Source organism: Pedobacter sp. PACM 27299, from assembly GCF_001412655.1.
In the GTDB taxonomy this organism is placed as follows: Bacteria; Bacteroidota; Bacteroidia; order Sphingobacteriales; family Sphingobacteriaceae; genus Pedobacter.
In genome coordinates, this window is the sequence record NZ_CP012996.1 from 2,422,204 (window position 1) to 2,537,546 (window position 115,343).

The window sequence follows — 115,343 nt, forward strand, 5'->3', positions numbered from 1 at the left end:
GCTAATGCCATTCGAAATTTTTCTAATTCCTGGTCTCCTCTGCTTTGCAATTGCCTTTTTTCTTGAAATTAGAAAGAAGAAGTAGATCTGGACAATACCATACCTAGCACCTATTCATTTATATGTCTCTAATCAATAAAATCAAAGAAAACCCGAAGCTGAAGAAGATTGCGCATCGGTTATTGATCCCTGCAAATGACCACAGGCCTAGATTATGGGTGAGGTTATTTCTTAACCCTTTTAAACATAAAAGGGGGAAAGGTAGTATTGTACGCTATAACAGTAGGATGGATGTTTTTCCTTTCAATAATTTTGAATTGGGGACAAGATCGGTAATTGAAGATTTCGTAACCATCAACAATGGGGTTGGAGATGTGATTATTGGAGCGCATACGATGATTGGAATTGGAAGTGTCATCATTGGTCCAGTGAATATAGGTCATCATGTGATGCTGGCTCAGAATATTGTAGTTTCCGGCCTGAATCATGGCTATGAGGATGTGAATATTCCTCCAAGTCTGCAAAAAGAGATACGTAAACAAATTACAATTGGTGATGAGGTCTGGATTGGTGCGAATAGTGTGATCACAGCCGGTGTAACTATTGGTAAACATTCCGTTATTGGAGCAGGTAGTGTCGTTACCAAAGATATACCTGAGTTTTGTGTAGCTGTTGGAAATCCTGCAAAAGTGGTCAAAAAATATAGTGCCGCTGATAAAGCCTGGAATAAATTATAACTTTAATTATCAAATGATCAGTAGAGATATCATCATTATAGGCCAACAGGCATGGGATACCGATATAGGTAGTAATTGTAAGAATATTGCACTTGAGCTTTCCAAAAGTAACAGGGTTCTTTATGTGAATTCTCCTCTGGATAGAATTACACTTTTTAAGAATCGTGCAGATCCAAAAGTTCAGCAGCGTATTGCTGTGATTAAAGGTAAGCAGTCTGGCTTGGTAAAGATTCAGGAAAATTTATGGAACCTCTACCCGGATTGTCTGGTAGAGTCTATCAATTGGATTAAAAATGAAAAAGTTTTTAATTTTCTGAATAAACGGAACAATGTCAAATTTGCCGATGCGATTGTTAAAGGCATTAAAGGACTCGATTTTAAGGATTATCTATTGTTTAATGACAATGAGATCTTTAAAGGATTTTATTTGAATACACTGCTGAATCCCTATTTGAGTATTTATTACTCCAGAGATTATATGCTGGCAGTTGATTATTGGAAAAGACACGGGGAGCGTTTAGAGCCTCTGCTAATTGCCAGTAATGATATTTGCATGGCAAATTCTGTTTATCTTGCAGACTATTGCAAACAGTATAATGAGAATTCTTATGACATTGGTCAGGGATGTGATCTGGAGATTTTCAAAGATGATGTGAATGCGGAGAAACCAATGGAATTGAGAGACATCCATACCCCAATTATTGGTTATGTAGGTGCCTTGCAGAGTATCAGGCTAGACATCGAGTTGATTACACACCTTGCCAATCAGCGAAAAGACTGGACGATTGTATTGGTTGGCCCAGAAGATGATGAATTTAAAAACAGTGGGCTGCATCAGCTGTCCAATGTGGTATTTACAGGGATCAAACCAATGGAATCTTTACCTTTATATATGCAGTATTTTGATGTATGCATCAATCCGCAATTGGTAAACCAGGTAACTATTGGAAATTATCCTCGTAAGGTAGATGAATACCTGGCGATGGGTAAACCAACGGTAGCCACGGAAACGCGTGCGATGGAGATCTTTAAAGAACATGTTTATCTTGCACAATCTAAAGAAGATTATGTGAGCTGTATAGAAAAAGCATTGACTGAGGATTCTTTAACACTACAGGAAAATCGGAAGTCTTTTGCCGCCAGCCATAGTTGGGAAAATTGCATTCTTAAAATGTATGCGGCAATTGAAATGACTATTAATAAAAAATAAAACCTGCATACATGAACCTATTGTATTTTCTTCTCGTATTGTTACAGGTCTTATTTGGACTGCACTTTTTTATGCCTTTGATTTTGTCCATAGCAGGCAAATTCAGAAAGCATGCCCAGCCTTCAGCTCAGCCTGTGCCTGCTGATTATGCGGTAATTGTGACTGCGTATCAGCAAGTCAATTTAATTCCTCTTGTGGTCGATTCTATCCTTAAATCTGATTATTCGAACTATATCATTTATATAGTGGCCGATAATTGTGACGTCAGTGAATTGCGCTTTGAAGATCCAAGAGTAGTGGTGTTAAGGCCGGCAGAGGTATTGGCCTCCAATACGAAATCACATTTTTATGCCATTCATAATTTTAGGCGTGATCACGAACGGCTAACGATTATAGATAGTGATAACCTGGTTCATCCAAATTATTTCAACGCCTTAAATGCAGTTTTTGATCAGGGATATCAAGCGGTCCAAGGTGTGCGTGCAGCTAAAAACTTAGATTCAACCTATGCTTGCTTAGATGAAGCCGGTGATATTTATTACCGTTTGGTAGATCGCAAGTTAATGTTTGAAGCTGGATCTTCCGCTGCATTGTCAGGATCTGGAATGGCATTTACCTTGTCACTTTATCGTTCCTGTCTCGAGCACCTTGAAATTTCAGGTGCTGGTTTTGATAAAATCCTGCAGTATGAGATTTTAAATAGGGGAGATAAAATCGCCTTTGCAGAACAGGCAATTGTATACGATGAGAAAACGGCAAAAACAGATCAGCTGGTGAACCAGCGCTCCAGGTGGATAAATACTTGGTTTAAATACCTTTATCTGGGAGCTAAACTGCTATTGAAATCAATTTCCAGCTTAAATTGGAATCAATTTCTATTTAGTGTGCTGTTGTTGAGACCCCCGCTATTTATGCTGCTGATGGTTTCCTTCATTTTCTTCTTAACGGATTTGTTTGTGATGCCTTTATTTGCAATTTATTGGGTCCTTGCTGCGCTCACCTTTTTTACCTTTGTATTTAAGGCACTGCGGCACTTCAAAGCCGATGATAAGATTTATCATTCGCTAAAGAATGCTCCAAAATTTATTTACTTTCAGATACTTGCCTTGTTGAAAGTGCGAAAAGCAAATGAAATATCTGTAGCCACAGAACATTATTACGAAGAAAAAATAAATAAGTAAACTGCTGCTATTAATTGAACACTAATGAAAGATAAACTCCGAATAGGTATAGAAGTACAGCGTATTTTCAGAGAAAAGAAGCATGGAATGGAAGTGGTTGCACTGGAACTCATTCGCGAAATTCAGAAAATTGATCAGCATAACGAGTATATTCTTTATGCAAGGAAGGATGTGGACGAGAAATGTTTATCAGAAACCGCTAATTTTAAGATAAAATCACTTCCAGCGAGTTCTTATTTCACCTGGGAACAGTTTACGCTTCCTGCGGAGGTGAAAAAAGATAATTTGGATTTTCTACATTCTACCTGCAATACTTCCGCATTGCGCCTGCCTGTTCCAATGATGCTCACTTTACATGATATCATCTACCTGGAAAAAACTGATTTTAAGGGTACTGCTTATCAGAATTTCGGTAATCTATATCGAAGGTTTGTGGTTCCAAAGATAGTAGACAAGAGTAAGTTGATCATTACGGTTTCAAACTTTGAAAGAAATGTGATTTTAAATAAACTCAATTTGCCTGAGCAAAAGGTGAAGGTCATTTATAATGCGGTGAGTCCGAAGTTCAATACCAATTATACACCTGAACGATTGACAGAATTTAGAGAAGCACATCAACTGCCATTGGATTTTATACTTTTTCTAGGCAATACAGCTCCTAAAAAGAATACGGTTAATGTCATTAAAGCTTATGCAGCATATAAGGCAGAGGTTCCTGATGGCTTACCAATGGTGATTCTTGATTACGATAAAAATCTGGTGTTTGAATTGCTGGCAAAGCTAGGTCAGCAGCATTTGGAAAAAGATTTCTTATTTCCAGGATACATTGCCTCAGAAGAAATGCCTTTATTGTATAATATCAGCAGGCTTTTCCTGTACCCTTCATTGAGGGAGAGCTTTGGTCTTCCACTATTAGAAGCGATGGCTTGTGGCGTCCCTGTAATTACTGCGAATACTTCTTCTATGCCTGAAGTAGCAGCTGATGCAGCCTTATTTGTTGATCCATTGGATTATCATCAGATAAAAGATCAAATGATCAAGATCCTGAATGATTCAGAATTAGCAGTTCAGTTGAAAGAAAAAGGACTGAAAAGAGCGGCAGAGTTTACATGGAAAGCTGCAGCAACACAACTGCTGGCACTTTATAATACATTTAATCAATTACCAAAAGGATAAAAAGTATATGCCAATCAGACCCTTGAAAATTCCGGCATACCTGGAAACACAGCAATACGATGGGCAATGGTTCCTGGATCATATTGATGAAATCCGAGAAGGAATTAAACGTCTTCATTCAGATCAGGCAGATGTAACTGTAAGTATTCCCGCATATAATGAGGAGGCTTCTATTTTAAAAACATTATGGTCGCTGTCCAAAACCGTTACCAGTCAAAAGGTAGAAATACTGGTCGTGAATAATAATTCTACAGACCGTACACAAGAGTTGATTGAGCTTAGTGGTGCCAGCTGGCTAATAGAAAAACAGCAGGGAGTGACTCATGCGAGGAACTCTGGGTTGCAGGCAGCAAAAGGGAAAATCATCCTGAATGCCGATGCAGATTCATTTTATAGTCCATATTGGGTAGATTTACTGTCCTTACCGTTAAAAGATGCGACTGTAGCTTGTACGTATGGACGTTTTGCTTTTGTGTCGGATGGTCCTGCCAATAGATTCCCTTATTTTTTGTACGAGACTGCCGGAGACTTTTTCAAAGCTATAAAACGAAGAAGTAATGACGAAGCGATGTATGTATATGGCTGCAGTTCAGGATATCGAAAAAAGCAAGGGCTGCAGGTAGATGGTTATCATCATCCACCTGATACCAATGAAGATGGTTATCTGGCACTGAAATTAAGAAGTAAGTTTGGAAAACTTCATAAGGTCACCGCCAATCTTGCGCTGGTCTGGACATCAGATCGAAGGTTAATAGAACAGGGCGGATTGTTTAAAGCTTTCTTAGCAAGGACTAAATTTTTATTTGGATGATATTAAATTCATTTTTATATCCCTTTTATTGCGCGAATTTGCTAATTTATTGAGCCATAGATGGAGATGAATTTGCGAAGTAAATGCTTTGGCATTATTTTTTTTCTGCAGTTTGATGTAACTATCAACGATTTTATATAATCATTTAATGTTGTGGAGTATATTCCTCAATATTATCTTTTTGTAAATAATTTAACCTGTGGGTTACTGATTTGTGGAAGATTTCAATATTTTAAAGACTTGTTTGTCATGAAAAAGTCACAAAGGTTTTTATTTTCTTACTCCTAAAATGATGAAAAACGAGGAAAATATTCCCCAATTAGTCGTTTTGGCGGTTTTTTCAAAAAAACCTAATTTGGTAACGGGACAAGCACGTGCTTTTATATGTAGATTATTTGTTACAATTGCTCCCATTAGCAATAGTAAAAGTAATTTTTAATTTATGGTAAACGCCTTAAAAATGAATTTAGCATTATGTGCATTGGTTGTTTTGTGTGCATGTAAAAAGAACCCGGATATAGGCACTGACATTAATAAGCCAGAAACTGAAATTCCAACTATTCCAACGCCTCCAAAAGACTCTGTAGTTATCCCTGGCAATTCAAGGATAATTGAAGTGGGAACTGGTTCTGGAAACCTATCAATCGATGGAAAAACATTGGCCATCACCGGGAACACGGTTATTAAAATTAAAGGAGGTTCTTATAATGATATTCAAATCTCAAATATTAGTGTTCTGAATGCAACGGTGTTTATTTTAAATAGTGGTTTGGTAGAATTAGCAGGGAATAAACAAATGACCTTGTCAAACCTTAAAAACGTAACGATTTCTGGTGATGGGACTCCTGGAATAGATAAAGGCTTTGTTTTTAGAGATAAAACAGATGGCGGCACTTTTATTCAGCTTAAAAATGACATCAACGATTTTACATTAAGATATGCTTCTTTCAAGAATGTCAATACTTATAATGCGATTCAGTACGATTCTCAAAAAAGTTACGATGGCTCAGAAAATTCTTATTCGCAGAATTTGAAATTCCTTTATATTGATGGCGAAAATATGGGAACATTGATTAGATTCAGAGGTGTGGTGGAGAATGGCAGGATCGTCGGATTAATCAAAAATGTAGAGATTGCCTACCTGAATTTTAAGAATTCAAAAGATGTAGGTAGTGTCATATCCCTTGAAAACGCGGAAGACTATGATATTCATCACAACAGTATCCAGGACATCAATCAGAATAACAATAACCACAATGGAATATTCTATGTTCAGGGTAATGGTAAATTCTATAATAATCAAATTAGAAACCACCAGGGAAATGCAATCAGGGCCTGGGCTTACAGCATAGGGACTACGCCTAAGGAGATCTTAATCTTTAATAATATTGTCATTAATTCCAGAATGTACAGCGCTTTCGAATTGCAGGCTTTTCCGTATAACATGTTACCTGGAAAAACTACTTATTCAAATGCTAAAGTATTCAATAACACTTGTGGGAATTTAATACCTAAAGAAGGGTTCCCAGCTGAAATACTGGATCTTTATGGTTTGCAAGGCGGTAAGACCGATATTTTTAATAATTTAGGGTATAAGTTTACTCTAGTGGGGCAAAATAACACCAATTTCATTTTCAATGATATGGGACCTACGCCGCCGAATGCTTTTAATAATAAATATTTTAACAGTTATTCAGAAGCAGGAATCGCAGATGACAGCAAATTAATGCTGAGTGGCAATTCAGCTGCAAAAAATGCAGGAGCACCCTTAACTGGTCAAAATCTGCAAATTTCTTCCACTCCGGCAATTAATTTTGATATTTATAATACTCCAAGGTCTTTATCCAGACCATCAATTGGCGCGGTTGAATAAATAACATCAGCATTTTGCTCCTTCATGGACCAAAAGAAATCTCCTTAATCCTCCTATTGGTTAAGGAGATTTTTTTTTACACATTTGCTGTTCCTGTTTGGTCTGTTTATTGCCAATGGGGGGAGGATGATCTTTTGAAAGAGTATTGTCGTTATATAGGTTTAATATGCATTTAAGTATTTGTTCTCCTTAAGAATGATAATTTTTATATCTTTCGTTATCATTTGCTCATTTCATAGTTGATAACCTGTTGTACATGCTCGGATTCTTAAAAAAACTGCTCTCCATATTCAAAAATATGCATTTTCAATCTTTGCTCGGAAATGCAGTGATGGCGGGTTTTGGGATGATTACCCTGGCAATTCTTTACCGGGGACTTTCAGTGAACGATCTTGGTGTTTATATCTTTTTTCTGGCTGCAATAGGCCTGATTGATACCTTAAGAGCAGGATTCTTAACCATTACTTTTGTCAAGTTTTATAGTGGAACGGAAAAGGAAAGAGCGGAGGTAGTTGCTGGATCCTCATGGGTAATCGGACTCTCAATTACTTTGCTGTTGGTTTTGCTGAACATTCCGGCATTTTTTATTGCGGATCATGTGAGTAATGAGGGTTTAGCGGTGTTTCTCAGGTATTTCTCTCTGATTTCTGTCATTACACTACCTTCATTTATGGCCAATTGTGTGGTCCAGGCAGATAAACGTTTTGATCGTTTACTCTGGCTTAGAATCATGACGCAGGGCAGTTTTACTTTGATCGTCTTCATACTCGCCTTACTTGGAAAATTAAGTCTGAATTCGGTCCTTGCAGGTTACTGCTTTTCCTTCTTGTTTTCTGGTGTCCTTGTACTATTCTTAAAGTGGACAATGATCAGATCGGTAGTCCATGCAGATCGTCCAACTGTTCTTGAATTGTTTCATTTTGGAAAGTATAGTATGGGTACCAATATTGGATCCAATCTTTTTGGTGTAACCAATACTTTTATCATCAATTTTTTCATCGGTCCAGCCGCACTGGCGATGTATAACCTTGGTGGAAAGCTGATTCAGCTTATTGAAATCCCTCTTTCTAGTTTTGCTGCAAGTGGAATGCCGATTCTTTCCCTGCATTACAATAGAAATGAGAAAGAAGAGATGATGTATACCCTTAAAAAATTAATTGGGATGATCACGATCGCTTTAGTTCCGATAGTGGTATTTGCCCTCATTTTTGCAGAACCCATCATTAGCTTAATTGCAGGAAAAGAATACGTCAACAATCAGGCGCCAAACCTCTTCCGGATGTTTATGGTAATTGCATTGCTCTATCCGGCAGATCGTTTCTTTGCATTGGCATTGGACGTGATCCACCAGCCTAAAGTGAACTTTTATAAAATTATCGTTATGCTGATTGTGAATGTAGTCACCGTTTTTATTGGGATGTCGATCTATCATTCCATCTATACTATTGCTATTGCTTCTGTATTTCCAACCTTAATCGCGATCATCATGACCTATTATCCGCTCTATAGATATGCTAAATTTAGTTTTTGGGGTATTTTTGTGATTGGCTATAAAGAAATAGTTGTATTTTTAAAACAAGTTAATCGTACATTTTTAACCCGAGGTTAATGGTATTTTGTTTCAAATATCATAATATATATAAATCATAATAATGAGTAAGAAAATCTCTATAATATTAGCTTGTGATAACCATTATGTGGTGCTATTAGCCGCACTTTTGAAATCCATCGAAATGAACCATCAGACTGAGGAGTTGATTGATGTTTATTTAGTGGATGACCAGATATCCAAGTTGAGTAAGCAAAAGTTAATGGCTTCATTGACCTTGGACAAGATGAATATCATCTGGTTAAAAATGGAGGAAATTATTCCTGAAGATGTGACTTTGCCATTGGTTAATAATACCTACCCATTAAATACCTATATCAGACTACTGATTCCGTATTTTATTCCTAAAGAGGTCAATCGAATTATCTTCCTGGATGTAGATATGATTATGCTGGACGACATCAGCAATTTATGGAAAATCGATATCGGTGACAAAGTTATCGGAGCTGTCAATGATGGTCCGGATGTAAAAACCATTGCTGAAGGGATCGAAAACTATAGTGAATTGGGCTTAGATCCAACTCAGAAATATTTTAATGCGGGCATGCAGCTGATCAATATTGACAAATGGAGAGCGCTTGATATCACACAGAAGACATTTGATGCCATCAATAACAATAAAAAATATGCAGGTTTAGGAGATCAATATGGTTTGAATATTGCACTAATTGGAAACTGGCATGAGATAGATGGAAAATGGAATCGCTTTTCTGTGTGTACGGATCCGAAGCCTAGTTTAATTCATTATTTCCACCGTAAGCCCATTTATAAAACCTATGCTTATAATTATAAAGAGGAGTTTTTCTACTACCTGAATAAAACAAAGTTTAGTGACTTCCAGCCTATCGGAGAAACAACAAGGTATTTGAAGAAAATTAATAATATGTTGGAGAAAATTAAATTGTTTTTTAAATAGTGTTCTTTTCAATACGATCCATTGCCAGTTTTTAAATCTTTAGTGCCGTATGCTGGATATGAATGATTAATTTTAGTTAGAACTTAGTGAACAGAAGGAGTTATTTTAAGCGCATTTTGGTGCTTGGAGCCCTGGGGGGGGCATCGTTTTCTATCTTTAAATGGAAGGAACTGACACGTCAGGTCGATCCGGTTTTATTGTGGAGCAAGAAGGATCTGGTTGCGGAACTGTCTGAGATCATTATTCCTGAAACAGATACCCCAGGAGCAAAGTCGGCGAATGTTGCAGACTATATTATTAAGGTTTTGATAAATTGTATGGACATTAAAAAACAAAATAAGTTTTGTTCAGGTCTGGAGCTTGTGGAGTCGCATTCCATGCGTAATTATGGAAAATCATTTTTGAATTGCTCTGATCAGGAAAAGCAAACTGTCTTTGAATATATTGCCAACCATTCCGGATTTTCCTACCGGATCTTAAATAGGATAAATAAGAAAATTTTTGGAGAATCATTTTTCATCACACTGAAAGATTTAACGATAGAAGGATATTGTATGTCAAAGCCAGGCGCGACGCAGGGCTTAGCGTATGACTATATTCCGGGTAATTTCGAAGCCTGTATTAAACTAAAACCAAATCAAAAATCCTGGGCGACAAAATAGCTATGTATAACAGCAACAAAACAAAGGAATTGAATACTTATGATGCGATCGTCATTGGTTCCGGAATAAGTGGTGGATGGGCAGCAATGGAGCTTTGTAAAAAAGGGTTTAAAACCTTACTGCTGGAAAGAGGAAGGAATGTGGAGCATATCGTAGATTACCCTACGGCAAATCTTAATCCCTGGGATTTTAAATATGGACTTAACAATACTTTGAAGGACAGAGAAGCTGATCCGGTTCAAAGTAATACTTATAACCCTTCGACAAAACATTTTTTTGTGAGTGATGCTGAACATCCTTATATACAGGAACAGCCTTTTGACTGGGTAAGAGGGTACCAGGTAGGAGGTCGGTCATTGGTTTGGGGCAGACAATGTTATCGCATGAGTGACCTTGATTTTGAGGCTAATCTTAAGGATGGCATTGCAGTAGACTGGCCAATCAGATACAAGGATCTGGCACCATGGTATAGTTATGTGGAATCTTTTATTGGCGTAAGCGGACAGAAAGAAAATTTAGCCCATTTGCCGGATGGTGAGTTTTTACCAGCAATGGAATTGAATTATATCGAAAAACACCTTGGAGATTCCATAAAAAAAAATGAACATAATCGTTTATTAACCATCGCAAGAGTTGCTAATTTAACCCGGGGATGGGACCATAGAGGTCCTTGTCAGAATCGGAATTTGTGTGAACGCGGTTGTCCTTTTGGTGGCTATTTTAGCAGCAATAGTTCTACCATTCCCGCGGCGGTGGCTACTGGTAATTTAACATTGAGGCCTTTCTCCATTGTAACGGAAATTCTGTACGATGAACAGCGTCAAATGGCAAAAGGAGTAAGAGTAATTGATACACTCAGTAATGAAGTTTATGAGTTTTATTCTAAAATACTTTTTATCAATGCCTCCACTATCGCTACAGCAAGCCTATTGTTGAACTCGGTATCTTCCCGTTTTCCTAATGGTTTTGGGAACGATAGTGAGCAGGTAGGTCATAATTTAATGGATCACCACTCTTCCGCAGGTGCTTATGGGGTTCATGATCAGTTTAAAGATTATTATTATAAAGGACGAAGACCTTGTGGATTCTTAATTCCACGTTATAGAAACCTTAAAGATGGTGAAAATCTTAACTTTAAGAGGGGGTATAATATTCAGGGTCATGGAGAAAGAATGGAGTGGCAGGATCTTTCCTATAATTTAAATGGATTTGGAAAGGATTTTAAAAAACAACTCACTACACCTGGCGATTGGACAGTCTGGATGGCGGGCTGGGGAGAGTGTTTGCCCTATTTTGAGAATCAAATTACACTAGACAAAATTCAAAAGGATAAATGGGGACTGCCTTTGGTTAAAATCGATTTTTCATTTGCTGAGAATGAAAATAAGATGATGATTGACATACAGCAAACCTCTGCAGAAATGCTGGAGGGTGCAGGATTTAAAGATGTGGAGATGTTCAATTATAAAAAGTCTGGCGGAAGCACTGTCCATGAGATGGGAACTGCACGTATGGGACATGATCCCAGGACTTCAGTGTTGAATAAATTCAATCAGATGCATAATGCAAAAAATGTTTTTATAACGGATGGGAGCGCAATGACTTCCTCAAGCTGTCAAAATCCTTCTTTAACTTATATGGCACTCACTGCAAGGGCCTGTGAATTTGCTTATCAGCAGCTGAAAAATGGTAAATTGTAATTATGGCTTGTAATTTGACTATAAATCAGACGCTTAATGTTAGTTTAATGAACGTAAGTTTGTGATGGCCATAGCACCTAAAATGCTATGTAATGTATGGAGGGCCGGGGAAACTAAAAATTCCCTTCAAATTTTAATTAATGATAAAGTAATGGAGCCTTTATTTAATGGTCATATGTATTTAATTTAATTGGTGATGCGCATAGCTAATATTATAATTGCACATAAAAACCCACTGCAGCTGGAGCGTTTAATTAGGAAAATGCAGCATGAGAATTTCGATTTTTACATCCACATTGATAAAAAATCGACATAGAAAGCTTTTTGTTCTTAAAAGAGATCAAAGGAGTGTACTTTATAAAAAACAGAGTGGTGTGTAATTGGGGAGGTCATAGCACGCTAAAAGCGATGTTAAACTCCTTAAAAGAAACACAGGCGAACGAAATCAGCTATGGTTTCTATAACTTAATGAGTGCTCAGGATTACCCAATAAGGAGAAATCAGGAATTCTATGACTTTCTTTTAGCACATCAGAAAAATTCTTTTATTTTTTATGAATCAGAAGAATCTGGATGGTGGAAAATGGCTATCCAACGATATCAGCACTATCACCTCACCGACTTTAATTTCTTTGGGAGTTATTTTTTGGAGCGAATGATGAATAAAGTGCTGCCGATCAGGAAATTCCCTATGGCGCTGAAACTATATGGAGGTCGGAAGGCTAGTTGGTGGACATTAAATCATGAATCTGCCAATTACTTATCTAATTTTTTCGATCATGAAAGCAAGCTTGATAAGTTCTTGAAATTTTGCTGGGGAACTGATGAATTTGTGATTCCAACCATTTTACTCAATTCTCCATTCAAAGAGCAGATGATCAATGATAATTTGCGTTATATTCATTTTCCGGAGGGAAAAGCAAATCCAAGAATTTTAGAGATGGAAGATTTAACATTGATGAAAGATTCAAATATGTTTTTTGCCAGGAAATTCGATATGCCTATGAGCGAAGAAGTATTGCGCAGAATAGATGAGCAGATGGAATAATTTATGAATGAACTTCGAATAAATAAACACTGACATCTTTCGTTACATATTTCTTTAAGGGTTTACCTAATTTATTAAACATATTCAGCAAATGATCCATGGGCTTGATGGTATCTTTATAGTACCATGAAGGCTCATCAATGCCGTCTCCGATGTCGGTTTGGAATTGAGTATTAAAAATTAACCAAACTCTCTTGCTTCCGCTGAACTGCTTAAAATCAGCACTTAATAGCTGTTCGTAATTGCTGTAGCTATTCGCCTGTTTTCGGTGATCGATTCCTTCAATCGCATTAAATTTAAAGGGATACATTATTTTGTAGACCTTGTAGCCGGGTAAATTGTTCCAATAGATATACACGGCATCACCATCCTGGTACCGATGATTTATGAATTGTAATGCCTCGCGCTGATAGGATTTCTTATGGACATAAAATTGCTCTGGTTGAAAAATAAAGATTGCCGATTGCACTATTGCTGGTAAGATGACCACAAATGATAACATGATCACTGTGTTGTTCGATGGAATCCGAGCAGTCCCGCGTTCAAATCCTTTGGCAATAAACAGTATGAAAATTGGTGAAATAAACACCCAAAACCTTTCGGTGAGTGGGTAGAGCTCCAGTCCAGAGGCGATTAAGGTAAGTAAGCAGGGTGTCAGCAGCGCCCAGGCTAATGTTTTATTTTCTTTTAAAAAGGAGTATATCCCATAAAGCAACAACAGGATGGGTAGGATGAATACCTTTAGCAATGGATTAAAATTCCATATTAAGCCTAATGGGTAGTCCATTAGCCGGTAAAGATTTAGCCAAAACCAATTTAGTTCCGATATAGAAGTAGGAGGAAAGGGCATGAAATTTTCATAAGATCTGAACCAATAAGCGATCCACTCCGATTGTGCATGTTTATAGGTGAAAAGTAGGTAGTTGATTGAAAAACTAACCAACCACAGGCCAAATGGAAGGATGCTGATCGCAAAGAGATTCCATTTTTTACGTAATAGATAGGAGAGACTCATACTGATGGCGATTCCTCCTAGCAGGAAAATGGCAGAATATGAGCACCATAAGATCAGCGCGCCGCTTAGCCCCCAAATGAGTAGATCTTTAAATTTTCTCGCTGCCTGGTACTGAATAAAAAGGTATAGGACTGCAACCGTTGCTAACAGTTCTGTTGCATATTGTTTAATTTCAACGCTATGGTAAACCAAGGCAGGTGAAAAGCAAAGTATGCCGATTGCCATTATTGCTGCGGGTTTTTTCAGAAAATAATTAGCGACCGGAACAAATAAAAATAAAGCTGCGATTCCTGAAATTAATGGAATCAACCTTAGGGCCATCTCGTTGGGTCCAAAGATATTTAGAGTGAATTTTACCAATAAGAGAAAGCCAATCGGCGCTTTCTGCTGATAATAGAGCGGATGAGTCAGCAGCTGCATGGCATCCATCTTTAAAAAACTACTGGATAAATACACTTCATCCATCCATAAAGAACGATTGTAGAAAAAATGAAATAGCCTAATGAGGATTCCAGTGACTAAAAAAATGACCAGGAGTAGGTTTCGTTGTTTCTTTTTATCTAAGAAAGCGCTGTAAGTTATTGTGTTCATTTATAGTAAATAACGTTCGCAATATCGATTTTTTTAATAATTTTACCACTAAATAGAGATAAACAATTGAAAGACATACCATGGGACACGATCGAGCTAGTCATCTTCGACGTGGACGGCACGCTTTATGATCAGTCTAAGTTAAGAAAGAAAATGCTTTTGGCGTTAATTGGGCATTATATCATCAGGCCATGGAAGTATTATGACTTATTAATTTTATATCATTTCAGGAAAGAAAGAGAAAAGCATGCCGGATACAAGTCGGAGAATTTAGATGATGCACAATATGAGTGGTGCTTAAACAAAGTAAATTCATCAGTAGGGGAAGTTAAAAGAGTCATTGCGGATTGGATTTTTACTTTTCCGAATCCATACCTTTCCAGCTGTAAATATCCAGGTGTAGTTGCTTTTTTCGAGGAGCTGGAAAAGAAGAAGATCGCAACCGCAGTTTATTCTGATTATGATGCAGAACAGAAACTGCAGCATTTGAATTTACAGGTAGATTTGGTGGCAAGCTCTACTCATGCAAAAATTAATGCATTGAAACCTCTGCCTGATGGCTTGAACTTTATCTTATCGGAATTGAAAATTCAGGATAAGCAAAAATGTCTTTTTATTGGTGATCGATTGGAACTTGATGGTGCTTGTGCTGATGCTGCAGGAATTCCATTTCTATTGGTCAAGAAACAAAAAGATGGCGCTTCTTTTTATGAAGCATTATCTGCCAGTCTTAAAAAAACAAGGTTATAACTGTTGCGTATATGATAAACGAACAAACGCGGAAAACGGCAACTTTACAGGATTATATCGCGATTGCGAGGCCAGATAATTGGGTGAAGAATTTGTTTATGGTTCCTGGGATGCTTTTTGCATTGTCTATTTTTCATACCCCATTTGATGCAGCATTGCTGTTTAAAATCGTGATTGGAATTATCAGCATCTGCTTAGTGGCCTCTGCTAATTATGTAATTAATGAATACCTGGATGCGGGTTTCGATCAGTTTCATCCTTTAAAGAAGAAAAGGTCCTCTGTAGTCACCACCATCAATCCAATTATTGTGTACCTCGAGTATGGAGTGCTGGCCCTTATCGGATTGATGCTGGCCTATGCGGTCTCCTTAAAATTCTTATCTACAGCAGCGGTATTGTTGTTTATGGGGGTGATTTATAATGTAAAGCCATTTAGAAGCAAAGACCGTGTATTCTTGGATGTATTGAGTGAATCTGTCAATAATCCAATTAGGTTTGCGGCAGGCTGGTTTATTTTTAGTCCGGCTTTAGGGGTCCCCGACAGTAAGTGGGATTTAGATTGGATCAATACCTTTCCACCGATTAGTATTATTATTGCCTACTGGATGGGTGGTGCATTTCTAATGGCCACAAAACGTTTCGCAGAATACAGACTCATTGGCAATGCGGAAATAGCTGGCCAGTATAGAAGGTCGTTTCGCCATTATACGGAGAACAGCCTGTTGGTATCCATGTTTTTTTACGGCATTACCTGTGCGTTTTTTATGGGGATATTCCTGATCAAAGACCGTATTGAACTGCTATTCAGCTTCCCGTTTTTTGCCCTGCTGTTTTCATGGTATCTTAGGATTGGTTTGCTCAATGATTCTCCCGTTCAGGGTTCAGAAAAGTTATATACCAGAAAATGGTTCATGCTGTACCTTGTTTTATTTACTACATTATTATGTATTTTGATGTTTGTTGACATTCCATGGTTACATTGGTTCTTGAAAAATGCTAATAATTACTAATTTGAATCCTCAATTATTTAGCTTTTATTCTAAATGAAAAATAGCCATTATGATTTAATCGTAGTTGGAACTGGTTTTGCCTCTAGTTTCTTCTTAAAGAAATACTTATCTAAGGTTAAATCCGATCAGAAAGTGTTGGTTTTAGAGCGTGGACATTTTTATCCTCATGCAGAACGACTAAAAGTAAAGAAAGGGGAGCATTCAGATTTTCAAAAGTATGAAGAACCTTGGGAAGAAGCAATTGTCAATGTGAATACCAAGAAAAGATGGCCTTTCACAACGGGTTATGGCGGCTGTTCTAACTGCTGGTGGGGCTGTACGCCAAGGTTTATGCCTTCAGATTTCAAGATGAAGAGTCTTTTCGGAATTGGAGAAGACTGGCCGGTTGATTACGATGACCTCGATCCCTATTATTATGAAGCCGAGGAGCTGATGTCTATTTCTGGTCCGGAAGGTACACCTTTCCCCCGAAAAGGTAAATATCCTTTGCCCCCGCATGAGTTTAGTATCGTCGACAAGATTTTACATAAAACCTATGGCAATCAATACATCAGTCAGCCTACAGCAAGGGCGAGCAGGGCTGCAAATGGTAGAAACCGCTGCATGACCTCCAGTACCTGCGACATCTGTCCTGTAAATGCCAAATTTACGGTAGAAAATGCAAATCTAGGTGTTTACGAAGATAAACGGGTAGAGTTGGTCTATGGCGCTCAGGTTTATAGTTTGGAAGTTCAGAATGATGTGGTTAAAAAGGTGCTGTATCAACTTGATGGTAAAGATTATCAGGCTTCCGCGGAGGTGATTGCATTAGGGGCAAATCCTTTTTTTAATACCAATATTCTATTGAATGCAGGAGATAAAAATCCACTGACTGGACGAGGATTTGGTGAGCAGCTTGGTATGCAGGTCTTGATTTACCTGGATGGAATGAAAAATGTTGGGGGAAGTACCTGGGTGAATGCCAATGGGTACATGCTCTATGATGGAGCACATAGGAAAGACTTTGCCGCCTGTTTAATGGAAGTGAACAATGCACCCTATTACATCCGCATGGAGCGTGGGAAGTGGCTGAATATTGCCAGTTTCCGCCTGCTATTTGAAGACCTGCCACTCTATAATAACTACATCAGCACTTCTGCAAACAAACTGATTCCTGAAGTCCATTTTACAGAGCGTTCTTCATATACCATGAAAGCAATTGAGAACATGAAGAAAACCCTTCCTGGAATTTTATCCTGTTTGCCGGTAGAAAAGTTAAAGTACCTGGATCCCTTTCCAAATGAAGGGCATATTATCGGAGGTACAAGAATGAGTAAGGATGCTAGTCTTGGGGTTGTGGATCAGCATTTAATTCATCATCAATATAGAAACTTATTTGTACTCGGCGCAGGGGCCTTTACCACATTTAGTGCCTCAAATCCGACACTAACCTTATCCGCGCTATCCTTGTATGCCGCAGACCAAGCCTTTTAAGTCATGAAGCGCAGGAAATTTTTATTGTTAACAGGCCTGGCCTCAGGAAGTATACTCATTCCTTCTGCTTTGTATTTTGTGTCTCCAGGAGTAAAACAGTTTGCAGCCTTGCTCATCGAACGTGAATTTAAATATCTGAAGCTGGAACCTGGAAGTGTAACCCATTATGTGGATGATTATTTTGCCGCTGGAGGAAATAATATCATGGCCAATTTAAGATGGAAAACAATGTACTACCTCAACATGAATTGGGAACAGTCAAATCTGATTTTTGAATTGATCAGGACATTCTTGCTGTCGAGTGATTTTTTTATCCATAAGACAGATGAAACCAGGGTAGTTCGTTATATAGGGCTCTATAGTCCCTATAAAAGCCCAGTTCCAAATCCGTTTTCTTATTTACTTTATCCACCTGATGAAATCGGAGAACCATGATCTGGAGTTATCTCGAAAATAAAGGCTTAAAATCTTTAATTGCCGTAATGGTTTTTTGAGGGAAAAGTACCAGCTGAGCGAGTAATATAATCCAGGCATAGGGTTGTACAAAAGCTGCAGTAACCAATAGTGCAAGTGGGAAAAATACCTGATAAAAATCGGCCATTAAGATGTGAAAAGGACGGTTTTCCGGAGAAATAATGAGCACAGGGACATAATGCAGGCGTTTAGAACGGATCACTGCCAGCACAGCATAAAGCAGCAAAAATAACACAGGCAGGAGTAGCTGCAGCGAAAATAGCATGGTTGCAATTGCCGCAAGCTCTATACAGAAAATGGTGATTTCTTTATTTCTGAAACGATCAGGTAAGATGTTTACTGCATAAGTATTTAAACCAGCCTGAATGTCATTTTTCCGATCATAGAATTGATGCCAGAGGATTCCCCTGGAGCCATAACATAAAGCCCACACACCGGTACTCCAAAACCAAAGCCAGTCTATAGATTGCCCGGTTACCTCACTAATGCTGCTCACCATTAATAGACTCGTAAAAATATGAGAGCCAGAAGCATCAGCCAGCACACCCCAGATTTTCCTGTTTTTTAACCTTACCGGACGGAATGAATAAAGGCTGAAACTGATCCATGGGATCAGGTATAACAAGATAGATAAGCGATCGGGATACAGAAAATAACCGCATACGAGACCTGCCAATAAGCACATTGCGGGAAAAACCCATCGGATTCCGGGACGTATGCCCACCATTCTATTTGCTTTTCCACTGGCTAGATCGGCTTCAATATCCGTCATATCATTGATGATACTTACATAAACGGCACCAATCACCAGAGCAAATAACAGGAAGAGCAATTGGGGGATAGCCATCATAAAAACACCTTCGGTTTTTAATGCAGTAGCATAACCAATAGCTAGTAATGGCGGTAATTTATATTCCCACCATTCTACAGACCTGATTATTTTAAAAAACCTCAATAGCTGCTCCTTTAGGGGTTAAATTATTTTTTATTAAACTTCTCCGTTAAATTTTTCACTTTACTGCCAAGGCCTTTCATCATCACATTCGGGATGGTTCTCAGGGTAAAAGGAATATCAATTGCAAATGAGCGTTTCAATAAGCGGAAAGAATGTGGGATGTTGAATTCCCGAATTAAGTTATGTTTGGACAGTTCTACCAGACTCGCCATATACCTTCTTTGTAGGATTTTGAGTTCGTCTTTATGAAGGAGGTGCTTAAACTTATCTATTTTAATCTTTAAATCAGCGATATATAGAAACTCCAGAATCTCGCTCCATTTTCTACCATCATAAATGTTGATCTCGTCTACACGTTTTCTCCATAAGCGATCCAGCGTATAAGCGGCTTTAGATTTCTTTGTCAGGATCATTTCCAGGTACATACACCAATCATCTCCAATGTTAATTTGCTCATCCCAGCCTGAAACAATCGAAGACTTACGGATCACCACAGCGGAAGAAGGGGAAGGGCAGGCCTTCAGGAATAGATCTCTTAATTCTTTGTTACCAAGATCTGACCAATTGTTTTTGATGTGCTGATGATACGGCTTTAAAAATGGGTCGCCGGATAAAAAATCCCAGCTGTCTCCAACTTTCACATCCTGATCCCAGTTTGCGAAAACGAAATCAAGATGGTCTGATTCCAGTTTTTCCACACACCTCTCCAGGAAATTTGGATACCAGATGTCATCTGAATCCAGAGAAGCCAGGATTGGACCCTTTGCATTTTTTAAGCCTTTATTTCTTGCTGCGGCCTGTCCGCCGTTTTTCTGCCAATGGTATTCTACTTCGGGGTATTTTTTGACAAGCTCAGCGGTATCATCCGTTGATCCGTCGTCAATAACAATTACCTGAATATTTTTATAAGTTTGATTGAGGGCACTTTCAATAGCATCTGAGAGCTTATCTGCTCTATTAAATGTGGGGATAACAATCGAAACTAATGGGTTATAACTCATCTAGTAAGAAGTTTAGTTGATTCGCGAAATCCGTTTCCGGAGAAATTGGGAGGTGATTTGTTATATGTAATGAAGCTGCTTTTCCTATTTCTGGCCATTGATCGCGCAATTCCCATGCACGTTCCATAGCAGATTCAAAATCTTTTTCTGTGGCTTCGGCGATGAAACCATTTATACCGTCGCTAATGATCTCGGCATTGCCACCGGCATTACTGACAATAACAGTACGTCCAACGGACATGGCCTCAATCATTGACAATGGAAGGCCTTCACTTCTTGATGGCAATAACAGGGCGTGATAATTCTTCCATAAATGATCTATATCCTCTTGAAAGCCATTGAACTCAACATTGTCGAGTGCTAAAAGCTGCGCCATTTCTTTAATGCCCTGTTCATCCAGTCCAGATCCGATAAAAGAAAGCGTAATGGGTCTTTCCCTCCACTTCTTTTTATTCATGATCCTTAATAAAATATCCTGAGCCTTATCAATGATAAATAGACGGGCTACACAAGCTAGCTTATATCCATTAGCGGTATCTGGATGTGGTAAGATATGAACCTTGGTTTTTATGGGATTAAAAACAACAGTGCTGTTGTTTAAGCGTAATCCAAATTGTTCTTCAGTTAAAGTCTTATTATGATTGGAAACAAAAAAGCATTGTTTTGCATGAAGCAGGGTTTGCTTCATATAGTCGCGGTCAGTAGGATAGGGCCAATAAAAATCAACTGCCTTCTGCGCAATAATTATATATGGTATGTTCAGCAGGTGACATTCATAAGCGTAAACCAGGCCATCAAAATTAATTCCCTGCGCAACGATCACCAGGGTTGGCGGCTGTTTCTTCAGTTGATCCCTGAACCGATCTAAGCCTGCATTCTGCCTATAATTTTTGATGGTCGCTCTTTTAATCAGCTGTCCGATTTTTCTGTTGAATTGCTGGGTTAAAGAAAGGTCAGGTTCCAGCTCTATCAAATTGACCTGCTGCTGGATCAGTTTAATAAACTCAGGATGCGATCTGTTGATGCGGTTTTTATATAACCTCAGACGGGTACCTTGTTTTAACATAGGGATACTTTTTGCCCAAAGTTCTTCACTTCCGCCCCAGTCGTCTATACAGCAGGTGATTATAGCTATTTCTTGATGATTTTTATTCTTCAATTTTTTCAAATTGCCTGTGATTTGGGTGTTTCAATATCAAACGAAGATTCCTTTACATTTTCGACATGATACCTGCCCCGTCTTAAGGCTAAAGATAGCGTTCCTTTCTCAATATAACAGGCTATTTTATGTTTTTTAAGCACCGTAGATTTACTGGAAAAGGACTCTGTGTATGAAATTGGGTAGTTCGAGAGATGAGCAAATCTAAAAAAAAGAAGCAGTTATTTAAAGGTTTCGGTATAAATTCTACAACTATATGTTTTCTTGCTGAATACTTTTTGTGCTGTTGTTCCTGCTGTTTTTTAGAATAAATAATTAACCCAGCCCTTAAGGTTTAACTTATTTAACTTTGTAGGCATAATTTTAGCTACTTGTAGTATATTAGAGTAAACAAATTTGTATGAGAAAAACTTACATATTAATTGGTAGCGTATTATTAATCTTCCTGAGCTCCCTGGCAGGTTGTACGCAAGATAAAAAATCACCTGGAGAAATAAAGCCGCTCAGAAATAAGCAGGTAAAGATCAAGGATATGTTTGGCATAAATGGTTTCGAATGGGACTTTTATGAGAATCACAATAATTTTGATTCCGCGAAATATAACCTGATTCGCAACTTCAGTGGTTTTAGGCATTTCCTGGATTGGGAACGTATAGAACCGCAGAAAGGAGTTTACAGATTTAACCATAAACCGGAAGGTGGCTGGAGTTACGATGAAATTTATGAGCACTGTTATCGCGATAGTATAACGGTATTGGTTGATTTACAAGTGACGCCAAGCTGGCTGGTCAGTACTTACCCTGAGAATCAGAGACAAAGAGACCTGAGCCCGGTTCCATACGGTGCAAAAAGAGATTCACCAAAATCTTATATCGACATTGCCAGAGCAGGTTTTCAGCTTGCCGCAAGATATGGACGCAATAAAAACATTGACCACAAACTCATTCTCGTTCCGAAAGAAGGATCGGCACCCGTGGTTGGTCTTGGCTATGTGAAATATCTGGAAAGTAGTAATGAACCTGATAAATGGTGGAGAGGAAAAGATGCACAGCAGAGTCCTGAAGAATTTGCAGCACAATTATCTGCATTTTATGATGGACACAAAGGAACGCTTGGTCCAGGTATTGGGGTAAAAACAGCTGACCCTACGATGATGGTCGTAATGGGAGGCATTGCAAAACCGAATGTGGAATTTGTGAAAGGAATGGTAGAATGGTGCAGGAAACATAGAGGACTTAAAAAAGATGGCCAGGTAGATTTATGTTTTGACGTAGTCAATTACCACATGTACTCTAATGATTATACCGGATGGTTTGCCAAATTCAGAAGCAAAGGAAGAGGTGTTGCACCAGAAACCAACGACATGACAGAGATCGCCAATTCCTTTACCAACTATACAGCTGCAGAGCTTGGTGATATACCGGTATGGTCTACAGAAACCGGTTACGACTTAAGTTCAAGAAGTGCGCAGCGTGCGGTTGCAGTAGGAAGCAAGTCTAAAGAAATTACTCAGGCCGACTGGATTTTGAGACTGGCTCTGTTATATGCAAGAGTTGGACTAGAAAAGGTTTTCTTTTATCAATTATATGATAACAATGAACCTGGACAAGATGATGGTGGTCCTTTTGGTTTTTCCGGCTTAGTGGATAAAAATAAACGCAGACCTGCTGCGGATTACATTCACCAGGTGACCAAACTGATGGGTGATTACTATTACTTGAATACGATCAATAAAGACCCAATAGTGGACGTGTATCAATACGGAAAGAAGAGAATGTATGTTTTGGTTGTTCCAGATGAGTCTGATCGTAAAGAGAAGTATACATTGGATTTGGGTGCTGCTAAAAAAGCACTCATTTATACACTTCAACCTGGAAAGGATGCCATGTCTGTAAAAGAAGTGACCGTTCCTGGCGGTGTTTTAGAGATAGAGGTTACGGAAACCCCAATTTTTGTTGAAGCTAAACCGCAATAGTTCTTTTTTGAACGCATTAAAGCCTAACAATTTAACCAGCTCTGAACAGAGGATTGTTAAATTGTTAGGCTTTTTGCTGTAATTCATATTGGTATGCAGCCAGCGCCTCCAGGCAAAATCCTGTAGTCATCTCTTCGGATCCATAGCACAGTCTTTTTTTAGGACCACCATAATAAACTGCCCATCTTGGCCAGCATCCAGAAGGTTTTTGCTGCTGAATTAAATATTGTACAGCAGCTTCCATCTCGGATGTGTTTATTCCGCATTGAAGTAAGGTGGTAATGCTTAGCGCGGTATCCAATATGCTTTCCCCGAAAGATCCATTCGGTTTTGAGCTTTTTAAGATGCGCTGAACTATTTTATCTACTGCAGGTTTCAGTTGATGTATACCCGCTTTATAGGTTCTGGAGAAAAAGTAATAAATAGTGAAAGGGTTACGGTACCAAAGGTCGCAGTCTGCTTCTTTTTCCTGATCGATGATGTCCAGCATATAATTGATAATGGGGGCGGTTTCAGGTCGGTAACCAAAATAAAATAATGCGTTCGCGTTTACGGCAGCGTCAATATCATATCTTCCAGCCTCTGTGTTTCTCCAGAATAAGAAGGTCGAGACCGGATGTTTAAATGCCCTTAAACTGAGCATCCAGAAGTCTTTAATCGGTACCAGACTCGGGCGAAGGGTGAACCAGGTGTAAAATAGCCCTGAAGAATGCCTATTGGCCAGCACAATTGCTTCATTCTGAAGATCGACTTTCCCTAAAGCTTGCAACACCTTTGAAGCGCATGCCGTGCTGTCTACATCGGGCGGACAAATGGGAAATAGTGGATTTAGGATGGTGAAATTGTTCCATACCCCGCCCCGCATTTTTTGATACTGGAGAAATGCAGCACCCATATCCAGCATCTCTTTCACTTTAGCATCTTGCTTCAACTGGAGGAGTGAATACATAATCAGGGAAGTAGGAAAAACATTGCTGTGAGGAATACAATGCTTCATTTCATCCTCATCAGAGATGTAACAGCAAAATTCTCCGTGAGGATATTGGTGATCATACAGATAGTTGATCCCTTTTAATATAGCTTGCTCCATAGTCACTGCTGAGTTTAATCTTTTGTTACAACTGAGGTTGCGCTGAATTTTTATTAAAAAGTTTAAAATAATGACCTTGTAGTGCCATCAATTCTTCATTTGTACCAGACTCTACTATTTTTCCATTGGAAAGCATGTAGATATAATCTGCATGTTTCACTGCCGACTGTCTATGGCTGATGACAATAGCGGAGCGGTTTCCAATTCTTTCCCGAAAGGAATCAAACAATGTTTTTTCTGCGTTTGCGTCCAATGCACTGGTGGCTTCATCCAAAATGATAAAACGCGATTGACTATAAAATGCTCTTGCAATGGCTAATTTCTGCCACTGACCAATGCTGACCTCATGTCCATCCTCAAAAATCCTACCCATAATGGTTTGATAACGGTCAGGGAAAGTGTCAATAAACAAATCAGCTCCTGAATTTTTTGCAGCCTCTTCGATCTCCTCTTCTCGGCCTTGCCCATCAATATCGCCAAATCGGATATTATCCGCGGCAGAAACATTATATTTTCCAAAGTCTTGAAATACCGCACAAATTTGCTTCCTATATTCCCTGCTTTCAAAATTCCGGATATCGATTCCGTTTAGAGTGAGCTCACCCGAACTCGGATCATACAATCGGCACATCAGCTTAATCAAAGTTGATTTTCCAGCACCGTTCATGCCTACCACAGCTACAATTTTACCTGCGGGCATTTTGATATTGATGTCCGTTAGGGTAGGGCGTTTCGCATGAGGGTAAGTAAAGCTCATGTTCTTGATCTCCAGTTCAATTAGCGGGTCATCAGGGATGGGCAGTGGATTTGGTGTTTCGGGTAAGCTGCTTTTCAGGTCGAAAAGTTCAAAAATACTCTTTACAAAAATGTTATTCTGATAGAGGGTAGATATACTGGTAGAAAGACCTTGCAGGATGTTAAAAGCCTGAGGAAAAGCTACTAGAAATAAGGTGATGTCTCCCACACTAGTGCGGCCATGGATACTGCCTATAGCAATATAGGCGATACAGGCAAAAAAACCAACTGCGGCAATGGTAGAGGTAATTAATTCTTTATAAGTACGCCTTTTACTGATTTTTAGTCTTCCTGATAAGAGGTCTAAGCGAATGCTGGTATGTATTTTTTTCAGGTAATCTCCTAATCCAAAACTTCTGATTTCTTTAGCATGGGTATCTGCAGTTAATAAAGTACTCATATAACCAGACTTTCGCTCCAAAGCAGTCTGTGCAATCCGGAGTGCATTCTGGCTATCTGCAAAATTTATCCTCACCCATAAAGTAGGAATGATAAAAAGGGCTAGAATAGGGAATAGCCTCCAGTCGATGGCTACCAGCATAGAAGCGATAACAACCAGGCTCATGGCATTTTTAGCAATGTCGACGATGCTGAAAACGATCATGTTTGGACGATCGCTGCCCATATCTCTTGCCCGTTTTAAAATGTCAAAATACTCGGGACTCTCATAAAAGGAAAGGTCCAGGCCAATTGCACTTTCATGAATTTTACTATCTATATATTCGGCTACTTCCCCTGATTGCTTTTCAGTAATATAGACTGAAATTGCTTTGATTGCTGCATAGGAAATTGCAGATAAAGCGGCAAACGCCAGGTATTTAATGACTTCCGACTCATTCTGAACATTGCTGATTCCATATTTAGAAACTGTGTCAATTAATTTCTTCAACATATACAAGGAAGAAAAGAACAAGGCACTTTCTATAACAATGAAAGCAATAGAGACCGCTGTCCATGTTTTTGAGGCTGACCAAATCAATTTTAAGATCCTCAAAAGATTCAGGTTCTTACTTAAATTATGGAGTTTAGCTAGGAATGATTTCATCATTGGATGAGGGGACTGGCAAAGTATAATAGTGATAAGCTTCTTTATTTATTTATTTCCCAAAAAGATCCCTCATATCGGAAAGGTTTTAGTTGAAGGTAGTATTTTTCAGGTGCGGAAATGAACTCATATTTCTTTTCATAGCTTTTCCCAAGTAAAGATTGCACGCGATTTCTATCGGGGAAATGGCATGGATAAGAAGCTTCAATTCCATAAAAAACCGGAGGAACATGCTGGATCGTTATTCTATCACCTGGTTTGTCATTATAAGCGATAAAATCAAGCATGACATGCGGAATGCCAGTGCTGTTTATTTCTTCCAGCAATTGATAAGGATCTTCAAGATATTGAAGCACATTGCAAATTAAGAAGAGTTGAACATTGTTTTCTGCTAAACACTCTTTGATGGTGCTGTAAAAGGTGATGTGTTCATTTTCAAATTGTTCCCTGCCAGCTGCTACAAATTTCGGTTGCTCAATGATACACCATTTTAACTTTTTTAAATGCTTTAAAAAAGGATAGTTTTGATAAAAAGTGGTGCCTAAGGAGCCACCAAAGTCAATTAACGTAAGTTCATTGTCGTTCTTAGAAGCGATATATAATAAACTGCTGAGCAATGAGTAGTTCATCTGAACCTTATCATAAGCAATACCATCCCGTTCATAGGGGATTTCATTATTTTTTACCTTTAAAGTACTCTCTTTGATTTTGTTTAGAATGTCTGCCTCATCATAACCCCGGCATTTATGCTTAGCGGCTTCATAATTTTTATAATTACCCTTCCAGCCATGTTTGAAGCTATACCATTTTAGACTATGAGCAATAGGGGGGATTAATTCTTTGATGAGGTAAAACATGGTTAAGAGCCTTAGGAGTTAAACTTATTTATAATCTTTACCACCTGATAAATATCCTCTTTGGTATGCGCAAAGGAACAGGGTAAACTCAGTGTAGTTTGGTGTATGTTACTGGAAATGGGATAATCTAATTTTGTCAGATGACCTTTTAATGCAGCTTGATCTTGTGGAGCTACTGGGTAATGAATCTCTGTCGCAATGCTATGATCTAATAAATACTGTTTTAACCGATCTCTTTCCGGATGTAAAATATTAAAAATATGGTAAACATGATGGAAATCAGGATCAATTCGGGGTGTGATAAAATCAGCTTTTAGCTCCTTTAAATAGATGGCTGCCAAATCACGTTTATGGTTGTTAATCTGGTCAAGAAAAGGGAGCTTAACCCTTAAAAAGGAGGCTTGCAATTCGTCTAATCTGGAATTATAACCAACAACACTATTGTGGTATTTTTTTTCAGAACCGTAGTTACGAAGCTGTTTGATCTGTTGATGATCTGATTCAGATTTGCAAATTACGGCACCAGCATCGCCTAAAGCACCTAAATTCTTGGTGGGATAAAAACTAAATGCCCCAAAATCCCCAAATGTGCCGGCCAGTTTGTTCTTATATTTCGCACCATGGGCCTGAGCACAGTCTTCAATAACTTTCAGCCCATGCTGAGCAGCAATTTCCATAATCGGATCCATCTCACAGCACTGTCCATAAAGATGAACCACCATGATCGCTGCCGTTTTTGAGGTAATTGCGGGACCGATTAAAGCAGGATCAATATTATATGTTCTTGGATCTGGCTCTACCAATATTGGCGTCAATCCGCAATGTAGGATAGATAAAATGGTTGCTATGTAGGTGTTAGAGGGTACAATTACCTCATCTCCAGGATTAAATTTGCAGCATTTTAAGGAGAGGATCAATGCATCCAATCCATTTGCTACCCCAGCAACATATTTTTCCTGGTGGTAACTGGCAAACTCTTCTTCAAACAGGGAAACTTCTTCACCTAATATATACCAGCCTTTATCTAAAAACAGGTCGAATTTCTCGCGTAGTTTTTCTTCAAATGGTTTATTTAAAGTTTTTAGATTCTCATACGGTATCATACGGCTCATAAATATAGTCTTTAGGATCAAATGCTGTGGAAGCCAATACCAATAAAATGGCATCTGAAGAAAAGTCATGCATTACATGCCAATCTTCTGGTAATAAAAATAAGCACTTTTCAGGACTATCAAGATCGAAAATTTCAGTTTTTGTACCGTTGTTATTGGTGATTTTACAGGAACCTTTGATGCAAATAGCTGCTTGGTGCGTCTCGTGATGTCTGTGGCCTCCTCTGTCGGTATTATCGACAGCATAAATGTAAAAAAGCCGTTTAATTTCAAATGGAACTACTTGATCTAAAACCGTAAGTACTCCTCTGGAATCTTTGAATGTTTGGATGTTAACTATGTGCGCCATCTGTTAATAGGTTGTTGTCAATTAAATTTAGAATCTCAGGTTTGTTGATCATATCAAATTTTCTAGCAAAAAGCATTTTTGTGGTTTTTAAATGCTCAAAATCTGTTTCATCCAATATTTTTGGATTAGCTCCTCCGGCAGACCAATCAATGTATCTGTAATTATTATTGACAACTTTATCTTTATGTTTTGAGTTGAGAATCATGGTTTGGAAGACAAATTCATCACTTGCCCAGCAAAATGAAAAGAATTGTCTCAGTTTTTTGTCTTGTTCTACTTTATTTACCACATACATGGCTATTTCTGGACTTAGCATCCAAAACATTGATTTTCCGTAAGGGTGTAATTTATGTGGTAACTTCCTGCGTGGCATTACTTTATTGATCAGCTGCTCTAATCGATGTTTGCCCAGGAAATTATAACTGGATAAAAAGTAATTTTCCATACGAATTAACCCCTCTTTCCAATCATTCTTGATATCCCGGTAGCTTAAAAATTCCTTGCCAATATTCTTCTTAAAAAAAGCATGAATATATGCCGGTGATTTAAGCGGGTAATCCTGACCACTTAAAAAATTAATAAATTCATACCGGATTCCTGTACCTACAATTTCTTTGATACATTCAAAAGTTGCAATAACAGTGCTAAATCCTGCCCATTTTACATCTACGCGGTTATTTATAAAATAAACGTTAGGTAATGACTTTAAAAATAAGTGAGGATTAATGTCGAATTTTTTATCTACATGGATGTAGAAATCAAAATCAGGATGGTACATATTCCTGATCATTCTTTCAGTCTGCTGAGGATTGGTATAGGTGAGGATCAGATGAGCGATACGCATGTTTAAGTAAATAATTTTCAGTGAAAATATGGTGCCAATATTTTAAATTTTATAGAATACTGACTTGTGCTTAAAATATTACAATTCTAAATCTGATAATAAATCAGAAATAACGCATAAACTCAATGATATAGGAGTAAGTATTGCGCTAAGATAGTAATCCTTTAGCTAAAGGGTCATCAGAATGACTAAAATCACCGCGCTGCATCCTGGAAATTAAGAAAGGGGGAATAAGAGCCTCATTTTGTCTGAGTAATTGCCATATCTTTTTTCTAGGAACTAAATCGAATGTTTTATTACCGTAAGGTAAATCAACCTGTTTTCTGGTTAGATTGATGGGTTTATTGTATAAAACGGCAACACGATTTTTTTTATAAAGGACTTTTAAAGTCTGGGTGGGTAGTTTGTATTTAAAAATGCGTTTGGGTACATGTTGATTTAAGCATTCATAAACCGTGGTATGAGGAAGAAGAATATATAATCCCGGAGCTAATTCGTAGTCGGAATTCAATGCCTGGTCGATAGGCTGTGTAATTGGCTTCAAAGATACAGTAGTATGCTGTGTTTCTTTAAATGATGAAGGAACAGCTCTGCAAATGATAAAGGTAAATAATACCATCACCAGGCATTTAATTGCCCTGCTTATAAAACGTATGGTGATCTTATTTTTCATTCCCTGCTTATATCAGCACTGTCTATATAATCTGTAACATTCATTAGCCTGGGAAGATTCATTAAAGCTGGCACATTTATCGCTCTTTTGCAAATTAATTCGTTAAAAAATGACCAATCTAAATCCTACTTTTACAGCAGATGAAACTGACCTCTATAATTTCTGTTAATTTTAATCAACCCGAGGTAACCCTAGCGTTCTTACAATCAGTCAAGAATAATACCAGTGGCCTGCCTATTGAACTTATTTTGGTCGACAATGGGAGTAAAGTAGACCATGGAGCTGAATTTTTGGCCGCTTATCCGGGCCTGAAATACTTGCGTTCTGAACAGAACCTGGGCTTCGCTGGTGGCAATAATATCGGCATTAACATCGCTTCAGGCGAGTTTTTGTTGTTGCTGAACAACGATACGGAGATCAGCAATAACCTCATCCAGGTGTTAACGGAAACAATGGATAAAAATCCTGAAATTGGAATAATTTCTCCACTGATACTTTATTATGATCAACCCGATATGATCCAGTATGCGGGATTTACGGAGATGAATTACCTCACTGCGAGGAATAAAGGGATCGGTAATATGGAAATTAATCAGGGACAATATGAGAAACAGAGCAGGGAGACCGCTTTTTGCCATGGAGCAGCCATGATGTGTAGAAGGGCAGACCTTTCCACAGTAGGGCAAATGGCAGAAAACTATTTCTTATATTATGAAGAATTAGATTGGTGTGAACAGTTTAAGCGCGCAGGAAAAAAAATCTGGTTTACCGGCCAGACGAAAATCTACCATAAAGAATCGATGAGTGTAGGTAAAGAAAGCAGTATTAAAACGTATTTCATGACCAGAAACAGAATGCTTTTCATCCGCCGAAACACCAGTTGGGTGAATACATTTCTTTTCAGTTGTTTCTATATTGGCATTGCCTGCCCAAAACAAATCCTGATCTACCTGAAAAAGGGTAGGAAAGACTTGGTTAAATGGGTGTTTAAAGGCGTATTGTGGAACTTTAGCCATTCCAAAACAAGTAATTACCTGGGTTTTAAAATATAATATTAATGATTATAATCTTCTGGATCAGCATTTTTTTGATCGTATATACATTTGTTGGATATGGCTTTGTGCTCTACTTTCTGCTGAAGTTGAAAAACTTGTTTGTAAAACCCTTTTCTTTTAAAGCTAATGTGGAACTGCCAACAGTCAGCCTGTTGGTTGCTGCTTATAATGAAGAAGAACTGATCGGGGAGAAAATCAAAAATACCCTCGCATTAAACTATCCTAAAGATAAAATACAGTTTATTTTTACGACGGACGGCTCTTCAGACAGTACCCCTGATCAGGTTCGCCAGTATCCGGAAGTTACCTTGCTGCACATTGATGCAAGGGAAGGAAAAATGGCAGCCATCAAAAGAGCAATTCCATTTATCAAAGGAGAAATTGCTGTGTTTACAGATGCCAATACTTTTCTGAACAAGGACGCTATTCTGGAATTGGTAAAACACTACCAGAATCCAAAAGTAGGGGCGGTAGCCGGAGAAAAAAGAATCCTCGTACCGGAAACGGCTGATGCCAGTTCTGCCGGAGAAGGTTTTTACTGGAAGTATGAGTCCTTATTGAAAAAATGGGATTATGCCCTGTATTCTGGAGTAGGTGCGGCAGGAGAGCTGTTTAGCATTCGTACTGCATTGTACCAGCCTGTAGAATCAGATACTATTATCGACGACCACATGATCGCCATGCGCATTGCCGAGAAGGGATACATCATTGCCTATGAACCCAATGCCTACGCCTTGGAAACCGCTTCTGCAGATGTAAAAGAGGAATTAAAACGCAAAATAAGAATTGCTGCGGGTGGCATGCAATCCATCTTAAGACTGAAAAAATCGGCAAACCCTTTTCATAATCCGATCTTTACTTTTCAATATTTGAGCCATAGGGTGTTGAGGTGGACCATCACTCCATTTCTCCTGATCCTGGCTTTTGTCTTAAATGGAATAATTGCAGTACAAACTAATGAGTTATTTTATCAGGTGTTATTTGGCCTCCAGGTACTTTTCTACCTTTTAAGCCTCATCGGACTCTATTTTGAAAATAGAAATATCAGAATCAAAGCCTTATTTATTCCTTATTATTTCTGTGTGATGAATTACGCTGTGATTGCAGGGATCATCAGGTATTTTAAAAAGAACCAAAGTGCAGCCTGGGAAAAGTCAAAACGGAAATAATCATCAAAGAAAGTAGTCGTTAAAGGAAGTAGTTACCAAAGGATTAAGTGTCAAAGGAAAAGGATTGTCTAAAAGAAAAGCTAATCATTAAAAGAAACCAAGCCCATTACTCAAATTCCAGAACTTAACCTGCTGATGATGATCTATCGGAATGGCAGTACTTAGTAAATGGGTTTCTGTGGCAAAAAAGCTGTCTACCTTATAATCAACACCATTTCTTAAAACGGAAGTACTTCGTGTAGGTACTTCCTGAAGCTGTTCTACAATCCCTTCGCCTGTGGCTTTTACGATGGCCTCTTTCCGGGTCCAGAGCAGGTAAAAGGTTAGGATCGGCAATGCCGAGCTGTTTACCATAGCTTGTTCTTCTGTACTAAAACAAAGATCTGTTACTTCTTTATATTGAAAATATGGATCTACATACTCGATGTCAACACCGAGAGCAGTTTCACTGAATGCGATCGTAATTAAATCTTTGGAGTGGCTCACATTAAAAAATAACCCATCAACTCCAGGCTTTTTATGCTCCTTCAAATGAAAAACAATTGCGGTTGCAGGAATACCCATAAAATGGGCCAGCAGCTTCCTTAAAAAGTATTTGCGGACCGTATAATTTTCCCTGCTTTGCTGATGAAGAAATCTGGCTGCTTTAGCCAGTTCCTCTGTAGATAATAACTCCTTTGGGTCAATCTTTTTAAAATATTCACTCGCCTTAATTTTAAAAATATGTACACCATCTTTGATAGACAGCAGTTGTCCATCATAAGGAAGCCATTCAATCGGCCCCTTCAGCAAGTAATCAATGCTTGGTTCCATTATATTTTATTTAATGCATCCTGTAAAATTCTGGCAAACTCTTCATTATTTGGAGGGTATAAAAACGTCTCATGGTCACCAGGAACATCATGACGTTCTATGCCTTTATTGGCATATTTAGCCCAGCCAAGAGAATGATTGTCATCCAGATAATACAACCTTTTCTTTACGGTAAACAGACTGATTTTTACATTTTCGGTGACCATCGTATAATGGTTATGGGCCTGATCATAATTGCTGTAAATCTCCTTTTCATAAGGACTGAAATGCAAGGTATAATCTTCACCTAATGGTACTTTCGTGTCGCTCATCCTGCGCTTGATCATTTGTAACTGATAACGCAGTGTTTCTCCCGGATGACGGAACAAGGAACCGATGATAAACGGAATTTTATAAAATTGTCTCTTAATTTTGTTCCATAATTTAACAGATTTAGGAACCGAACTGCCTACATCTCCAGCATAAGTATCAAGAATCCCTAAGAATTTCACCTCTTTACCCATTTTTGTCAGCTGTTTGGCCATCTCATACACGATAAAACCACCTAAAGAATAACCGGATAAATAGTAAGGCCCTGTTGGGTGTACCTTTATGACTTCCGAAACATACACTGCTGCAATCTCCTCAATACTATTATAAAGTGGGGTTTCCCGATTTAAACCCAAGGCCTGCAAGCCATAAAGCGGCTGGTCTTCATCCAGGTATTTGCTCATCGATTGGAACACCAGTACATTTAATCCACCACCATGAACCATAAACAATGGATTTTTACTTCCTGAAGTTTTAATGGGTACCAGGGCATCCCATTGTGCTTCCTGTTCATCTGAATTCAGTTTTTTGGCCAGCTTTTGAATGTTTGCATTTTCAAAAAGAGTAGCTAATGGCAACCTCTTTCCTGTTTCCTTTTCAATTGCAGCCATTACCTTTACTGCAAGTAAAGAGTGACCGCCAAGCTCAAAGAAGTCAGCAGTAGTATCCATATATTCCAGGCCAAGCACCGCCGACCAGATATCGAAAATCAGCTGCTCATTCTTATTCTGAGGCAGCTCCCTCGTTTGCCATTGGTTTTCTGACTTTGGCTGAGGCTTAGGAAGTGCTTTCTTGTCAATCTTATGATTAGGTGTAAGTGGGAACGATTTCAAAGCAATGAAATCATTCGGAACCATATAATCCGGAAGATCACGCCCCAAAATTTCCTTCCATTCCGCGATCGTTTTTTTAGAAAGGAAAAGCTCATTTGTAGAGATTGGAGTCTTCGCGAAGTCTGAAGGCTGAGCATTCTGGAAATGTCCTGCCATTGGGTTTTCAGGGATCAGTAGAGAATTTTCCTCCTTCATAAACAATACGTCATAACGGCCATCGGTGCCATCGGAACTCCAGCGGATATGGGTATGGTAACCCATCCTGGATCCCAAATCCCAAAATTCATCAGGATAAACACCTTGCTCAACTTCTGCTAACTGCTGCTTTATCTCGCCAACTAAGGCTGTTGCCGGGGCAGATTTCATCCATTCAAATAGGACATAATCCTTCGCTGTCCGTGCATTGAATACTCCGTTTATTGCAATTGAAGCTGCGCTTTCTTTTTCAAGTAAGGCCGTTAGCGCAGTTATGTCTTTCAGCTCTTCCCAAGGCTTTATTAAGGTAGGAGCTAGAGTTTTATGATCAGAATTCACATAAATCCATACATCATAATGGTATTTAGTGGTCTCATTTAAAGATGAGCCCCTTCTTAATTGTACATCTACACCAGAAATCTCTGGCATTATTTTCGGCAATAAATAGAAAAATGCAGGGTCTGCCACAAACTCATCCTCGATTCTTACCCGGTTGCTCACCACTTCCTGAAAATCAGGCATCGAAGTACTGTCTTTTGCATTGGCCAGATAATCCATCGCATGATACATCGTAAGGCTGTTTTTGCCTTGCATATCCCCAATAAATAGACAGCCGCCCTTTTTTAAGCGCTGTACAGCAGAACCGATCACTTTGAGGAAGTAATTCGCATCTGGAAAATATTGAGCCACACTGTGGATCAGAATTAAGTCGAAGGAGGCACCATTCATCCCACTAAAATCATCCGCTGCATGAGCGCTTGTAGTCACATGAGCCCATTTTTCAGGATGTGCATCCAGTTTTTGCTGTAGTTTTCCAATCGCTGTTTCCGCATAATCCGTGGCCAGATACGAAGCTGCAAAAGGTGCGAGTTCAAACATCAGCTGACCACCGCCACTTCCAATCTCTAAAATGTCCTTTGCTTTTAATGCCTTAATTCTTTGCGCTGAAACCTCCAGCCATTCCGCTGCCTGCGCTACCAGGCTATCACTATTCTTCCATTGTTCCAGTAAAATACCATCAATCTTTTGTTCTGATTCCGCTTTTCCTGCTGATGATTGTGCGGCCATATCGTAAATGGTGTCCCATCGGTCTTTCCAGGAAGGCGTGGTATTTTTGGATTCCGAATCTTCCGGAACCACATAAGCAACCAGTCGGGGTTCAGCCAATTGATCCGCTCTGGCCAATACGACAGCTTGTTTAACATCTTTCAGCTCGCTTAAGCAATTTTCAATTTCCCCGAGCTCTATCCGATGACCACGGATTTTTACCTGTTGATCAGACCTGCCCAGGCAGATAATTTCCCCATCCTCAGTAAACTTCCCTAGATCGCCAGTTTTATAAAGTCTGCTGCCAGCCTTTCCACTAAAAGTATCCGTAATAAATTTTTCGGCGGTCAGCTCCGGTTGATTCAAATAGCCAGCGGCCAATCCCGCACCACCAATTAAGATTTCTCCGATATTTCCCGGAGGAACCAATTGTCCGCTTTCATTTACCAGGTAGATACTGGTGTTTTGTATCGGCCTGCCAATAGTGATGAGTTCATCATCATTTTTAATCTCTTTTACAGTCGACCAGATCGTCGTTTCCGTAGGCCCATACATATTCCATAAGGACGAACAGCGCAATAGCAATGCGTTGGCCAGATCCTTAGGCAGCCCTTCTCCACCACACAATACCTTTAAATTAATCGGACTTGTCCAACCTGATTCTATGATCATCCTCCAGGTAGAAGGAGTGGCCTGCATGATCGTAACCTGATGCGCTCGAATCAGGTCTAGCAATAAACGTCCGTCTCTGGCACTTTCTGTATCACATAAAACCAATTCTGCACCCGTAATCAGCGGCAAGTACAATTCCAGGCCTGCAATGTCAAAAGAAATTGTGGTGATGGCCAGTAAACGATCCGAAGGACTAATTCCTGGAAGGGATTGCATGCTGAGCAGGAAATTAACGAGATTAGCATGCATGATTTTTACCCCCTTAGGTTTTCCTGTGGAGCCAGACGTATATAATATATAGGCCAGATCGGTACCGGTAAGCGGAACTGTCCAGCTTTTAGCCGGACAATGCGCTAAGGAAGGCCAAAGATCTTCTATGACTAATTCTTTCGCTTCAGACTTATATTTACCTTGATGCGCCTTGGAAACCAATAGCATTTTTGCCTTGGAGTCCTCCAGCATATACACAATCCGATCATGGGGGAAATCCGGATCCAATGGCAGATATACTCCGCCAACCTTAAGGATCGCCAATAAACCAACCACCATCTCTATAGAACGGTCACTGGCAATCGCAATAATATCGCCGGTTTTGATCCCCTTATCCTGTAAATGGGAAGCAAACTGATGGACCTTCTCTATCAGTTCCAGATAGGTCAATTGCTCCTTTTTAAAAGTAACTGCTTTTTGATCAGGGAATTTTAAAGCGGCCGCTTCCACCAATTCAAGTAAATTCGCATGACTGTCGAAATCAACATCTGTTTGGTTCCATTGCTGCAGTTGAGCTAGCCATTGCTCCGAATTGGCCAGGCTATGTGCCTGTATGGTCTTGGTAGGTTCTTCAACGAAGTCTTTCAGCAGTTTTTCAAAATCCCTGGCCATCTGCTCCATGGTAGCTGCGGTAAAAAGCTGGGTATTATAGGTCCACTCTAAAGTAAGTCCATGTTTAGAGCTGGTCGCATTCAGAAATAGCTCAAATGTCTCATAAGCTCTGGGATTAGAAATCAGCTCATAACTCAATTGATCAAAGGACACCGAATTGTCCATGCCCATGTCAATATTGAAAACTACTGGAACCAGAGGAACCCTTGAAGGATCTCTTTTTATGTTCAGTGCTTTTACCAACTGCCCAAAAGTGAACTTCTGATGGTCATAAGCATCAAAGAAAGCTTTTTTTCTATTCTTTAAATAAGTGCCGAATGATACATCCGGATCGATCTTAGTTTTTAAAGGAAGCAGGTTCACACAATGGCCAACCAATCCGAATTTCTCTGTTGCCGCTTGTCCGGCAGCAGGAAGCCCGACTACCAGTTCCTGTTGATGAGTTTGCAGGTATAAGAATACTTCAAAGGCACTCAGCAGAGTGTTTACCAAACTGGCTCCTGATGATGCACCCATCTTTTTCAACTGTGCCACCATTTCGTTAGCAAGATGCAGGTCAAACCGTGATGCTTTATAGGTTCGGAGTGCCGGCCTTGGGAAATCCGTAGGCAGATCCAATACCGGGACATGGTCACGATACAGATCCAGCCAGTAATTCAAAGTTTCCTGGTATTCCGGACTTTGCTCAAAAGCCATCATTTTAGCTGCATAATCGCTGATTTGGGGGGCAGGATAAAGAGCCAGGGTTTTACCCTGAACTTTAGCATTGTAAATTTTACTCAGGTCTTCCAGAAACACTCCGGTAGACCAGCCATCGCTAATAATATGGTGTTTAACAATCGTAAAAAAATGATGGGTGTCGCTAAGTTTATGTACAAACAATCGCAGCAAAGGGCCTTCCTGTAAGTCGAAAATTCGCTGCATTTCCAATTCCACAAAGACATTCAGTACCGCCTTTTGATCACTTTCTTGAGTAAGGTCAAGGACTGTCAGCGCAATTGGCAATGTTTTATAGATGATCAGCGTTTCTCCATTCGGACTCACAGTAGCACGTAAGGCCTCATGTCTATCGACTACTTCTTGTAATGCAGCAGTAAAATGATCCAGTTGAAACGTACCCTCAAGATTCAAAGAAACAGATTCATTGTAAGCCAGATTGGCTGCTGCTTCCCCAATCATGCAGGAAAGCCAGATTTCTTTCTGTGGCTCATTGGTGAACACAATCTTTTCAATCTCCTTCTTTTCTTCAAAGGGGTCAAAATCAACTGGTATAAAAGTATATAAAGACATTAAATTTTTTGTTTAATTTACCTGAAGATATTTCCCTGGATTCTTTTCATCCTCAACAAACCAGGCTGGGTTACCTTCTTTATCTTTCCCCAATCTGGCATTCGGTACTGGCGGACTATTAAATATATCCATTTTTGCCGGTATTTTTTCTGTTTCTGCAGGATGACTATACACCGGAATAAAACCAGCGTTTTTAAGCTCCATCAGACTTTCCTCGAAATTGTTAATGATCTTGTCAATGTCATCCTGACTATGAGCAGTGGTCAGGAAGCAAGAGAATCCTTCCAATATATGGATGCCTTTTAAACGCATTAGCGTAAAGAACAACTCCGTATAAGCATAGTCTTCTAAAAATTTAACCCGCCATAAAGAACCAAACTGCGCAATAAACATCGGAACATCCAGCTTCTTGATGATGGCGTTTAAAGTATCCGCAATGTATTTTGTTTTATCATTTAAGCCCGACTGTAAGCCCGGACCTTGTTCTTTCATATAGGTTAATGAAGCTTTTGCTGTTGCTAATGCCAGTGGGTGACGTACAAAAGTGCCTGCAAAATAGGTAACGCCAATTTCAGGAACGGAGTCATTACCATATTGCCAGAAACCACCATCCAGTGCATCCATAAACTTCCTTTTTCCGGCAATAATGCCAATTGAAATTCCTGCTCCTGCTACTTTTCCATAAGTCCCCAGATCGGCCTTAATGTCAAATAGTCCTTGTGTACCGCGAGGGTGGAAACGGAAGCCGGAAATCACCTCATCAAAAATTAAGGCGGTCCCAGCTTCTTCAGTGAGGGTTCTCAGCGATTTCAAAAAGGCAATCGGCTGAAACTCCGGTCTGCGGCTCTGCACCGGTTCTACCAACACAGCAGCAAGCTCATGCGCACGCTCCTTGATAATTCTTAAGGATTCGTCCGTTCCATAATCCAGAATCAGCATATTTTGCACAGCTTCCGGCATAATACCCGGTGCCGCAGGAAAAGATTTCAATTTTTTACTGCCTCTCACAATCACTTCATCCACAATTCCATGGTAAGAGCCGGTAAAAGCAACAATTAAGGATCGGCCAGTTACGGTACGTGCAATTCGCATAGCTCCCAAAACTGCTTCCGAACCCGTATTACAAAGTGCAGAACGGTCGAAATCAGTAAATTCACAAATCAATTTACTCACTTCTCCGGCAAGCTCATGCTGAGGACCAATTTCATAACCCTTTTCAATCTGATCCAGTAGTGCATTTTTAATGACATCAGGCTGATAACCCAGCATATTTGAACCGAATCCATTGAGTGCATCGATGTACTCATTTCCATCCAGATCCCAGAATTTACTGCCTTTAGATTTATTAATTACAATAGAATAAACTAGTTCTTTCGTTGCCGGTTTAAACCCGGAAACAACCCTTGGATCGGCCATGTGCGTCCTGTTTTCCTGGGTGTAACGCTTGCTGGATGCTGTTTTTTCTGTATAACGGGCAGTCAGGTCGTTCAGATATGCCTGCTGTGCCTGGTTTAAGGCCGCCGATTGTTTCTCTATTTTCGGACTGGCACCAAAAGGTTTTTTAATTTCTACCAACTCTTCCGGTGTTAAGTCCGGAGTTTTTCCATTTTTCAAGGTAACTGCATCTTGTGGGGGCACAGGAGGGGTCACCATCAGGGATACGCTGTTTTGCGGAATCGGAGTAGGGTTGCCTTGCAATAAAGCGACCTGTCTGGCCAATAACTGGATTTGCTGACTGATCAAATCGATCGCAGCAGCAGAATTTTGTGGGTGATATCCTGCATGGGTTCCATTTGAGGAGCTATCCCATGAATTTGCTGCTGGAGCTGTAGGAGGAGCAAAGCTAGCCAAGGATACAGTCGTAGAAGTTTCAGGAGGCAATTGCTGGTCAAGATAATTTGCCAGTAATTCCAGATTACTAAACTCTTCATTCAACTGACGAAAAGTAACTGGTACTTGGAAACTCTTCTTTAAAGCAATTGCAATCTGAGTTAATAGCAGGGAATCCAATCCCATTTCTATAAAGCTCATCTCCGCAGAAGCGTCCTGCATATCTATTCCTGAAGTGTTTTCCAGAATGTCTTTGATCTGACTAATTAAGGATTGCTTTCTCATTACTGCTGTAGTTTGTTGGTTTGATGAAATTTGGCTTTCTTCTACTGGACTAAAAGTAAAAGGAGCATTAAAATTTGTTGAAAGGGGGGCTTCGACCCAGTATTTTGTTTTATTAAAGGCGTAGGTAGGCAGGTCAACTAGCCTGATGCGTTTTTCTTCTTTATAAAAGGCAGTCCAATCCGCTTGGTATCCATTTAGCCAAAGCTGTCCAAATGCCTTTAACAAGCTATGGTAAGCGGATTCCTGGTCTTTTGGCATTTCCAGTGAACTGATGATCAGGTTATTTTTTCCTTGGGGCTGCTGACGTAAAAATGTGGCGGTGGCGTTGCCTGGTCCCATTTCAATAAATGCTTTTCCAGTGTTTTCTGCCAGCAACTCAGCCGCAGCATCGTCAAATAAGACGGTCGAACGAAGATGGTTAGCCCAATAGGTAGGATCAGTAGCCTCCTGATCTGTCATTTTTCTCCCTTTTACAGTAGAATAAATCGGTATTAGCGGAGCATTGAACTTCAACTGTAGCAGCTCTTTTGTGAAAGGTTCGAGCACAGGATCCATCATATAAGAATGGAAAGCATGACTGGTATGCAATAACCTGTTGGCGATTTCTTTTTCATTTAATAAGGCACTAAATGCGGCAATGGCATCATCCGGCCCTGCCAATACACAAAGGTCTGGGGAATTAATGGCTGCAATAGCAATTTCTGTTGGAAGCAAGGGCCTTAATGTCTCTGCTTTTTCACGTACCGAAAGCATACTTCCACCAGGAAGTTCACTCATGAGCTGTCCACGCGTAGCGATGATATTTAAAGCGTCGGGCAAACTGAGGACACCCGCAAAATGCGCTGCTGCAAATTCCCCAATGCTATGGCCAATGAAAGCGGAAGGGAAAACACCCCAGCTCATCCATAATTTACCCAAAGCATAGCCGATCATAAACAGGGCTGGCTGACTATATTTCGTGTTTTTCAACTGCTCTTCTGCGGCCGGGTTGATTTCCGGAGGATAGATAATGTCTAAAAGGCTTTCCTGTAATTTAGGCATCAAAATCGCATTACATTCCTCCATCGCCATGCGAAACACAGGCTCATGTTCATATAATGCTTTTCCCATGCCTGGGAATTGCGCCCCTTGTCCGGGGAAAGTGAAAACCACTTCTCTGATGATTCCAGGGTTTTTCTTGGTTTGCCCAGGAACTAAGTTATTGCCCAATTCTATTTTAAGGGATTCCAGATCTGCAGCCAGTACAAATCTTCGGAATGGAAATGATTTTCTATGTTGATTTAAGGTATAGGCAATGTCTGGAAGGGCTAAGTCAGCACCATTTGCCAGGTATGCTGCAAGCTTTTCACCATATTGATTTAAACTCTGTTCGTTTTTAGCAGACCAGCTGATCAGCTGCAATGGGCGAGAAGGGCTAGAAGCTGGGCTCGCCGAAAGCTGATTTTCATGTGATTCCAGAATAACGTGTACATTGGTGCCGCCAACGCCAAAAGAGCTGACTCCTGCAAGGCGATGTTTGCCTTCCCAGTCCGTTAACTTTGTATTTACAATAAAAGGGCTGTTCTCAAAGTCTATATTCGGGTTTGCATGTTCATAATTGATACTTGCCGGAATTTGTTGGTGATGAAGGGCCAGACTGGCTTTAATCAAACCGGTAACGCCTGCCGCACAGGTCAGGTGGCCGAAATTGCTTTTTACCGACCCAATCGCACAATATTGTTTGTTTTCCTGCGGACCAAAAGCCAGGTTTAATCCTTCAATTTCTATTGGATCACCCAATGGGGTTGCAGTACCATGAGTTTCTATATAACTGATCATTGCTGGATCAACACCCGCATCATCAATGGCCATTCTAATGGCAGCAGCTTGTCCTTCTGCACTTGGTGCGGTAAAACTGCCTTTGCCACCGCCGTCGTTGCTAATTCCTACCCCTTTAATTAAGGCGTAGATCTGATCTCCATCTCTTAATGCAGCAGCTTTATTTTTCAATAAAACGACCCCAGCACCATCGCTAAAAACAGTACCTTCTGCTGCGGCATCGAATGGCCGGCAATGACCGTCATTGCTCAGCATAGCACCTTCTTCATAAAGATGGCCTACATTGACTGGGGCATTAATGGTGGCACCACCGGCAAGTGCCATTTCGCATTGTCCGCTTCTAATGCTCTGTACGGCTTGTGCAACGGCCAGGAGGGAAGTAGAACAGGCAGATTGAACATTTACCGCCGGTCCTTTTAGATTGAAAGCGTAAGCGGTTCTGGTGGCGACATAATCTTTATCATTGACGGTTACCACCTGGAATCTGCCAACGTTGTCGATCAGATCTGGATTGGGCAAGACATTATTGGCATAATAGGTATTCACACGGACGCCGGCAAAAACACCGGTTGGCCCTTCGTAATTGCCAGCTGCATAGCCTGTTTTTTCCAATACCTGCCAGGCAATTTCTAAAAATATACGCTGCTGTGGGTCCATTAGCTCAGCAAGCTTTGGTGTAATGCCAAAGAATGCAGCATCAAAACCCTGTACTTCTTTTACAATTCCTCGTGCTTTTACATAATCAGGATGATTCCTGAGTCCTGCAGGAACGCTCGGATCAAGTTCTTCCTCTGTAAAAAATGTGGTGCTTTCTTTGCCGGCTTTCAGGAGTTCCCAAAGCTCAGCTACGCCATCTGCACCTGGAAAGCGACCGCTCATGCCAATTACCGCAATGTCGCGGTCCTCATTGGCTAAGATATTGGTTTTCCTAATAGCGGGAAGGCTTTCCTTGCCATCGAGAAAAGCGGCAAGGTCTTTTATAATTGGAAATTGATAAAGTCTGGTGATCGCCAAATGCAAACCATGACGGGTTTTTAATAAGGCAATTGATTTTTGAGCCAGCAGGGAATTTCCTCCAAGCTCAAAAAAGTTGTCTTCAATACCTACTCTGCTCAGGCCAAGAATTTCCTTCCAGATTTCTGAAAGTTGATTTTCTCTCTCATAACTGGGCGCTTGATAGGGATTGCTCAATAGATTGGTCACATCCGGATCTGGTAAAGCAGCTTTATTTACTTTTCCATTCGGACTAAAAGGCAGGGCTTCCAACTGTACAATTAGCTGTGGCACCATATAATTAGGTAATTTGCTTTCTAAATAGCTGATCAGCGTTTTCTTGTCGTAGTTTTCATGAACCACCACATAAGCAATCAGTCTTTTATCGCCAAGCTGATTTTCTCTCGCCAAAATGACACCTTGTTTAATGCCCGGGGCAGTTTGCAGGATGCTTTCAATCTCCCCCAGCTCAATCCTGTAGCCCCTGATTTTCACCTGATCATCAATACGACCGAGGTATTCAATCTCTCCATCTGCACGTTTTTTACCAAGATCGCCGGTCAGATATAAACGTGCTCCGGGTTCATTGGAAATGAAATCTTGAACAAAACGTTCCGCGGTGAGTTCCGGGCGGTTCAAATAGCCACGTGCCAAACCAGACCCGCCTATATAGATTTCTCCGGGTTCATCAGTTCCGGCCTCCTGAAGTTCGGTATTGAGCACATATACTTTGGCATCACTAAAGGCCTTGCCAATAGGAATGGTATGATGGTATTCGGTGTTTTCATTAATCAGGTGCAGCAGTTTTCCAATGGTGGTTTCTGTAGGGCCATAGTGGTTTACCATGCGGCAGATACTGGATAGAGGACTGTTAATTTCATTAACCATGCTGGCACTCAATGCTTCACCGCCAAATATCAGCAGTTGTGCAGGCATTAAATCAATGCCATCCAGCGCTAGTGATTTCCAGTGGGACGGTACAATCTTAAGGCAGTCTATTGCCTGGTCCTTGAAATAAGGATGGATATATTCAGGATTGTTAAAGTTTTCTTTACTGAAAAGGTGTAAGGTACCGCCAAGCGCTAAAGCGCTAAATATTACGGTATTTCCAAGATCGGTAGCCATAGTGGCACCTACGGCGTAGTTCTTACAGTTGGACAGGGGTAAATGAGCAGCTAAGCCTAGTATATAATCTGTTAAAGAATGATGTTCAATTAATACCCCTTTAGGAGCGCCTGTAGAGCCTGAAGTATAGATGACATAAGCAATCTGATCTGGAGAAATAGCAATCCCGCTGGCGTCGTTTGAAAACTCAGCCGTGATGCTCCATTCGTCGTCCGCCAGTACAATCGGTAATCCCGAGGCGGCAGATAGGAATGGTAAAGACCTCAAATCCGTGATTACCATTGCCGCATGACTATCCTGAACCATATATTTCATACGTGCTACCGGAAATTCTGCATCAACGGGTACATAGGCAGCTCCAGCTTTGAAAATACCTAAAATACTGATGAGCATATTTAAAGGGCTATTCAGGCAGATAGGAATGAGGCTTTCTTTGGCTATGCCTTTACTTATCAGATAATGGGCAAGGCGATTTGAAAGCTGATCCAGTTCCTGATAACTTAGGGCATGATCTTCAAATACGACTGCAGTATGATGGGGCGTTTTTTTGACCTGTTCAGAAAATAAGTCTAGAATGGTATTTCTATCCGTAAAATGGGAGAGGCTATTCATAACGATTGACATTTAATCTCTTTTATATTTGATTGTTCAGCAAAAAACAGGCTTATTTTTTTAAAATTAATAAGATCAATGGAAATTATACATTCTGTCATGATCAAAAATACTAAAATAGCCGGTTTATTTTCGGGCAAATAAATGCCTGAGGAGTGGCTAGCGGATTAACTACGTGTATGCTAGTAAATAGCAGGATCTGATCGGCCATCAATATGACCTCCTTTTAAGAAAAGGAATGAAATGCAGGGCGCATTTTTTTTTGTAAAAAAAGAAAAAAAATCCCGCTTATTAAATGGTAAGGCATATTAACGTGGATTAATGCCTGATATTGTGGTATAGTGTACCCAATAGTGTACAAAAAAAGCCGCTAAACAGCAGCTCTCTTATTTTTTATTTCTTTTCTGGTCCTTTTTCTGGTGCCTTTTCCGGTGGAGTAGATACAATCTCTCCGAATTCATTCACATAAGCCATCATGCTTTCTAGATCACCACCAGTAGAATTTTGTTGACGCTCTTGCTTGCGATGTTCTTTATCTTCTTTTTTCTTCTGCCTGTTTTTTTCTAGTTGCTTCTTCATGAAGGTAGCCTGAGATTTAGCCATAAATTCAATGTATTAGTTAAAAAATAACTTTCTCCTCTGGTTTTACCTATTCTTTAATGCCTGATTACCTGAGTCCCCTATGGATCAATAATGGCTAGAATGTAATTTAATTCTCGGGAGGCAACGGATCAGCAACCTGGAGAAATTGAAACCTAATCAATTGAATTGATTAGTGGGTAAGTAGAAAGAGAATAGTTGTAATGATATCCCGTTTCATGCAAATATAAACAATTTTAAGTTCATAATCAATTCTCTGAGTGGTAAAATGATGGTTCTTGAAGAAAGCTGGTGTTTAAACGCCTTTTGATGCTTAATGTGAATGAATCTAAATTGCATTCTCCGGCCTTGTTTGAGCTTTCAATTTCTATTTTTGTCAAAAATTTAAAAAATGTCAAAAACAAAACTAACCATAAATAACAACGGATCTGTAAAGATCGAAGGAGACTTTGAAATTGTAGATATGCAGGGAAATGAATACAATTTGCAAGGTAGAACAGCTTTGTCAATTTGTCGTTGTGGATTATCAGCTAACAAACCTTTCTGTGATGGTGCACACCGTGGTCATTTTGAGCATGAAGCAGTAGCATTCGCACTTCCTCCAAAAAAAGCATAAGTTAAGTAAGGAATCTCAGCATGATAAAATGGGGTGTTCAATTAAGTTTGAGCACCCTTTTTGCATAAGAAGGACTGCTGTTGAATATGGGCTTTAGCGCTGTTCAGGTTTGCTAGGCCTTTAGTAAGGTTTTAAATCGGGGCTAACAGGTCATTTGGCCCTAGCAGAGCCCTGCCAGCCCCCTGTCGGAGCGCTGCTAGAGCCTGATTAAAATTAAACTGTTCTACTGGAATAAACTTACCCTTCTCCTCAATAGTTTCTGTTAAAGGGATGTAGATATAGAACAGCAGAAAAAAGCTTAAATGTCTGTTATTTGCTAAGCGTTAAGGTATAGCTAGCGCTGATTTTAGCTTTGATGGTATCCGTAATTGACTTTCTGGGTTTGATCACCATTGTGTAGGTTAGACCTCCATCATTCAGGTAGCTTTTTAATAGCTCTTTGTCCATGACCTGGCTTAGGCTGAAGTTCGTAGAAATTGCATCAATAGAAGAGGTGTTGATGAATTTGGCCAGACTATCTGTCTTCATGCTACTCACTAAATTTACCCTTACAGATCCGATATTGCTGAAATTATTTCTCACACTTACGCTGTCCTTAACCTTGGGTACGTAGGTAAAGCTGAAGTTCGAAAGTCTGGCAGTTTGAATATTGTTTACGCTGAAGTTTTCTCCTCCCAGGTCGGCAATTGCAGCCCGGATATCTATGGTGGTTGGAAGATTTTTGATGACAGCAGAGTCTCTGTTTACTACCATAGGGGGAATGCTGATGAGTATCGTGTCGGGCTTAATAATGACATCCCGCTGGATGCTTTCCGAAACTTTATTGCAAGCTGAAAATGCCAGTAGAAGAGTAGCTGCTATTAAAACTAAGTTCGTTTTCATAAAGGCAAAAGTACACATTAACCGGCAGATTTGGGAACCCTCTTTTGGAAGATGTGATACTGGGAAAGGTGCTGTAGATCCTGGTGGATTTCGATCAGCATAAGTGTATGAAATGACCTGCTGATTTTTACTGAATTGTTGTTTTGATCTATAAAATAGGAGGGGTATTTCGCTTTTTTTATGCACTAAATTTTGTACCTTGTTGGAACCTTCGATAACCACCTTTTCTCTTAATAAAACTCAAAACCTCCCTGATGTTTGGCTAAAATAAGCACCCATATAATGTTTTGTTGGGTTTTATAAATCCTTGTTTTTCAGTAGTTTTGTTTATTTTGCTTGATCTTTTGCTAAATGTAGGTAGAGCTTCGAGTCTTATTTTTGTTTGATTTTACAGAATTAAATTCTGTGTCACTATTAAATCACCTGTATTACAGGTGATTGGGTGTGTTTGTGTCGATTAATATTGTTGACGTTGGTAGGCTGCTGAAAAATCTGTTCTCATCTCCTTAAACCTGGCGACAACAGTTGCGATAAATGCTTCGTCCAGAATCTGGAAAATCTCATTTGCGCCACCTCCTGTAAGGTCTAATTCGGATAATTTATAGCTCTGCTCCAGTCCGCCCTGCTCGAACTTAATGATGTATTTTTGGTTCATATTGAACAAGGTGATTTTGCATTCCGGGTGCGGTAGTTCTGCGATTACTCTCATGTGATCAGTTGTAAAAATGGCCGTCTTTACGTAGTTGAAAGACGGCCATTTGGTATCATATTTAGATTAAAGTTTAACGCCCATTTCCTTGATCAGGTAATCGGCTTTGTCGATTTTTGAAGCTACCCATAATACGTAGCGAATGTCTACGCCAATAGATCGGCTGTAACTTTCATTCCAGGCGTAATCATTAATGGTAGCGCCATAAGCACGGTCAAAGTTGACGCCAATCAGCTCGCCTTTGGCATTCATAATTGGTGAGCCTGAGTTTCCTCCTGTGGTGTCCATATTGTATAAGAAAGCAACAGGAACATCGTTCAGGTCTTTTTTAGCGTATGGACCGAAGTCTTTAGCATCCCATAACGCTTTGATTTGTGCAGGATAACCAAAATCCGGGTTTCCAGTAGTTCCTTTTTCCAAAATACCTTTAACGGTGGTGTAAGGTCTCATGTAAGAAGCGTCTGCTGCCCAATATCCTCTTACATATCCGTAAGTAAGACGTAAAGTGCTATTGGCATCTGGAATGAAATCTTTCTTCATGAATTTCTCCTTTACATTTACGTAATCACCCATTAGCTTGTTTAAAAGGCCGTCTCTGCGGTCCTTTTCTGGCTTCAGTTCCGTGATTTGCTTAGCAATGTCTTGCTCGAAAAGCAGTAGGCCGTCGTTATAGTCGGCAATTGATTTAGGTGATTTTAACAAGTTGTTCATCACATAAGATTCGTCTTTAAGCTTGCTGAGGCCAATACTGTTTTCTATGAACTGGTCAATAACGGCATTGCTGTTCGTTCCTTTGCTGGTGATTTTATTGACTGCAGTTACTTTTTGGTTTGGATTGAAAGCTGCGGCATCCGTTAGCATTCTCTTAAAGATCTTTTTATCTACGTCAAGATCATACGCTTCATAATTTGCCGCTAAGCTTTGTTTCAGTCTATTGATATTCTGATCAAAGAAAGCTTGCTTTTGTGCTGCCGGCTGCGCATCAAGCGCTGCTTTGAAGGTGTTGATGTTTCTGGAGACACTCAATAAACTAGTCGAATTGTAGATTTGTGAGAACCATAAGTCTCTCTGTGCATCGCCATTGATGATTTTATACAGGTGATCAATATCACTCATTAGACTGCCGTATTTTGCTTTTACATCTACATTGCTGTTGATGAATTGGGCCAATGCAGCATCTTCCTGTTTCTTTTGGCCAATCAGGTCAATGCCTTTTAAGCCTTGAAGTTTGCCTCTGTAGTTTTTCAATACATTGGCATTTCTTTTGATTCTGGTCGCCAGTTTAATCTCTGTAGTTTTGTTCTTCTTGCCTGCATTTTCCATGGTCGCATTCTGAAAATCATACAATTCAGAGGTGTATGGCAATACAAATTGCTGCTGATATTGAATAAATTCAGCCGGGCGATGGCGGAAAGTTCTTCCCGGGTAGCCTAAAATGAATACGAAATCTTCCTCGTTAGTTCCATTTGGGTTTACTTTAAGGAATTTCTTAGGGCTGTAAGGTACGTTGTCTTTCGAGTATTTAGCCGGAGAACCATCCTTAGCTACATACGCGCGCATGAAAGAGAAGTCTCCGGTATGACGAGGCCATACCCAGTTGTCTGTCTCTCCACCGAATTCACCAATCTGACGGTTTGGCACGTATACCAATCTTACATCCTGTATGGTCTTGTAGCGGAAAAGGACATAGGTCTTCCCGATAAACATTTCAGATACTTCTGCTTTGATGCTTGGGTCTTTTTTCTCAGCTTCCAATGCAATGTTTTTCATCGCATTGTTGATGATCTGTAGTCTTGACGCAGGATCTTCTACCTGTGCGGAGGCGCCTAAAACTTTATCTGATACATCTTCATAACTGTCAGTAATACGACATGTTAATCCTTTTGCTTCAATTTCTTCTTCATGTGATTTGGCCACGAATCCGTTCGTCAGGTAGTCGTGTTCCGGTGTGCTGGCCAGCTGTACTGCACTGAAAGCGCAATGGTGATTGGTGATGATCAACCCTTCGCCAGAAACAAAGGATCCGGTGCAGCCGCCTACGTTCACTAAGGCGTCTACAAGGCTGGTGCCATTTGGATTGTAAATTTCATTTTGATCTATCTTTAAGCCTGCTTTCTTTAGGTCAAGTTTATGAATCTCGCTTAAAGGAAACATCCCTTCGTCCCAGGGTTTGTAGCCCGATTGGATCAGGCCAAAGGCGAGCAGGGAAGTGATTAATAAGATTTTCTTATTCATTTCGATGGTGTATGTGATTATAAAACCCCAAACTTAGATAAAATATGGCAAACAAAAGGATTGGGCTTTTGTATCTTTGGACATTCAATAGATCCAGATATGGCAGAAGATTTAAAAATTATAACCGCTACTGATAAAGCGGAGCAATACCGTTCCCTAATCCCTCAGATTGAGGCATTGATTACCGGAGAGACCGATCAGGTTGCAAATTTAGCAAACATTGCTGCGGCACTAAAAGAGCAGTTTAAATGGTTTTGGGTAGGTTTTTATCTGGTTAAAGAAGGTGAGTTGGTATTAGGTCCATTCCAGGGGCCAGTGGCCTGTACCCGCATTCAAAAAGGAAAGGGAGTTTGCGGTGCTTCATGGGCACAGAAACAAACCTTAATTGTACCGGATGTGGATGCTTTTCCAGGACATATTGCCTGTGCAACAGCCTCCAGGTCAGAGATCGTTTTGCCTTTGTTTCAGGGAGATGAAGTGATTGGTGTTTTAGATGTAGATAGTGAACATCTAGCTCATTTTGATGAAGTTGATGCGAAGTACTTAAAGGAAATAATTAACTTACTGCATGGCTAAACTACCTTTCTCTTTTTACCAGCAGGATGACGTGAACGCATTGGCCATCGCACTATTGGGTAAGCGGCTATTTACTTTTGTAGATGGAAAGCTCACTGCTGGAATTATCGTTGAAACTGAAGCTTACAAAGGGATAGAGGATAAGGCTTCTCATGCTTATGGTGGTCGGTTTACAGACCGCACAAAGGTAATGTATGAGCCGGGCGGTTTGTCTTATGTGTACCTGTGTTATGGGATTCACCATTTGTTTAATGTAGTTACGGCTGCTAAAGGCACTCCCCATGCAGTGCTGGTGCGTGGATTGGAGCCAGTGATTGGGATCGATGTAATGTTAGAAAGAAGGGGGATGGAAGTGTTGAAACCAAATCTGACTGCCGGGCCCGGGGCACTGGCTAAAGCCATGGGAATAGACCGCCGATTAAATGGCTTAGAGTTGAACGGCTCGGAAATCTGGATAGAAGATGCGGCAGAAGATTGGCAGCCGGGAACGGTAGTAGCAAGCCACAGAATAGGTGTGGGTTATGCCGATGACCATGCGCTTTTGCCATGGAGATATTACCTGAAAGGGAATAAATATGTAAGTAAACCGCGTACCTGATTAAATTATCTGCCCATTTTTATTGATATTTGAGACAATGAATTTTGACTATACTTTAGCGTTTGCAAAAGCGCAGGATCAAGCCGATCCATTGGCTGATCTTAGAAACGATTTTCTTTTTCCTAAACAGCATGGGAAGCCATTTATATACTTGTGTGGTAATTCTTTAGGCTTGCAGCCTAAAGCTGCCCGTGAAGTGATGGAGCAGCAAATGACCAATTGGGAAAATCTTGCGGTAGAGGGTTGGTTTGATGGGGAAGAACCCTGGATGTTTTACCATAAAAAGCTGAAATCATTGATGGCGCCAATTGTAGGTGCCAGTCCTTTAGAGGTTTGCCCGATGAATACACTGACGGTAAATCTTCACCTGCTGATGGTGAGTTTTTACAAACCTCAGCCAGGAAAATTTAAGATCATTATGGAGGCCGGAGCCTTTCCTTCCGATCAGTATGCAATTGAAAGTCAGGTTCGCTTTCATGGCTTCGACCCTAAAGAAGCGATTGTTGAAATCAGCCCGAGGGAAGGAGAATATACCTTGCGTACAGGAGATATTGTAGCGCAAATTGAAGCCGCTGGTTCAGAAATAGCCTTGGTGCTGTTTGGTGGTGTCAACTACTTTACCGGCCAATGGTTCGATATGGAAGCGATCACTAAAGCAGGTCATGCGGCTGGTGCATTGGTCGGTTTCGACCTGGCCCATGCGGCAGGCAATGTGCCATTAAAATTGCACGAATGGGGTATTGATTTTGCTTGCTGGTGTTCTTATAAATACCAGAACTCTGGTCCAGGTGGCATCAGTGGGATTTTTGTGCATGAGCAGCACTTTGCCAATAAGTCCCTGAATCGCTTTGCAGGATGGTGGGGCTATCAGGAAGCAGAACGATTTAAAATGGAAAAGGGCTTTATACCTGAGGCAGGAGCGGATGGCTGGCAGGTCAGCTGTACCCAGGTGATGCCAATGGCTTTGTATCATGCTTCCCTCAAGATATTTGAGAAAGCAGGTTTTATGGAAGCATTGAGAACTAAAAGTGAAGCTTTAACCGGATATCTGATATTCGTGATCAATGAATTGAATAAGGACTTAGGTGAAGAGCAATTTAAAGTGATTACGCCAGCTGAATCGGCAGATCGGGGTGCACAGGTATCCATCATTGCCAAAAGCAAAGGAAAAGAAATATTCCAGCAATTGGTGGCACATAACGTGCTTGGCGACTGGCGTGAACCGAATGTAATTCGCCTGAGTCCAGTACCATTATACAACTCCTTTGAGGACGTTTTTAAAACAGGAGCTTTGATGCTCAAAATTAGCAAAGAGATATTCGCATGATAAATTATAACCCGAAAGATTGGATCTCCTTTATATTTCACATGGACCAGGCAGATGTGTTCAGAAAGCTATGGGCCTTAATGGTCAGTGTAGCTATCTTTTCTGCTGGTATCGCCTATTTGGAGCTGAACTATCTAAAACTTTCAGAAACTCAATACGTGAAAAACATAGGCATGATGCACAGTTTACTGGGCTTCGTGATTTCCATGTTATTGGTATTTAGAACAAATACTTCCTACGACAGGTGGTGGGAAGGTCGTAGATTGTTAGGTGCATTGACGAATGTGAGCCGCAATTTTGCGATCAAAATCAAGTCTTTGAAATTGAGCAGGGAGGATGAGGAATTCTTTGAATATGGGATTCCTAAATTTGCTTTTGCCCTTAAGGAACACCTACGTGAAAAACAGTATTTTGGCAAGAATAGCCTGCTGATAGAAGTGGATGGTGGGAAGCATATTCCAATACAGATTGTGGCCAGTATTTCTTCCCGTGTGTACGATTTACAGGCGGCTGGAAAGATCAGTCAGGAACAGTTGATTATACTTAATGCAGACCTTGAGAAGTTTATGGATATATGTGGTGGTTGTGAGCGGATTAGAAGGACACCAATCCCATATTCTTACAGTGCTTTTATCAAGAAATTTATCTTCGTTTACGTGATCACTTTACCCATCGGATGGGTATTCAGTTTAGGCTATTATGTGGTGCCAATTGTTCCTTTTATCCTGTATGTTCTGGCTGGTTTAGAACTGATCGCAGAAGAGATTGAAGATCCATTTGGAGAGGATGCAAATGACCTTCCTGTAGATGATATCTGCAACAATATTGAGAAACATGTGGGGGAGATTTTAAGCTAAATGGGGAGGATTGCCTGGCACCCTCTGTATGCCCATCCTTTACCTGAAGGCCATCGCTTTCCCATGTTGAAATATGAGTTGATCCCTGAACAGCTGCTGCATGAAGGAGTCATTACCAGAGCACAGCTATTTGAGCCCTCAGCAGCAAAAGAAGCATCAGTACTGCTGGCACATGATCCTGCTTATTGGGCACAATTGAGGGATTTAAGCCTACCGGCAAAGGAGCAGCGAAGGATCGGTTTTCCTTTAAACGCACAATTGCTGGAAAGAGAGCTCAGGATTGTACAGGGGACCATAGATGGTGCCGTTTTCGCTCAGTCAAATGGGATTGCTTTTAATGTGGCTGGTGGTACTCATCATGCCGGAAGCAATTGGGGAGAAGGATTTTGTTTATTGAATGATCAGGCGATTGCCGCACATTACTTATTAAATAAAGGCTTGTCGAAGCGCATCTTAATCATAGATTTGGATGTACATCAGGGGAATGGTACTGCCGAAATTTTTGAAAAGGAAGATCGGGTATTCACTTTTTCCATGCATGGAGATAAGAATTTTCCGTTTAGAAAGGAGGTTTCTAACCTCGATATCCCATTAGAAGATGGTTTAAAGGATGATCAGTTTCTCGCTAAGTTAGAGGCTGCACTGCCGGAACTGCTGAAACATCAGCCTGATTTCGTATTTTACCTGTCCGGCGTGGACGTATTGGAAACAGATAAGCTGGGTAAGCTGGCTTTATCAAAAGAAGGCTGTAAGATCCGGGATAGAATGGTTTTTGGTTTTTGCAAAGACCACAACCTGCCTGTACAGGTGAGCATGGGCGGAGGATATTCCCCAAACATCAAAGACATTGTGGAAGCACATTGTCATACTTTTAAAATTGGTTTAGATATTTTTGAATAATTATGAAGATTGTAATTGCAGAAAAACCCTCCGTAGGGCGTGAGTTAGCTAAAGTCTTCGGTGCTACGACAAAAAAAGATGGTTACATTGAAGGAAAAGGGTATTCATTTACCTGGGCCTTTGGTCATTTACTTCAATTGGCACCACCGCAGGAATATGGTTTTATTGGCTGGAGAAGACAGCACCTGCCGATGTTACCCAAAAAGTTTAAACTGGCGATCCGTAAAATCAAAACCAAAGATGGTTTGGTAGAGGATCCTGGGGTAAGAAAACAATTGGATACGATCAAGATGCTGTTCGATGAGGCTACAGAGATCATTGTCGCAACGGATGCCGGGCGGGAAGGTGAACTGATTTTCCGCTACATCTACTATTTCCTGAAATGTAAAAAACCATTCAAAAGACTCTGGATCTCTTCGCAAACTGATGAAGCGATCAAAGAAGGATTTAGAAATCTGAAACCAGGAACAGATTACGATACGCTGTTTAATTCTGCACATTGCAGGTCGGAATCAGATTGGCTGGTCGGGATGAACGCGACCCAGGCTTTGAGTATTTCCGCAGGAAACCGCTCTGTATTGTCGCTGGGAAGAGTGCAGACGCCAACTCTGGCCATGATCTGCTCCCGTTATCTGGAGATTAAAAACTTTGTACCCCAAACGTATTACCAGCTGGCCATACAGCTGGATAAAGATGGACAGCTCTTTAGAGCCATGTCTATTGCCAATTTCAGCAAGAAAGAAGAAGCGCAGGAGTTGTTCGATAAAATTGAAGATGTGGCTTCCGGCTTCCCAAATGGAGGTAAGATCCTCAGCGTAGAAGCGAAACCAAGAAAAGAACCACCACCGCTGTTACACGATTTAAGTAGCTTACAGCAAGAAGGAAATAAAAAGAAGGGATTTACTGCTGATCAGACTTTGAGTTTATTACAGGGCTTGTATGAGAGTAAATTGATCACTTATCCCCGTACTGGGAGTAGGTTTATCGGTGATGATGTATTTGCCGGCGTCCCTTCGCTGATTGAAAAACTGAAAGACCATAAAGATTTCGGTAAACAAGCCGAGTTTCTGAGTACTACCAAGCTGAATAAGCGCAGTGTAAATGCGAAGAAAGTAACAGATCACCATGCGATTCTGCCTACAGGGGAATCTCCCTATCAACTGAGTGGTGATAAACAAGCTATTTATGATATGGTAGTTGGCCGTATGCTGGAAGCGTTCCATCAGGAATGTGTAAAGGAAATCACCAAAATAACAGTAGAATCCGGTTCTGTATTTATCGCCAATGGTACCGTGATCCGCTCTGCGGGATGGAGATCAGTATTCAATGAGTCTGATGAAGAGAAAAAAGATGAGGAAAACCCTGCATTGCCTAAGGTAAAAGCAGGAGAACTGCTGCCGGTAGTGAACAAAGCCTTCATGGAGAAACAAACCAAGCCTAAACCGATGTACAATGAAGCTTCTCTTTTGAAAGCTTTAGAAACCTCAGGTAAAGATATTGAAGATGAAGAGCTACGGTATGCGATGAAAGACAGTGGTTTGGGAACTCCAGCTACAAGAGCGGCGATTATCGAGACTCTGATCAACAGAGAATATATCGTCCGTGAAAAGAGAAATTTAGTGCCTACGCCTAAAGGACTTGCCGTGTATGATGTGGTGAAAGACCAGAAAATCGCACAGGCAGAATTGACAGGACAATGGGAAAAACGCCTTGAAGAAATCCGTTCCGGAGCTTCTGTAGCTGACTTTAAAGCGGAAATTACCGAGTATACGAAGGAAATTACCAATGAGATGTTATTGGCAGGAAATGGTTTGGCGGCTAAACTGGCTCCTCCGGCGCCAGCGCCAGCAGCAGTTCCAGAAGCTGGAATTTAAATGAAGAAATTTATGTATATTTTTTTAGTGCTGGTGGTGGTCATCAGCGTTTTTACCTTTTGGGTAATCAGTTTACCCGTATTTGGGAATTTACCGGAAGGAGCAAGGCTGGAGAAGATCAAAGCTCTGCCAAATTATAAAGATGGAGGCCTGGAGAATTTATCGCCTACCTCGATGAAACCAGATGATGTGAGTTATCTGGATATGGTGATCGCCATGATCAAAGGGAATGAGAATTCCAGTCCTAAAAAGGCACTGCCAAATGTAAAACCTGATTTTGCGAAGATGGATGGGGTTAAAGTCATCTGGTTTGGCCATTCTTCTTATCTGCTGCAGGCAGATGGATTGAACATTCTGGTAGATCCTGTGTTTTCTGCACGTACTTCACCATTCTCGTTTTTAGGCAATAAAAACTATGAAGGAACGGATTTTGTAAAAACGGAAGATTTTCCTGATTTAGACGTGGTGCTGATTACTCATGATCATTATGACCACATGGACTATCAAACAATATTGCGCTTAAAAAATAAAACGAAACATTTTGTAACTTCTTTAGGCGTAGGTGCTCATTTGGAGCGCTGGGGAATTCCTGCAGCTAAAATTACAGAATTGGCCTGGGGAGAGGCAAAGGCAGTGAATGGCCTGAAGTTCTTAGCCAGGCCTGCCAGACATTTTACCGGCAGACTTTTCAAAAGAAACCAAACCGCTTGGTCCGCTTTTATCCTGCAAACACCAGGTCATAAGCTTTACTTAGGAGGCGACTCCGGCTATGATACCCATTTTAAACAGGACGGAGAGAAATATGGTCCTTTCGACCTCGCGATTCTGGAATGCGGACAGTATAATGTAAACTGGCCATTGATCCACATGTTTCCTGAGCAGACTGTTCAGGCAGCAATAGATTTAAAGGCTAAAGCATTGCTTCCCGTACATTGGGGCAAGTTTACACTGGCTTTGCACGATTGGAATGAACCGATTATGAGGGCCGTAAAAAAGGCAGACGAACTGAACCTGAAAATTACCACTCCGATGTTAGGGGAAGCCATTGTCCTGGATCAGGAATATCCTGTGAAAAGATGGTACCTTGATTAGGTTATCTTAAACAATATCTTATAAATTCATGTTATGGTGGTAATATTTATAATTTATATTCACCTATAAAACCGATACTCATGAAAACTGATTTTGTAGAAATTTTCCAAACCATAAGAGCAGCGATGCAAGCCTATGAAGCCATGGGATTCAACGATCGTGTGAATAGTGAAACTGCTTATGAATTGTGGAGCGAAAAAGAGGTGGTCATTGATGGTAAGAAGCGGTTGGGTTGGTTTTTTGCCAGTGTAGTCATTATGAAAAATTATGTCGGCTTTTATTTTATGCCAATATATTTGGAGCCGGAAATGAAAACTGCTTTTGATCCTAAGTTATTAAAGCATTTAAAAGGGAAGTCTTGCTTCCACATTAAAAAACTGGATTTTGAACTGCTTTCCATGATAGAAAGTGCCATGGGGGAAGGATTCAAATTATATAAAGAAAAGGGTTGGGTAGATTAAGACCGGTTTGGCAATTAGATTTTATTAAGACATTAACCGATAAAGGCATTGCTTTTACCGAAGAAGAAGACAATGAACTGGTCTTTCTGGACCAGCAGCAAGTAGCTATACATTTAGTTTCTTTGACAGATCCTGGTACTCCTGCTGATTTTATCGCACTGCAGACCCAGCAACAGCAGCAAAACCGCTATGTAGTTCATTTATGGGAAGACATCTGGCAAAGCAGACGGGAACAGGTATTGGCGAGGATAGCCTCCATTCTGGGCCTCAACAAAACACTTCATGGCCGTAAAGGCAAAATTATATCTATTAATCAGGCACAGGCCGATGAGTTTCTCTGGCAGCATCACATACAAGGATCTGCAAAAACGAAATACAAATTTGGATTAATGATCGGGGAGGAACTTGTAGGAGTTGCTTTATTTAGTGCAGCAAGGCCGATGAAAAGTATTGGCCCTGATTACCGTTCTTATGAATTGGTACGTTTCGCAAGTCAGATGGGCTTTACGGTGACCGGTGGTTTCAGTAAATTACTCAAGCATTTCATAAACCTGGTACAGCCAAATGACCTGATGAGTTATGCCGATAGAGATTGGTCATTAGGTCATGCCTATGACGCTTCCGGTTTTAAAATGGTCAATACGACGGAACCTTTAATGATGTGGCTGGATTTAAAGGACTACAGCAGGAAAACCATGCTTCGCCTTCCTGCAGCGCTGCTCGATTCATTAAAGCCGCTGGATAAGACTAAACAGCGTCAATTTTTGATAGAAAATAATTATCTTCCTGTATTCAACACAGGCAATTTAAAATACATATTATACTTGTAAATGGACCATCACCCACTCCTGGTCGTACTCGGACCTACGGCCTCCGGCAAAACAAAACTTGCAGTAAAGCTGGCCTCCGCACTTCGTGGGGAGATCATCAGCGCGGATAGCAGGCAGGTTTTCAAAAATATGGACATCGGCACCGGAAAGGACCTCCAGGAATACCAGCTCGACGGAAAAAATATTCCCTATCACCTGATCAACATTAAAGAAGCCGGAGAGAAATACAATGTAAACGAGTTTAAAGATGATTTTTACCGGACTTTTGAGTCGCTTACTTCCAGGAATGTACTGCCAATTCTATGTGGTGGTACAGGAATGTATATTCATAGTATTTTGCTGGAGCAGGAATATACCGCCATTCCTATCAATGAAGCGCTAAGGGCGCAGCTATTGCCGAAGGCAATTGCTGAACTAAGAGCAATGCTCGCGAATTATCCAAAAGAGCAGGTAGGCCATGCCGATCTTTCTTCCCATAAAAGACTGATTCGGGTGATAGAGATTGCAGAGTATTTAAAGCACCATGAATTTACTCCGGTAAAAAGGCCGTTTATCACGCCTTTTATAGTCGGTCTGCAAACGGATGTTACCTTGCGTAGAGCAAAGATCCTGACCAGAATGGAAGCCAGGTTTAAGGAGGGGATGATTGAAGAAGTAAAAATGTTGCTGGAAATGGGAGTAGCTCGGGAAACTTTAATTTTTTACGGATTGGAGTATAAATTTATCATCGCTTATCTGGATGGGGAATTGGACTATGAAACAATGAAAATCCGCCTGGGGACAGCAATATGCCAGTTTTCAAAGCGTCAGATGACATTTTTCAGGAAAATGGAAAAGGATGGTTTGAAGTTTCACTGGTTTGATGCCGCTCAAAATGAAGCTGATTTATATGGTCAGGTCATGACTGCTTATCAGCAGGATTTATCTTTTTAAAGTGTAAATTATTTCCAATGGCATGCATTTTGTATTTGTCCTGGCATATCAACGAAATTACAAAATGAAAAAATCTACCACCTTTATAGCCTCAGCAGCAGCTGCAGTGGCTTTATTATTTAGTACGAATGTAAATGCGCAGAAACTTGGTGTAGGTGTTAATCTTGGTGTTCCAACCACAGACGGTTATAGCTTTGCTATAGGTGCCGATGCAAGAATGCAATTTGATGTTTCAAAACAGGTTTCGATTCCTGTAACTACGGGTTACACGCATTTTACTGGTAAAACCATCAATGGTTTTGACATTCCTGATTATGGGTTCATCCCGGTTAAAGCAGGTGTCAAAGTGTTTTTTGATGAAAGTGGATCCGGCTTGTATGGATTAGGAGAAGTAGGTGCAGCCTTCGGAGTGACTAAAAATTCTGGCACTTCATTTCTTTATTCTCCTGCAATTGGTTATGCCTGGAGCAGTGGTTTAGATTTAGGTGTGAAATATGAAGGCTTACCAAAGAGCGGTTTGAATACCGGACAGGTAGCTTTACGTATTGCTTATGGCTTTAAATTATAGGTCTGAAAAAGACTTAATTACACTAAGCCCCTGTTTTTTTCAGGGGCTTTTTTATTTATTTAAATATAAAACTGTAATTTAACCAAAAAACAGAATATCATAGCTCTGTTATTCATAAAAACTAAAACAATATATGAAAAGATACTTCGCTGTAGCGGCAATTATGGTGGCTACATCTTGTACCAGCAACACGAACCAGAAAGTCGCATTAAGTGCTACTGATTCTACGTCTGCTCAGGTCGCTGATGCCGCAGTACCGGCAAGCATTAAATTGAAGGATGCCAATGTCCAGTCCATTTATAATGGCTACATCGCTTTAAAAGATGCTTTGGTTGGCGCGAAATTTGAAGAGGCTAAAGCAGCAGCTGCCACCTTAAAAACAAGTTTAGCCAGTCAGAAAGGCTGTGAAAGTACTGCAGTAACCGCAGACAAAATCGCTGCAGCAAAAGATATCGCTGCTCAAAGAAAAGATTTTACTTCCTTAAGTACAGACCTGATTGCCCTGTTCAAACATGCAGATGTGGAATCAGGGACTATTTATGTACAGCACTGCCCAATGGCCAATAAAGGTGATGGCGGCGATTGGTTATCCTCAGAAAAGAAAATTCAGAATCCTTATTACGGAGATGAAATGATGGAGTGTGGCCGTGTAGTCGAAGAAATTAAATCAGCGAAGTAATTTCTCGGATTCTTACTTACCCTTGACTCACATTTAATAATTATTTAACAGTTTTGTTAGCGCTGATCAAATGCTATTCAATATGGAATAGCTAATTTTGTTTATTATAAATTTAAGATATATATATGTCAGATATTGCAGAAATTAAGATTGACGGAAAAGTCTATGAATTTCCCGTTATTACCGGTACCGAAGGGGAGAAGTCTATAGATATTTCTAAACTTAGAGATTTAACCGGTCACATTACCTTAGACTTTGGTTACAAAAACACCGGATCCACTAAAAGTGCAATTACCTTTTTAGACGGAGAAAAAGGGATTTTAAAATACCGCGGTTATTCAATTGAAGAACTTGCGGAAAAATCTACCTTCTTAGAAGTAGCATACCTGCTTATATATGGCGATTTACCTACCACTGAGCAATTAACTGATTTCCAGGTTTCGATCAGCCGTCATACGCTGATTCATGAAGACATGAAGAAGTTTTTAGATGGTTACCCTTCTAAATCTCACCCGATGGCACAACTGGCCTCATTGGTGTGCTCACTGTCTACTTTCTACCCAGAGTCATTGAATGCAAACTCTTCGCCAGAAACCATGGATCTGACCATGATTAAATTACTGGCTAAGTTCCCAACAATTGTATCTTTCATTTATAAAAAATCTTTAGGTCACCCACTGATCTATCCAAAAAATAAATACGACTACGTCAGCAATTTCTTAAACATGATCTTCGGTCAGCGTACAGAAGAAATTGATATTGATCCGGTAGTAGTCAGTGCGATGAATACTTTACTGATCTTACATGCGGATCATGAGCAAAACTGCTCTGCATCGACCGTAAGAATGGTAGGTTCATCAGACTGTAACCTTTACGCTTCTGTTTCTGCGGGAATCGCTGCTTTATGGGGTCCACTTCATGGTGGTGCCAACCAGGCGGTAATTGAAATGCTGGAACGCATTAAAGAAGATGGTGGTGATACCGAAAAATGGATCAACAAAGCAAAAGATAAAAACGATCCTTTCCGTATGATGGGCTTCGGACACAGAGTATATAAAAACTTCGATCCAAGAGCAAAAATCATTAAGAAAGCTTGTGATGATATTTTGGAGAAATTAGGTATCAATGATCCAGTATTGGAGATTGCCAAGAAATTAGAAGAAGCAGCATTGAGCGATCCTTACTTTGTAGAGCGTAAGCTTTATCCTAACGTAGATTTCTATTCTGGAATCATTTACAGAGCGCTGGGCTTCCCTACAGATATGTTCACGGTATTGTTCGCTTTAGGACGTCTGCCAGGATGGATTGCACAATGGAAAGAAATGCATGAGAATAAAGAACCAATCGGTCGCCCACGTCAGGTGTATGTTGGTCATACCAACAGAGAGTTTGTGCCTTTAGACAAGCGCTAATTCTGCTTTTAAAGCTCATAAAAAAACCGCTTCCTTAAAAGAAGCGGTTTTTTTATGAGCTTGTTTTTTATCAGGTCAATTTTTATACCATCGCTGCAGATACGCCAAGTCCTATAAGGATGGTGAGTGTGAGTAGAATGGTATAGCAGATGATCAATAAGAAAAACCTGAATATAGTTGCTCCAACTTTACCTTGATAGAATGTTCTTAAAGACTGGTAGATGTACCAGATGATGTAGAAGAAGCTGAGGGTAAAAGTAATGCTGCTAATGTCATAAATATAGCCAGCAGCCCGAGTAATGAAGTTGCTGATCAATACCACTAAAAATATAGCGGAGTGTATATGAAAAGAGTAGATCAGATGTTCAAAGTAATATTTTTTCTTATCAATATAAACCAGTTTTAACAGCAATGCGAAAAGCGGGAGTAAGATGAACATCAATTTCGGAATGTTGTGTAAAAGATTTTCTTCAACTTTCTTATTGGCATCCTTTGAATGACTGAGTATTATCGCTTTTTTACTGAAGTATTTTTCTATAAATCCATCTCGCTTATTTTTCGGTAAGGACAGCTGTCTTTTTTCGTAGGCTGCTACAGTGCTGTCTTTAACCTCATCCAGCTGTATGATATTTGTCGGACGAGTAGAGTCACTTTTTTGTTTTTCTTCCTCTACCTTTTCGTTAATCTTACCTAAAATATCAAAATTACTAGCCTTAGTTTTTACTTCTGTTTGTTGCGCTTTGTTTATACTGTCTTTGGACAGACCTGTAGTTTGTCTTTTTTGTTCGGGTTTCTTCTTTTCATTGCCAGATAAATTGACCAGAAAGAAAACGATGCTGATGAAGATGTATAGTTTAATAGGGTGTAAATAGGAAGCTCTTTTACCTTCTACATATTTTTGTGTCAACAGGCCCGGCTGCAGTAATAAAGGTTTGATCGTCCCAAAAAACTTGGATTCAAAATGAAAATAATCGGAAACGGCATGCACTACCATGTGTAGTGCATCTTCCTTAACGACGATATTTTCCTGGCCGCAGTAGGAGCAGAAATGAGCTTCTACCTGATGACCACAATTTAGGCAGTTCTTTTCTTTACGGTATTTACCAGACATAGTAGAGAGGTTGTGTTTTTTTAGTGATTCATTGCGTTAATCGCATTCAATTCTGCTTTGTTGTGTTTGTATTTGAAGATGAAAGGGAAGGTGATGGCCAATACCAGGGTGTATGCTGCAAAGGTCAGCCAGATGCCCTGCCAGTCTTTACTTTGATTTGCTCCGGTAAAGAAATGCTCAATGATCATACCGCTGGTAAAACTGCCAAATAAGGCACCAAAACCGTTTACCATCATCATGAACAAGCCTTGCGCACTTCCCCTGATTTTCTCATCAATCTGAGTCTCTACGAATAATGAACCAGAAATGTTGAAGAAATCGAATGCCATACCGTAAACAATACAAGACATGATGATCATCCACAATCCTCCAGCAGGATCGCCAAAGGCGAAAAGACCGAATCTCAATACCCAGGCCAGCATACTGAATAACATCACGTATTTAATACCAAACTTCCTTAAGAAGAAGGGGATGGCTAAAATAAACAAGGTTTCAGAGATCTGTGAAATCGACATGATGATTGCAGGATATTTTACGGCAAGCAGGTTGCTGAATTCAGGAACTTCTTTGAAATCATGTAGATAAGTATCTCCATAGGCATTTGTCAGCTGTAAAGCCGCACCTAAAAACATGGAGAAAAGAAAGAATACTGCAAATTTCTTTTGTTTGAACAAGGTGAAAGCTCTTAGTCCTAAGGCATCTACAAAAGATTTACTTTCTACTTTGTTAGACAGTGGGGGGCATTTTGGTAGGGTGAAGGCATAAATACCTAAAGCCAAAGAAACACCTGATGCGATGTAAAACTGATTAGAAGAGGCTTCATTTCCAGTTAAACTCACTACCCATAAGGCAGCGATAAAACCAATTGTTCCCCAGATTCTAATTGGGGGATAGTCTTTTACGACATCCTGTTTGGCATTCTTTAAAGCTGAATAAGCCACGGTAATCGATAAAGACAGCGTGGGCATATAGAAAATCATGTTGAGCAGGATCACCCAGAAAAATGTGCTGGGATTGGTCACCATTGGGAGGCAAAAAAGCACACATGCCCCAAGAATGTGAAATGTTCCGTATAACTTTTCCGCATTGACAAAACGATCTGAAATAATTCCGGCAAGCGCAGGCATAAAAATAGAAGAAATCCCCATGGTGGAGAAGATGATTCCGAATTCTGCACCTGACCATCCTTTATTCTGGAACCAATACACGCCAATAGTAATAAGCCATGAACCCCAGATAAAGAATTGTAAAAAATTCATCAGAGTTAAGCGTAACTTAACATTCATAATAATAGTTTAGTTGTTTTTTGAATTAATACTTCAAGATAGAACTATTTTGAATAGATCGTCTAAATTGAGATAAGATATTTAAAATAATAAGTAATAGGGGGTTATGCGGAATTTCTTCTGTTTAATTCATCACGTATCCTTGCTGCTTTCTCGTACGCTTCTTCGGCAATGGCCTCCTGAAGTTTCTGATTTAATTCTTCTGTGCTGAGTGATTTATAATTGGAGCCAGGGATGGAAGGGCTCATGTCTTCAGAACTCTGTTCTTTTGAGATGTTATCCATGTTTTCTAAGAACAGGAAGTCATTGCCTTCGATGACAATACCCGCTGAAGAAAGGATAAATTCGTAAGTATAGATGGTGGCATTGAAACGAACTGCTAATGCAATGGCATCAGATGTTCTGGCATCAATTTCCTGGATGGTTTCGCCATCCGTGCAAATCAATTTGGCAAAGAACACACCCTCTACCAGGTTGTAAATCAGTACCTCTGTGATTTGTACATGATAAGTCTGTGCAAAAGTCTTGAACAGGTCGTGAGTAAGCGGTCTGCTTGGGACCATCTTCTCAATTTCTATGGCAATAGCTTGTGCTTCAAACGCACCGATGATGATCGGTAAGCGTCTTCTGCCATTTACTTCACCAAGAACCAGGGCATAAGCACCTGATTGGGTTTGGCTGTAAGACAAACCGATAATTTCGAGTTTTACTTTTTTCATCTTAAGTAATACCCGGCCAAAACAAGGTTTCAGCCGGATATTTATTTAGCCTTTATGTGCTTTTAATGCTTCTATTAATTGAGGAACAACTTCAAAGGCATCGCCAACGATTCCGTAATCCGCAACTTTGAAGAAAGGAGCTTCTGGATCTTTGTTGATCACTACGATTACTTTTGAAGAACTTACGCCTGCTAAATGCTGGATCGCTCCAGAAATACCAATGGCGATATATAGATTCGGACTGATGGCAATACCAGTTTGTCCAACGTGTTCAGAGTGAGGTCTCCAGTCTGCATCTGAGACTGGTTTAGAGCAGGCTGTAGCCGCGCCAAGTAGTCCGGCAAGCTCTTCGATCATTCCCCAGTTTTCAGGACCTTTAAGGCCTCGCCCTGCGGAAACTACCAATTCTGCATCCGGTAAAGATATTTTATCAGTTGCTCTAACGATTTCTTTCACGATGGCAGCTAAATCAGTCGCTTTCAGTTCCGGAGTGAAAGTTTCAATAGCAGCATCAACAGCTGATTCTTTTACACCAAAAGCATTTGGGTTTAAAGCAATCACTTTAATCGCTGAAGTCAGTTCAGTAATGGCAAATGCTTTTCCAGAGAAGGCATTTTTCTTTACTGAAAACGAAGCACCATTAATGTTAGGCAATTCTACCGCACCGTCTACTAATCCTGCTTCCAATTTCACTGCAACGCGTGGTGCTAAACCTTTTCCAGTGAAAGAGTTCGACAAGACCACTACATCTGCACCTTCTTTTTTAGCGGCTTCCGCGATCACCGAAGCATAAGCCTGGTTTACGAAGTTCTTTAATTGGTCGTTGGCTACGTTTAAAACTTTAGAAGCGCCGTATTTACCCAGCTCTTTCAATTCGCTTTCTCCAACATTACCAATAGATATCGCGGTTAAATTACTTCCTTGTATATCTGCAATGGCTTTCGCATAAGCTACTGCTTCAAAAACAGATTTCTTAAACTTACCATCGACTTGTTCTACATATACTAAAACTGACATAAGATCTTTATTAAATAATTTTAAAAATGAGAATAGAACGGATTAGATCACTTTAGCTTCTGTATGTAAAAGCTCGATTAACTGTGCTGCAGACTCTGCAGGAATCAGTTTCACGGCACCGCGTGGGGCAGGAGTCTCAAACTTAGTGACTTTACTGATCTGCGCGATTTCTTTAGCTTCCACAACTTGCAGCGGCTTAGATCTTGCAGACATAATGCCTCTCATGTTTGGAATGGTTGGAACTGCAGTACCTTCTGCACAACTTGCAATAAACTTGCCAGTTACAGATACTACTTCTTTTCCACCTTCAATTTCACGTTCTATAGTGGCAGTCGTTCCATCAAAGTCTAGCTTTTTGATGATGGAGATCGAAGGGATATCTAAAAATTCGCCTACCATTGCAGCTACCTGTGATCCATTGTAGTCAATAGATTCACGTCCGCAAAGGATCATGTCGAAGTCTGTGGTTTTCGCATACTCCGCGATCTGGTACGCTGTGAAGTAAGCATCTCTAGGTTCAGCGTTGATTCTGACAGCATCATCTGCTCCGATGGCAAGTGCTTTTCTTATGGTTGGGTCTGTGGTACTTTCTCCAACATTGATTACGGTAACGGTTCCTTTACCACCCTCACACAACTCAATTGCTTTAGATAAGGCAATTTCATCATACGGATTTACAATAAATTGTACGCCTGATGTATTGAATTGTGTATTATCGTTAGTAAAAGTTATTTTTGTCGTTGTGTCGGGCACATTACTGATACAAACTAATATTTTCATAAAATTGTCTTTTTGCAAATCTAATTAAAAAAGCAGGGATTTAAAATGCAAAGTACCCGATTAGCAAAGTTATTGGAGTTTTTATCCAATGATCCTCATGATCCATTCGTTCTGTACGCTTTAGCTACCGAATACAACAATTCAAATGACGTAGAAAAGGCATTTGAATATTACTTAAAACTGACCAGTGATCACCCGGATTATGTAGGTACTTATTACCATTTAGGAAAACTTTATGAGAAAGAAGGGCAGAAAGATACTGCACTGGAAACTTATCAGAAAGGGATGGCAGCTGCCAGAAATAAACGGGATATGCACGCTTTTTCTGAATTGCAGGGTGCCTATAATTCTGCTGCAGGTCTGGATTACGAAGACGATTAGCCCAGGAAATGATGAACAAAAGACAACTGTTGTTTATCAGAGACGTTTTCCTCTTCACGTTTACTGCTTTTGGAGGCGCCCAGGCACACCTGGCATTATTGCTTAAATATTTTGTAAAAGATGTCAGGTACATTACAGAAGAGGAGTTGCTGGAATTAAATGCGCTATCGCAGGTATTGCCCGGTCCGGCTTCTACTCAAACCCTGGTAGGGATCGGGTATAAAGTAGGGGGGGTAAAGCTGGCCATCCTTACTTTTCTCATCTGGATCATCCCTTCTGCAGCGCTGATGACCTTTGCCGCCATTAGTTTTGGCAAATGGGGACAGCAGCAGAAGTTCAACGAAATATTGGAGTACATCCAGCCCATCGCCCTTGGGATTGTTGCTTTTGGAGCGTATAATCTGGCGAAGAGAGTGTTGGTTTCACAGCTGACTATCTTTCTGGCCGTCGCTGCAGTGGTGGGAACAATGGTGTTGAGAAATGCCTATGTATTTCCAATTGCCATTTTAATCGGTGGGATGATTTCTTCTGCCATTGGTACGCCTAAAGAAGAAAGTGAACTGAGGGTGCGCTTGTTTTCTAACATCAATCCGAAAAAACTGATCTACTTTATTGGGGTGTTGCTGATTTTAGCCTCTTTGGGTGCCATCATCAACCGGACCTCTCTTTTTAGTCTGCCAATCAGGTTATTCGAGAATTTTTACCGGAATGGGATTTTCATTTTCGGCGGCGGACAGGTTTTAGTACCGTTAATGTTTACCGAGTTTGTGGAAATGAAACATTACCTGACGGGAACGGATTTTCTTTCCGGATTTGCCTTACAACAGGCATTACCAGGTCCGACCTTTTCATTTACCAGCTATGTAGGTGCACTGAGTATGAAAACTTTTGGCTTTGGATTAACCGGTCAGATATTGGGCGGTTTTGTAGCCGTGATGGGAATCAACCTGCCAGGTTTGATTTTGGTCCTGTTTATTGTGCCTTTCTGGGAAGATCTGAAAAAGATTTCCCGCATCAAATACTCTATGGTGGGGATCAATGCCGTAAGTGTGGGCTTTATTATTGCCGCTTTTATGCTGCTAGTACAGCCAATGGGCTTAAATCTGATGGCAATAGGAGTAATGGTCTGTACTTTTCTGGTGCTGAACTTCACAAAAATAAGCCCGCCAATTATTGTATTGGCAGGCATATTATTAGGTTATTTCATCTAAATTCTATCGTTTAAAAAGGAGCGTCATCGTCATGCATATCGTCCATTCTGGATGGCTTGATGATGACGTTTCCTGCTGGGCGGTCAAAATCCTGTGATGGAGCCATACCCGCACTGGTGCTATCCATAGAGAAGGAAGTAGGTGCTGCAAAGTTATCCTCCAAATCTGTAAATTTAACGTATTTACCGATGAAGCGTAAGGGAACAATACCGGTTTCACCGTTACGGTGCTTCGCGATAATTACCTCTCCAATACCTGCTTGCGAACGTCCTTGCTCATCTTCTGTGATCCCGTAATATTCCGGTCGGTATAGGAAGAGTACCATATCCGCATCCTGCTCAATGGAACCAGATTCACGTAAATCCGATAGCATCGGGCGCTTGCCGTTCTGACCAGGTCTGCTCTCTACCGCACGACTCAGCTGAGAAAGTGCCAGTACAGGAACGTTTAGTTCTTTAGCTACAGATTTCAGGGCCCTGGAAATACTACCGATCTCCTGCTCCCTGTTTCCACCACCACCTTCACCTTTACCATGCATCAGCTGCAAGTAATCGATGATGATCAGTTGTAAGTCGTATTGTGATTTTAACCTTCTGCATTTCGCTCTGAACTCAAAGATGTTCAGAGCAGGCGTATCGTCAATTAATAAGGGTGCTTCTGTTAAAGTGCCGATTTTACTGTGAAGCTGCTGCCATTCCCATTCTGCCAGGTTTCCTTTTCTGATTTTCTCCTGTTCGATTTCCGTTTCTCCGGAAATCAAACGATTCACCAACTGTACTGAGGACATCTCCAGGGAGAATACCACTACAGGACGTTTGAAATCTACTGCCGCATTTCTAGCGCAGGTCAGTACGAAGGCCGTCTTTCCCATCGCCGGACGTGCCGCGATGATCACTAAATCTGAAGGCTGCCATCCACCGGTAATCCGGTCTAAGTCAGTAAATCCGGAAGGTACACCCGTTAAACCGTCGCTTTTTCCGCGAAGCGCTTCTAAAGTAGCTAAAGATTGTTTTACAATCTCATCCATTTTCTGGGTATCCCTGCGCAGGTTATTCTGTGCTATGTCAAACAGATTTTTCTCTGCATGATCCAGCAGGTCGAAAATATCTGTCGTATCTTCGTAAGCATTTTGGATGATCTCAGAAGAGATCCTGATCAGTTCTCTCTGAATGTATTTTTGAGAAATAATCCTCGAATGGTATTCAATGTTTGCTGCAGAAGCAACCCTGTTGGTTAAATTGGTGATGTAGTAAGCACCGCCTACCATCTCCAGTAAACCCAGATTCCTCAATTCTGCGGTAACGGTTAAAATATCTACAGGTTTTGATTTCTGGAATAATAAGGCAATGGCCTCGAAGATCTTTTTATGCGCTTCCGCATAAAATACTTCTGGTTTTAAGATGTCAATTACAGTAGAAAGGGCGTCCTTTTCTAGCATTAAAGCACCTAAAACAGCTTCTTCAAGGTCTAATGCCTGAGGTGGTATCTTTCCCATGGTATTCATGGAATTGCTGATTCTGGCCTTTCTGGCAGTGAAGGTAGCTTTATCTTGTCCCTGATTTCCGTTGTCGTTACTCATGGGTACAAAAATATGGAAAAATTAGGGCCTTTGCTTAATTCTTTTATGAACATTTAAAAAGAGTAAATACTGGATTTGCAGTTGTAAATTTAAGGAAGGCCGGTTTTTCTCAAGCGAACTGTGTGGAAAACAGTGATTTAGCGCGCTCGCAAAATTGGTTTCCTTTAATCGCATTATTTCAGCTATTTTTGCGCTTCAATTTTAAGAAAGATGGAACATTCGAGGAGACCTGCGAGAGCTAAAGAAAATAATGAATTCGTATTTGGCATACGAGCTGTAATAGAAGCTATTAAAGCTGGTAAAGATATTGAAAGTATTTATATTCAGCGTGGATTAGGCGGCGATCTGATCGTGGAGCTGAAAGGATATTTGAAAGATGTGGATGCACCAGTTCATAATGTTCCGGTAGAAAAGCTGAACAGAATGACCTTAAAGAATCACCAGGGTGTGATTGCGGTGATTTCTGCCATTACTTTCCAGAAAATTGAAGACATTATCCCTGCAGTTTATGAGAAAGGTGAAGTGCCATTGGTATTGATCCTGGATGGCATTACCGATGTGCGTAACATGGGGGCAATTGCCAGAACAGCGGCTTGCGCTGGTGCACATGCCATCATTGTACCTACTAAAAACTCCGCACAGATTAATGCAGATGCGATTAAAACTTCGGCAGGAGCATTATTCAGCATTCCGGTATGCAGACATCCGAACCTTCATAAAGTAGCTTTGTACTTGCAGGATTGTGGTTTGCAGATTGTTGCCTGTACAGAAAAAACCAATGATTTGATTTATGCACCTGATTATACTGCACCTACAGCGATTGTAATGGGAGCAGAAGATGAAGGGATTTCAAATGACATCATGAGAATGGCAAATCACCTGGCTAAAATCCCAATGATTGGAGAGATCAGCTCACTGAATGTATCCGTTTCGGCAGGTGTAATTCTTTACGAAGCGATCAGACAGCGTCAGAGCCTATAATTTTAAGAATTTATATTTTGATATTTTGGGAGCCTGCAAAACAGGCTCCCATTTTTTTTAGGCTTCTTCAAACAAGTATCCACTATAAGCCAGTCCTTTGGCTACACTGATAAAGTTGTCGCCTGAATTGACCGGTACGCCGGGAAACCTGCTGTTGAACAAATCTTTTACTGCCGATACCATGGAAGTTCCACCGGTCAGGAATAAACTGTCAATCTCTGCAGGATTGATCTTGTTTTTCGTTAAAAACTCTTCCAGATATAGACTGATCTTTCTTAAATCCTTCTGAATAATTTTGTTGTATTGCTCCAGTGTCACCTCCTGATTAATATCGATCTCCATATTGTGGTAGACAAATGGGGCAGCTTCCTGTTTCGATAAACTCACCTTTGTTTTCTCAATAGATTGAAATACGGAATAACCCAGGTTGTGGTCCGTTAAGGTAATCAGATTTTTGAATTTCGGATCCTGTTTAGAGTAATGGTAATAGGTTTGAATGTCGTTCCTCACCTTAATGCCGTTAAAGAAGTTCATTTGCTCCCAGGAACAGATATTACTGAAATAGGAGTTAGGGACGGTCAGCATTTTACCTGGTGCAGCTTCGTAAAGGGTGTCTTTGCCAAAATGAGGAGTGCCCTGATCCCACATGAAAGAGGAATCAAAACTATCTCCGCCAATGTAAATACCACCGGTAGCAAGAATGTCATTCTTACGGTCTTTACTGCCTACTTTTTCAGGATCCAGTTCGAGATAGGTGAAATCTGTTGTTCCACCGCCAAGATCGGCAACCAGTACTTTCTCTTTTTTAGTGATCGACTGCTCATAAGCAAAAGCCGCCCCAATAGGCTCAAATTGAAAACGGAAGTCGGTAAAGCCGGCATTCTCGGCCGCTTTGTTTAAGCGTTTTTGAGCCAGTGCATCTTTTGTGGAACTCTCATCGTCAAAGAAAACCGGTCGGCCGATGATGGCTTTCTGGCAATCATAGCCGATGATTTTATCTGCTTTCGCCTTCAGGTCTTTTAAGATCAGCGTCACCAGGTCAGAAGCATTATATTTCTTAGTGAATACGCGGGTTTCAATGAAACTACTTCTCGGCAGTACTCTTTTAACCGACTTCATGAAACGGCCTTTCATGCCATCATTGATATAGGCGTTTATCGCATCTTCTCCCACATAATAAGTGATGGAATCTGTTTCAGTAGCCTCATCCTTGAAGTATAGAATGGAAGGAACAGTAATGGTAGCGATGATTTCTTTTTTTTCATCGTCATAAATGGATAGGGCAGAATTGGTAGTTCCAAAGTCAATTCCGTATAAGTACTTAGTCATTGTAATGAGAAATTTGGGGCAAGAAAAAATGATAAAAACAATACATCCGGATTTCGGCTGAAGCTAGAATCCGGATGTATCATGAAAAAAGGTAAACGCTTGTTTATATATACTTTGTACCGAATTTTGATTTTACATCGGCAACTATCTGTTTAATGTTTTGTTCTTCTGTTCTTGGGCAGATCATCAATGTGTTGTTGGATTCCACTACAATGTAGTCGTGAAGGCCTTGAAGGATCACCAATTTGTCTTTTGGTACATTCACCATGCAGTTTGAGGAATCAAACATCATCACTTTTTCTGCTGGTATAACGGCATTTCCTACGTAATCATGTTCTGCAATTTCATAGATGGACGCCCAGGTACCCAGGTCTGACCAGCCAAAATCTGCAGGAAGGACGTATACATTGTCGGCTTTTTCCATAATCCCAAAATCTATAGAGATATTGGTGCACTGCTGATAAGCGTCGCTAATGAAGTTTGCCTCCCTTTCAGTGTTGTAGATCGGATTCCCCTGAAGGAAGATCTCATGCATGTCCGGAAGGTGCTTAGAGAAGGCCTTAGTGATTGACTTGGCCGACCAGATAAATATTCCGGCATTCCATAGGAAATCACCGCTCTGAATAAATGATTTTGCCAGGTCCAGGTTGGGCTTCTCCGTGAAAATCTTCACCTTGTGAATCTGATCATCCGTAGGAAGGGTGTTTTCTACATATTGAATGTACCCATATCCGGTGTCCGGTCTGCTTGGTTTGATCCCCAGAGTGATCAGACAATCATTTTCTGAAGCTGCTTTTAAAGATTGTTCAATCGCAGCGATAAATGCGTCCTGATTGGTAATGGTATGGTCTGAAGGTGCAACCACAATGGTGGCGTCAGGATTCAGGTTAAGGATTTTCATGGAACCATAAGAAACGCATGGAGCCGTGTTTCTCATGATGGGCTCGGCAAGTATTTGGTTGACTGCCAGATCTGGCAATTGTTCTTTAACGATATCTGTATAGATCTCATTGGTCACTACAAAAATATTCTCTGGTGGACAGACTTTTAAAAAACGCTCATAAGTGCTTTGAATGAGTGTCTTTCCAATTCCGAAAAAGTCGATAAACTGCTTAGGGAATTCTGTTCTGCTTACTGGCCAAAATCTACTGCCAACGCCACCGGCCATTATTAATGCGTAATTATTTTTATTCATGCTAAATCGAAAGTATTTAAATTATGCCTTCCTGTAGAAGGTCATGTAAATGGATCATCCCAAAATACGCTCCGCCATCTGTCACTAATAATTGAGTGATGTTATTCTCCTTAATCATTTCCAGTGCATTGATGGCTAAAAGATCTTTTTCAATAGTTTTAGGATGAGGATTCATGAGATCGCTTGCTTTAATGTCGGCTAAATTAGTATGTTTTTCTAACATTCTCCTGATATCTCCGTCAGTAATGATCCCTAAAATCGCATCCGCCTCAATAACAACCACTGCACCTAAACGGTTTTGACTAATTTCAATAATCACATCTTTTACGGAAGCCGATGCTGGAATGCTGGGTTTCTGGTTTTTAACCGCAATATCACCTGATTTTAAATACAGTCTTTTTCCCAAAGCGCCTCCGGGATGGTACCTCCCAAAATCTTCTTCATTGAAATTTCTTGCATTCAGCAGACAAATCGCCAGGGCATCACCCATTGCCAATTGGGCAGTAGTGCTGGTGGTGGGAGCCAGGTTATGCGGACAAGCTTCTTTGGCCACGGTGGTATTCAGGATCAGGTCTGCCTGCGCGGCAAGATCTGAATTGAGCTGTCCCACCATTCCGATCATCAGGTTGCCGGATTGCTTCAATAAGGGCGCAAGAACTTTGATCTCAGGGGTGTTTCCGCTTTTGGAAATACAAATCACAATGTCTTCTTTCTGGATCATTCCAAGGTCGCCATGCACCGCATCTGCAGCATGCATGAAGCTGGATGGAGTACCCGTAGAATTGAAAGTTGCCACTATTTTTTGGGCAATAATGGCGCTTTTGCCGATTCCGGTCACGATAACACGTCCGTTACATTGCAGAATATGGTCGATAATCTGGCAAAAATCATCATTTATATGGTCAATTAGCCCCAAAATGGATTGTGCTTCCAGTTGTAACGTGTTGACTGCGTCCTCGATAATCGCTTTTTTACTTTTCAAACAGAATTTATTAGTATATTGATGCTTTGAATTAGTGCAAAATTATGTTATTTTGAAGTAAATATAGCACTGAATATTTTATACGCGTAATGGATGTGAAAAAGTCGTTGTTTGATAACTTGCAAACCTTTTTTGGTTTTGATAATTTTAAAGGTGACCAGGAGTCTATCATCACCAATGTTCTCGAAGGAAAGAATACGTTTGTGATTATGCCTACAGGTGGAGGGAAGTCCATATGTTACCAGTTACCTGCGCTTATGAGCGAGGGAACTGCAATTGTTATATCGCCCCTGATTGCCCTGATGAAAAATCAGGTAGATCAGCTGAGGGCATTTGGTGGAAGCGACAGCATTGCACACTTTTTAAACTCTTCTTTAAATAAAGCAGAAATTACCCAGGTAAAAAGTGATCTGCTCAGTGGACAAACCAAATTGCTGTACGTTGCCCCGGAATCATTGTCTAAACCAGATAATATTGAATTCTTAAAGCTCATCAAGATCTCTTTTGTAGCGGTGGATGAAGCCCACTGTATTTCGGAATGGGGACACGATTTTCGTCCTGAATACCGAAAAATCAGACAGGTCATCAGCGGACTGGGAGAGGATATTCCAATTATCGCTTTAACGGCTACAGCAACCCCGAAAGTACAGCAGGATATCATTAAGAATTTACAGATGTCTGATGCAACCTTGTTTAAATCTTCTTTTAACAGGCCGAACTTATTTTATGAGATTCGCCCGAAAAGAGATGTCATCAAGGAAATGATCAGGTACATCAAGTACAATACCGGAAAATCTGGAATCATTTACTGTCTGAGCCGTAAAAAGGTGGAAGAAGTAGCGGAAGCACTCAACCTGAATGGCATTAAGGCCCTGCCTTATCATGCCGGTCTGGAGCCTAAAGTACGTGCAGATACACAGGATAAATTCCTGATGGAAGATGTAGAGGTGATTGTAGCTACCATCGCTTTTGGGATGGGAATCGACAAGCCCGATGTGCGTTTCGTGATCCACCATGATATCCCTAAAAGTATGGAAGGGTATTATCAGGAAACTGGTAGAGCCGGAAGAGACGGCGGTGAAGGGGTATGTATTGCTTTTTATGCGCAGAAAGATGTAGATAAACTGGCGAAATTCATGAAGGATAAGCCGGTGTCTGAACGGGAAATCGGAACACAGATCCTGAAGGAAGTGATCGACTATGCCGAATCAGGCGTTTGCCGTAGAAAACAGATCCTGCATTATTTTGGTGAAAACTTCAATGAAACAGGCTGTAATTGTATGTGCGACAACTGTAAAAAGCCTAAGAAACTTTTTGAAGCAGAAGATAACCTCTTGGTTCTATTGAAATTAATCCAGCGTATCGGCGAGAAGTTCGACGATGCGCATATACTGAACATCTTTACCGGATCTGAAACGGCTCAAACCATCGCTTACGAGCATGGCAAGATTCCTGAATTCGGTTTAGGAATGGTAGAAGGAGAAAACTATTGGAAGTCCTTAATCCGTCAGTCCGTATTGAACAACTTCCTCTCTAAAGATATTGACAATTATGGCCTTTTAAGGCTGACTAATAACGGTAGAGACTTTATCGAGAATCCATACAGCCTAAAATTTGTACTCAATGAGCCGATAGAAAGTGCGGCTGATGATGATGAAGATGATGTGAAACATGGATCCGGAACTTTAGATACCCAGCTGCTGCAGCTGTTAAAGGATCTGAGAAAGAAAATCGCCAAGCAAAAGAATGTACCGCCATTCGTCGTGTTTCAGGATCCTTCGCTGGAAGAAATGTGTACGCATTATCCGATTGCAATGGATGAGCTGAAACAGATCTCAGGAGTAGGAAATGGAAAGGCCATGAAGTTCGGTTCGCCATTCATTGAGCTGATTAAAAAATATGTAGAAGACAATGATATTGAACGCCCGATTGACCTGATCATTAAAACGCAGGCCAACAAATCGCAGCTGAAAGTATCTATTATTCAAAATGTAGACAGACAAATCAGTTTAGAAGACATTGCTAAATCTAAAGGCATTACTTATTTCGATATTTTGAAAGAGATTGAAGCCATTGTGAACTCCGGAACAAAGTTAAACCTGAATTATTTTGTAGATGAATTGATTGATGAAGACCGTCAGGATGAAGTATTCGATTACTTCCAATCTGCGGAAAATGATTCTATTGATGAAGCATTGAAAGAATTAGGAGAAGCCGATTATTCCCGTGAAGAGATTCAATTGATGCGCATCAAGTTCATGTCTGAACTAGGTAATTAACATTCTGTATTAGGTAATTATTACAAATAAACAATGATCAATTTTTCACTAGATAATTTAAAACACCAGGAATCAGGAAATTTCTTTTTAATGGCAGGACCATGCGCCATTGAAGGAGAAGAAATCGCTATGCGCATCGCAGAGAAGATCATCACGATTACTGATAAGTTAGAAATTCCCTTCATTTTTAAAGGTTCCTACCGTAAAGCCAACCGTTCTAAAGGTGGTTCTTTCACCGGAATCGGAGATGAGAAGGCTTTGAAGATTTTAGAAAAGATAGGTAAGACTTTTAATGTGCCTACGGTAACTGACATTCATGAAAGTGCAGAAGCGGCAATGGCTGCGGCCTATGTGGATGTATTACAGATCCCAGCTTTTCTTTGTCGCCAAACCGATCTGCTCATCGCTGCTGCGAAAACAGGAAAGGTAGTCAACGTGAAGAAAGGTCAGTTTTTGTCCGCAGGATCTATGAAGTTTGCTGTAGAAAAGATTGTAGAATCTGGAAACCATAAAGTAATCCTGACAGATCGTGGCAACACTTTCGGTTATCAGGACCTGATTGTGGATTATCGTGGATTACCGGAAATGCAAAGCTTCGGAGTGCCGGTAGTAATGGATTGTACACATTCCCTGCAGCAGCCAAACCAGAGTTCTGGCGTAACAGGCGGTAAACCTGAACTGATTGAAACGATCGCTAAAGCTGCAATTGCAGTAGGCGCAGATGGATTATTCATTGAAACACATCCTGATCCTGCAAATGCAAAATCAGATGGTGCAAATATGTTACACCTGGATTTACTGGAAGATTTACTGGTAAAACTAGTAAGAATTAGAAAAGCGGTTATTTAACCGCTTTTTTTAGGCCTTAGATTTTAGTAATCAGGAAGGAAGTTCTTCTGTTTTGTTTGCGCTGCGCCTCTGTATCATTACCTGCAATAGGCTTGTTTTCCCCATAGCCTTTAAAGCTCAGCCTGGAAGGATCGATCTTTTGAGCGATCAGTTCGTCATAGACAGCTTTAGCACGATTTAAGGACAGCTTTTCGTTCTGTAGTTCATTTCCTACATTGTCTGTATGCCCCTGGATTTCTATTTCCAGATTAAGGTTGCTTTTTAACAGCTCAATCAGGGTATGCAGTTCGGTCACAGATGCCGGGAGGAGCCGATATTCATTGGTATCAAAAAAGATATTTTTCAACACCATGTTGTTGCCCACTTTTAAGCGCTCCAGGTTGATCTCCAGGAGAAAGGGCTGCGTCCTGCTTCCCGTACCTAATTCATAATTTTCTGAATAGAAGAGGTAGCCATCTGCACTGGCATTGAACGCATAATTACCGCCTATAGGCATGACCGCAAGGAATTCTCCATTTTCTTTATCAGTATAGTCGCTGTAAGCCGTATTTTTGCTCAGCAGGTTGACTACCTGTACTTTTGCATCCAGAAATTTCCCGCTTTCTTTATCGCGAACCACTCCTTTTACATAAGTGATGGGCATAGGCTGCTTATCCAGCGGAAGTTTAAACTGGTAAATGTCCATATCGCCATAACCATCTTTTAAATTCGAAGAGAAAAAAGCGGTGCTACCATTCGGACTCACGATCATTCCACTTTCTTCATTGAAGGTATTGATCGGATATCCCATGTTTAATGGAGTACTCCAATGACCATTGTCTTGCATACGACTGATGAAAATATCTTTATTGCCCATTCCTGGCCATCCATCTGAAGAGAAGTATAGCGTCTTCCCATCTGCATGTAAAAATGGAGTATTTTCATCATAAGGGGTGTTAATTTCCGGACCAAGATTGACCGGAGCCGACCAGTCGCCATCTGCGTTGAGGTTTGATTTCCAGATGTCGTAACCGCCAATTCCACCGGGTCTGTTGCTCACAAAGTAAAGCGTGTTGCCATCCGGACTAATAGCAGGCTGAGATTCCCAATAAGCACTGTTTACTGGGGCACCAAGGTTAAAAGGTTCAGCCCAGTTATTCCCTTCTTTATGACTCACGTAAATGTCGCATCTGCCCAGGCCATTAGGACGGTTACATCCAGTAAAAAACAGATATAATCCGTCTGGGGAAATGGATTGTGCACCTTCATTGAATTGAGGTGTATTGATGTTGCTGCTTAAGGGGAGGGCGTTACCCCATTCATTATTTGTCTTTTTAGAAATGAAGAAATCTTCGTTTCCATCGATATTTCTACTAAAAATAAGCGTCTCATCGTCGGCGGTAATGGCAGGGAAATAATCCCGGTATACAGTATTGATTTTAGGACCAAGGTTGAGGGGTTCGTATTGCTGAGGTTTCTTTAGGGCCTCAATAGCAAAGGCACAATCTTTCTGGTATTTCTTTGCCCTGGCGAGAAAAGCAGCATCATTACCGGTGTATTTACTGATGAATAAGCTGAGGTGTTTTAAGGCATTTTGATAATCACCGCTATAAAGTTCAGATTCTCCTAGTCCATAATAGATTCGTAGTTCTGAATTTGGATTCAGTTCAAGGGCTTTCCGATAATAAACAGCAGCTTCTTCGTAGGATTTAATTCTTCTATTTAATTCTGCAAGCTGTAGAAGGGCATTTTGAAAGGAGGGATCAGCCTTAACGGATTCCTTGAGTGCGGAAATGGCTTCAGGATATTGGTTGTCATTTAAAAGGCCCTGCGCTTTGTCGAAGCTGGCCATGGCTTTCTTGATGGTGGAAGTCTGGGCTGTAGCACCAAGAACCATCAGGAAAGACAGAAAAAGAGCAACAGATATTTTTTTCAAAATGCTATTGTTAATGGTGTAAAATTAAATATAGCGAAAAATCTGAATTTGCGATTAAGGGATATTTAAATATTTATGTGTTTGTAAAGAAATTTCCCATTTTGGGTTTGCCATCACGTAATCAATAATCAATGGCGTAATTTCCTTTGACTTAGACCATTCTGGCTGCAGGTATAATTTGCAGGTATCAGAAACGGTTGCAGCATATTGCTCTGCCCATTCAAAATCACTCTTGTTGAACACAATCACTTTTAACTCATTGGCGAATGGCGTGATGTCTGGACGAGGGGCTTTAAATTTCTTTGGAGAAAGACAAATCCAGTCCCAGGTACCTGAAAGGGGATAAGCTCCGGAAGTTTCAATGAAAGTAAGGATATTTTTCTCCTTTAATTTTTGGGTTAAATAATCCAGATTATAAATTAATGGCTCACCACCGGTAATGACCACCGCTTTACCTGGAAAGGTATCTGCTTTGGCCACAATATCATCTGCTGAAGTCAGTGGGTGTAGTTCTGCATCCCAGCTTTCTTTCACATCACACCAGTGGCAACCTACATCGCAGCCTCCCAAACGAATAAAATAAGCCGCTTTTCCTGTGTTAAATCCTTCGCCCTGTATGGTGTAAAATTCTTCCATTAATGGAAGTAATGTGCCGTCTGCTGGTATATTGTGTGCCATATATTATTCGGCAAAGGTAAATAAAATATTTACGGGAAATGGGATTATATGTATATTGAGCCGATTTATATGACCAATCTGTGAAAAAGGAGGTTCATTTATAATCATTTACCCTAAATACGAGCTATGCTGAAGTGGTATAAATTGGAAGGCAGCTTCCCGGAGCATGATTTCGTGGAACAGATTAAAGTGAATGGGAAAAAATTATGTCTGGTGAGACATCAGGACCAGACTTTCGTAGTTCAAAACAGCTGTCCCCATGCAGGAGGAATTCTGAGTGGAGGTACTTGTAAAAATGGTTACCTGATTTGTCCGATACACCGATGGGAATACAACCTGGAAACGGGAAGAGGGGCAGAGGGACAAGGAGATTATATTGACACTTACCCGGTAGAAACAAGGGTTGATGGAATTTATGTCGGCTTAAAAGAAAGCTGGATAAAAAAGCTCTTTAGTTGAGTTACTAAAGAGCTTTTTATAGCTTATTTAAGAATAGATTTCCTTCTTTGCAGAGGCCAATGTGTTTTTCAACAAGCCTACAATAGTCATCAGACCAACACCTCCAGGAACTGGAGTGATCCATGAAGCTTTAGGAGCTACATTTTCAAAGTCTACATCTCCATATAACTTATAACCAGATTTGGTTTCTGTAGAAGTTTCTCTATTGATACCCACATCAATGATGATCGCACCTGGCTTCACCATATCTGCAGTTACAAAGTTCTTTTTACCAATTGCAGCAACGATAATGTCAGCCTGTAAAGCCAGCTCTTTCAAGTTCGCAGTTTTGCTGTGCGTTAAGGTTACGGTACAGTTTCCGGGGTTGGCATTTCTGGCCATCAGAATGCTCATCGGACTACCTACAATGTTACTTCTACCCACTACTACGCAATGTTTTCCAGTGGTATCAATCTCGTATGCCTGAAGCATTAACATAATGCCATAAGGAGTAGCAGGGATGAAACAAGGAAGGTTCCTCATCATACGTCCCAGATTTACCGGATGAAATCCATCTACATCTTTTCGGTAATCAATAGTTTCAGTTACTTTTTCAGGATCGATATGCTTAGGAAGTGGCAATTGAACAATCAGTCCATCTACACCAGCATCCTGATTGATCTCTTCTATCTTTTGCAGCAATTCTGCTTCTGTGACCGAATTGTCGTATCTGATCAGAGAAGATTGAAAACCTACCTTTTCACAGTTTTTCATTTTGCTGGCAACATAGGTTTCGCTGCCACCATCATTACCTACTAAGATGGCCACTAAATGTGGTTTTCTGCCACTTTCAGCTAAGAAGGAAGCAGCTTCAGCTGCGATTTCCAGTTTTATTTTTTCTGATGCGAATTTTCCGTCAAGTAACTGCATGTAATCCTTTATGAGGTTATTTATTAATCTAATTTAAGTACGGCCATAAAAGCAGATTGTGGAATTTCCACATTACCCACCTGACGCATACGTTTTTTACCAGCCTTTTGCTTTTCAAGAAGCTTACGTTTACGTGAAATATCACCACCATAACATTTAGCGGTCACATCTTTACGAAGCGCGCTTAGTGTTTCTCTGGCGATAACTTTTGCACCAATAGAGGCCTGGATTTTAATCTCGAATTGCTGACGTGGAATTAATTCCCTTAGTTTTTCACAGATTTTCTTTCCAAAATCATAAGCATTGCTGCGGTGAATTAAGGAGGATAAAGCATCAACAGGTTCTTCATTCAATAACATATCTAATCTGACCAAGTCAGATTTACGGTAACCAATCTGATGATAGTCAAATGAAGCATATCCTTTAGAAATTGTTTTTAGTTTATCATAGAAGTCGAAAACAATCTCTCCCATAGGCATCTCAAAAACAAGCTCTACACGATCTGAAGTCAGGTAAGACTGGTTGACAATAATTCCCCTCTTCTGGATACATAGTGACATTACCGGGCCCACAAAGTCAGCCTTGGTAATGATATTTGCTTTAATAAAAGGTTCTTCTACCGCATCCAATTTACTTGGATCTGGTAAATCTGATGGATTATTTACAGAAATCACCTCGCCTTTAGTAGTCTTGGCAATGTAAGATACGTTGGGTACAGTAGTGATCACAGTCATGTTGAACTCACGCTCTAAGCGCTCCTGGATGATCTCCATGTGTAGCATACCCAGGAATCCGCAACGGAAACCAAAGCCTAATGCTGCAGAACTTTCAGGTTCGAAAACGATAGAGGCATCATTCAGCTGCAATTTATGCATAGCTTCACGCAATTCCTCAAACTCATCAGTATCTACCGGATAAATACCAGCGAAAACCATGGGTTTAACCTCTTCGAAACCTTGAATTGAATCTGTTGAAGGTCTGTCTACGGTAGTGATGGTATCTCCAACTTTTACCTCACGTGCTTCCTTAATTCCAGAGATGATATAACCTACATCACCGGTTTTAACAACGCTTCTTGGCGACATATCCAGTTTAAGGATACCTACCTCATCGGCTAAATATTGTTTACCTGTATTGATAAATTTAACTTTATCGCCTTTTTTAATTTGACCATTGACTACTTTATAATAGGCAATGATTCCTCTGAATGGATTGAAAACAGAGTCAAAGATCAATGCTTGAAGAGGTGCTTCAGGATCACCAACTGGTGCTGGAACACGGTCTACAATAGCTTGAATGATATCTGGGATTCCCATTCCAGTTTTACCTGATGCAGGAATAATATCCTCACGTTTACAGCCGATTAAGTCAATAATCTGATCTTTTACTTCCTCAGGCATAGCCCCAGGTAAATCCATTTTATTTAAAATAGGGATAATTTCAAGATCGTGCTCTAGCGCAAGGTATAAGTTGGAAATGGTCTGTGCCTGAATTCCCTGAGATGCATCCACAATAAGTAAAGCACCTTCGCAAGCTGCAATGGAACGAGAAACCTCATAAGAGAAATCTACGTGACCAGGCGTATCAATCAGGTTGAAATTGTATTCAATATCACCAACCTTATAATTCATCTGAATGGCGTGGCTTTTTATCGTGATCCCACGTTCACGTTCTAAATCCATATTATCCAGCAATTGAGCCTGAGCCTCACGTTGGGTAATGGTTCCAGTATATTCTAATAGACGGTCAGCTAGTGTGCTTTTACCGTGATCAATATGTGCAATTATGCAAAAATTACGTATGTGCTTCATCAGTGGCGCAAATATAGGATTTTGAGTCGATTAATTTATCGTAAATTAATCATAGTATATTGTAATGACTGCGGCATTACTAGGAATTGGCCAGTCGGATCAGGTTCTCTACGGTTTGGGTATTGGTCAGGTCGTAGCTGAATTCATCTTCGCTGGTGCCCATACTTAAGCTCGGATTTCTGAATTCCATAGCGCTTTTTACCGCATATTTGGCAGAAGCATGGAACTCTTTAGCACCGGTAATCCGGATGATTTCTGTGACGTTGTCTGTATGAATACCTGCACCAGGCATGATGCTGATTCTTCCTGCAGCCTGTTTAATTAAGGCTTTGATCTGTCCAACGCCTGCTAAAGCCGAAGGAGCAGCACCTGAGGTCAGTACCCTTTCACAGCCCAATTTGATCAGGTCTTCCAGACCTTGTTCCAGGTTATTGCACATGTCAAAGGCCCGATGGAAAGTGACTTTCATAGGCTTGGCCAGTTCAACTAACTCCGCACAGCGGGCTTTATCGATACTGCCATCTGCATGAAGAATGCCAAACACTACTCCATCACAATTTAATGATTTACAGATTTTAATGTCTTCCTTCATGATGCTGAATTCTAAATCAGAATACAAAAAATCTCCACCTCTGGGGCGGATGATCGGATACACTAAAATGTGCAGTAATTCTTTTGCCAGCTTGAGCTGCCCATAGCTTGGGGTAGTGCCTCCCTCTGGTAAATTGTCGCAAAATTCTACCCTTACTGCGCCGCCTTCCTGTGCTGCCAAGGCAGAAGAAAGGGAGTTGGCGCATACTTCCATTTGAATCATTCGATACGGTTTATTTCGGGTTAGTAATAGCTTTTTCCAGGAATTAATAAATCGGTTTTGTTCTGGTCACAAACCGCATAGCTGAAGCCTTGCTGAATCGCATAAGCTCCATATTCTCCTTTTTTATTTAAAGCAAGGAAGCCTACCTGGATGTTTTTGGCAATTTCAGGTTTCTTTTTAATGATCCTCATGACCGCCTCTTTACAAGCTGCTTCAGGCGTATAACCCTGTCTCATCAGTTCTACCACTAAAAAGCTGCCTACATTACGGATTACCTCTTCACCAACGCCGGTAGAAGTAGCACCGCCAACTTCATTGTCTACAAATAAACCAGCACCAATGATTGGACTGTCACCCACACGTCCATGTAGCTTATAAGCCATGCCGCTGGTGGTACAAGCACCTGAAATGTTTCCTTTAGCGTCTAAAGCCAGCATGCCAATGGTATCATGGTTGTATTGATTTCCTGGCAATCGGGTAGGAGCGGCTTTATCGTATAATTTATTTTCTATGTTCATTACCGGCGCATACTTTGCCGTTTTTAACCATTCTTTCCATGCTTTTTCACTTTCTTTGGTCAGCAGGTTCTCTTTTTTGAAACCGTTTTCCAAAGCAAACTGAAGTGCGCCATCACCTACAAGCATCACATGCGGCGTTTTTTCCATCACCATTCTGGCCACAGAAATGGGATGGATGATGTGTTCTAATCCAGCAACGGCACCGCAGTTGCCCAAATCATCCATAATACAGGCATCCAGTGTCACATGACCATCTCTGTCTGGCAAGCCGCCATAACCTACGGATTGGTTTTTTGGATCAGCTTCAGGAACATGTACTCCTTGTTCTACCGCGTCCAGTGCTCTTCCGCCTGCAGATAATACCTTCCATGCCGCCTGATTGGCAGCAATGCCGAAATCCCAGGTAGAGATGACGATTGGTTTTACAGGTGCATGAGATGGGCTTGGGATCATTGCAGCAGCGCTTGTTCTATCAATGGCTAATAAGGAGGCAGAAAGCGCAGATGCTTTAATGAATTTTCTACGGTTAAACATGTTTGGTATAGCTTTAAATAATTTGAAAGTGATCGGCGTCTTTTAAGAATGGGAAGGCCCTGCGGGTTTTAGCCAGTTCTTCGTAGCCGATACTAAAGGTATAAAGATCTTCGTCTTCGGGTTTATAATAAATGGTTTTACCCATTGGATCGATACATTGGGAATGCCCGCTATGATATAGTTCTTTACCATCATGACCCACACGATTGGCTGCAATCACATAACTCTGGTTTTCGATGGCACGGGCAGGAATCAGTGCGTTCCAATGAACAGCACGTTTATCAGGCCAGCTGGCAATCAGCAGTAGAATGTCGTATTCTTCATTCTGATTACGCAGCCATACCGGGAAGCGGAGGTCATAACAGATCGCAAGGCGGATTTTCCAGCCTTTTAATGTTACAATGACTTTGTCTTTGCCTGGAGAATAGTTTTTATCTTCTTCACCCAGGCCAAATAAATGTCTTTTATCGTAATGGCTATAGCCGCCATCCGGAAGCATCCAGATCAGTCGGTTATAATAATGACCGTCTTCTTTGATGATCAGACTGCCAGTAACTACGCATTCATATTTTTGTGCAATCTCCTTCATCCACTGCATAGTTTTACCATTCATCTCTTCAGCGAGTGCTGGAGCGTTCATGCTAAAACCGGTGTTAAACATCTCTGGAAGTACAATCAGGTCTGTTTTTTCTTTAACACCTGAGGACAATCTTAGGGATAGATTCTGCAGGTTTTTGTCAACATTCTCCCAAAATAAATAGGCCTGGAAAATTGTGATTTTCAGGTTTTTAATACTTAGGTAATCTGGACTTTCCATTATTGTAATTTAAAGGGATGTAAATTATAATTTAACTAGTCTTTCAACGGCTTTTTCCAATGTTTCTTGTTTTTTTGCAAAACAAAACCTCAAAACATGGTGATCCGTATTCCTAATGTAGAAGGCTGAAACCGGAATGGAGGCAACTCCATATTCTTTGATTAACCTTTCGGCCATGGCGACATCTTTTTCATCGCTGAGGTGCTCATAGCTAACGCATTGGAAATAAGAACCATCGCAAGGTAATAATTTAAACTTAGTTTCGGTAAGGAGCGAACGAAACAAATCGCGCTTCTGCTGGAAGAAGGCAGATAAGCCAAGATACGATTGCGGATCTTTCAGGTAACGTGCGATACCCACCTGCATCGGAGTATTTACACTGAATACATTGAATTGGTGTATTTTTCTGAACTCCTTCATCATTTGTTCAGGCGCCAGGCAGTACCCCAATTTCCAGCCGGTAGTATGCAGTAATTTGCCGAAGGAAGCCACAATAAAGCTTCTTTCGCGGAGTTCCGGGTATAAAGCCACACTATGGTGTTGCTTACCATCGAAAATGATATGTTCATACACCTCATCACTTAAAATCATGATGTCGGTATTTTTTGTTAATTTGATGAGTGCTTTGATGTCCTTTTCTGATAAAACGCAGCCAGTTGGATTCTGTGGGCTATTCAAGATGATCATTTTGGTATTGGCGGAGAATAGTTTTTTCACCATTTCCCAGTCGATCTCATATTGAGGAGGGGCAAGCTCATAAGGTTTAACCAGGCCGCCCAGCAACTTTATCGTAGGGGCATAAGCATCGTAAGCAGGTTCAAAAATAATCACCTCATCACCAGGATGAATATAAGCGCTTAAAGCGGTGAATATAGCCTGTGTACCTCCGGCAGTAACATTGATCTCCGTTTCCGGATGATAATTTGCGCCATAAAGTTGATTCATCTTTTCGGTAATCACTTCTCGCAGGGCTGCTAAACCAGTCATGGGGGCATATTGATTAAAGCCCTGGCGCATGGCCTCCGCTACATATTCGATGAGTTTCGGATCACATTCATAATCAGGAAATCCCTGAGAAAGATTAATGGCCTGATGTTCTTCTGCTAATTTGGACATGACCGAAAATATGTTCGTTCCTGTGCCAGGTAGTTTGGATTGTGTAGCTATCATGTGGCAACGAAAATAGAAATAATATTTATCGTCTTATATCAGATTTATTTAATAATTTCATCTTGCTATGACTTTTAAAACAAAAGAAAGCAGATTATTGCTCATTCTAGGCTCCTTTTTCGTGGCCAATGCGATCCTTTCAGAATTTATAGGTGTAAAAATATTTACGGTGGAAGGCACACTGGGCATCAAACAGTTTGATATCAATTTGCTGGGCGTTCCAAACCTCTCCTTTAACATGTCTGCAGGGGTACTTACCTGGCCTTTAATTTTTATCATGACGGATATTATCAACGAATATTTTGGCGTTCGGCAGGTCCGGTTTTTATCTGTGCTGGCGGCTATTCTGATTTCTTACGCCTTTTTTGTGGTCGCAGCAGCGATGAGACTTTCGCCTTCTGATTTCTGGGTAAATCAAACCATTGATGGCCATCCGCTCAATATGAATCATGCTTTTGCCGGGATATTCGGACAAGGGATGTGGATCATTGTGGGTTCTGTGATTGCCTTTTTAGTAGGGCAGATTGCGGATGTGTTTATCTTTCATAAAATTAAAAAAGTAACCGGAGAACGTGCTTTATGGCTTCGTGCCACAGGTTCTACAGTGATTTCTCAATTTATAGACAGTTTTGTCGTGATCTTTATTGCTTTTTATTTGAATCCTCAATACCACTGGAGCTGGCAAATGGTGACTGCAATCGGTCTGGTGAATTATACTTATAAATTTGTAGTCGCAATTTTAATGACGCCCTTACTGTATGTGGTGCATCATGTGATTGACCGTTATCTGGGCAAGGATCTTTCGCAGCGTATGATTAAAATGGCAGGAAGATAGCGGCAGCCTGGATTTACCAGATTACAGCTTAATTCTTTTGTCGAACACAAATGGCTCAAACTTCAGTAATTTGATGAACTTGAAATCCGCATGGTTAGGGTTGAGGAGAAAATTTGATTCCGCTGATATAATGGAAGAGGGGACTTTCAATAGGGCCGTTTTTTCATTCCTGACCCAATTCTCCCCTAATTCCTGTGTATAAGACATGTTTTCAAAGAAAACCAGTTTTCTGGTAATGATTTCAAGGGGATACTGGCAATGGGGAGGTCATCCGGAATTTCAATCGTCATGACCTGGAAGGCACTGTTCAGCCCAAATTGACTCCGATGGACTACATTTTCCAGACAAGCCAAAGAACGTGATTCCGCTGTATAAATCATGGAAACATCATTCGGATTCCATCTTGCTGCGCGGCCTGAAGCGACTAATGAGCCAGCGTAATTGCTCAAACAAATGCGAAATACCTGCATAAATTAAGCGAGATCTCCGTGAGCAATTCTAATGAGCTCTTCTTCAATGAGACTGATGCCTGTAAAAGTGTCCATTAAATCAAAGGGAATTTGGTGGCCAAGCCCATAAGAAGGGGTATTGAGCCATTGGTGAAAAGCCTTTGCCCTGCCAAAGATTTCTATTCCTTTTTCAAATAGAGAAAAAGACTTTAAAAGTTTCTCGCTGAGGGAAGGATCTAATCTGGATGCATTAGAAGCGTAGTTCTGGATGGTTTTAACATTAGTTTTAAAGGTATCCTGGAACTCTTCCCTGGTAAAACCCGAAAGACTTAAAAAATCCAGTGCAGCTTTTGCTGATAAGCCTGATTTTGAACTCATGAGCAAGCTGATAGAATCGTTGTACAATGGCTGATAAGGGGCGATTAAAGCGGCCTCTGCAACAACAGATAGGGGTGTTTTATCTTTGTAAGGTTTTGAAGTGTTTGCCATAACCATAAATTTTATTCAATTCGAATATACGGAATTTTTTCCGGTAGCTCTGGAATATTTTCCATAAAAAAACCGCAATCCTGGTTTTGATGACCTTTCAGGTAAAAAATAGGAATGCGGTTTTTGATAAGCAGGGGAGTTTAGCTCATCCTTTTAACTTCCAGGATTTTAAACTCCTGAATGCCGTCAGGCATTTCCCAGTTGATAATGTCGCCTGTTCTGTAGCCAAATAAAGCAATGCTGATCGGAGCAAAAACAGATACCTTTTGCACCTTGATGTTTGCTTCTTCCGGCATTACAATCTTAAAGCTAAACTCTTTACCGGTTTTTGTATTGGCAATTCTAGCTTCAGATTTCAGACATACCACGTCTTCAGGAAGATCCTGATCTGCGTAGATCGTTGCCTCTTTGATCTCTTTTCTTAGTTTTTCTTTATTATAAGGACTCATGTTTGATTTGTCCAGGTGATCTTTTAATAGTTTTAAATCGCTTTTTGAAAGTGATAATGTTTTTGTTTCCATGTTTAAATGTCTTAATGTAATGATTGATGATTAATTCCTTAATAAGATACAGGGAGGCAAACTGATGTTTACGAATTATCACACCTTAAGAGGTGTAATTGCTTAATATAAAAAAGAAAATACACAATCGCTTGCTATTTCCTTAAATTATAAAATAACGAAAATCATCAGAAGAAAAATGCCCCTGAACCGAAGAGTAGAATGAAATGATTCGGGGCTTAGTTAATAAAGTCTTTACTGCTGATTTGATAAGTAAAGCCGAAGGGATAGTTTTCCCTGAAGAACCTTTTGAACAGCGCATAGGCTTGCAGCTGACTCTTATTATAAGTCATTAAGGTTGCCTGATGTATGCCTGTTCTTTGTTTCATTATTGCTAATCTCGGTAGGTTTTTTATTAAATCAAAGGAAAAATGGATTTATCTTAGTATTAAGGGCTTTAATTGACATTGGTGTTATTGTTCTAGCTGATTTGCTGAATATTTCTGCAGTTATCCTTCATTATGCTCCCGGATGGCTGATGAGTTCTGCAAAACATCTCGAGCAGCCTTAAGGATATTTGCTGATTGGCCTGGTAAAACATAGGAATTGGTCTAGCATATACACCGGTTTCCTGCTGAAACATGAGGATGATTCTTGCAAAATATCCTCATGTTTCTAGTGCAAATTCTGAGGTCTGAAGCTGGAAAAAAAAGCCAGATATTTGGCAGTAGCAGTGTCGAAATTCAGCGTTACAACACGCTTTTTGGGCGGTTAATAATGTCGGAAAGCCGAATAAATTGGCCCTTATAGGCGCTAATAAGACCGAAAAAAGTAAGATTTAACAGAAAAAACGCAATAGAATGGAAGTTATGTACGTTTATTTCCAAAATAATATATATTTGGCCACAAATTAAATATTTAAAACATGGAAAAATTTTCAAAAGTTAAAGAATTATTAGCTTCTATTGAAGCTGACGCTGAGAAGTTTTATAATGCAGGAAACAGTGCTGCAGGAACTAGAGTACGTAAAGCTATGCAGGATTTAAAAGTTCTTGCTCAGGAAATTCGTTCTGAAGTAACAGAGAAAAAAAACAGCGAAAAATAATATCGATTTATTCGAAAAGCAGCAGCACCATCAACCGTGCTGCTGCTATTTTACCTCCCCATCATTATGCCCTATACTGCCGCCCCTAACAGATATACTCAAATGCAATACCGCAGATGCGGAAACAGTGGACTGAAGCTACCAGCCATTTCTCTTGGCTTATGGCATAACTTCGGTCATGTGGATCAGCTGGAAAACTGCAGTGAGATTTTAAAACTGGCTTTCGACAATGGAGTTACCCATTTTGACCTTGCTAATAATTACGGTCCGCCTCCAGGATCTGCAGAGGAAAATTTTGGTCGCTTGCTGAAAAGAGATTTCGAAGGATATAGAGATGAAATGATCATTTCTTCTAAGGCAGGATATACAATGTGGGATGGACCTTATGGAGATTGGGGTTCCAAAAAATACCTGGTATCCAGCCTGGATCAAAGTCTGAAAAGAATGGGCATGGAGTATGTCGATATTTTTTACCATCACCGTCCGGATCCGCAAACGCCACTAGAGGAAACAATGGCAGCATTAGACCTGATCGTACGTCAAGGAAAAGCATTATATGTCGGGATATCTAATTACCAGGCAGAAGAAGCTGCCGAAGCGATGAAAATCTTAAAACGTTTGGGCACACCATGTCTGATTCATCAACCTAAATACTCCATGTATGAACGTTGGGTAGAAGGAGGTTTGCTGGATTTACTAGGCAATGAAGGTATAGGATGTATTCCTTTTTCACCGCTCGCTCAAGGGATGCTGACCAATAAATACCTGAAAGGGATTCCTGAAGATTCTCGTGCAGCAAAGTCGCATGGCGCATTACAGCAAGATCAATTGACGCCTGAAAGATTGAAACAGCTGAATGCACTGAATGCAGTTGCGGAAAGCCGTGGACAAAAACTGGCACAAATGGCCTTGTCATGGATTTTAAAAGATGAACGCATTACCTCCGTATTGGTGGGCGCCAGTAAAGCTGAACAGCTTGCGGATTCTTTAAAATGTTTGAACAACCTTGATTTCAGCACAGAAGAACTACAGAAAATTGAGCAGATTTTAGCCTCTTAGTTAGTACGAGGCATAAATCATTAAAAGAAGCTGTCTTAAATAGCAATTCAAGACAGCCGCTTTATTTTTTATAGGGTTAGTGCTGCGGTCAATTCTATTTCCGCTTGTAAATCCTGCACAAAATCGTCAATCTGTGCCTTGGTTACCCCAGGCATACAGATCACGTGACTATTGCCATCTTCGGTAGCAATCTGCCATTTCTGTCGCAATGCGATAGAAGGCGCTGGGAATACCACCGTTAAGGCAGAGGGATTAGTCCATGCTGGTACGCCAATATTATTTAGGCTTTTTACCGTATAGGCTGCGGTTTCCAGACATTCCAAAGCGCGTTGCTTTAATCCTTCTTTTCCCAGTTTTTTAAGCGCATACCAGATGAAAATAGGGCTGTGACCATTTCTGCTACCCGTAATCGTAGTGTCTACGGTGCCGATATATGGAATCGCTTTTCCAATCCTGTCTTTATAATTCTTTTTCACCAATACCAACCCGCAAGGGATAGGAGAGCCGATAAATTTATGTCCGCTGATGGCCATACTGTCGGTCCCATGGTTAAAATCAAAACCTGGTTTTAAATTCAGTAAAGCACTATAAGTGCCAGCTAAAGCAGCATCACAATGGATATAATGATTTTTAATCGCTTGCCTGCGGAGGATTTGCTGAATTTGCTGCAAATCATCTTTTGCTTCCATCATCGTGGTGCCAATATTGGCCAGAATGATCACCGGCTGATCCCTGTGCATTTGTACCATCGCATTCAAATCCTCGTAATCCATCTCCCCATTTTCTTGAGTTCTGATCACGATGCTGCGCAGATTGAGCAGCTGTATGTTCTTTTGAACACTATAATGTGTGGCTTCAGAATAATAAACGATGCCATTAGGATAGAGTTCCCTGGCCACGTAAAGGCCATATAAATTTCCTTCAGAGCCACCATTGGTCACATAACCCCACCAGTTATTTGCTGGTGCATGGAACAATTCAGCAAAAAACTCCAATACTTCCAGCTCCAGAGAACGCGAATTCAGATCGTAAGTAGATTCTACCCATGGATCGCCCACATTGTTTAAAGGCAGTTTTAAAAGTGGATATAATTCTGAATAATCAAAATCTTGTGCAATTGGGTAACCGATGAAGTGCTTGGCACGCTCTTCAGCGAGTTTCATATAAGCGCTTAAACGCTCATTATCTTTAGTATTTAATGGAGTCTTCATGGGTAGTCATGATATTTGGTTTTTAATCCTTCAAAATTAGATAAGTACCATATTATTTCCTTTGCTTATCTGATATTCAATAAAAAATACTGTTATGGATACATTATACAGTAAAAACCACCATATTTGTGGCTTGCTGGATCCTATTTCAGCAAAATACTATGATGGAGAATTTAGATAAGCTCGACACCAGGATATTAAACATCCTGCAAAAGGACGCTTCTTTAAGCACAAAAGACATTGCAGGGGAAATCGGCCTAAGTATTTCCCCCACTCACGAGCGCATTAAACGACTAAAATCAGCAGGATATATAGAGAAATATGTAGCGCTGGTAAACCGGGAAAAGCTTGGAAAACACCTGCTGGTGCTTTGTACCGTAACTTTAAAAGAACAATCCATTGCTACCTTAAAAAACTTCGAGGAATCAGTAGTGCAGTTTAAGGAAGTGCTGGAAGTTTTGTGTATTGCCGGCGGACAAGATTATCTGCTAAAGATTGTAGTAGATGATGTAGACGATTACCATACTTTTGTGGTTACTCATTTATCTTCACTTTCAAATATTTCTACGTTAAGCAGTAGTTTTGTGTTAAAAGAGATCAAAAGAGAAACGGCATTCCACCTTATTTTCTAACTTTAGGCATGGAATCAATACAAACTTTGCCCGAATTAAACGCAGAGGAGCTTCGTGTGCTAGGCGTTTTAATGGAGAAATCTAAAACTACCCCTGAATATTACCCAATGACCATTAACAGTCTGACAGCAGCCTGTAATCAAAAGACCTCAAGGAAACCTGTGGTTCAGTATGACGAACAGACTGTGGTACTGGCATTGGATACCCTCAAAAGAAAAGGATTGATTTCTACGGCTACCGGAGGATCAAGCCGCAGCATTAAATACAAGCATAACTTCGCGATTGTATTCCCGGTAACGCCTCAGGAAGTCGCTATTCTTTGTCTATTAATGCTGAGAGGCCCTCAAACTCCAGGAGAGCTAAATACCAATTCCGGTAGATTGTATGAATTCGAATCTTTGGAAGAAGTACAATCCGTATTGGAACGTTTAACGGATGCTGAGCCTCCTTACGTCATTCAATTGCCGAGAAAAGCCGGACAAAAAGAAATGCGTTACGCACATTTACTTTCTGGTGCACCTGATTTAAATGCAGAAGACTCAACAGAAGAAGCCGCTCAAAAAACGAACTCAGATCTGGAAAACCGGGTGCTGAAGCTCGAAACAGAATTGGACGAATTAAAGACCGCTTTTGCTCAGCTGATGAAGGAACTGATGGGCTAAAATCCCATTCCGCTAAAACTATCAACAAAACCTGGTGTTATCCTTTTATAACATCCATTTCCTATTGATCTGTGATGTTATGATCCTAAAAACATCATATTATGTCAAAAAAAGTAGCAGAACAATTGGTGGAAATGCTTGTTGAAGCAGGTATTAAGCGTATTTATGCCGTAACGGGCGATAGTTTAAATGAGCTAAATGATGCGGTAAGACGCAACGATAACATCCGCTGGATCCATGTGAGGCATGAAGAAGCAGGGGCTTATGCTGCCGCTGCAGAAGCAGAATTGCATGGCCTTGCGTGTTGTGCCGGCAGCAGCGGGCCTGGTCATGTGCATTTGATCAATGGCTTATATGATGCCCATCGTGCAGGTGCCGCCGTTTTGGCAATAGCCTCTACTTGCGCAACTACTGAATTCGGTTCCGGTTATTTTCAGGAAACCAATACCACCAAGCTTTTTGATGATTGCAGTCATTACAATCAAATTGCCACTACTCCCGCTCAGCTGCCGAGAATGACACAGGCAGCTTTGCAGCATGCCTTTCACCATAAAGGGGTGGCCGTTCTTGGTTTGCCCGGTGATGTGAGCAGTATGGAGGCAGTCGAAAATATGTCCGCAGATAAAACGTATTTTTCTAAAGCAAGTATCTGCCCGGCAGAAGAGGAGCTGTTAGCACTTTCCCGCCTGATCAATACACATAAAAAGATCGCGATATTCTGTGGAATCGGTGCTGTCGAAGCACATGATGAGGTCGTTAAACTTGCAGAAATGCTTAAAGCTCCTGTAGGTTACTCTTTCAGGGGTAAAATGGGAATCCAGTATGATAACCCTTATGAAGTAGGGATGACCGGCCTCCTTGGTTTGCCGTCTGCCTACCATAGCATGCACGAAAGTGACCTGGTGATTTTATTAGGCACAGATTTCCCTTACGTTCCCTTTATCCCACAGGATAAAATTTTAGTACAAATCGATAGTAAACCTGAACGCCTGGGTAGGAGAGCCAAGCTGGATATGGGGCTGCATGGAGATATCAAAACCAGTTTAAATGCGCTATTTCCATTATTAGATACCAATACCGATGATAGTTTTCTGGCCGCACAATTGAAAGTTTATGAAAAAGTAAAAGAACATTTGAATACTTATGTAGCGGATAAAGGGGAAAAGGATGCGATTCATCCCGAAGCCGTTGCTTTTGAAATTAATAAACTGGCTGCTCAAGATGCTATTTTTACGGTGGATACCGGAATGTGCTGTGTTTGGGGTTCCAGATACATTGATGCGACAGGAAAACGTACAATGCTGGGTTCGTTTAATCATGGTTCTATGGCAAATGCGATGCCTCATGCCATCGGTGCTGCTTTATCTAGTCCAGAACGACAAGTTGTAGCGATGTGCGGAGACGGTGGGTTGTCGATGATGCTAGGAGATTTAGCTACCATCAAACAATATAACCTACCTATTAAATTGATCGTTTTCAATAACAGGTCTCTGGGCATGGTAAAATTGGAAATGGAGGTAGCAGGACTTCCGGATTCGGAGACGGATATGGTTAATCCGGATTTTGCATTAGTAGCTACCGCGATGGGCATTAAAGGGGTGACAATTGATGATCCTAACCAACTGGAAGAAGGGATGAAAGCCGCATTTATGCACGATGGCCCAGTGTTAGTCAATGTGATGACGGATCCGAACGCAATGGCGATGCCACCAAAAATTGAGTTTAAAATGATGAAAGGAATGGCACTCACCATGACTAAACTGATGTTGGGCGGCAAGTTTGATGAAGTACTGGATACGGTGAAATCCAATTACAAACATTTAAAAAGTATCATAGATTAAAGCTTAAATTTGTGTTCGATTTATGATCCAAATACACCCAACTACCGCCCTTACCTCTATCCTTGACAATGATTTTTATAAAATCACCATGCAGCAGGGGGTGATCCGTCTGTTTCCGGCAGCAAAAGCAAGATATAAGTTCATCAACCGTGGAAAACATTCTTTTCCAGAAGCATTTGCGCAGGCTTTAAGAATCGCAGTGGACCAGATGGCTTTATTAAAGCTGACTAAAGAAGAGAAACGTTTCCTGCAGGTCAGCTGCCCATATCTTGATCCGGTATATCTGGATTTCCTGGAAGGTTACCGTTATCAGCCCGAGGAAGTACAAATCGAACAGCATGGAGATCAGCTGGAAGTACGCGTAGAAGGATTGTGGTATCGAACGATATTGTGGGAAGTTCCTCTAATGTCCTTGATTTGCGAACTGTATTATGTGCTGAATGGCTCGCATAGGATCAGCAATGAAGAAGTGATGCAGCTGACTGCACAAAAAATAGAAAAATATAAGGCGCTTGGCGTAACCGTAGCCGAATTTGGGACGCGAAGACGGTATTCTTATCAGGTGCACCGTTCGGTTTTACAAGCTTTAAACGAATTTGGCAGCGGATCATTTATTGGAACCAGCAATGTGCACATGGCAATGCTCTACCAGACCAAGCCAATTGGAACGCATGCTCATGAATGGTTTATGTTTCATGCTGCGAGATATGGGTTTAAAATGGCCAATGCTATGGGATTGGAACACTGGGTGAACGTATACCGTGGAGATTTAGGGATTGCCCTTTCTGATACCTATACTACAGAGGTGTTTTTTAGTCAGTTCGACAAGATGTTCTCCAAGTTGTTTGATGGTGTCAGGCACGATAGTGGTGACCCGCTGCTGTTCGCAGATAAAGTTATCAATCACTATCAGAAAATGGGAATTGATCCTAGATCCAAGACGATCATTTTTTCTGATGGCCTTAATTACGATAAAGTGGAAAGGATTGCAGCGCATTGTCAGGGAAAAATAGGGATGTCTTTTGGAATAGGCACCAATTTAACCAATGATGCTGGACCAGCACCCATGAATATCGTGATTAAAATGACTGAAGCACAGCCTAAAGATGGAGAATGGACGGAAGTGGTGAAGCTGTCTGATGAGCATGGGAAATATACCGGCACAGAAAGAATGATTAATCTCGCGAAAACGATATTGCAGATTGAAGATTTTTAGCTTCGATATTATTAAAACAAAAGCGCGCTGCAATTATTTTTGCAGCGCGCTTTTTATTGGAGCTTAAAAAAGCTTAAGCACCTTGTTTTCTAGTATATTTTGTTAGGATCACAATCACTTGTCCTTCAATTTTTCCTTCAATCTGATCTGTATTGTCTTCTACCAGACGGATATTCTTCACTACCGTACCCATTTTAGCATTTAAAGTTGAGCCTTTCACATCTAAAGATTTCGTCAACACAATAGAATCACCTACCTGAAGCAGGGCACCATTGCAATCTTTATGAAGTTCAGCAACGGAATCGTTGTCAAGATCGGCAGCTTTAGCCCAAGCCAGACGGTCTTCCTCAAGATACATCATGTCCAGGTTGTCCATTGCCCAGCTTTCATTGCTTAAACGGTTCAATAGGCGCCATGAAACCACCTGTACTCCAGGAACCTCAGACCACATACTGTCGCTTAAACACTGCCAGTGCTTACTGTCTAATTCTTCTCTTTTTTCAATTTGAGCCAAACATTTATCACAAATCAAGATACAGTTGTCGGCAGTATTTGCAGTTTGAGGAGGAACTTCGTATACTTTAAGCGTTTCCGCGGATTGGCATAGTTCACATTTGTTTTCGCTTCTACTCAGTAATTGTTCTTCCAGTTTCATTGTCCTTATGTTAAAAATGTTCTTGTAATTGACTCAAAGTCGCGAAGATAATTAATTTAGACGGCAAACTGGCTTTACAGTATTAATGTTAGCTGCTAAGGGCAAAATCTACCGCCGCCTGCGCATGAATCTTCGTGGTGTCGAAAACAGGAACAGAAAGATCTTCGGCTTTGATCAGTAAAGGGATTTCGGTACAGCCCAGTATAATACCCTCAGCCCCCTGATCAATTAATTCCTGAATAATCATGAGGTATTGTTTTTTGGTCTCTGGGTTTAAAATACCGCTTCCCAACTCATATCTAAGGGTCTCTTCTATGTAATCTCTACGTTCCTGACTTTTTGGAATGATGGGTTCAATACCATTTGCAATCAGTTTGTCTTTATAGAACCCCAATTCCATGGTGTAAGTGGTACCAATCAGACCTACTTTTCTTAAACCTACCTGATGAATCGCGTCAGCTACGGCACTGGTGATGTCGATCAGCGGCAGCTGGATCTTTTCAGCAATACGATCTGCAACAATATGTGCGGTGTTGGCGCAGAGCACAATTGCTGCAGCACCAGCTTTTTTCAGCTCTTCAGCGGCCTCCAGCAATAACTCGTAGGTGGCTTCCCAATCATAATCTGCATTGTATCTTTGGAAATTATCGAAATTCACAGAACTAATCAGACATTCCGCAAAGTTCAGCCCACCGAGTTTCTCATTAATGCCTTCATTCAGGTAGCGGTAATAATCCACCGTAGAAGTCCAGCTGATTCCGCCTACAAGGCCTACTTTTTTCATCTTACTTTTCATTGTAAACATTTAAAATGAGTATTGATTTTTTTCCATAAAAGTAAATAGCTTTGTTCGGCTGTAACAGATACAAAAACTGACTATTTAACTATAACAGATGAAGACCTTTCAATATCTTAGCCTTGCTGAAGAGCTGGAAAACAGGATTAACCAGGGAGTTTACCCGATTGGAGATCAGCTGCCTTCTTTACGTTTATTGGGTTCTGGTTTTAAGGTCAGCATTGGTACGATGTTAAAAGCCTTGAACCTGTTGATCGATAAAGGGCTGGTTCTGGGTAAAGAACGCGCCGGTTACGTCGTTTTGAGAAAATCAGTGATTGAAACTCCCTTGGCAAAAGGCCTCCGAAAAGTTGACGAATTGGATCAAAGTCCGTTCAATATGATCGAATCCATGAGCCCGGTTGGATCGCTGGAACAAAAAGGAGTATCGTTTTTCAATGCGGTATTAGACCTGCAGTTGCTGCCTTTAAACGCGATCAGAAGAAGTCTTCAGCAGGCCTCCAGAGATTTAACGGGTGCACACCTGCTATATGAACAGCCAAATGGGAATCCATTATTGAGGAAAGAAATCGCAAAGCGATCCTTTCGCTGGCATGGAGCGGTTACTGCCGATGAGATTGTCATCACTAACGGTACATTGGAAGCTGTAGGCTTATGTTTGCGTGCGGTGACCACAAAAGGTGACAAAGTGGTGGTACAGACGCCATTTTATCATGGAATTCTGCAAACCATAACTGCCATGGGCCTTCAGATTTTAGAATTGCCAGGTGATACTTTAACAGGAATTGATGTGGAGGAATTAGAAAGAATATCAGCGAATCATCAGGTAGCAGCCTGCGTATTGATCTCAAATTTCAACAATCCCAATGGAGCGGTCATGCCAGATCAGAAAAAAAGAAATTTGGCCGCATTTGCAGCACGCATGAAAATTCCGGTCATCGATGATGACATTTACGGGGACCTTCATTTTGAATCGGAAAGGCCTGCAAACATTAAAACCTACGATCAGGAAGGCTGGGTGATGCTCTGTAGTTCTTTCTCTAAATCGGTGGCTCCGGGTTATCGGATCGGTTGGTGCGCAGTAGGAAGATTTACTGAAAAGGTGATTAAACTGAAAGCATTAACGAATGTCGCTACGGCCAGCGTAGTTCAGCTGTCTCTATTGCAATTACTAACCAGTGGTGCGTATGATCGTCATTTGAGAAAACTAAGACCTGTTTTACATCGCCAGATGCTGCTGACGGTTCAAGCTATCGAAAAGTATTTTCCTCAAGGAACGAGATTGAGCAGACCTTTAGGTGGGTTGGTGCTTTGGCTGGAGCTCCCGGAAGGTGTAAATGCGCTTAAACTGCAGCAGCAAGCTTCCCGGGAGAATATTCAAATTGCCCCCGGCCCCATGTTTTCCAGTAGAGGGGATTATCCCAATTATATCAGGATGAGTTACAGTAATATCTGGAATGAAAAAGTAGAAACTGCATGGAGAAAACTTGGGGAACTGGTTAAAGCTCAATCATAACCTGCCAAATATTTCTAGCTTTTAAAAGCATGGTCTCTAAATATAAACTAAACGTGCTGATCAAAAAGAATAGGATTCCCGTCTGGGTCGTTAAAAGTAAAGCGGGTTTTGTGCTGCCAGAAGATTTACCCAAGAATAGGTTTATGTTTAAAATGGCTGGGATCAATGGAGCGCTTTCCTTATCTGTCAATGTGCTGGTGATGTTCCTGGTACAGCTCAATGTGCCGGAAGGTTATGGTTTCGATGGCACCTTACTCTCTCTGATTGTGGGAGTTGTGGCCGCAGTGCTTACGATCTTATCTACGCTCTGGCCGATAAAAAGAGTGAAGGCGATTGGCATTTTTTAACTTGGTATATGTTGTATATTTGCGGGAAAATTCTGTAAATCAGGCTTGAAACTGGTCTGCAGGAATCTTAAAGCAATTGAAAACATGAAGGTTAAAGGGTATATGCTGGCCGCCATTTCAGCCATTTCTTACGGGCTAATTCCGTTATTTATTTTGCCTGTAAAAGCGAGTCATTTCTCGCTGGATACTACTTTGTTTTATCGTTTTTTTATCGCGGCAATGTTCATTTTAGCCTACCTGATTTATAAGAAGGAAAGTTTGAGGGTAAACCGCTCAGAATTTATGATTTTGCTATTGCTTGGGCTTTTCTACGCGGTTTCCGCAGAGTTTTTATTTATGGGCTACGATTATTTGTCGCCGGGAATTGCATCCACCATATTATTTGTTTATCCGGTGATGGTCGCGCTGATCATGACGTTTTTCTTCAAAGAGAAAATTACGGTGCTCACGGTGCTTTCACTGGTCATTACCATTGCCGGAGTCATTGCATTGAGCGCCAAAGATGGTGCTTTAGCTATCAATTTACCGGGATTGTTGATTACCTTAGGGAGTGCTGCTTTTTATGCCATGTATATTGTGGTGGTTAATAAGGCTAAAATCAATGCTTCCGGATTTAAGATTACTTTTTACTCCTTGCTATTTTCTTCGGTTTTTTACTGTATAAAAATACTGATCATGAAGGAACCTCTACTGATCCCTAATATAGAGCTGTTTTTTAACTTTACGGCATTTGCATTTGTAACAACCGTGCTTTCTATGTCGGCTTTAGTATATGCGATAAAAAGTATTGGATCAACGCCGACTTCCATTTTAGGCGCCTTAGAACCAGTGATGGCAGTAGCAGTGAGTGTCGTTTTATTTCATGAAATCCTGACTTCCAGTTTAATGATCGGAATTGCGCTGATTCTAACTGGCGTAATGATCAATATCATATCAGAAAGTGTAAAGGAAAAGGCAGTTGCTTCCTGATTTTATTTTACGGTGCTGACGCTAGTCAGTGGGGCTGTGATCAGTATTTTTAGGTAATGATTGATCAACAATTAGGCGGTAACTGGGTTGGAAAAGTAAAGTAGGAAGATTTACCTGTCAGGTGAATGTGGACTGGATTAAGGGGGGTCAATAAAACCCGGAGCTAGATTTTAATATGGAAGTATTGCTGAAGCTTCATTTCAAACTCCTGAGGATCGAAAATTAAGATTTCTTCCTTTCCTTCAGTAGTAATTTTCAGCTGTTGATCTGTTAAAGTAATTCTTCCGTCTTTCCTAAGTATAGAGATCATTCTATTTTTTGTAAAATGAGAGTCGATGCTGATTTGATGATACCTGCACATGTCCTGGAATTCGTAAAAATCCCTTTTTGTGGTTTTAAATAGATACTGTGGACTTAATACTCCATCATTTACCATATTGATGCTAAGGTAGCCGTCCTCCATTTCCTGAAACAAGAATTGCCCAAAATGATCATCCAGGAGCAATTGTTTTTTAATTTCCAGTGGAGCTAAAGAAAACTTTCCAAAGCCTACATCCACCAGATACTGTCTTTGATCTATAGTGGCAATGATGGCTAAATGATCATATTCCTGTCCGAATTCACCATTTTTTGTATGCACTCTTCCAGAAATAAGTTTTACCTCAAAACCCAGCTCTTTAAGTAACTCGTAGAACAAGCCATTTAATTCATAGCAAAATCCACCTCTGTGGTTTGATATGATCTTTTCAAAAATGGCATCCAGGTCAAGTTTAATCTCTTTTCTATAATGAATATCCAGATTTTCGAAGGGTATACTTAACAAATGTGCTTTCTGCAGACTGAAAAGCGTCTCCCGGTTTAGCGCTATGTTTTTATGGAAACTAAGTCTTTTAAGGTACGCTAAGCTAAAGTTTTCTGAGTTTCTCATGTCCAAACTTAAATATTTTATGAACTTTACGCAATCATTATGGTTATCTAAGATCTGAAATTACATCAATATGAAAATGACAAGCCGAATATTCCCATCCAACCTTACTTTTTTAAACAAGCTGAAGAACCACAATGACAGGGATTGGTTCCATGCCAATAAAGAGGAATTTCAAGAAGAGCAGGCGATGGTAACCGCTTTTGCAGAGGCATTACTTCAGGATCTGAATACTCATGATGTGATTGAAACGCCTTCAGGAGCGAAAAGTGTGTATAGGATTTATAGAGATACGCGTTTTTCTAAAGATAAAACGCCTTATAAAACACATTGGAGCGGTAGCTTTAAGCGTTCCGGCAAACACCGCAGGGGCGGTTATTATTTCCATATCGAACCCGGTAACACTTTTATCGGCGGTGGTTTTTGGGGGCCAAATGCGAATGACCTAAAACTGATCAGGGAAGACTTTTCCTTTGATGTTGCGCCGATGAGGAAGATCTTAAACGATACGGCTTTCATTTCTACCTTCAAAACGCTGCAGGGAGAACAGTTGAAAACCAGTCCAAAAGGATTTGATGCAAATGATGAGGCGATTGATCTTTTACGTTACAAACAGTTTTTATTGCTGAAGAAATTTTCTGATGAAGAAGTGTTAAGTCCGGATTTTCTAAAAGAGGCTGGCCAAACCTTTAAAAATATGCGCCCATTCCTTGATTATATGTCTGAAGTGCTGTGCACCGATATCAATGGTCTGGACGCATAAGATTAATCAAAGGCAGGAATGCGGCGGTTCAATTTTCTCCTGCTTTTTCTGATCGTAAAAAGAACGAGCAGGAAAATAAACCAGTCAATCAATGCGCTGGCCCAGTAAATACTGCTCACATCGTAGTAAGCAGGAATGATGAGCATGATCGGAAGGTAAAGTGCTGCCTGTCTTAAAATGCTAATCATACTGGCTGGCCTAGCTTCTTTTATGGATGGCAGCCATACCATGGCCATGAATATAAATGGCAGCGTAAGGAGCACACTCATGTAAATTCTGAAATCAAGTAGCTGGGTAACTGTAAAAACTTCATCTGGAATCATCACTGAAAGCACACCAGAAGGATATAGCATCACCAATATCCAGAATGGCAATAAGATCGCCAGTCCAGTAAAGGAAAATAAAAGATAGGATTTATTGACGCGATCGTATTGTTCGGCACCATAATTCATACCTGAAACTGGCTGTAAGGCCCTCATCATTCCCCAGATTGGCGTATTGAGTAAGATGTAAAAACGGTTGACGGCTGTGTAAAACGTAATGTCGTCCGCTTTCCCATATTTGCTGAGGGCATTAAATACGACTACATTTTGTATCACGATCATGACCATCATGATAAAGGCAGGCATGCCTAATGCCAGCGTTTCTTTGATGATTGCTTTATCTGGTATCAGCGACCAGAATTTAGTTTTGAAGGAAGAACGGCCAGTGCTGTAGTACCAAATTCCTAAAAGGGTATAAACGATCATAGCGGCATTGGTGGCCCAGGCTGCGCCCGATACACTGTTTCCAAATGCTTTGATCAGCACTGGTTTTAAAGCTACATCTACGATTAAACCGACAGCAATCATCCAGGCTGCGGTTTTCATTTTACCTTCGGCACGTATCATCATGTTGAGGGATAGGCCATTAATCCAGAAGAAACTTCCCAGTACGGTCACTTGAAAGTATTCCGTCGCTAGACTGGCAATTTCTCCCCGTCCGCCCATGAGGTAAACCAGTTTATCCGCAAATATATAGGCGGGAATGGTTAGGATAATCGCGAAGAGCAGGGAGAGAAAATTGACTGATCCTAAAGCTTTATACAGCTTTCCTAAGTCTTTAGCACCTATCCAGATGCTCAATGCGGCGCCGAGGCCAGTCCCGATCAAACTGCCAAGACCTTGCGCAAATTGTGCCAGTGGGTAAGCAATGCCGACTGCCGCTAAGGCATTTTTACTAATCATGTGTCCTACAAAAATGCCATCCAGGAAATTGTTCATGCCATAAAGTACCATGGCTAAGACTGCTGGCCAGGACATCTGCCACATGACTTTAGGAAGATGTCCCTGGAGTATAGTTTGCTGCTGCTTATCCATGTGCTGGAATTGAATCTTTCTCCTGGTGTCTTTCTTTGCTGGATTTGTCCTCTGCTGCACCTGCTTTCCAATAGGAGTAGGCATACAGTTCTTCCTGTTTCCAGTTTTTCTCTTTTCTGAGGTAAGCTCTGATGGCTTTTACAGAAGAGAATTCTGCAGCGACATAACCAAATCTGGAGTGTTCAGGCAAGGCTTGCTCCCTGATAATTTCCGGTAATTTGCTGCCTTTTTCAGGTGCTGGATTATGCAGCCAGATAAAATCAATTGATGCTTTAGTGGCTAAAAACTGTTCATCTTGAGGGCCATGTACTTCGATGATGCAGACTCCTTTTGCCGCTGCGGGGAGGTCTTCCAAAATTGCCCCTAAGACAGGGATGGCTGTGGCATCACCCACTAATAAGTAATGAGCTGCCTGCTGGTAAAGCTCAGATTTTCCATTGTGCATCAATACACCCAATACCGATCCTTCCTTGGCCCTTATAGCCCAGGCAGAGGCAGGCCCCTCATCCCCATGAACTACAAAATCAATCCATATTTCATTTGCAGTCAGGTTTATACCCCGATGGGTGTAAGTACGAATGCTTGGTCTTACTGATTCTTCCGGCTGAATCCATTCCGCTTTCTGGAAATCAAAATCTGGGAAATGGATTTTATGTACATCAGGGGCTGGGATCAGGATTTTGTTGTTTACGCCAACAGTGGTATTGCCCAGAAGGGAGATATCCGGACCGGTCAGGTATATTCTGAGATAATGTGGACTCAGATATTCCTTGCGGGTAACTTTTAATTCTGCTTTTATGGCTTGCAATGCTATTTTACTCATGATATTGATTCGTTTTTTTTATTTATCCAATTAGTAATTATTACTTATGTAGATTCATTCTAAATAATGTTTACCTTTGCGAAGGTATACCTTTCCACTGATCCGGAACCTACGTGTAATGGAGTAAAAAAGCCGTGGAAAGGAATAAATGATGAAAACTTATGACTGTCAGCTTATATGCATCTGATCTTCCTGAAATGATCTTAAAAAGGGAGTATCCTGAGTCTTTTGACTCAAAAGAAGGGGGCTTAACAGAGCACTGCTTTCATTTAGACAATGCTTTGGGGAAAGGCTTCTATAAAGAAACTTATTTTGAAGGTGTTCACATTGGCTATGGGGATATTTCCCTGGCGAAAAACACGTTGATTCATTTTAAAAGCGAATTAGAAACCGTAGAAATGCATTTTACTTTGAGTGGACGAACAGCTGCCCATTCAAAAAATGAAAGCGAAAAAATCAGTTTTGAGTCCCAGCAGCACAACATTATTTATGTAAATGGGATGGAAGGAAATATGGAATGGTCAGAAAAGGAATTAAAAGTATTTGAAGTCAATTTATCTCCTTTCTTCTTCAGAAAATACCTGCCTGAGGATTCGCAGCATTTCAGGCAATTTAAAAAAGCAATGGACAAAGGATTTTCCAGTTTGCTGTGTCCGAGTCATAACCTGATTAATTTACAAATGCACGAGGTCATTAGGGAAATGATCCATTGCGAGCGCAAAGGAGCATTTAAAAAGATGTTTTTGGAAGCTAAAGTGATTGAGCTGTTGCTCTTGCAGATGGAACAGCTCTCCGCAAGCGATCAGCAGCCTGCAGGACTAAAAAAAACAGATATAGAGAAAATATATGCGGTCAGGGAGTTGATCCTGACCAATTTAACACAGCCATGTTCGCTGATTGAGCTTTCTCATAAAGTAGGTACCAATGAGTTTTTACTTAAGAAAGGGTTTAAAGCACTGTTTGGAACTACTGTTTTTGGCTTCTGGAATGATGCTAAAATGGAAGAAGCCAGAAAAATGCTCCTACATCAGGAAATGAAAATAAATGAAGTTTCGGATGCTATTGGTTATAAGAATCCACAGCATTTTTCAGCCGCATTTAAACGAAAGTTTGGTGTGGTTCCAAGTAGTCTAATAAAATAGGGCAGTAAATGTGTATAATATTTATATTTGATATTAAATATGAACATAGAAGAATTACGGGATTATTGCCTGCAGAAGCCGGCAGCTACAGAGGGTTTTCCTTTTGGTGAGGATACTTTGGTTTTTAAAGTAGGAGAGAAAATATTTTTACTCTGCAGTTTATCTACAGGCAATCGGTTTAATGCGAAATGTGACCCGGAAAGGGCCATAGAATGGCGGGAACAGTATGATGAAGTACTGCCAGGTTACCACATGAATAAAAAACATTGGAACACGGTTTTTATGGATGGTAGATTGACAATGAGACAGCTGCAGGAATTGATAGACCATTCCTATGATTTGGTACTGAAGAGCTTGCCAAAGAAAATACAGGAAGAAATCAGGGCTTTAGTGTAACTAACAGCTGATTTCAGAAATCAGCTGAGCCTAATATTAATTTCATCATTAAGTTCTTCGATTGATCGGATTTATCGCTGTTAACTGTGGTATTGGTATTGCCAAAAATGTCATTGACTGATTTGATATCGAACAGTTTTTTTCCACTTTCATCAACAACACTTTTCTTTTCATTTCCAAAAATATCGGTATCAGTTTTTATCTTAAGCATGGCTTGTCCATTGCGGTTTATTACCGTGATGTTTTCATTTCCGAAAATATCGGTAGATCTCTTAATGGAACCTATTTGCTGGCCATTATTATCGGTTACAGTTTTCGTTTGATTCCCGAAAATATCGTTTGTTTTTTTAACTGAACTGATTTCATTTCCATTTGCCCCGCTGACGTGTTTAGTCTCATTTCCAAAGATATCAGTCGTCGTTTTTATCGTAGTGGTACTCCGTTCCTGTTCGTCGAAAATTTCTACTTTATCGTTTCCGAAAATGTCTTTAGATTTTTTAATAGATTGAATCCTCTCTCCATTTGGGCCGGTGATGGTTTTTATCTTGTTTCCAAAAATATCTGTAGAATGCTTGATGATTGCAATGTCCCTTAAAAATTGGTCTTTATGCGTTTCAATGGTATCACCAAAGATATTTACAGTTTTAGAAATGCTATAAGTTTGCGCCCTGACGCTAAGAAATCCTGTGATGAAAAACAGGAGGGTAAATAGTGTAATTTTCATATAGATAGGTCATTTGTGTGTCTCACTAAGATACAATGATTATTAGAAAAATTCAATGGAAAGCAGGCATACTACGTTAACGAATGTTAAATTTCCAGACTAAGTCCTGAATCTCTGTAAATTTGTTTCTCTCAATCCACAGCAACTGTATCCTTAAATCTACTCCATGCATGTCAATTTCTATATTAAAACTGGGATGTTCCTGCTTTTTCTGATATTCAGTGGTCCGCTGCTTTCTGCCCAGACCTCAGGGAAAATTACGGGGATTGTTCAGGACGAAGATGGTAAGGGTTTTCCGGATGTTAGTTTACGGTTGGGTAGGGAAAGCGCCACGATGAGCAATGGTGAGGGTGGTTTTAGCCTCCGGATTCCGGCAGGAAAAGAAGACACGCTAAAGGTTGCTTATATTGGATATAAAACCCTGCTGATTCCTTTTTTTATGCTGAGGGAGGGAATGGTCATTCCAATGAAACCTAGCATAAATCAGTTGGAAGAGGTGCGTATTTCCATCCTCAATGGGGAGCAAATCGTTCGAAATGCCATCCAGCACATCCCGGATAACTATCCCCTAAGTCCTTTTGAAGCCAATGGGTTTTACCGTGAGGTCGGGAAGCTGGATTCGAGTTATCTTTCTTTTGCAGAGGCAGGACTACTGGTCTTTAACCAAGGATACGGACACCGCAAATTAAAGGATCAGCTCAGTATTCTGAAAGAAAGAAACTTAAAAAAAGTGGGGGTAAATGCGGTGAAAAATCCTTTCGGCACTGCATTGAAAGGCGTTCCTTATGTGGTACTGAACAATGACTTGTTGAAGCATCCTGGAGCAATATTGGGAAAGGATTTCATTAAAAAGTATGATTATACAATTGCCGGCTCAACGATAGTAGAGGAAGAAGAGGCATACCTGATCAATTTTGATCAAAAGAAAGCAGTAAATGAAGCCCTTTATCAAGGAACAATGGTGATCATCAAGGGCAGTTTTGCTATTGCCTCGGTAGACTTTAGACTGAGTGAAAAGGGGAAGGTGTATGCGAAGCCAGATATACCACTATTACAAAGGCCAATTTTGAGCTTGCTCGGCTATCATTTTGAGAAGAAAGAAGAACAGCTTTCTTTGAGGTATTATAAAATCAATGAAAAGTGGTACCCTTATTATTATCACATTGCTACCAGCCATCGGGTTAGGGCACGTAAGCAAAAAATCAATGCTGAACTGTCTGTTTCCGCGGAGTTGTTTATTTCTAAGGTCAATGGTGCTAACAGATCGGCAACTAATGCATTAAAAGTAATGCCAGCTGACTACAGCTTTCAGCATTTAGTGGACGATTATCAGGACGATTACTGGAAAACTTTTGATAACATTAAACCTGAGCAGTCGCTGAAGAGACTGATTGATCAGCAGGCAAAGCTTTAAGCATTGAACTTTTCATAATTCAAAAGTTGCTGCCAGCTGATCAATGGTGTATCCTGTTCAGGAAAACTATAGCTTCTATTTAAGAAATTATTCCTGCTGTAAAATAGGACTGGTTTTCCCGGCAGTGGTTTTCAGTAATACCCAGTGTTTTTGATCGTCTTTTTCCAGTTTATATTGCTGATCTTTCGAGCTGTAGCTATCTTTTTCCGATGCAGTAAGTACGATAGAAGGATTAAATTCGGAGGCAAATACCTCTGCTTGTTTTTGATCTGCCGCAAATAACAGGAATCCTGCAAGTGTGCTGTTTGTCAGGTCTTTTAGCTTGGTTGTTAATTCAAAAGGGCGGATACATTCTTGTTTTAGTACCGACCAGCTATAGCCGGCAGATGCTTTACATCCGTGTTCATCCTGATCTCCGCCAACCCTGTGTTTGGCAGTAGTGTCTGAATGGATCGCTGCCATTGAATCCTGTTTGTCAGTACTGCTGCTGCTCAATTTTGAGGAGTTGCAGCTGAACAGGGCCAGAGTCATTATTGAAATTCCAAAAGTGTACAATGTTTTCATAAAGCGTTGTTTTTTAGGGTTGAATAGTTTAGTAAACAACAGTTTTACGACTTTGTTTTGCTGAAGCCTGCTTACCTGTGGGCAACACCTTTTAAGCTCAGCTTATAGCCGATGTAAACCAATGGAATGGTACAGGTCATCACAATGGTAGTCGTTAATAATGCATCTTTTGAAAACAAGGAGACTACTGCACTGGCTAAAAAGCAAATGCCCAATTGAATGGTGTTTTGCAGGCCAGCTGCTTTTCCTACGCTATTTGGGAACAATTTTAAAGCTTCTGCAACCACGATTGGATAGCAGGCGCCATTCGTTAATGCCATTAAGCAAAACGGGATTAACAAAATGGTTAAAGTTGGTGTAATTGAAATGGTAATTAAATAAAGGAATAGGCAAGAGGCTGAGTATAGGATCAGTAAATAAGGAAGTAACTTTTTTCCCTCTATTTTGCTGGAGAGGCTTCGATAGCCATACCCACCAATCAAAAAGGCAATGGTTTGAGGGAAAAAGCTAAAGCCGATTTCACTTTCATTGTAGCCAAGTTCCTTTAAAAAGAAGGGAGAACCCGTTAGCCAGGCAAAAAAAGCGGCGGAGCAAAGGGCGTAAAGCAGTACATTCCCTAAGTATTTTTTAGATTTCAAAAGAGACCAATAAGTTTGATCAGCTGCAGCACTGGCTGTTTTACTGTTGCTATCAGCCGTTTTTTTCTCCTCTTTTATTGTCAACGTATATAAGATGAGCAGCAGGGAGATGAATGCGAGCGCGATAAATATTGATCTCCAGCCAAAGTAATTGAGCAGGAAGGCGCCAATTAGTGGTGCTAATGCAGGCGATAATGCCACCAGTGGCATAATTGAAGCAAATATTTTGTTCGTTTCTTCTTTAGGATACCTTTCAATCACTAAAGCCTGCCAGCTTACGGCGGCGGCACAAACACCAATCGCCTGGACTAATCTGAGCAGGAGTAAAACCGATATACTTGCTGTAAAATAAATGCCTAAAGAGGAAATGGTGAATATACCGAGTCCCATAAGGACTGTTTTTCGCTTACCAACTTGATCAGAGATAGGGCCCCATAATAATTGCGCGATACCGTATCCTGCCAGGAATAAACTCAATGTGCCACTGATGCTGCTTTTGCTGCTGCCTAAATCTATGCGCATTTTATCAAATGCAGGTAAGTACATGTCTGTGGCTAAAAATCCTATAATGCTTAGTCCTGCGAGGTAGATAAAAAATAGAAAACTGTTTTTGTGATTTGTAGAGGAAATCTCATTTTTCATGACAGCGCAAAGGTAAGACAAAAGCTAGTCTGGCTCATGTCATAATTGATCACGGTAATCATGCATTTCATTATAGGAGGAGTCCACCTCCATACTTGTCGAAAAAGTCGTGCTTATAGACTTCTCCGATCGGTATTTCGAATTCATCGATATAAATCGTATGGTTGTCAAAGGAATCGATAAAGCTTACGTTCACTACATAAGATTTACTCACTCTCAGGAAAGTACTGGCAGGAACTTTTTGGTGTATATTTTTTAGGTTCATGGCCGTGATTAACTTTTCCTTTTGCGTGTAAATGACTACATAATCTTTAAGTCCTTCAATAAATCTGATGTTTTTAAAGTTTATTTTGTGGTATCTCCGTTCTGATTTGATCATCAGAAAATCTTCATTACTTCCTTCAAAGGTGTTCTTTGCACTCTCTGTAAGCAACTTTTTATAAGTCAGGCTTTTGAGAATTGCTTTTTCGAGCCTCCTCGGCTCAATGGGCTTTAACAGGTAATCTAAAGCATCCAGTTCATAACTTTTTAAAGCATATTGTGCATAAGCAGTGGTGAATATGAGGAGCGTTTGACCCGATATCTGAGCGGCAAAGTCCAGCCCATTTAATTTGGGCATTTCAATATCGAGAAAGATCAGGTCAACAGTATTGGTTTTCAAAAAATCTAAAGCAGACAGGGCATTTGAAAAAACACCGCTGACTTCCAATTCAGATAATTCCCTGACCATGATCTGCAATTCCTCCCTGGCTAATGGCTCATCATCTACGATTATACAGTTCATACTGGAATGGTTAAATTTACTGAATATTCATGCTCATCAGACGTTTGAGCAAGGTGATATTGCTGCTGATAAAGCAGTTCCAGCCGTCTTTTAATATTACTCAGCCCTAATCCACTGTATTTTTGATCTGCAATTACTTCATCATTGTTTTTAGAATTAGTACAGCTGAAATATAAGCTGTTCTGCTGAATATTGATTTCAATATGAATATAGGCCTCCTTTCCACTGATGTCGACGCTATGTTTTACCGCATTTTCGACAAATGTGGTAAACAGATTGGGTGGAATAAACACACTTCTGGAAGCTAGCTCGGCAGCCTGGGTATTGATCTGGAAACTGAAATTGTCTCTTCTGATCTTTTCCAGGTTTAAGAAATTGGAAATGAAACTGATCTCAGAAGTCAAAGCAGTATTTTTCTCATTATTTTCGTAGAGTTGATACCTTAGAAATTCGGAGAGTTTGAGGATGACTATCGAAGCCTTTTCAGGGTTTGTCCTGATGAGTGCTTTGACATTATTCAGCATGTTAAACAAAAAATGTGGATTAATTTGGTTCTTCAGTTCGTTCAGTTCCATCTGGAGGGTCAGCTCATTGAGTGCGGAAATCCTATCGTTGTCATTGATCCACCTTTGCAGGAGCTTCACCGTGGTGGTGAGCAGGATGATGGGGATGGTGATCATCGCACCTTCATAATAACTTTTGGTTCTGTGGTAATTTTTTTGGAGCTGCAGGTTTCGATGTGACTCTATGATTTCCAGGATATATCCTGTGCAAAAGAGGCCCGTAAGGACCAGGGCGATCAGCAGTAGCAGGTAGGTAACATATCGGGCTTTAAAGAAAAATATTGGAACCAGCACGTACATATTGACATAGAACATCACGATGAAAACCGTGTATATACATATCAAACGTTGATATCTGTAAATTCCTGAGAACTCATTTGAAAAATCAGAATAATAGAACAGCATAAAAAGTCCGATCAAAAAACCTGCATGACGTAAAAACCGATAGCGGTCTTCAGAGAGGAAATTGATGATCTGTTTGTTCTTGAGCTCTGGTGTCTGGCAATTCATTGGCTAAGGATTTTATGTAAATCACAAAGGACAAAAGTAAAGTATATCTGGCTGCCACGAGGATAATTATACCAAACCGGTTGTTTATTATATCAAATTTTACCGGGCGCTGGGTTTGGTATAATAAACAACCGGTTTGGTATAATAAAACAATAGCAATCCAAGTATTTTGTTGCTTTGCGACTCATTATTCAAATCTATGAGTGTGGAGAAGTTCCAGAATTTAGCCGAACAGATTGTAGCCTGCCCTTGGTTAGGAGCAGATCAGCAGGAAGAAAAAATAACTCAGATTGCCGACCTGTGCCGCTTTATTTCCAGCTATAAACCATCGATCGATATCGAGGATGCGTTCAGTCATAAAATTAATGTCATCGAGGACGAGGGGATCAGAAAGGGCGTCCTTTTTTGTGATTCCAAAGGTTTAACGCTCGGGCATTTGATTTTTCACTCTTTAATGCTGTGGCCTTAAAAGCCTTTAAAACCAAGGCAAGTATTGAGGAATTATGGATAGTTTTTATTGAGGATAAATGGAGTAGAGCGGAACATCAAGCTACCAATATCCCGGAAAAAAGAAGCGTTGCTTCCTTTTATGATAAAATATTCTGTTTCGATTTCTTTCAATCTAAAATTCACGCCATAAAATAATTATATGCCTGTTTATAATAAAGCGACATTAGTGTTCAGTGTTTTAATCTTATCAAATGTAATCGGCTTTGCTCAGAAAAGAGACAGTATTCCTGAAAAAGCAAAGGCTTTTATTGCCGATAAATTTCCTATGGCCAGGGCGCTCAATCTGGAATATAATCTGGTTAGCCCATACTGCTATACTTCGAAGTTTTTCGGAACAGCGCAGCCTGAAGGCAAGGTAGAAAGCCTGTATCAGCTAAAGGCCAGTGTCAATATCAATTTCATTACGAGTAAACAATGGTCGTTGGGAACGATATTGGGTTATCGTTACGTTTCTGCAAAGTTGGAAAATACCCAGGAAAGAAAAGATTTTCATTACCATTCCGAATCACTCAACCTCAGTCGCTACTCCAAACTTTTTGGCAAAACAGCCATTTATACAGCTAGTGCTGTGGTGGATGGCTCCGAACGGCATTTTGAGAGGCTGAGGGGGGTGCTAACGGCTACTTTGGTACTGAAAGCGACCAGAGCAACACAAATGACATTGGGGTTGATCGGGTTTGTCGATCCTGGAGCACTGGTTCCTGTTGTACCTTCCTTTAGTTATAAACATCAGTTCAATGGTGGCTGGATTGCAGATGTGATTTTGCCAAAGGGCCTGCTACTGCGGAAAAATGTGCTGGAGAACGGCCGGGTCTCTGTTGGCACTGAGTTGGAAAATACATTTTTCTACCTGTATGGCCTGGACAATACGGGTAAAACTTACAGTTTGAATCAGATGGAAATCAACTCCGGACTCACCTATGAACATTACCTTGGGAATTCATTTGTAGCCACATTCAGGACAGGGATGAAAAATGTGGTTGATGCCAAGATATTTGAAAAAAGTGAGGCGCAGCGCGATTACATTTTTAAGGCAAGTCCTGAACCCTCACTTTACTTTAATGTGGGATTATCTTTCAATCCTTTCGGCAAGAAAAAGAAATAATAACTGATCAATAATTTATATAATGGTAACTGTTTTTAAAACAAATGTGCAATGCCCGGATAAGGCGAGCAGTATCGTAAATGGCCTTTTATGCGAATTTCCAGCTTTCAGAATTAACTTTGATTTAGAAGATTGCGACAATATTTTACGTGTGGAAGGTGGCAATATCCAAATCAATGAGATCATATTGAGTTTGAAAAAATTAGGGCATTCCTGTGAGGAAATGCCCTTTTAAGAGTGCTTGTAAAAAGGATACAGACAATTAATGAGCAGGTTTTGATAAGACCATGATGGAGTTGCTGTGTGCGGTAATTCCGGGGTTATACAAGCACTGCAGCACTGCGGCGCCGTTTCTAAAAGTTCCTTCCTGGCTAACGATGACTTCATAACTGAATTCTGATCGGCCTGAGGGTAAAAAGTCAATGAATAATTGCTGTCCGCTGTCTCTGATGGCTTTATAATAAGGGATGCCAGCTTCATATTGCTGGCCGCTCTTGTTGTTCAATGGTTCAAAAGCACCGGCACGCTTGTCGTCAATTTGCAGAAAACGCAGGGGCTTTTCTGTTTCTACAGTTAGCAGTACCTTGATTTTATCTCCAACTTTTACTTCAGGAGCAGGGGCGAGTTCCAGCCATTTATCCAATTTAGCATTAAAGGTATATAGACTTTTAACCAGTTTCAACGCTGGGTTTGGGGCATCCGTATTTGG

At 40.5% G+C, this 115,343-nt stretch carries 108 protein-coding genes (2 of these 108 only partly in view); 56 read left to right on the forward strand and 52 right to left on the reverse strand.

Features of this window, described 5'->3' with window-relative positions; translation table 11 throughout:
- The 12 genes from AQ505_RS10125 to AQ505_RS10180 form a co-directional block, all read left to right on the forward strand.
- Positions 1-5 carry the end of an O-antigen ligase family protein gene (locus AQ505_RS10125; protein ID WP_231635065.1) on the forward strand. Its footprint begins 1,381 nt before the window's first position, so the window shows 5 of its 1,386 coding nt (coding positions 1,382-1,386); the start codon falls outside the window, past its left edge; the stop codon is at positions 3-5.
- Between the two features lie 117 nt (positions 6-122).
- On the forward strand, positions 123-737 hold the full coding sequence (locus tag AQ505_RS10130) for an acyltransferase (protein ID WP_062548070.1): 615 nt from the start codon (positions 123-125) through the stop codon (positions 735-737).
- Between the two features lie 13 nt (positions 738-750).
- Entirely contained in the window at positions 751-1,947 is a 1,197-nt protein-coding gene (locus AQ505_RS10135; protein WP_062548071.1) for a glycosyltransferase, read from the forward strand.
- An 11-nt stretch (positions 1,948-1,958) separates the two neighbouring features.
- Positions 1,959-3,128 carry a glycosyltransferase family 2 protein gene (locus AQ505_RS10140; protein WP_062548072.1) on the forward strand — a complete coding sequence of 390 codons (1,170 nt, stop codon included), beginning with the start codon at positions 1,959-1,961 and terminating at the stop codon, positions 3,126-3,128.
- A gap of 24 nt (positions 3,129-3,152) precedes the next feature.
- Positions 3,153-4,304, forward strand: coding sequence for a glycosyltransferase family 4 protein (locus AQ505_RS10145; RefSeq protein ID WP_062548073.1), 1,152 nt, complete (start codon positions 3,153-3,155; stop codon positions 4,302-4,304).
- A gap of 7 nt (positions 4,305-4,311) precedes the next feature.
- A complete protein-coding gene (locus tag AQ505_RS10150; protein ID WP_062548074.1) occupies positions 4,312-5,115 on the forward strand; it encodes a glycosyltransferase family 2 protein in 804 nt (267 codons plus the stop codon).
- A 460-nt stretch (positions 5,116-5,575) separates the two neighbouring features.
- On the forward strand, positions 5,576-6,988 hold the full coding sequence (locus tag AQ505_RS10155) for a hypothetical protein (protein WP_157262291.1): 1,413 nt from the start codon (positions 5,576-5,578) through the stop codon (positions 6,986-6,988).
- Positions 6,989-7,244: 256 nt separating this feature from the next.
- Positions 7,245-8,597 carry a lipopolysaccharide biosynthesis protein gene (locus AQ505_RS10160; RefSeq protein WP_062548076.1) on the forward strand — a complete coding sequence of 451 codons (1,353 nt, stop codon included), beginning with the start codon at positions 7,245-7,247 and terminating at the stop codon, positions 8,595-8,597.
- Positions 8,598-8,640: 43 nt separating this feature from the next.
- The gene (locus tag AQ505_RS10165) at positions 8,641-9,513 is read left to right on the forward strand and encodes a glycosyltransferase family 8 protein (RefSeq protein ID WP_062548077.1); all 873 of its coding nucleotides are present in this window, start codon (positions 8,641-8,643) and stop codon (positions 9,511-9,513) included.
- 86 nt (positions 9,514-9,599) lie between these two features.
- Positions 9,600-10,175, forward strand: a complete 576-nt coding sequence (locus tag AQ505_RS10170) for a gluconate 2-dehydrogenase subunit 3 family protein (protein WP_062548078.1) — start codon at positions 9,600-9,602, stop codon at positions 10,173-10,175.
- Positions 10,176-10,177: 2 nt separating this feature from the next.
- Entirely contained in the window at positions 10,178-11,875 is a 1,698-nt protein-coding gene (locus AQ505_RS10175) for a GMC oxidoreductase (protein WP_062548079.1), read from the forward strand.
- A gap of 372 nt (positions 11,876-12,247) precedes the next feature.
- The gene (locus tag AQ505_RS10180; RefSeq protein ID WP_231635102.1) at positions 12,248-12,922 is read left to right on the forward strand and encodes a beta-1,6-N-acetylglucosaminyltransferase; all 675 of its coding nucleotides are present in this window, start codon (positions 12,248-12,250) and stop codon (positions 12,920-12,922) included.
- Between the two features lies 1 nt (position 12,923).
- On the opposite strand, the gene AQ505_RS10185 is transcribed toward AQ505_RS10180, so the two are convergent.
- The gene (locus tag AQ505_RS10185; protein ID WP_062548081.1) at positions 12,924-14,528 is read right to left on the reverse strand and encodes a glycosyltransferase family 39 protein; all 1,605 of its coding nucleotides are present in this window, start codon (positions 14,526-14,528) and stop codon (positions 12,924-12,926) included.
- Between the two features lie 66 nt (positions 14,529-14,594).
- Between AQ505_RS10185 and AQ505_RS10190 the strand changes: the two genes are divergently transcribed.
- Genes AQ505_RS10190 through AQ505_RS10205 form a run of 4 tightly spaced genes read left to right on the forward strand, consistent with a single transcriptional unit; the run spans position 14,595 to position 18,196 of the window.
- Positions 14,595-15,278, forward strand: a complete 684-nt coding sequence (locus tag AQ505_RS10190; protein WP_197286346.1) for an HAD family hydrolase — start codon at positions 14,595-14,597, stop codon at positions 15,276-15,278.
- An 11-nt stretch (positions 15,279-15,289) separates the two neighbouring features.
- The gene (locus tag AQ505_RS10195) at positions 15,290-16,288 is read left to right on the forward strand and encodes a UbiA prenyltransferase family protein (RefSeq protein ID WP_062548083.1); all 999 of its coding nucleotides are present in this window, start codon (positions 15,290-15,292) and stop codon (positions 16,286-16,288) included.
- A gap of 33 nt (positions 16,289-16,321) precedes the next feature.
- Positions 16,322-17,761, forward strand: coding sequence for a GMC oxidoreductase (locus AQ505_RS10200; protein ID WP_062548084.1), 1,440 nt, complete (start codon positions 16,322-16,324; stop codon positions 17,759-17,761).
- 3 nt (positions 17,762-17,764) lie between these two features.
- Positions 17,765-18,196, forward strand: a complete 432-nt coding sequence (locus AQ505_RS10205; RefSeq protein WP_062548085.1) for a hypothetical protein — start codon at positions 17,765-17,767, stop codon at positions 18,194-18,196.
- A gap of 7 nt (positions 18,197-18,203) precedes the next feature.
- Here the strand turns inward: AQ505_RS10205 and AQ505_RS10210 are convergent, their stop codons facing one another.
- The 3 genes from AQ505_RS10210 to AQ505_RS10220 are packed head-to-tail and all read right to left on the reverse strand — an operon-like array spanning position 18,204 to position 21,359.
- Positions 18,204-19,190, reverse strand: coding sequence for a UbiA family prenyltransferase (locus AQ505_RS10210; RefSeq protein ID WP_062548086.1), 987 nt, complete (start codon positions 19,188-19,190; stop codon positions 18,204-18,206).
- A gap of 23 nt (positions 19,191-19,213) precedes the next feature.
- A complete protein-coding gene (locus tag AQ505_RS10215; RefSeq protein WP_062548087.1) occupies positions 19,214-20,191 on the reverse strand; it encodes a glycosyltransferase family 2 protein in 978 nt (325 codons plus the stop codon).
- Complete coding sequence (locus AQ505_RS10220; RefSeq protein ID WP_062548088.1) at positions 20,181-21,359, reverse strand: glycosyltransferase; 1,179 nt, start codon at positions 21,357-21,359, stop codon at positions 20,181-20,183. The genes AQ505_RS10215 and AQ505_RS10220 overlap by 11 nt, the downstream gene beginning before the upstream one ends.
- Positions 21,360-21,750: 391 nt before the next feature.
- On the opposite strand from AQ505_RS10220, the gene AQ505_RS10225 reads away from it, so the two are divergent.
- On the forward strand, positions 21,751-23,325 hold the full coding sequence (locus AQ505_RS10225) for a hypothetical protein (RefSeq protein ID WP_062548089.1): 1,575 nt from the start codon (positions 21,751-21,753) through the stop codon (positions 23,323-23,325).
- Positions 23,326-23,389: 64 nt separating this feature from the next.
- On the opposite strand, the gene AQ505_RS10230 is transcribed toward AQ505_RS10225, so the two are convergent.
- The 7 genes from AQ505_RS10230 to AQ505_RS10260 form a co-directional block, all read right to left on the reverse strand.
- Positions 23,390-24,415: a hypothetical protein gene (locus AQ505_RS10230; RefSeq protein WP_062548090.1), complete on the reverse strand. Its 1,026-nt coding sequence runs from the start codon at positions 24,413-24,415 to the stop codon at positions 23,390-23,392.
- Between the two features lie 25 nt (positions 24,416-24,440).
- Positions 24,441-26,258 (reverse strand): ABC transporter ATP-binding protein, encoded by a 1,818-nt coding sequence (locus AQ505_RS10235; protein WP_062548091.1) that lies wholly within the window; start codon positions 26,256-26,258, stop codon positions 24,441-24,443.
- Positions 26,259-26,299: 41 nt separating this feature from the next.
- On the reverse strand, positions 26,300-27,112 hold the full coding sequence (locus AQ505_RS10240) for a methyltransferase, TIGR04325 family (protein ID WP_062548092.1): 813 nt from the start codon (positions 27,110-27,112) through the stop codon (positions 26,300-26,302).
- An 11-nt stretch (positions 27,113-27,123) separates the two neighbouring features.
- Complete coding sequence (locus AQ505_RS10245; protein ID WP_197286347.1) at positions 27,124-28,224, reverse strand: DegT/DnrJ/EryC1/StrS family aminotransferase; 1,101 nt, start codon at positions 28,222-28,224, stop codon at positions 27,124-27,126.
- The gene (locus AQ505_RS10250) at positions 28,202-28,573 is read right to left on the reverse strand and encodes a sugar 3,4-ketoisomerase (RefSeq protein ID WP_062548094.1); all 372 of its coding nucleotides are present in this window, start codon (positions 28,571-28,573) and stop codon (positions 28,202-28,204) included. The genes AQ505_RS10245 and AQ505_RS10250 overlap by 23 nt, the downstream gene beginning before the upstream one ends.
- Positions 28,557-29,417: a beta-1,6-N-acetylglucosaminyltransferase gene (locus AQ505_RS10255; RefSeq protein WP_062548095.1), complete on the reverse strand. Its 861-nt coding sequence runs from the start codon at positions 29,415-29,417 to the stop codon at positions 28,557-28,559. Before AQ505_RS10255 ends, AQ505_RS10250 begins: the two co-directional genes overlap by 17 nt.
- A 148-nt stretch (positions 29,418-29,565) precedes the next feature.
- On the reverse strand, positions 29,566-30,090 hold the full coding sequence (locus AQ505_RS10260; protein ID WP_062548096.1) for a hypothetical protein: 525 nt from the start codon (positions 30,088-30,090) through the stop codon (positions 29,566-29,568).
- Positions 30,091-30,230: 140 nt separating this feature from the next.
- Between AQ505_RS10260 and AQ505_RS10265 the strand changes: the two genes are divergently transcribed.
- Both AQ505_RS10265 and AQ505_RS10270 read left to right on the forward strand, forming a co-directional pair.
- Entirely contained in the window at positions 30,231-31,142 is a 912-nt protein-coding gene (locus tag AQ505_RS10265) for a glycosyltransferase family 2 protein (protein WP_062548097.1), read from the forward strand.
- A gap of 5 nt (positions 31,143-31,147) precedes the next feature.
- Entirely contained in the window at positions 31,148-32,314 is a 1,167-nt protein-coding gene (locus AQ505_RS10270) for a glycosyltransferase family 2 protein (RefSeq protein WP_062548098.1), read from the forward strand.
- Between the two features lie 87 nt (positions 32,315-32,401).
- Here AQ505_RS10270 and AQ505_RS10275 read toward each other — a convergent pair whose 3' ends face one another.
- The 4 genes from AQ505_RS10275 to AQ505_RS10290 all read right to left on the reverse strand — a co-directional run bounded on the left by AQ505_RS10275 (position 32,402) and on the right by AQ505_RS10290 (position 45,597).
- Positions 32,402-33,127, reverse strand: coding sequence for a 4'-phosphopantetheinyl transferase family protein (locus tag AQ505_RS10275; protein WP_062548099.1), 726 nt, complete (start codon positions 33,125-33,127; stop codon positions 32,402-32,404).
- Positions 33,127-38,355, reverse strand: coding sequence for a non-ribosomal peptide synthetase (locus AQ505_RS10280; RefSeq protein WP_062548100.1), 5,229 nt, complete (start codon positions 38,353-38,355; stop codon positions 33,127-33,129). Before AQ505_RS10280 ends, AQ505_RS10275 begins: the two co-directional genes overlap by 1 nt.
- Positions 38,356-38,367: 12 nt before the next feature.
- The gene (locus tag AQ505_RS10285) at positions 38,368-45,018 is read right to left on the reverse strand and encodes a type I polyketide synthase (protein ID WP_082461788.1); all 6,651 of its coding nucleotides are present in this window, start codon (positions 45,016-45,018) and stop codon (positions 38,368-38,370) included.
- A 393-nt stretch (positions 45,019-45,411) separates the two neighbouring features.
- Complete coding sequence (locus AQ505_RS10290; RefSeq protein ID WP_231635066.1) at positions 45,412-45,597, reverse strand: hypothetical protein; 186 nt, start codon at positions 45,595-45,597, stop codon at positions 45,412-45,414.
- Positions 45,598-46,009: 412 nt separating this feature from the next.
- Here AQ505_RS10290 and AQ505_RS10295 point away from each other — a divergent pair, with 412 nt between their 5' ends.
- Positions 46,010-46,234, forward strand: coding sequence for a CDGSH iron-sulfur domain-containing protein (locus AQ505_RS10295; protein ID WP_062548103.1), 225 nt, complete (start codon positions 46,010-46,012; stop codon positions 46,232-46,234).
- Positions 46,235-46,543: 309 nt separating this feature from the next.
- Here AQ505_RS10295 and AQ505_RS10300 read toward each other — a convergent pair whose 3' ends face one another.
- From AQ505_RS10300 to AQ505_RS10315, 3 genes are all read right to left on the reverse strand, one after another.
- The gene (locus tag AQ505_RS10300) at positions 46,544-47,116 is read right to left on the reverse strand and encodes a hypothetical protein (protein WP_157262293.1); all 573 of its coding nucleotides are present in this window, start codon (positions 47,114-47,116) and stop codon (positions 46,544-46,546) included.
- A gap of 457 nt (positions 47,117-47,573) precedes the next feature.
- Positions 47,574-47,825, reverse strand: coding sequence for a hypothetical protein (locus tag AQ505_RS10310; protein ID WP_062548106.1), 252 nt, complete (start codon positions 47,823-47,825; stop codon positions 47,574-47,576).
- 66 nt (positions 47,826-47,891) lie between these two features.
- Positions 47,892-50,060: a S46 family peptidase gene (locus AQ505_RS10315; protein ID WP_062548107.1), complete on the reverse strand. Its 2,169-nt coding sequence runs from the start codon at positions 50,058-50,060 to the stop codon at positions 47,892-47,894.
- Between the two features lie 99 nt (positions 50,061-50,159).
- Here AQ505_RS10315 and AQ505_RS10320 point away from each other — a divergent pair, with 99 nt between their 5' ends.
- From AQ505_RS10320 to AQ505_RS10380, 13 genes are all read left to right on the forward strand, one after another.
- A complete protein-coding gene (locus AQ505_RS10320) occupies positions 50,160-50,636 on the forward strand; it encodes a GAF domain-containing protein (RefSeq protein WP_062548108.1) in 477 nt (158 codons plus the stop codon).
- Positions 50,629-51,234 carry a DNA-3-methyladenine glycosylase gene (locus AQ505_RS10325; protein ID WP_062548109.1) on the forward strand — a complete coding sequence of 202 codons (606 nt, stop codon included), beginning with the start codon at positions 50,629-50,631 and terminating at the stop codon, positions 51,232-51,234. Before AQ505_RS10320 ends, AQ505_RS10325 begins: the two co-directional genes overlap by 8 nt.
- Before the next feature lie 37 nt (positions 51,235-51,271).
- On the forward strand, positions 51,272-52,561 hold the full coding sequence (gene kynU, locus AQ505_RS10330; RefSeq protein WP_062548110.1) for a kynureninase: 1,290 nt from the start codon (positions 51,272-51,274) through the stop codon (positions 52,559-52,561).
- Positions 52,558-53,418, forward strand: coding sequence for a bestrophin family protein (locus AQ505_RS10335; protein WP_062548111.1), 861 nt, complete (start codon positions 52,558-52,560; stop codon positions 53,416-53,418). Before kynU ends, AQ505_RS10335 begins: the two co-directional genes overlap by 4 nt.
- On the forward strand, positions 53,419-54,318 hold the full coding sequence (locus tag AQ505_RS10340; RefSeq protein ID WP_062548112.1) for a histone deacetylase family protein: 900 nt from the start codon (positions 53,419-53,421) through the stop codon (positions 54,316-54,318).
- 2 nt (positions 54,319-54,320) lie between these two features.
- The gene (topB, locus tag AQ505_RS10345; protein ID WP_062548113.1) at positions 54,321-56,192 is read left to right on the forward strand and encodes a DNA topoisomerase III; all 1,872 of its coding nucleotides are present in this window, start codon (positions 54,321-54,323) and stop codon (positions 56,190-56,192) included.
- 12 nt (positions 56,193-56,204) lie between these two features.
- A complete protein-coding gene (locus AQ505_RS10350) occupies positions 56,205-57,284 on the forward strand; it encodes an MBL fold metallo-hydrolase (protein WP_231635067.1) in 1,080 nt (359 codons plus the stop codon).
- Positions 57,285-57,364: 80 nt separating this feature from the next.
- The gene (locus tag AQ505_RS10355; protein WP_062548115.1) at positions 57,365-57,745 is read left to right on the forward strand and encodes a hypothetical protein; all 381 of its coding nucleotides are present in this window, start codon (positions 57,365-57,367) and stop codon (positions 57,743-57,745) included.
- The gene (locus AQ505_RS10360; RefSeq protein ID WP_062548116.1) at positions 57,733-58,575 is read left to right on the forward strand and encodes a hypothetical protein; all 843 of its coding nucleotides are present in this window, start codon (positions 57,733-57,735) and stop codon (positions 58,573-58,575) included. The genes AQ505_RS10355 and AQ505_RS10360 overlap by 13 nt, the downstream gene beginning before the upstream one ends.
- A complete protein-coding gene (gene miaA / locus AQ505_RS10365; protein ID WP_062548117.1) occupies positions 58,576-59,508 on the forward strand; it encodes a tRNA (adenosine(37)-N6)-dimethylallyltransferase MiaA in 933 nt (310 codons plus the stop codon). It begins immediately after the preceding gene.
- A 64-nt stretch (positions 59,509-59,572) separates the two neighbouring features.
- Entirely contained in the window at positions 59,573-60,076 is a 504-nt protein-coding gene (locus AQ505_RS10370) for a hypothetical protein (RefSeq protein ID WP_062550959.1), read from the forward strand.
- 133 nt (positions 60,077-60,209) lie between these two features.
- Positions 60,210-60,755 carry a DUF3347 domain-containing protein gene (locus AQ505_RS10375; RefSeq protein ID WP_062548118.1) on the forward strand — a complete coding sequence of 182 codons (546 nt, stop codon included), beginning with the start codon at positions 60,210-60,212 and terminating at the stop codon, positions 60,753-60,755.
- A 125-nt stretch (positions 60,756-60,880) separates the two neighbouring features.
- Positions 60,881-62,167 carry a citrate synthase gene (locus AQ505_RS10380; RefSeq protein ID WP_062548119.1) on the forward strand — a complete coding sequence of 429 codons (1,287 nt, stop codon included), beginning with the start codon at positions 60,881-60,883 and terminating at the stop codon, positions 62,165-62,167.
- Between the two features lie 82 nt (positions 62,168-62,249).
- On the opposite strand, the gene AQ505_RS10385 is transcribed toward AQ505_RS10380, so the two are convergent.
- The 5 genes from AQ505_RS10385 to AQ505_RS10405 all read right to left on the reverse strand — a co-directional run bounded on the left by AQ505_RS10385 (position 62,250) and on the right by AQ505_RS10405 (position 67,080).
- Positions 62,250-63,278, reverse strand: coding sequence for a DUF3667 domain-containing protein (locus AQ505_RS10385; RefSeq protein ID WP_062548120.1), 1,029 nt, complete (start codon positions 63,276-63,278; stop codon positions 62,250-62,252).
- A 20-nt stretch (positions 63,279-63,298) separates the two neighbouring features.
- On the reverse strand, positions 63,299-64,564 hold the full coding sequence (locus AQ505_RS10390) for a nucleoside permease (RefSeq protein ID WP_062548121.1): 1,266 nt from the start codon (positions 64,562-64,564) through the stop codon (positions 63,299-63,301).
- 104 nt (positions 64,565-64,668) lie between these two features.
- Positions 64,669-65,283: a bifunctional nuclease family protein gene (locus tag AQ505_RS10395; protein ID WP_062548122.1), complete on the reverse strand. Its 615-nt coding sequence runs from the start codon at positions 65,281-65,283 to the stop codon at positions 64,669-64,671.
- A gap of 45 nt (positions 65,284-65,328) precedes the next feature.
- Entirely contained in the window at positions 65,329-66,300 is a 972-nt protein-coding gene (locus AQ505_RS10400) for an electron transfer flavoprotein subunit alpha/FixB family protein (protein WP_062548123.1), read from the reverse strand.
- A gap of 42 nt (positions 66,301-66,342) precedes the next feature.
- Entirely contained in the window at positions 66,343-67,080 is a 738-nt protein-coding gene (locus tag AQ505_RS10405) for an electron transfer flavoprotein subunit beta/FixA family protein (RefSeq protein WP_062548124.1), read from the reverse strand.
- Positions 67,081-67,125: 45 nt separating this feature from the next.
- On the opposite strand from AQ505_RS10405, the gene AQ505_RS10410 reads away from it, so the two are divergent.
- Together AQ505_RS10410 and chrA are read left to right on the forward strand one after the other, a co-directional pair.
- Positions 67,126-67,461 (forward strand): tetratricopeptide repeat protein, encoded by a 336-nt coding sequence (locus AQ505_RS10410; protein WP_062548125.1) that lies wholly within the window; start codon positions 67,126-67,128, stop codon positions 67,459-67,461.
- 11 nt (positions 67,462-67,472) lie between these two features.
- Positions 67,473-68,672: a chromate efflux transporter gene (gene chrA, locus AQ505_RS10415; RefSeq protein ID WP_442952124.1), complete on the forward strand. Its 1,200-nt coding sequence runs from the start codon at positions 67,473-67,475 to the stop codon at positions 68,670-68,672.
- A gap of 10 nt (positions 68,673-68,682) precedes the next feature.
- On the opposite strand, the gene dnaB is transcribed toward chrA, so the two are convergent.
- Positions 68,683-70,251, reverse strand: coding sequence for a replicative DNA helicase (dnaB, locus tag AQ505_RS10420; protein WP_062548127.1), 1,569 nt, complete (start codon positions 70,249-70,251; stop codon positions 68,683-68,685).
- Between the two features lie 210 nt (positions 70,252-70,461).
- Between dnaB and rlmB the strand changes: the two genes are divergently transcribed.
- Complete coding sequence (rlmB, locus tag AQ505_RS10425; protein ID WP_062548128.1) at positions 70,462-71,232, forward strand: 23S rRNA (guanosine(2251)-2'-O)-methyltransferase RlmB; 771 nt, start codon at positions 70,462-70,464, stop codon at positions 71,230-71,232.
- Between the two features lie 57 nt (positions 71,233-71,289).
- Here the strand turns inward: rlmB and AQ505_RS10430 are convergent, their stop codons facing one another.
- The 3 genes from AQ505_RS10430 to AQ505_RS10440 form a co-directional block, all read right to left on the reverse strand.
- Positions 71,290-72,561, reverse strand: a complete 1,272-nt coding sequence (locus AQ505_RS10430; protein ID WP_062548129.1) for an Hsp70 family protein — start codon at positions 72,559-72,561, stop codon at positions 71,290-71,292.
- A 103-nt stretch (positions 72,562-72,664) separates the two neighbouring features.
- The gene (locus tag AQ505_RS10435) at positions 72,665-73,756 is read right to left on the reverse strand and encodes a mannose-1-phosphate guanylyltransferase (protein ID WP_062548130.1); all 1,092 of its coding nucleotides are present in this window, start codon (positions 73,754-73,756) and stop codon (positions 72,665-72,667) included.
- A 16-nt stretch (positions 73,757-73,772) separates the two neighbouring features.
- Positions 73,773-74,738, reverse strand: coding sequence for a KpsF/GutQ family sugar-phosphate isomerase (locus tag AQ505_RS10440; RefSeq protein WP_062548131.1), 966 nt, complete (start codon positions 74,736-74,738; stop codon positions 73,773-73,775).
- An 89-nt stretch (positions 74,739-74,827) separates the two neighbouring features.
- Between AQ505_RS10440 and recQ the strand changes: the two genes are divergently transcribed.
- Both recQ and kdsA read left to right on the forward strand, forming a co-directional pair.
- Positions 74,828-77,017 (forward strand): DNA helicase RecQ, encoded by a 2,190-nt coding sequence (gene recQ, locus AQ505_RS10445; protein ID WP_062548132.1) that lies wholly within the window; start codon positions 74,828-74,830, stop codon positions 77,015-77,017.
- Positions 77,018-77,050: 33 nt separating this feature from the next.
- Positions 77,051-77,866, forward strand: a complete 816-nt coding sequence (kdsA, locus tag AQ505_RS10450) for a 3-deoxy-8-phosphooctulonate synthase (protein WP_062548133.1) — start codon at positions 77,051-77,053, stop codon at positions 77,864-77,866.
- Between the two features lie 16 nt (positions 77,867-77,882).
- On the opposite strand, the gene AQ505_RS10455 is transcribed toward kdsA, so the two are convergent.
- Complete coding sequence (locus AQ505_RS10455) at positions 77,883-79,781, reverse strand: OmpA family protein (protein WP_062548134.1); 1,899 nt, start codon at positions 79,779-79,781, stop codon at positions 77,883-77,885.
- 54 nt (positions 79,782-79,835) lie between these two features.
- Positions 79,836-80,459, reverse strand: coding sequence for a 7-carboxy-7-deazaguanine synthase QueE (locus AQ505_RS10460; protein WP_062548135.1), 624 nt, complete (start codon positions 80,457-80,459; stop codon positions 79,836-79,838).
- 126 nt (positions 80,460-80,585) lie between these two features.
- Between AQ505_RS10460 and AQ505_RS10465 the strand changes: the two genes are divergently transcribed.
- The gene (locus tag AQ505_RS10465) at positions 80,586-80,918 is read left to right on the forward strand and encodes a Rieske (2Fe-2S) protein (RefSeq protein WP_062548136.1); all 333 of its coding nucleotides are present in this window, start codon (positions 80,586-80,588) and stop codon (positions 80,916-80,918) included.
- 27 nt (positions 80,919-80,945) lie between these two features.
- On the opposite strand, the gene AQ505_RS10470 is transcribed toward AQ505_RS10465, so the two are convergent.
- The 6 genes from AQ505_RS10470 to AQ505_RS10495 form a co-directional block, all read right to left on the reverse strand.
- The gene (locus AQ505_RS10470; RefSeq protein WP_062548137.1) at positions 80,946-81,827 is read right to left on the reverse strand and encodes a bifunctional 5,10-methylenetetrahydrofolate dehydrogenase/5,10-methenyltetrahydrofolate cyclohydrolase; all 882 of its coding nucleotides are present in this window, start codon (positions 81,825-81,827) and stop codon (positions 80,946-80,948) included.
- 23 nt (positions 81,828-81,850) lie between these two features.
- A complete protein-coding gene (gene lepA / locus AQ505_RS10475) occupies positions 81,851-83,638 on the reverse strand; it encodes a translation elongation factor 4 (protein ID WP_062548138.1) in 1,788 nt (595 codons plus the stop codon).
- A 79-nt stretch (positions 83,639-83,717) separates the two neighbouring features.
- Complete coding sequence (locus tag AQ505_RS10480; RefSeq protein ID WP_062548139.1) at positions 83,718-84,452, reverse strand: copper homeostasis protein CutC; 735 nt, start codon at positions 84,450-84,452, stop codon at positions 83,718-83,720.
- A 20-nt stretch (positions 84,453-84,472) separates the two neighbouring features.
- Entirely contained in the window at positions 84,473-85,504 is a 1,032-nt protein-coding gene (locus AQ505_RS10485) for a N(4)-(beta-N-acetylglucosaminyl)-L-asparaginase (RefSeq protein WP_062548140.1), read from the reverse strand.
- A gap of 13 nt (positions 85,505-85,517) precedes the next feature.
- Positions 85,518-86,321: a nitrilase family protein gene (locus AQ505_RS10490; protein ID WP_197286348.1), complete on the reverse strand. Its 804-nt coding sequence runs from the start codon at positions 86,319-86,321 to the stop codon at positions 85,518-85,520.
- A gap of 24 nt (positions 86,322-86,345) precedes the next feature.
- Entirely contained in the window at positions 86,346-87,491 is a 1,146-nt protein-coding gene (locus AQ505_RS10495; protein ID WP_062548141.1) for a methionine aminotransferase, read from the reverse strand.
- A 67-nt stretch (positions 87,492-87,558) separates the two neighbouring features.
- Here AQ505_RS10495 and AQ505_RS10500 point away from each other — a divergent pair, with 67 nt between their 5' ends.
- Positions 87,559-88,326, forward strand: a complete 768-nt coding sequence (locus AQ505_RS10500) for a queuosine precursor transporter (protein ID WP_062548142.1) — start codon at positions 87,559-87,561, stop codon at positions 88,324-88,326.
- Positions 88,327-88,347: 21 nt separating this feature from the next.
- Here AQ505_RS10500 and AQ505_RS27225 read toward each other — a convergent pair whose 3' ends face one another.
- The 5 genes from AQ505_RS27225 to AQ505_RS26345 all read right to left on the reverse strand — a co-directional run bounded on the left by AQ505_RS27225 (position 88,348) and on the right by AQ505_RS26345 (position 90,153).
- Positions 88,348-88,533: an RES family NAD+ phosphorylase gene (locus AQ505_RS27225; protein ID WP_335337998.1), complete on the reverse strand. Its 186-nt coding sequence runs from the start codon at positions 88,531-88,533 to the stop codon at positions 88,348-88,350.
- Complete coding sequence (locus AQ505_RS26905; RefSeq protein ID WP_231635068.1) at positions 88,512-88,775, reverse strand: RES family NAD+ phosphorylase; 264 nt, start codon at positions 88,773-88,775, stop codon at positions 88,512-88,514. The genes AQ505_RS27225 and AQ505_RS26905 overlap by 22 nt, the downstream gene beginning before the upstream one ends.
- 24 nt (positions 88,776-88,799) lie before the next feature.
- Entirely contained in the window at positions 88,800-89,264 is a 465-nt protein-coding gene (gene parS / locus AQ505_RS10510; RefSeq protein WP_062548143.1) for a type II RES/Xre toxin-antitoxin system antitoxin, read from the reverse strand.
- Between the two features lie 140 nt (positions 89,265-89,404).
- Complete coding sequence (locus tag AQ505_RS10515; protein WP_062548144.1) at positions 89,405-89,785, reverse strand: GreA/GreB family elongation factor; 381 nt, start codon at positions 89,783-89,785, stop codon at positions 89,405-89,407.
- Positions 89,786-90,003: 218 nt separating this feature from the next.
- Positions 90,004-90,153: a hypothetical protein gene (locus tag AQ505_RS26345; RefSeq protein WP_157262295.1), complete on the reverse strand. Its 150-nt coding sequence runs from the start codon at positions 90,151-90,153 to the stop codon at positions 90,004-90,006.
- A 536-nt stretch (positions 90,154-90,689) separates the two neighbouring features.
- Between AQ505_RS26345 and AQ505_RS10525 the strand changes: the two genes are divergently transcribed.
- A complete protein-coding gene (locus AQ505_RS10525; RefSeq protein ID WP_062548146.1) occupies positions 90,690-90,869 on the forward strand; it encodes a histone H1 in 180 nt (59 codons plus the stop codon).
- A 66-nt stretch (positions 90,870-90,935) separates the two neighbouring features.
- Positions 90,936-91,928, forward strand: coding sequence for an L-glyceraldehyde 3-phosphate reductase (gene mgrA, locus AQ505_RS10530; RefSeq protein WP_062548147.1), 993 nt, complete (start codon positions 90,936-90,938; stop codon positions 91,926-91,928).
- A gap of 68 nt (positions 91,929-91,996) precedes the next feature.
- Here the strand turns inward: mgrA and AQ505_RS10535 are convergent, their stop codons facing one another.
- Positions 91,997-93,139 carry a histidine decarboxylase gene (locus tag AQ505_RS10535; protein ID WP_062548148.1) on the reverse strand — a complete coding sequence of 381 codons (1,143 nt, stop codon included), beginning with the start codon at positions 93,137-93,139 and terminating at the stop codon, positions 91,997-91,999.
- Between the two features lie 161 nt (positions 93,140-93,300).
- On the opposite strand from AQ505_RS10535, the gene AQ505_RS10540 reads away from it, so the two are divergent.
- The 4 genes from AQ505_RS10540 to pncB all read left to right on the forward strand — a co-directional run bounded on the left by AQ505_RS10540 (position 93,301) and on the right by pncB (position 97,490).
- Positions 93,301-93,771: an Lrp/AsnC family transcriptional regulator gene (locus AQ505_RS10540; protein WP_062548149.1), complete on the forward strand. Its 471-nt coding sequence runs from the start codon at positions 93,301-93,303 to the stop codon at positions 93,769-93,771.
- An 8-nt stretch (positions 93,772-93,779) separates the two neighbouring features.
- A complete protein-coding gene (locus AQ505_RS10545) occupies positions 93,780-94,433 on the forward strand; it encodes a YceH family protein (RefSeq protein ID WP_062548150.1) in 654 nt (217 codons plus the stop codon).
- Between the two features lie 101 nt (positions 94,434-94,534).
- Positions 94,535-96,274: a thiamine pyrophosphate-dependent enzyme gene (locus AQ505_RS10550; RefSeq protein WP_062548151.1), complete on the forward strand. Its 1,740-nt coding sequence runs from the start codon at positions 94,535-94,537 to the stop codon at positions 96,272-96,274.
- 22 nt (positions 96,275-96,296) lie between these two features.
- Positions 96,297-97,490, forward strand: a complete 1,194-nt coding sequence (pncB, locus tag AQ505_RS10555) for a nicotinate phosphoribosyltransferase (RefSeq protein ID WP_062548152.1) — start codon at positions 96,297-96,299, stop codon at positions 97,488-97,490.
- A 73-nt stretch (positions 97,491-97,563) separates the two neighbouring features.
- Here pncB and AQ505_RS10560 read toward each other — a convergent pair whose 3' ends face one another.
- Together AQ505_RS10560 and AQ505_RS10565 are read right to left on the reverse strand one after the other, a co-directional pair.
- Positions 97,564-98,145, reverse strand: a complete 582-nt coding sequence (locus AQ505_RS10560) for a PhnA domain-containing protein (protein WP_062548153.1) — start codon at positions 98,143-98,145, stop codon at positions 97,564-97,566.
- Positions 98,146-98,233: 88 nt separating this feature from the next.
- Entirely contained in the window at positions 98,234-98,941 is a 708-nt protein-coding gene (locus AQ505_RS10565) for an aspartate/glutamate racemase family protein (RefSeq protein WP_231635069.1), read from the reverse strand.
- Between the two features lie 97 nt (positions 98,942-99,038).
- Here AQ505_RS10565 and AQ505_RS10570 point away from each other — a divergent pair, with 97 nt between their 5' ends.
- The 3 genes from AQ505_RS10570 to AQ505_RS10580 all read left to right on the forward strand — a co-directional run bounded on the left by AQ505_RS10570 (position 99,039) and on the right by AQ505_RS10580 (position 101,773).
- Positions 99,039-100,457 (forward strand): aminotransferase-like domain-containing protein, encoded by a 1,419-nt coding sequence (locus AQ505_RS10570; protein ID WP_062548154.1) that lies wholly within the window; start codon positions 99,039-99,041, stop codon positions 100,455-100,457.
- Between the two features lie 29 nt (positions 100,458-100,486).
- The gene (locus tag AQ505_RS10575) at positions 100,487-100,804 is read left to right on the forward strand and encodes a hypothetical protein (protein ID WP_062548155.1); all 318 of its coding nucleotides are present in this window, start codon (positions 100,487-100,489) and stop codon (positions 100,802-100,804) included.
- Between the two features lie 84 nt (positions 100,805-100,888).
- Positions 100,889-101,773, forward strand: coding sequence for a DMT family transporter (locus tag AQ505_RS10580; protein ID WP_062548156.1), 885 nt, complete (start codon positions 100,889-100,891; stop codon positions 101,771-101,773).
- 163 nt (positions 101,774-101,936) lie between these two features.
- Here AQ505_RS10580 and AQ505_RS10585 read toward each other — a convergent pair whose 3' ends face one another.
- Positions 101,937-102,701, reverse strand: a complete 765-nt coding sequence (locus AQ505_RS10585) for an arylamine N-acetyltransferase family protein (protein WP_062548157.1) — start codon at positions 102,699-102,701, stop codon at positions 101,937-101,939.
- A gap of 70 nt (positions 102,702-102,771) precedes the next feature.
- Here AQ505_RS10585 and AQ505_RS10590 point away from each other — a divergent pair, with 70 nt between their 5' ends.
- Positions 102,772-103,461, forward strand: coding sequence for a DUF2461 domain-containing protein (locus AQ505_RS10590; protein ID WP_062548158.1), 690 nt, complete (start codon positions 102,772-102,774; stop codon positions 103,459-103,461).
- A 2-nt stretch (positions 103,462-103,463) separates the two neighbouring features.
- Here AQ505_RS10590 and AQ505_RS10595 read toward each other — a convergent pair whose 3' ends face one another.
- Both AQ505_RS10595 and AQ505_RS10600 read right to left on the reverse strand, forming a co-directional pair.
- Positions 103,464-104,903 (reverse strand): MATE family efflux transporter, encoded by a 1,440-nt coding sequence (locus AQ505_RS10595; RefSeq protein WP_197286349.1) that lies wholly within the window; start codon positions 104,901-104,903, stop codon positions 103,464-103,466.
- Complete coding sequence (locus tag AQ505_RS10600; protein ID WP_062548160.1) at positions 104,812-105,642, reverse strand: siderophore-interacting protein; 831 nt, start codon at positions 105,640-105,642, stop codon at positions 104,812-104,814. Before AQ505_RS10600 ends, AQ505_RS10595 begins: the two co-directional genes overlap by 92 nt.
- Positions 105,643-105,803: 161 nt before the next feature.
- Here AQ505_RS10600 and AQ505_RS10605 point away from each other — a divergent pair, with 161 nt between their 5' ends.
- On the forward strand, positions 105,804-106,784 hold the full coding sequence (locus AQ505_RS10605; protein ID WP_062548161.1) for a helix-turn-helix transcriptional regulator: 981 nt from the start codon (positions 105,804-105,806) through the stop codon (positions 106,782-106,784).
- A gap of 39 nt (positions 106,785-106,823) precedes the next feature.
- Positions 106,824-107,180, forward strand: a complete 357-nt coding sequence (locus tag AQ505_RS10610; RefSeq protein WP_062548162.1) for an MmcQ/YjbR family DNA-binding protein — start codon at positions 106,824-106,826, stop codon at positions 107,178-107,180.
- Positions 107,181-107,193: 13 nt separating this feature from the next.
- Here the strand turns inward: AQ505_RS10610 and AQ505_RS10615 are convergent, their stop codons facing one another.
- Complete coding sequence (locus AQ505_RS10615) at positions 107,194-107,904, reverse strand: hypothetical protein (protein WP_062548163.1); 711 nt, start codon at positions 107,902-107,904, stop codon at positions 107,194-107,196.
- 166 nt (positions 107,905-108,070) lie between these two features.
- Here AQ505_RS10615 and AQ505_RS10620 point away from each other — a divergent pair, with 166 nt between their 5' ends.
- Positions 108,071-109,318 carry a carboxypeptidase-like regulatory domain-containing protein gene (locus tag AQ505_RS10620; protein ID WP_157262297.1) on the forward strand — a complete coding sequence of 416 codons (1,248 nt, stop codon included), beginning with the start codon at positions 108,071-108,073 and terminating at the stop codon, positions 109,316-109,318.
- A gap of 87 nt (positions 109,319-109,405) precedes the next feature.
- On the opposite strand, the gene AQ505_RS10625 is transcribed toward AQ505_RS10620, so the two are convergent.
- The 4 genes from AQ505_RS10625 to AQ505_RS10640 form a co-directional block, all read right to left on the reverse strand.
- A complete protein-coding gene (locus AQ505_RS10625; protein WP_157262299.1) occupies positions 109,406-109,882 on the reverse strand; it encodes a hypothetical protein in 477 nt (158 codons plus the stop codon).
- A gap of 71 nt (positions 109,883-109,953) precedes the next feature.
- Positions 109,954-111,162 (reverse strand): purine nucleoside transporter PunC, encoded by a 1,209-nt coding sequence (punC, locus tag AQ505_RS10630; protein WP_062548166.1) that lies wholly within the window; start codon positions 111,160-111,162, stop codon positions 109,954-109,956.
- 70 nt (positions 111,163-111,232) lie between these two features.
- Positions 111,233-111,946, reverse strand: a complete 714-nt coding sequence (locus AQ505_RS10635; protein ID WP_062548167.1) for a LytR/AlgR family response regulator transcription factor — start codon at positions 111,944-111,946, stop codon at positions 111,233-111,235.
- Positions 111,943-113,019, reverse strand: coding sequence for a sensor histidine kinase (locus tag AQ505_RS10640; RefSeq protein WP_062548168.1), 1,077 nt, complete (start codon positions 113,017-113,019; stop codon positions 111,943-111,945). The genes AQ505_RS10635 and AQ505_RS10640 overlap by 4 nt, the downstream gene beginning before the upstream one ends.
- Before the next feature lie 199 nt (positions 113,020-113,218).
- Here AQ505_RS10640 and AQ505_RS10645 point away from each other — a divergent pair, with 199 nt between their 5' ends.
- The 3 genes from AQ505_RS10645 (at position 113,219) to AQ505_RS10660 (ending at position 114,869) form a co-directional block, all read left to right on the forward strand.
- Positions 113,219-113,488 carry a hypothetical protein gene (locus AQ505_RS10645; protein ID WP_062548169.1) on the forward strand — a complete coding sequence of 90 codons (270 nt, stop codon included), beginning with the start codon at positions 113,219-113,221 and terminating at the stop codon, positions 113,486-113,488.
- Between the two features lie 180 nt (positions 113,489-113,668).
- On the forward strand, positions 113,669-114,634 hold the full coding sequence (locus AQ505_RS10655) for a hypothetical protein (RefSeq protein WP_197286350.1): 966 nt from the start codon (positions 113,669-113,671) through the stop codon (positions 114,632-114,634).
- 22 nt (positions 114,635-114,656) lie between these two features.
- The gene (locus AQ505_RS10660) at positions 114,657-114,869 is read left to right on the forward strand and encodes a hypothetical protein (RefSeq protein WP_062548171.1); all 213 of its coding nucleotides are present in this window, start codon (positions 114,657-114,659) and stop codon (positions 114,867-114,869) included.
- Positions 114,870-114,896: 27 nt separating this feature from the next.
- Here the strand turns inward: AQ505_RS10660 and AQ505_RS10665 are convergent, their stop codons facing one another.
- Positions 114,897-115,343, reverse strand: partial view of an MG2 domain-containing protein gene (locus AQ505_RS10665; protein ID WP_062548172.1) — the end only. 5,679 nt of this gene lie beyond the right edge of the window; only the last 447 of its 6,126 coding nucleotides appear in the window; the start codon falls outside the window, past its right edge; the stop codon is at positions 114,897-114,899.

What these genes read in the sequence shown, in the direction of transcription:
- AQ505_RS10130 (WP_062548070.1), top strand. Translation starts at nt 123, where the DNA reads ATGTCTCTAATCAATAAAATCAAAGAAAACCCGAAGCTGAAGAAGATT.
- AQ505_RS10135 (WP_062548071.1), top strand. Translation starts at nt 751, where the DNA reads ATGATCAGTAGAGATATCATCATTATAGGCCAACAGGCATGGGATACC.
- AQ505_RS10140 (WP_062548072.1), top strand. Translation starts at nt 1,959, where the DNA reads ATGAACCTATTGTATTTTCTTCTCGTATTGTTACAGGTCTTATTTGGA.
- AQ505_RS10145 (WP_062548073.1), top strand. Translation starts at nt 3,153, where the DNA reads ATGAAAGATAAACTCCGAATAGGTATAGAAGTACAGCGTATTTTCAGA.
- AQ505_RS10150 (WP_062548074.1), top strand. Translation starts at nt 4,312, where the DNA reads ATGCCAATCAGACCCTTGAAAATTCCGGCATACCTGGAAACACAGCAA.
- AQ505_RS10155 (WP_157262291.1), top strand. Translation starts at nt 5,576, where the DNA reads ATGAATTTAGCATTATGTGCATTGGTTGTTTTGTGTGCATGTAAAAAG.
- AQ505_RS10160 (WP_062548076.1), top strand. Translation starts at nt 7,245, where the DNA reads ATGCTCGGATTCTTAAAAAAACTGCTCTCCATATTCAAAAATATGCAT.
- AQ505_RS10165 (WP_062548077.1), top strand. Translation starts at nt 8,641, where the DNA reads ATGAGTAAGAAAATCTCTATAATATTAGCTTGTGATAACCATTATGTG.
- AQ505_RS10175 (WP_062548079.1), top strand. Translation starts at nt 10,178, where the DNA reads ATGTATAACAGCAACAAAACAAAGGAATTGAATACTTATGATGCGATC.
- AQ505_RS10185 (WP_062548081.1), bottom strand. Translation starts at nt 14,528, where the DNA reads ATGAACACAATAACTTACAGCGCTTTCTTAGATAAAAAGAAACAACGA.
- AQ505_RS10195 (WP_062548083.1), top strand. Translation starts at nt 15,290, where the DNA reads ATGATAAACGAACAAACGCGGAAAACGGCAACTTTACAGGATTATATC.
- AQ505_RS10200 (WP_062548084.1), top strand. Translation starts at nt 16,322, where the DNA reads ATGAAAAATAGCCATTATGATTTAATCGTAGTTGGAACTGGTTTTGCC.
- AQ505_RS10205 (WP_062548085.1), top strand. Translation starts at nt 17,765, where the DNA reads ATGAAGCGCAGGAAATTTTTATTGTTAACAGGCCTGGCCTCAGGAAGT.
- AQ505_RS10215 (WP_062548087.1), bottom strand. Translation starts at nt 20,191, where the DNA reads ATGAGTTATAACCCATTAGTTTCGATTGTTATCCCCACATTTAATAGA.
- AQ505_RS10225 (WP_062548089.1), top strand. Translation starts at nt 21,751, where the DNA reads ATGAGAAAAACTTACATATTAATTGGTAGCGTATTATTAATCTTCCTG.
- AQ505_RS10230 (WP_062548090.1), bottom strand. Translation starts at nt 24,415, where the DNA reads ATGGAGCAAGCTATATTAAAAGGGATCAACTATCTGTATGATCACCAA.
- AQ505_RS10235 (WP_062548091.1), bottom strand. Translation starts at nt 26,258, where the DNA reads ATGATGAAATCATTCCTAGCTAAACTCCATAATTTAAGTAAGAACCTG.
- AQ505_RS10240 (WP_062548092.1), bottom strand. Translation starts at nt 27,112, where the DNA reads ATGTTTTACCTCATCAAAGAATTAATCCCCCCTATTGCTCATAGTCTA.
- AQ505_RS10245 (WP_197286347.1), bottom strand. Translation starts at nt 28,224, where the DNA reads ATGAGCCGTATGATACCGTATGAGAATCTAAAAACTTTAAATAAACCA.
- AQ505_RS10250 (WP_062548094.1), bottom strand. Translation starts at nt 28,573, where the DNA reads ATGGCGCACATAGTTAACATCCAAACATTCAAAGATTCCAGAGGAGTA.
- AQ505_RS10255 (WP_062548095.1), bottom strand. Translation starts at nt 29,417, where the DNA reads ATGCGTATCGCTCATCTGATCCTCACCTATACCAATCCTCAGCAGACT.
- AQ505_RS10260 (WP_062548096.1), bottom strand. Translation starts at nt 30,090, where the DNA reads ATGAAAAATAAGATCACCATACGTTTTATAAGCAGGGCAATTAAATGC.
- AQ505_RS10265 (WP_062548097.1), top strand. Translation starts at nt 30,231, where the DNA reads ATGAAACTGACCTCTATAATTTCTGTTAATTTTAATCAACCCGAGGTA.
- AQ505_RS10270 (WP_062548098.1), top strand. Translation starts at nt 31,148, where the DNA reads ATGATTATAATCTTCTGGATCAGCATTTTTTTGATCGTATATACATTT.
- AQ505_RS10275 (WP_062548099.1), bottom strand. Translation starts at nt 33,127, where the DNA reads ATGGAACCAAGCATTGATTACTTGCTGAAGGGGCCGATTGAATGGCTT.
- AQ505_RS10280 (WP_062548100.1), bottom strand. Translation starts at nt 38,355, where the DNA reads ATGTCTTTATATACTTTTATACCAGTTGATTTTGACCCCTTTGAAGAA.
- AQ505_RS10285 (WP_082461788.1), bottom strand. Translation starts at nt 45,018, where the DNA reads ATGAATAGCCTCTCCCATTTTACGGATAGAAATACCATTCTAGACTTA.
- AQ505_RS10290 (WP_231635066.1), bottom strand. Translation starts at nt 45,597, where the DNA reads ATGAAGAAGCAACTAGAAAAAAACAGGCAGAAGAAAAAAGAAGATAAA.
- AQ505_RS10295 (WP_062548103.1), top strand. Translation starts at nt 46,010, where the DNA reads ATGTCAAAAACAAAACTAACCATAAATAACAACGGATCTGTAAAGATC.
- AQ505_RS10300 (WP_157262293.1), bottom strand. Translation starts at nt 47,116, where the DNA reads ATGAAAACGAACTTAGTTTTAATAGCAGCTACTCTTCTACTGGCATTT.
- AQ505_RS10310 (WP_062548106.1), bottom strand. Translation starts at nt 47,825, where the DNA reads ATGAGAGTAATCGCAGAACTACCGCACCCGGAATGCAAAATCACCTTG.
- AQ505_RS10315 (WP_062548107.1), bottom strand. Translation starts at nt 50,060, where the DNA reads ATGAATAAGAAAATCTTATTAATCACTTCCCTGCTCGCCTTTGGCCTG.
- AQ505_RS10320 (WP_062548108.1), top strand. Translation starts at nt 50,160, where the DNA reads ATGGCAGAAGATTTAAAAATTATAACCGCTACTGATAAAGCGGAGCAA.
- AQ505_RS10325 (WP_062548109.1), top strand. Translation starts at nt 50,629, where the DNA reads ATGGCTAAACTACCTTTCTCTTTTTACCAGCAGGATGACGTGAACGCA.
- kynU (WP_062548110.1), top strand. Translation starts at nt 51,272, where the DNA reads ATGAATTTTGACTATACTTTAGCGTTTGCAAAAGCGCAGGATCAAGCC.
- AQ505_RS10335 (WP_062548111.1), top strand. Translation starts at nt 52,558, where the DNA reads ATGATAAATTATAACCCGAAAGATTGGATCTCCTTTATATTTCACATG.
- AQ505_RS10340 (WP_062548112.1), top strand. Translation starts at nt 53,419, where the DNA reads ATGGGGAGGATTGCCTGGCACCCTCTGTATGCCCATCCTTTACCTGAA.
- topB (WP_062548113.1), top strand. Translation starts at nt 54,321, where the DNA reads ATGAAGATTGTAATTGCAGAAAAACCCTCCGTAGGGCGTGAGTTAGCT.
- AQ505_RS10350 (WP_231635067.1), top strand. Translation starts at nt 56,205, where the DNA reads ATGTATATTTTTTTAGTGCTGGTGGTGGTCATCAGCGTTTTTACCTTT.
- AQ505_RS10355 (WP_062548115.1), top strand. Translation starts at nt 57,365, where the DNA reads ATGAAAACTGATTTTGTAGAAATTTTCCAAACCATAAGAGCAGCGATG.
- miaA (WP_062548117.1), top strand. Translation starts at nt 58,576, where the DNA reads ATGGACCATCACCCACTCCTGGTCGTACTCGGACCTACGGCCTCCGGC.
- AQ505_RS10370 (WP_062550959.1), top strand. Translation starts at nt 59,573, where the DNA reads ATGAAAAAATCTACCACCTTTATAGCCTCAGCAGCAGCTGCAGTGGCT.
- AQ505_RS10375 (WP_062548118.1), top strand. Translation starts at nt 60,210, where the DNA reads ATGAAAAGATACTTCGCTGTAGCGGCAATTATGGTGGCTACATCTTGT.
- AQ505_RS10380 (WP_062548119.1), top strand. Translation starts at nt 60,881, where the DNA reads ATGTCAGATATTGCAGAAATTAAGATTGACGGAAAAGTCTATGAATTT.
- AQ505_RS10385 (WP_062548120.1), bottom strand. Translation starts at nt 63,278, where the DNA reads ATGTCTGGTAAATACCGTAAAGAAAAGAACTGCCTAAATTGTGGTCAT.
- AQ505_RS10390 (WP_062548121.1), bottom strand. Translation starts at nt 64,564, where the DNA reads ATGAATGTTAAGTTACGCTTAACTCTGATGAATTTTTTACAATTCTTT.
- AQ505_RS10395 (WP_062548122.1), bottom strand. Translation starts at nt 65,283, where the DNA reads ATGAAAAAAGTAAAACTCGAAATTATCGGTTTGTCTTACAGCCAAACC.
- AQ505_RS10400 (WP_062548123.1), bottom strand. Translation starts at nt 66,300, where the DNA reads ATGTCAGTTTTAGTATATGTAGAACAAGTCGATGGTAAGTTTAAGAAA.
- AQ505_RS10405 (WP_062548124.1), bottom strand. Translation starts at nt 67,080, where the DNA reads ATGAAAATATTAGTTTGTATCAGTAATGTGCCCGACACAACGACAAAA.
- AQ505_RS10410 (WP_062548125.1), top strand. Translation starts at nt 67,126, where the DNA reads ATGCAAAGTACCCGATTAGCAAAGTTATTGGAGTTTTTATCCAATGAT.
- chrA (WP_442952124.1), top strand. Translation starts at nt 67,473, where the DNA reads ATGAACAAAAGACAACTGTTGTTTATCAGAGACGTTTTCCTCTTCACG.
- dnaB (WP_062548127.1), bottom strand. Translation starts at nt 70,251, where the DNA reads ATGAGTAACGACAACGGAAATCAGGGACAAGATAAAGCTACCTTCACT.
- rlmB (WP_062548128.1), top strand. Translation starts at nt 70,462, where the DNA reads ATGGAACATTCGAGGAGACCTGCGAGAGCTAAAGAAAATAATGAATTC.
- AQ505_RS10430 (WP_062548129.1), bottom strand. Translation starts at nt 72,561, where the DNA reads ATGACTAAGTACTTATACGGAATTGACTTTGGAACTACCAATTCTGCC.
- AQ505_RS10435 (WP_062548130.1), bottom strand. Translation starts at nt 73,756, where the DNA reads ATGAATAAAAATAATTACGCATTAATAATGGCCGGTGGCGTTGGCAGT.
- recQ (WP_062548132.1), top strand. Translation starts at nt 74,828, where the DNA reads ATGGATGTGAAAAAGTCGTTGTTTGATAACTTGCAAACCTTTTTTGGT.
- kdsA (WP_062548133.1), top strand. Translation starts at nt 77,051, where the DNA reads ATGATCAATTTTTCACTAGATAATTTAAAACACCAGGAATCAGGAAAT.
- AQ505_RS10460 (WP_062548135.1), bottom strand. Translation starts at nt 80,459, where the DNA reads ATGGCACACAATATACCAGCAGACGGCACATTACTTCCATTAATGGAA.
- AQ505_RS10465 (WP_062548136.1), top strand. Translation starts at nt 80,586, where the DNA reads ATGCTGAAGTGGTATAAATTGGAAGGCAGCTTCCCGGAGCATGATTTC.
- AQ505_RS10470 (WP_062548137.1), bottom strand. Translation starts at nt 81,827, where the DNA reads ATGCAGTTACTTGACGGAAAATTCGCATCAGAAAAAATAAAACTGGAA.
- lepA (WP_062548138.1), bottom strand. Translation starts at nt 83,638, where the DNA reads ATGAAGCACATACGTAATTTTTGCATAATTGCACATATTGATCACGGT.
- AQ505_RS10480 (WP_062548139.1), bottom strand. Translation starts at nt 84,452, where the DNA reads ATGATTCAAATGGAAGTATGCGCCAACTCCCTTTCTTCTGCCTTGGCA.
- AQ505_RS10485 (WP_062548140.1), bottom strand. Translation starts at nt 85,504, where the DNA reads ATGTTTAACCGTAGAAAATTCATTAAAGCATCTGCGCTTTCTGCCTCC.
- AQ505_RS10490 (WP_197286348.1), bottom strand. Translation starts at nt 86,321, where the DNA reads ATGGAAAGTCCAGATTACCTAAGTATTAAAAACCTGAAAATCACAATT.
- AQ505_RS10495 (WP_062548141.1), bottom strand. Translation starts at nt 87,491, where the DNA reads ATGATAGCTACACAATCCAAACTACCTGGCACAGGAACGAACATATTT.
- AQ505_RS10500 (WP_062548142.1), top strand. Translation starts at nt 87,559, where the DNA reads ATGACTTTTAAAACAAAAGAAAGCAGATTATTGCTCATTCTAGGCTCC.
- AQ505_RS27225 (WP_335337998.1), bottom strand. Translation starts at nt 88,533, where the DNA reads ATGTCTTATACACAGGAATTAGGGGAGAATTGGGTCAGGAATGAAAAA.
- parS (WP_062548143.1), bottom strand. Translation starts at nt 89,264, where the DNA reads ATGGCAAACACTTCAAAACCTTACAAAGATAAAACACCCCTATCTGTT.
- AQ505_RS10515 (WP_062548144.1), bottom strand. Translation starts at nt 89,785, where the DNA reads ATGGAAACAAAAACATTATCACTTTCAAAAAGCGATTTAAAACTATTA.
- AQ505_RS26345 (WP_157262295.1), bottom strand. Translation starts at nt 90,153, where the DNA reads ATGAAACAAAGAACAGGCATACATCAGGCAACCTTAATGACTTATAAT.
- AQ505_RS10525 (WP_062548146.1), top strand. Translation starts at nt 90,690, where the DNA reads ATGGAAAAATTTTCAAAAGTTAAAGAATTATTAGCTTCTATTGAAGCT.
- mgrA (WP_062548147.1), top strand. Translation starts at nt 90,936, where the DNA reads ATGCCCTATACTGCCGCCCCTAACAGATATACTCAAATGCAATACCGC.
- AQ505_RS10535 (WP_062548148.1), bottom strand. Translation starts at nt 93,139, where the DNA reads ATGAAGACTCCATTAAATACTAAAGATAATGAGCGTTTAAGCGCTTAT.
- AQ505_RS10540 (WP_062548149.1), top strand. Translation starts at nt 93,301, where the DNA reads ATGATGGAGAATTTAGATAAGCTCGACACCAGGATATTAAACATCCTG.
- AQ505_RS10545 (WP_062548150.1), top strand. Translation starts at nt 93,780, where the DNA reads ATGGAATCAATACAAACTTTGCCCGAATTAAACGCAGAGGAGCTTCGT.
- AQ505_RS10550 (WP_062548151.1), top strand. Translation starts at nt 94,535, where the DNA reads ATGTCAAAAAAAGTAGCAGAACAATTGGTGGAAATGCTTGTTGAAGCA.
- pncB (WP_062548152.1), top strand. Translation starts at nt 96,297, where the DNA reads ATGATCCAAATACACCCAACTACCGCCCTTACCTCTATCCTTGACAAT.
- AQ505_RS10560 (WP_062548153.1), bottom strand. Translation starts at nt 98,145, where the DNA reads ATGAAACTGGAAGAACAATTACTGAGTAGAAGCGAAAACAAATGTGAA.
- AQ505_RS10565 (WP_231635069.1), bottom strand. Translation starts at nt 98,941, where the DNA reads ATGAAAAGTAAGATGAAAAAAGTAGGCCTTGTAGGCGGAATCAGCTGG.
- AQ505_RS10570 (WP_062548154.1), top strand. Translation starts at nt 99,039, where the DNA reads ATGAAGACCTTTCAATATCTTAGCCTTGCTGAAGAGCTGGAAAACAGG.
- AQ505_RS10575 (WP_062548155.1), top strand. Translation starts at nt 100,487, where the DNA reads ATGGTCTCTAAATATAAACTAAACGTGCTGATCAAAAAGAATAGGATT.
- AQ505_RS10580 (WP_062548156.1), top strand. Translation starts at nt 100,889, where the DNA reads ATGAAGGTTAAAGGGTATATGCTGGCCGCCATTTCAGCCATTTCTTAC.
- AQ505_RS10585 (WP_062548157.1), bottom strand. Translation starts at nt 102,701, where the DNA reads ATGAGAAACTCAGAAAACTTTAGCTTAGCGTACCTTAAAAGACTTAGT.
- AQ505_RS10590 (WP_062548158.1), top strand. Translation starts at nt 102,772, where the DNA reads ATGAAAATGACAAGCCGAATATTCCCATCCAACCTTACTTTTTTAAAC.
- AQ505_RS10595 (WP_197286349.1), bottom strand. Translation starts at nt 104,903, where the DNA reads ATGCCTACTCCTATTGGAAAGCAGGTGCAGCAGAGGACAAATCCAGCA.
- AQ505_RS10600 (WP_062548160.1), bottom strand. Translation starts at nt 105,642, where the DNA reads ATGAGTAAAATAGCATTGCAAGCCATAAAAGCAGAATTAAAAGTTACC.
- AQ505_RS10605 (WP_062548161.1), top strand. Translation starts at nt 105,804, where the DNA reads ATGACTGTCAGCTTATATGCATCTGATCTTCCTGAAATGATCTTAAAA.
- AQ505_RS10610 (WP_062548162.1), top strand. Translation starts at nt 106,824, where the DNA reads ATGAACATAGAAGAATTACGGGATTATTGCCTGCAGAAGCCGGCAGCT.
- AQ505_RS10615 (WP_062548163.1), bottom strand. Translation starts at nt 107,904, where the DNA reads ATGAAAATTACACTATTTACCCTCCTGTTTTTCATCACAGGATTTCTT.
- AQ505_RS10620 (WP_157262297.1), top strand. Translation starts at nt 108,071, where the DNA reads ATGCATGTCAATTTCTATATTAAAACTGGGATGTTCCTGCTTTTTCTG.
- AQ505_RS10625 (WP_157262299.1), bottom strand. Translation starts at nt 109,882, where the DNA reads ATGAAAACATTGTACACTTTTGGAATTTCAATAATGACTCTGGCCCTG.
- punC (WP_062548166.1), bottom strand. Translation starts at nt 111,162, where the DNA reads ATGAAAAATGAGATTTCCTCTACAAATCACAAAAACAGTTTTCTATTT.
- AQ505_RS10635 (WP_062548167.1), bottom strand. Translation starts at nt 111,946, where the DNA reads ATGAACTGTATAATCGTAGATGATGAGCCATTAGCCAGGGAGGAATTG.
- AQ505_RS10640 (WP_062548168.1), bottom strand. Translation starts at nt 113,019, where the DNA reads ATGAATTGCCAGACACCAGAGCTCAAGAACAAACAGATCATCAATTTC.
- AQ505_RS10645 (WP_062548169.1), top strand. Translation starts at nt 113,219, where the DNA reads ATGAGTGTGGAGAAGTTCCAGAATTTAGCCGAACAGATTGTAGCCTGC.
- AQ505_RS10655 (WP_197286350.1), top strand. Translation starts at nt 113,669, where the DNA reads ATGCCTGTTTATAATAAAGCGACATTAGTGTTCAGTGTTTTAATCTTA.
- AQ505_RS10660 (WP_062548171.1), top strand. Translation starts at nt 114,657, where the DNA reads ATGGTAACTGTTTTTAAAACAAATGTGCAATGCCCGGATAAGGCGAGC.